This window comes from Arthrobacter sp. NPDC056886 (assembly GCF_042788715.1).
Classification (GTDB): domain Bacteria; phylum Actinomycetota; class Actinomycetes; order Actinomycetales; family Micrococcaceae; genus Arthrobacter.
In genome coordinates, this window is record NZ_JBHUBT010000006.1 from 55470 (window position 1) to 168230 (window position 112761).

At 66.7% G+C, this 112761-nt stretch carries 102 protein-coding genes and 1 tRNA gene (1 of these 103 cut by a window edge); 55 read left to right on the forward strand and 48 right to left on the reverse strand.

Annotated features, from left to right (window positions below):
* A protein-coding gene (locus ACFRJ8_RS11545) for an SDR family NAD(P)-dependent oxidoreductase (RefSeq protein ID WP_377986298.1) crosses the window boundary here: on the reverse strand, positions 1-711 show its 5' end (the start). The gene continues 813 nt to the left of window position 1, outside the view; the window shows 711 of its 1524 coding nt (coding positions 1-711); its start codon is at positions 709-711; its stop codon lies beyond the left edge, outside the window.
* Between the two features lie 60 nt (positions 712-771).
* A complete protein-coding gene (gene glgC, locus ACFRJ8_RS11550) occupies positions 772-2187 on the reverse strand; it encodes a glucose-1-phosphate adenylyltransferase (RefSeq protein WP_377986299.1) in 1416 nt (471 codons plus the stop codon).
* A gap of 102 nt (positions 2188-2289) precedes the next feature.
* On the opposite strand from glgC, the gene glgA reads away from it, so the two are divergent.
* Entirely contained in the window at positions 2290-3495 is a 1206-nt protein-coding gene (gene glgA / locus ACFRJ8_RS11555) for a glycogen synthase (protein WP_043423194.1), read from the forward strand.
* A 75-nt stretch (positions 3496-3570) separates the two neighbouring features.
* Here glgA and ACFRJ8_RS11560 read toward each other — a convergent pair whose 3' ends face one another.
* The gene (locus ACFRJ8_RS11560) at positions 3571-5766 is read right to left on the reverse strand and encodes an acyl-CoA dehydrogenase (RefSeq protein ID WP_377986300.1); all 2196 of its coding nucleotides are present in this window, start codon (positions 5764-5766) and stop codon (positions 3571-3573) included.
* Between the two features lie 88 nt (positions 5767-5854).
* Positions 5855-6643: a TetR family transcriptional regulator gene (locus tag ACFRJ8_RS11565; protein WP_377986301.1), complete on the reverse strand. Its 789-nt coding sequence runs from the start codon at positions 6641-6643 to the stop codon at positions 5855-5857.
* Between ACFRJ8_RS11565 and ACFRJ8_RS11570 the strand changes: the two genes are divergently transcribed.
* From ACFRJ8_RS11570 to ACFRJ8_RS11580, 3 genes are read left to right on the forward strand one after another with little or no spacing between them, the layout of a single operon-like run.
* The gene (locus ACFRJ8_RS11570; RefSeq protein ID WP_377986302.1) at positions 6642-8054 is read left to right on the forward strand and encodes an acetyl-CoA C-acetyltransferase; all 1413 of its coding nucleotides are present in this window, start codon (positions 6642-6644) and stop codon (positions 8052-8054) included. The genes ACFRJ8_RS11565 and ACFRJ8_RS11570 overlap by 2 nt on opposite strands.
* 10 nt (positions 8055-8064) lie before the next feature.
* Entirely contained in the window at positions 8065-9405 is a 1341-nt protein-coding gene (locus ACFRJ8_RS11575; RefSeq protein WP_377986303.1) for a 3-oxoacyl-ACP reductase, read from the forward strand.
* On the forward strand, positions 9402-10346 hold the full coding sequence (locus ACFRJ8_RS11580; protein ID WP_377986304.1) for a MaoC family dehydratase: 945 nt from the start codon (positions 9402-9404) through the stop codon (positions 10344-10346). The genes ACFRJ8_RS11575 and ACFRJ8_RS11580 overlap by 4 nt, the downstream gene beginning before the upstream one ends.
* An 81-nt stretch (positions 10347-10427) precedes the next feature.
* Here the strand turns inward: ACFRJ8_RS11580 and ACFRJ8_RS11585 are convergent, their stop codons facing one another.
* The 5 genes from ACFRJ8_RS11585 to ACFRJ8_RS11605 all read right to left on the reverse strand — a co-directional run bounded on the left by ACFRJ8_RS11585 (position 10428) and on the right by ACFRJ8_RS11605 (position 15067).
* The gene (locus ACFRJ8_RS11585) at positions 10428-11579 is read right to left on the reverse strand and encodes an aromatic acid exporter family protein (RefSeq protein WP_377986305.1); all 1152 of its coding nucleotides are present in this window, start codon (positions 11577-11579) and stop codon (positions 10428-10430) included.
* Positions 11580-11661: 82 nt separating this feature from the next.
* Complete coding sequence (locus ACFRJ8_RS11590; protein WP_377986306.1) at positions 11662-12852, reverse strand: serine hydrolase domain-containing protein; 1191 nt, start codon at positions 12850-12852, stop codon at positions 11662-11664.
* Positions 12852-13919, reverse strand: a complete 1068-nt coding sequence (locus ACFRJ8_RS11595) for a glutathione S-transferase family protein (protein WP_377986307.1) — start codon at positions 13917-13919, stop codon at positions 12852-12854. Before ACFRJ8_RS11595 ends, ACFRJ8_RS11590 begins: the two co-directional genes overlap by 1 nt.
* A 9-nt stretch (positions 13920-13928) precedes the next feature.
* The gene (locus tag ACFRJ8_RS11600; protein ID WP_377986308.1) at positions 13929-14717 is read right to left on the reverse strand and encodes a M50 family metallopeptidase; all 789 of its coding nucleotides are present in this window, start codon (positions 14715-14717) and stop codon (positions 13929-13931) included.
* Positions 14714-15067, reverse strand: a complete 354-nt coding sequence (locus tag ACFRJ8_RS11605; RefSeq protein ID WP_377986309.1) for a TraR/DksA family transcriptional regulator — start codon at positions 15065-15067, stop codon at positions 14714-14716. The genes ACFRJ8_RS11600 and ACFRJ8_RS11605 overlap by 4 nt, the downstream gene beginning before the upstream one ends.
* A 199-nt stretch (positions 15068-15266) precedes the next feature.
* Between ACFRJ8_RS11605 and malQ the strand changes: the two genes are divergently transcribed.
* From malQ to ACFRJ8_RS11625, 4 genes are all read left to right on the forward strand, one after another.
* Positions 15267-17537 (forward strand): 4-alpha-glucanotransferase, encoded by a 2271-nt coding sequence (gene malQ / locus ACFRJ8_RS11610; protein ID WP_377986310.1) that lies wholly within the window; start codon positions 15267-15269, stop codon positions 17535-17537.
* Between the two features lie 56 nt (positions 17538-17593).
* Entirely contained in the window at positions 17594-18631 is a 1038-nt protein-coding gene (locus ACFRJ8_RS11615; RefSeq protein WP_377986311.1) for an alkaline phosphatase family protein, read from the forward strand.
* A gap of 188 nt (positions 18632-18819) precedes the next feature.
* On the forward strand, positions 18820-20340 hold the full coding sequence (locus ACFRJ8_RS11620) for a CHAD domain-containing protein (RefSeq protein WP_377986312.1): 1521 nt from the start codon (positions 18820-18822) through the stop codon (positions 20338-20340).
* 37 nt (positions 20341-20377) lie between these two features.
* The gene (locus ACFRJ8_RS11625) at positions 20378-21475 is read left to right on the forward strand and encodes an AI-2E family transporter (RefSeq protein ID WP_377986313.1); all 1098 of its coding nucleotides are present in this window, start codon (positions 20378-20380) and stop codon (positions 21473-21475) included.
* A 70-nt stretch (positions 21476-21545) separates the two neighbouring features.
* Here the strand turns inward: ACFRJ8_RS11625 and ACFRJ8_RS11630 are convergent, their stop codons facing one another.
* Both ACFRJ8_RS11630 and ACFRJ8_RS11635 read right to left on the reverse strand, forming a co-directional pair.
* Entirely contained in the window at positions 21546-22277 is a 732-nt protein-coding gene (locus tag ACFRJ8_RS11630) for a hypothetical protein (protein ID WP_377986314.1), read from the reverse strand.
* Between the two features lie 332 nt (positions 22278-22609).
* Positions 22610-22692, reverse strand: a tRNA-Leu gene (locus ACFRJ8_RS11635).
* Between the two features lie 163 nt (positions 22693-22855).
* Here ACFRJ8_RS11635 and ACFRJ8_RS11640 point away from each other — a divergent pair.
* Both ACFRJ8_RS11640 and ACFRJ8_RS11645 read left to right on the forward strand, forming a co-directional pair.
* Positions 22856-24172 carry a M20/M25/M40 family metallo-hydrolase gene (locus tag ACFRJ8_RS11640; protein WP_377986315.1) on the forward strand — a complete coding sequence of 439 codons (1317 nt, stop codon included), beginning with the start codon at positions 22856-22858 and terminating at the stop codon, positions 24170-24172.
* A 14-nt stretch (positions 24173-24186) separates the two neighbouring features.
* Positions 24187-25350, forward strand: coding sequence for an acyl-CoA dehydrogenase family protein (locus tag ACFRJ8_RS11645; protein ID WP_377986316.1), 1164 nt, complete (start codon positions 24187-24189; stop codon positions 25348-25350).
* A gap of 71 nt (positions 25351-25421) precedes the next feature.
* Here ACFRJ8_RS11645 and ACFRJ8_RS11650 read toward each other — a convergent pair whose 3' ends face one another.
* Positions 25422-25655 (reverse strand): DUF5703 family protein, encoded by a 234-nt coding sequence (locus ACFRJ8_RS11650; protein ID WP_377986317.1) that lies wholly within the window; start codon positions 25653-25655, stop codon positions 25422-25424.
* Positions 25656-25694: 39 nt separating this feature from the next.
* Between ACFRJ8_RS11650 and ACFRJ8_RS11655 the strand changes: the two genes are divergently transcribed.
* Both ACFRJ8_RS11655 and ACFRJ8_RS11660 read left to right on the forward strand, forming a co-directional pair.
* A complete protein-coding gene (locus ACFRJ8_RS11655) occupies positions 25695-25967 on the forward strand; it encodes a hypothetical protein (RefSeq protein ID WP_377986318.1) in 273 nt (90 codons plus the stop codon).
* A gap of 337 nt (positions 25968-26304) precedes the next feature.
* Positions 26305-28890, forward strand: a complete 2586-nt coding sequence (locus ACFRJ8_RS11660) for a phosphatidylglycerol lysyltransferase domain-containing protein (RefSeq protein WP_377986319.1) — start codon at positions 26305-26307, stop codon at positions 28888-28890.
* Between the two features lie 90 nt (positions 28891-28980).
* Here ACFRJ8_RS11660 and ACFRJ8_RS11665 read toward each other — a convergent pair whose 3' ends face one another.
* Positions 28981-30306 carry an alpha/beta hydrolase gene (locus ACFRJ8_RS11665; RefSeq protein WP_377986320.1) on the reverse strand — a complete coding sequence of 442 codons (1326 nt, stop codon included), beginning with the start codon at positions 30304-30306 and terminating at the stop codon, positions 28981-28983.
* Positions 30307-30368: 62 nt separating this feature from the next.
* The gene (locus ACFRJ8_RS11670) at positions 30369-31304 is read right to left on the reverse strand and encodes an aldo/keto reductase (RefSeq protein ID WP_377986321.1); all 936 of its coding nucleotides are present in this window, start codon (positions 31302-31304) and stop codon (positions 30369-30371) included.
* A 51-nt stretch (positions 31305-31355) separates the two neighbouring features.
* Between ACFRJ8_RS11670 and ACFRJ8_RS11675 the strand changes: the two genes are divergently transcribed.
* Both ACFRJ8_RS11675 and mshC read left to right on the forward strand, forming a co-directional pair.
* On the forward strand, positions 31356-32189 hold the full coding sequence (locus ACFRJ8_RS11675) for an undecaprenyl-diphosphate phosphatase (protein ID WP_377986322.1): 834 nt from the start codon (positions 31356-31358) through the stop codon (positions 32187-32189).
* A gap of 15 nt (positions 32190-32204) precedes the next feature.
* Positions 32205-33494, forward strand: coding sequence for a cysteine--1-D-myo-inosityl 2-amino-2-deoxy-alpha-D-glucopyranoside ligase (gene mshC / locus ACFRJ8_RS11680; protein WP_377986323.1), 1290 nt, complete (start codon positions 32205-32207; stop codon positions 33492-33494).
* A 23-nt stretch (positions 33495-33517) separates the two neighbouring features.
* Here mshC and ACFRJ8_RS11685 read toward each other — a convergent pair whose 3' ends face one another.
* On the reverse strand, positions 33518-34423 hold the full coding sequence (locus ACFRJ8_RS11685; protein WP_377986324.1) for a PAC2 family protein: 906 nt from the start codon (positions 34421-34423) through the stop codon (positions 33518-33520).
* 153 nt (positions 34424-34576) lie between these two features.
* Between ACFRJ8_RS11685 and ACFRJ8_RS11690 the strand changes: the two genes are divergently transcribed.
* The 18 genes from ACFRJ8_RS11690 to ACFRJ8_RS11775 all read left to right on the forward strand — a co-directional run bounded on the left by ACFRJ8_RS11690 (position 34577) and on the right by ACFRJ8_RS11775 (position 55829).
* Positions 34577-35338, forward strand: coding sequence for an HAD family hydrolase (locus ACFRJ8_RS11690; protein WP_377986325.1), 762 nt, complete (start codon positions 34577-34579; stop codon positions 35336-35338).
* On the forward strand, positions 35331-36518 hold the full coding sequence (locus ACFRJ8_RS11695) for a site-2 protease family protein (RefSeq protein ID WP_377986326.1): 1188 nt from the start codon (positions 35331-35333) through the stop codon (positions 36516-36518). Before ACFRJ8_RS11690 ends, ACFRJ8_RS11695 begins: the two co-directional genes overlap by 8 nt.
* Positions 36519-36619: 101 nt before the next feature.
* A complete protein-coding gene (locus tag ACFRJ8_RS11700; RefSeq protein WP_377986327.1) occupies positions 36620-37699 on the forward strand; it encodes a tRNA (adenine-N1)-methyltransferase in 1080 nt (359 codons plus the stop codon).
* 84 nt (positions 37700-37783) lie between these two features.
* Positions 37784-39595, forward strand: coding sequence for a proteasome ATPase (gene arc / locus ACFRJ8_RS11705; protein WP_377986328.1), 1812 nt, complete (start codon positions 37784-37786; stop codon positions 39593-39595).
* Positions 39592-41265, forward strand: a complete 1674-nt coding sequence (gene dop / locus ACFRJ8_RS11710; RefSeq protein WP_377986329.1) for a depupylase/deamidase Dop — start codon at positions 39592-39594, stop codon at positions 41263-41265. Before arc ends, dop begins: the two co-directional genes overlap by 4 nt.
* A gap of 90 nt (positions 41266-41355) precedes the next feature.
* Entirely contained in the window at positions 41356-41559 is a 204-nt protein-coding gene (locus ACFRJ8_RS11715) for a ubiquitin-like protein Pup (RefSeq protein WP_377986550.1), read from the forward strand.
* 86 nt (positions 41560-41645) lie between these two features.
* On the forward strand, positions 41646-42488 hold the full coding sequence (prcB, locus tag ACFRJ8_RS11720) for a proteasome subunit beta (RefSeq protein WP_377986330.1): 843 nt from the start codon (positions 41646-41648) through the stop codon (positions 42486-42488).
* 1 nt (position 42489) lies between these two features.
* Entirely contained in the window at positions 42490-43197 is a 708-nt protein-coding gene (prcA, locus tag ACFRJ8_RS11725; RefSeq protein ID WP_377986331.1) for a proteasome subunit alpha, read from the forward strand.
* A gap of 1 nt (position 43198) precedes the next feature.
* Entirely contained in the window at positions 43199-44563 is a 1365-nt protein-coding gene (pafA, locus tag ACFRJ8_RS11730; protein WP_277526983.1) for a Pup--protein ligase, read from the forward strand.
* Between the two features lie 111 nt (positions 44564-44674).
* A complete protein-coding gene (locus ACFRJ8_RS11735) occupies positions 44675-45610 on the forward strand; it encodes an FKBP-type peptidyl-prolyl cis-trans isomerase (protein ID WP_377986332.1) in 936 nt (311 codons plus the stop codon).
* A 48-nt stretch (positions 45611-45658) separates the two neighbouring features.
* Positions 45659-46054, forward strand: a complete 396-nt coding sequence (locus ACFRJ8_RS11740; RefSeq protein ID WP_277526985.1) for an FKBP-type peptidyl-prolyl cis-trans isomerase — start codon at positions 45659-45661, stop codon at positions 46052-46054.
* Positions 46055-46236: 182 nt separating this feature from the next.
* Complete coding sequence (locus ACFRJ8_RS11745; protein ID WP_377986333.1) at positions 46237-48270, forward strand: helix-turn-helix transcriptional regulator; 2034 nt, start codon at positions 46237-46239, stop codon at positions 48268-48270.
* 5 nt (positions 48271-48275) lie between these two features.
* On the forward strand, positions 48276-48677 hold the full coding sequence (locus ACFRJ8_RS11750; RefSeq protein WP_377986334.1) for a hypothetical protein: 402 nt from the start codon (positions 48276-48278) through the stop codon (positions 48675-48677).
* 35 nt (positions 48678-48712) lie between these two features.
* The gene (gene tatA / locus ACFRJ8_RS11755; RefSeq protein WP_377986335.1) at positions 48713-48982 is read left to right on the forward strand and encodes a Sec-independent protein translocase subunit TatA; all 270 of its coding nucleotides are present in this window, start codon (positions 48713-48715) and stop codon (positions 48980-48982) included.
* A 48-nt stretch (positions 48983-49030) separates the two neighbouring features.
* Entirely contained in the window at positions 49031-49825 is a 795-nt protein-coding gene (gene tatC, locus ACFRJ8_RS11760) for a twin-arginine translocase subunit TatC (RefSeq protein WP_377986551.1), read from the forward strand.
* A 24-nt stretch (positions 49826-49849) separates the two neighbouring features.
* Entirely contained in the window at positions 49850-52813 is a 2964-nt protein-coding gene (locus ACFRJ8_RS11765) for a DEAD/DEAH box helicase (protein ID WP_377986336.1), read from the forward strand.
* Positions 52814-52922: 109 nt separating this feature from the next.
* On the forward strand, positions 52923-54581 hold the full coding sequence (locus ACFRJ8_RS11770; protein ID WP_377986337.1) for an amidohydrolase: 1659 nt from the start codon (positions 52923-52925) through the stop codon (positions 54579-54581).
* A 501-nt stretch (positions 54582-55082) separates the two neighbouring features.
* Positions 55083-55829: a polyprenol monophosphomannose synthase gene (locus ACFRJ8_RS11775; protein ID WP_377986338.1), complete on the forward strand. Its 747-nt coding sequence runs from the start codon at positions 55083-55085 to the stop codon at positions 55827-55829.
* Between the two features lie 110 nt (positions 55830-55939).
* On the opposite strand, the gene ACFRJ8_RS11780 is transcribed toward ACFRJ8_RS11775, so the two are convergent.
* From ACFRJ8_RS11780 to ACFRJ8_RS11795, 4 genes are all read right to left on the reverse strand, one after another.
* A complete protein-coding gene (locus ACFRJ8_RS11780) occupies positions 55940-56287 on the reverse strand; it encodes an RNA polymerase-binding protein RbpA (RefSeq protein WP_026266329.1) in 348 nt (115 codons plus the stop codon).
* A gap of 417 nt (positions 56288-56704) precedes the next feature.
* Positions 56705-57661 carry an SPFH domain-containing protein gene (locus ACFRJ8_RS11785; protein WP_377986339.1) on the reverse strand — a complete coding sequence of 319 codons (957 nt, stop codon included), beginning with the start codon at positions 57659-57661 and terminating at the stop codon, positions 56705-56707.
* Between the two features lie 89 nt (positions 57662-57750).
* A complete protein-coding gene (locus ACFRJ8_RS11790; RefSeq protein ID WP_377986340.1) occupies positions 57751-58212 on the reverse strand; it encodes an NfeD family protein in 462 nt (153 codons plus the stop codon).
* A gap of 241 nt (positions 58213-58453) precedes the next feature.
* On the reverse strand, positions 58454-59356 hold the full coding sequence (locus ACFRJ8_RS11795) for a putative RNA methyltransferase (RefSeq protein WP_377986341.1): 903 nt from the start codon (positions 59354-59356) through the stop codon (positions 58454-58456).
* Positions 59357-59538: 182 nt separating this feature from the next.
* Between ACFRJ8_RS11795 and ACFRJ8_RS11800 the strand changes: the two genes are divergently transcribed.
* Positions 59539-61608, forward strand: coding sequence for a S9 family peptidase (locus ACFRJ8_RS11800; RefSeq protein WP_377986342.1), 2070 nt, complete (start codon positions 59539-59541; stop codon positions 61606-61608).
* Here the strand turns inward: ACFRJ8_RS11800 and ACFRJ8_RS11805 are convergent.
* The 6 genes from ACFRJ8_RS11805 to ACFRJ8_RS11830 all read right to left on the reverse strand — a co-directional run bounded on the left by ACFRJ8_RS11805 (position 61605) and on the right by ACFRJ8_RS11830 (position 67630).
* Positions 61605-62276, reverse strand: coding sequence for a peptide deformylase (locus tag ACFRJ8_RS11805; RefSeq protein WP_377986343.1), 672 nt, complete (start codon positions 62274-62276; stop codon positions 61605-61607). The two genes, ACFRJ8_RS11800 and ACFRJ8_RS11805, sit on opposite strands and share 4 nt — an antisense overlap.
* A gap of 9 nt (positions 62277-62285) precedes the next feature.
* Positions 62286-63308, reverse strand: a complete 1023-nt coding sequence (locus tag ACFRJ8_RS11810) for a hypothetical protein (protein WP_377986344.1) — start codon at positions 63306-63308, stop codon at positions 62286-62288.
* A 35-nt stretch (positions 63309-63343) separates the two neighbouring features.
* The gene (locus ACFRJ8_RS11815) at positions 63344-64192 is read right to left on the reverse strand and encodes a PhzF family phenazine biosynthesis protein (RefSeq protein WP_377986345.1); all 849 of its coding nucleotides are present in this window, start codon (positions 64190-64192) and stop codon (positions 63344-63346) included.
* Between the two features lie 213 nt (positions 64193-64405).
* Positions 64406-65599, reverse strand: coding sequence for an FAD-dependent oxidoreductase (locus ACFRJ8_RS11820; RefSeq protein ID WP_377986346.1), 1194 nt, complete (start codon positions 65597-65599; stop codon positions 64406-64408).
* On the reverse strand, positions 65592-66344 hold the full coding sequence (locus tag ACFRJ8_RS11825) for a class I SAM-dependent methyltransferase (protein WP_377986347.1): 753 nt from the start codon (positions 66342-66344) through the stop codon (positions 65592-65594). The genes ACFRJ8_RS11820 and ACFRJ8_RS11825 overlap by 8 nt, the downstream gene beginning before the upstream one ends.
* Before the next feature lie 20 nt (positions 66345-66364).
* The gene (locus ACFRJ8_RS11830) at positions 66365-67630 is read right to left on the reverse strand and encodes a type III polyketide synthase (RefSeq protein ID WP_377986348.1); all 1266 of its coding nucleotides are present in this window, start codon (positions 67628-67630) and stop codon (positions 66365-66367) included.
* A 104-nt stretch (positions 67631-67734) separates the two neighbouring features.
* Here ACFRJ8_RS11830 and ACFRJ8_RS11835 point away from each other — a divergent pair, with 104 nt between their 5' ends.
* The 3 genes from ACFRJ8_RS11835 to ACFRJ8_RS11845 all read left to right on the forward strand — a co-directional run bounded on the left by ACFRJ8_RS11835 (position 67735) and on the right by ACFRJ8_RS11845 (position 71115).
* A complete protein-coding gene (locus ACFRJ8_RS11835) occupies positions 67735-68184 on the forward strand; it encodes a helix-turn-helix transcriptional regulator (RefSeq protein WP_377986349.1) in 450 nt (149 codons plus the stop codon).
* Entirely contained in the window at positions 68181-68600 is a 420-nt protein-coding gene (locus tag ACFRJ8_RS11840; protein WP_377986350.1) for a VOC family protein, read from the forward strand. Before ACFRJ8_RS11835 ends, ACFRJ8_RS11840 begins: the two co-directional genes overlap by 4 nt.
* Positions 68601-68724: 124 nt before the next feature.
* Positions 68725-71115, forward strand: a complete 2391-nt coding sequence (locus ACFRJ8_RS11845) for an ATP-binding cassette domain-containing protein (RefSeq protein ID WP_377986351.1) — start codon at positions 68725-68727, stop codon at positions 71113-71115.
* Between the two features lie 96 nt (positions 71116-71211).
* Here ACFRJ8_RS11845 and ACFRJ8_RS11850 read toward each other — a convergent pair whose 3' ends face one another.
* The 6 genes from ACFRJ8_RS11850 to ACFRJ8_RS11875 form a co-directional block, all read right to left on the reverse strand.
* Positions 71212-72942 carry a CocE/NonD family hydrolase gene (locus tag ACFRJ8_RS11850; protein ID WP_377986352.1) on the reverse strand — a complete coding sequence of 577 codons (1731 nt, stop codon included), beginning with the start codon at positions 72940-72942 and terminating at the stop codon, positions 71212-71214.
* Positions 72935-73903 carry an MBL fold metallo-hydrolase gene (locus ACFRJ8_RS11855; RefSeq protein WP_377986353.1) on the reverse strand — a complete coding sequence of 323 codons (969 nt, stop codon included), beginning with the start codon at positions 73901-73903 and terminating at the stop codon, positions 72935-72937. The genes ACFRJ8_RS11850 and ACFRJ8_RS11855 overlap by 8 nt, the downstream gene beginning before the upstream one ends.
* Positions 73900-74868, reverse strand: a complete 969-nt coding sequence (locus ACFRJ8_RS11860) for an alpha/beta hydrolase (protein WP_377986354.1) — start codon at positions 74866-74868, stop codon at positions 73900-73902. Before ACFRJ8_RS11860 ends, ACFRJ8_RS11855 begins: the two co-directional genes overlap by 4 nt.
* 5 nt (positions 74869-74873) lie before the next feature.
* Complete coding sequence (locus ACFRJ8_RS11865; protein WP_377986355.1) at positions 74874-76031, reverse strand: FAD-dependent monooxygenase; 1158 nt, start codon at positions 76029-76031, stop codon at positions 74874-74876.
* A 74-nt stretch (positions 76032-76105) separates the two neighbouring features.
* Positions 76106-77059, reverse strand: a complete 954-nt coding sequence (locus ACFRJ8_RS11870; protein ID WP_377986356.1) for a phosphotriesterase — start codon at positions 77057-77059, stop codon at positions 76106-76108.
* Between the two features lie 51 nt (positions 77060-77110).
* Complete coding sequence (locus tag ACFRJ8_RS11875) at positions 77111-78121, reverse strand: phosphotriesterase (protein WP_377986357.1); 1011 nt, start codon at positions 78119-78121, stop codon at positions 77111-77113.
* A 305-nt stretch (positions 78122-78426) separates the two neighbouring features.
* Between ACFRJ8_RS11875 and ACFRJ8_RS11880 the strand changes: the two genes are divergently transcribed.
* From ACFRJ8_RS11880 to ACFRJ8_RS11910, 7 genes are all read left to right on the forward strand, one after another.
* The gene (locus tag ACFRJ8_RS11880; RefSeq protein WP_377986358.1) at positions 78427-80172 is read left to right on the forward strand and encodes an MFS transporter; all 1746 of its coding nucleotides are present in this window, start codon (positions 78427-78429) and stop codon (positions 80170-80172) included.
* Positions 80173-80250: 78 nt separating this feature from the next.
* Entirely contained in the window at positions 80251-81423 is a 1173-nt protein-coding gene (locus tag ACFRJ8_RS11885) for a cytochrome P450 (RefSeq protein WP_377986359.1), read from the forward strand.
* The gene (locus ACFRJ8_RS11890; RefSeq protein ID WP_377986360.1) at positions 81420-81614 is read left to right on the forward strand and encodes a ferredoxin; all 195 of its coding nucleotides are present in this window, start codon (positions 81420-81422) and stop codon (positions 81612-81614) included. Before ACFRJ8_RS11885 ends, ACFRJ8_RS11890 begins: the two co-directional genes overlap by 4 nt.
* A complete protein-coding gene (locus tag ACFRJ8_RS11895; RefSeq protein WP_377986361.1) occupies positions 81611-82870 on the forward strand; it encodes an NAD(P)/FAD-dependent oxidoreductase in 1260 nt (419 codons plus the stop codon). The genes ACFRJ8_RS11890 and ACFRJ8_RS11895 overlap by 4 nt, the downstream gene beginning before the upstream one ends.
* 26 nt (positions 82871-82896) lie before the next feature.
* Positions 82897-83511, forward strand: coding sequence for a TetR/AcrR family transcriptional regulator (locus ACFRJ8_RS11900; RefSeq protein WP_377986362.1), 615 nt, complete (start codon positions 82897-82899; stop codon positions 83509-83511).
* Positions 83512-83549: 38 nt separating this feature from the next.
* Entirely contained in the window at positions 83550-84023 is a 474-nt protein-coding gene (locus tag ACFRJ8_RS11905; RefSeq protein WP_377986363.1) for a MarR family winged helix-turn-helix transcriptional regulator, read from the forward strand.
* A gap of 89 nt (positions 84024-84112) precedes the next feature.
* Positions 84113-85549 carry an MFS transporter gene (locus ACFRJ8_RS11910; RefSeq protein ID WP_377986364.1) on the forward strand — a complete coding sequence of 479 codons (1437 nt, stop codon included), beginning with the start codon at positions 84113-84115 and terminating at the stop codon, positions 85547-85549.
* A 50-nt stretch (positions 85550-85599) separates the two neighbouring features.
* Here ACFRJ8_RS11910 and ACFRJ8_RS11915 read toward each other — a convergent pair whose 3' ends face one another.
* Positions 85600-86418: a CPBP family intramembrane glutamic endopeptidase gene (locus tag ACFRJ8_RS11915; protein ID WP_377986365.1), complete on the reverse strand. Its 819-nt coding sequence runs from the start codon at positions 86416-86418 to the stop codon at positions 85600-85602.
* A 127-nt stretch (positions 86419-86545) separates the two neighbouring features.
* On the opposite strand from ACFRJ8_RS11915, the gene ACFRJ8_RS11920 reads away from it, so the two are divergent.
* Positions 86546-87646, forward strand: coding sequence for an AAA family ATPase (locus ACFRJ8_RS11920; protein ID WP_377986366.1), 1101 nt, complete (start codon positions 86546-86548; stop codon positions 87644-87646).
* A gap of 103 nt (positions 87647-87749) precedes the next feature.
* Here the strand turns inward: ACFRJ8_RS11920 and ACFRJ8_RS11925 are convergent, their stop codons facing one another.
* Entirely contained in the window at positions 87750-87983 is a 234-nt protein-coding gene (locus tag ACFRJ8_RS11925; RefSeq protein ID WP_377986367.1) for a hypothetical protein, read from the reverse strand.
* Positions 87984-88182: 199 nt separating this feature from the next.
* Between ACFRJ8_RS11925 and ACFRJ8_RS11930 the strand changes: the two genes are divergently transcribed.
* Positions 88183-88530 carry a DUF3846 domain-containing protein gene (locus tag ACFRJ8_RS11930; RefSeq protein ID WP_377986368.1) on the forward strand — a complete coding sequence of 116 codons (348 nt, stop codon included), beginning with the start codon at positions 88183-88185 and terminating at the stop codon, positions 88528-88530.
* Positions 88531-88680: 150 nt separating this feature from the next.
* Here the strand turns inward: ACFRJ8_RS11930 and ACFRJ8_RS11935 are convergent, their stop codons facing one another.
* From ACFRJ8_RS11935 to ACFRJ8_RS11955, 5 genes are all read right to left on the reverse strand, one after another.
* A complete protein-coding gene (locus tag ACFRJ8_RS11935; protein WP_377986369.1) occupies positions 88681-89493 on the reverse strand; it encodes an alpha/beta fold hydrolase in 813 nt (270 codons plus the stop codon).
* A gap of 94 nt (positions 89494-89587) precedes the next feature.
* On the reverse strand, positions 89588-90346 hold the full coding sequence (locus tag ACFRJ8_RS11940) for a maleylpyruvate isomerase family mycothiol-dependent enzyme (protein ID WP_377986370.1): 759 nt from the start codon (positions 90344-90346) through the stop codon (positions 89588-89590).
* Positions 90346-91188, reverse strand: coding sequence for a fumarylacetoacetate hydrolase family protein (locus ACFRJ8_RS11945; RefSeq protein ID WP_377986371.1), 843 nt, complete (start codon positions 91186-91188; stop codon positions 90346-90348). Before ACFRJ8_RS11945 ends, ACFRJ8_RS11940 begins: the two co-directional genes overlap by 1 nt.
* On the reverse strand, positions 91185-92342 hold the full coding sequence (locus ACFRJ8_RS11950; protein ID WP_377986372.1) for a cupin domain-containing protein: 1158 nt from the start codon (positions 92340-92342) through the stop codon (positions 91185-91187). The genes ACFRJ8_RS11945 and ACFRJ8_RS11950 overlap by 4 nt, the downstream gene beginning before the upstream one ends.
* Positions 92343-92461: 119 nt before the next feature.
* Complete coding sequence (locus ACFRJ8_RS11955) at positions 92462-93283, reverse strand: IclR family transcriptional regulator (protein ID WP_377986373.1); 822 nt, start codon at positions 93281-93283, stop codon at positions 92462-92464.
* 48 nt (positions 93284-93331) lie between these two features.
* On the opposite strand from ACFRJ8_RS11955, the gene ACFRJ8_RS11960 reads away from it, so the two are divergent.
* Positions 93332-94681 carry an MFS transporter gene (locus tag ACFRJ8_RS11960; RefSeq protein ID WP_377986374.1) on the forward strand — a complete coding sequence of 450 codons (1350 nt, stop codon included), beginning with the start codon at positions 93332-93334 and terminating at the stop codon, positions 94679-94681.
* On the forward strand, positions 94674-95960 hold the full coding sequence (locus ACFRJ8_RS11965) for an FAD-dependent oxidoreductase (protein ID WP_377986375.1): 1287 nt from the start codon (positions 94674-94676) through the stop codon (positions 95958-95960). The genes ACFRJ8_RS11960 and ACFRJ8_RS11965 overlap by 8 nt, the downstream gene beginning before the upstream one ends.
* Positions 95961-96089: 129 nt before the next feature.
* On the opposite strand, the gene ACFRJ8_RS11970 is transcribed toward ACFRJ8_RS11965, so the two are convergent.
* Positions 96090-96791 (reverse strand): SCO1664 family protein, encoded by a 702-nt coding sequence (locus tag ACFRJ8_RS11970; protein WP_377986376.1) that lies wholly within the window; start codon positions 96789-96791, stop codon positions 96090-96092.
* A 13-nt stretch (positions 96792-96804) separates the two neighbouring features.
* Positions 96805-97482, reverse strand: a complete 678-nt coding sequence (locus ACFRJ8_RS11975) for an MSMEG_4193 family putative phosphomutase (protein ID WP_377986377.1) — start codon at positions 97480-97482, stop codon at positions 96805-96807.
* A gap of 85 nt (positions 97483-97567) precedes the next feature.
* On the opposite strand from ACFRJ8_RS11975, the gene ACFRJ8_RS11980 reads away from it, so the two are divergent.
* The 3 genes from ACFRJ8_RS11980 to ACFRJ8_RS11990 all read left to right on the forward strand — a co-directional run bounded on the left by ACFRJ8_RS11980 (position 97568) and on the right by ACFRJ8_RS11990 (position 101752).
* A complete protein-coding gene (locus ACFRJ8_RS11980) occupies positions 97568-98956 on the forward strand; it encodes a sigma 54-interacting transcriptional regulator (RefSeq protein WP_377986378.1) in 1389 nt (462 codons plus the stop codon).
* A 42-nt stretch (positions 98957-98998) separates the two neighbouring features.
* Positions 98999-101005, forward strand: a complete 2007-nt coding sequence (locus ACFRJ8_RS11985; RefSeq protein ID WP_377986552.1) for a VWA domain-containing protein — start codon at positions 98999-99001, stop codon at positions 101003-101005.
* A gap of 369 nt (positions 101006-101374) precedes the next feature.
* Positions 101375-101752 carry a hypothetical protein gene (locus ACFRJ8_RS11990; RefSeq protein ID WP_377986379.1) on the forward strand — a complete coding sequence of 126 codons (378 nt, stop codon included), beginning with the start codon at positions 101375-101377 and terminating at the stop codon, positions 101750-101752.
* Positions 101753-101801: 49 nt separating this feature from the next.
* On the opposite strand, the gene ACFRJ8_RS11995 is transcribed toward ACFRJ8_RS11990, so the two are convergent.
* The 3 genes from ACFRJ8_RS11995 to ACFRJ8_RS12005 all read right to left on the reverse strand — a co-directional run bounded on the left by ACFRJ8_RS11995 (position 101802) and on the right by ACFRJ8_RS12005 (position 104000).
* Positions 101802-102473 carry a DNA alkylation repair protein gene (locus ACFRJ8_RS11995; protein ID WP_377986380.1) on the reverse strand — a complete coding sequence of 224 codons (672 nt, stop codon included), beginning with the start codon at positions 102471-102473 and terminating at the stop codon, positions 101802-101804.
* Positions 102474-102619: 146 nt separating this feature from the next.
* Complete coding sequence (locus tag ACFRJ8_RS12000; protein WP_377986381.1) at positions 102620-103315, reverse strand: hypothetical protein; 696 nt, start codon at positions 103313-103315, stop codon at positions 102620-102622.
* 424 nt (positions 103316-103739) lie between these two features.
* Positions 103740-104000 (reverse strand): hypothetical protein, encoded by a 261-nt coding sequence (locus tag ACFRJ8_RS12005; protein WP_377986382.1) that lies wholly within the window; start codon positions 103998-104000, stop codon positions 103740-103742.
* A gap of 551 nt (positions 104001-104551) precedes the next feature.
* Here ACFRJ8_RS12005 and ACFRJ8_RS12010 point away from each other — a divergent pair.
* Genes ACFRJ8_RS12010 through ACFRJ8_RS12025 form a run of 4 tightly spaced genes read left to right on the forward strand, consistent with a single transcriptional unit; the run spans position 104552 to position 108422 of the window.
* Positions 104552-105766 (forward strand): epoxide hydrolase family protein, encoded by a 1215-nt coding sequence (locus ACFRJ8_RS12010; RefSeq protein WP_377986383.1) that lies wholly within the window; start codon positions 104552-104554, stop codon positions 105764-105766.
* A gap of 9 nt (positions 105767-105775) precedes the next feature.
* Positions 105776-106762, forward strand: coding sequence for a redoxin domain-containing protein (locus tag ACFRJ8_RS12015; protein WP_377986384.1), 987 nt, complete (start codon positions 105776-105778; stop codon positions 106760-106762).
* A 16-nt stretch (positions 106763-106778) separates the two neighbouring features.
* Positions 106779-107507, forward strand: a complete 729-nt coding sequence (locus ACFRJ8_RS12020; RefSeq protein WP_377986385.1) for an alpha/beta fold hydrolase — start codon at positions 106779-106781, stop codon at positions 107505-107507.
* Positions 107508-108422 (forward strand): alpha/beta fold hydrolase, encoded by a 915-nt coding sequence (locus tag ACFRJ8_RS12025; protein ID WP_377986386.1) that lies wholly within the window; start codon positions 107508-107510, stop codon positions 108420-108422.
* Between the two features lie 161 nt (positions 108423-108583).
* Here ACFRJ8_RS12025 and ACFRJ8_RS12030 read toward each other — a convergent pair whose 3' ends face one another.
* The 5 genes from ACFRJ8_RS12030 to ACFRJ8_RS12050 form a co-directional block, all read right to left on the reverse strand.
* Positions 108584-108931 (reverse strand): UBP-type zinc finger domain-containing protein, encoded by a 348-nt coding sequence (locus tag ACFRJ8_RS12030; RefSeq protein WP_377986387.1) that lies wholly within the window; start codon positions 108929-108931, stop codon positions 108584-108586.
* A gap of 225 nt (positions 108932-109156) precedes the next feature.
* Entirely contained in the window at positions 109157-110827 is a 1671-nt protein-coding gene (locus ACFRJ8_RS12035) for an FAD-dependent oxidoreductase (protein ID WP_377986388.1), read from the reverse strand.
* 382 nt (positions 110828-111209) lie between these two features.
* Entirely contained in the window at positions 111210-111335 is a 126-nt protein-coding gene (locus ACFRJ8_RS12040) for a hypothetical protein (RefSeq protein ID WP_377986389.1), read from the reverse strand.
* 150 nt (positions 111336-111485) lie between these two features.
* Complete coding sequence (locus ACFRJ8_RS12045) at positions 111486-112307, reverse strand: MBL fold metallo-hydrolase (RefSeq protein ID WP_377986390.1); 822 nt, start codon at positions 112305-112307, stop codon at positions 111486-111488.
* The gene (locus tag ACFRJ8_RS12050) at positions 112301-112468 is read right to left on the reverse strand and encodes a hypothetical protein (protein ID WP_377986391.1); all 168 of its coding nucleotides are present in this window, start codon (positions 112466-112468) and stop codon (positions 112301-112303) included. Before ACFRJ8_RS12050 ends, ACFRJ8_RS12045 begins: the two co-directional genes overlap by 7 nt.
* 92 nt (positions 112469-112560) lie before the next feature.
* On the opposite strand from ACFRJ8_RS12050, the gene ACFRJ8_RS12055 reads away from it, so the two are divergent.
* On the forward strand, positions 112561-112719 hold the full coding sequence (locus tag ACFRJ8_RS12055) for a hypothetical protein (protein WP_377986392.1): 159 nt from the start codon (positions 112561-112563) through the stop codon (positions 112717-112719).
* Positions 112720-112761: the final 42 nt, after the last annotated feature.

Genomic DNA, 112761 nt, shown 5'->3' on the forward strand with positions numbered 1-112761 from the left:
GGAATCCGTCAGGGCCATCACCTGGGACGGGTCGCGGAGGTCGATGCCGACGATCCGGAGCCGGTGCAGCCAGTCGGCGCTGTCCTCCATGGCGGCGAAGCGGCGGGCGGCGTCCTTGGGGAACCGGGTGGTGATGGTGGTGTGCGCACCGTCCCGGAGGAGCCGGAGCGCGATGTACATGCCGATCTTCGCCCGGCCGCCGGTCAGCAGGGCCCTGCGGCCGGTCAGGTCGGTGCGGGCGTCGCGCTTGCTGTGGCTGAACATGGCGCACTCGGGGCACAGCTGGTGATAGAAGGCGTCCACCTGGGTGTAATGCTGCTTGCAGATGTAGCACGGCCGGGACCTGAGGAGGTGGCCGGCGATCTCCCCGGTCGCGGACGTGGCGAGCTTATTGCCGCGCGTCTCGTCGTCGATCCTGTCGGGGGCCGCCGTCGCCGTCTGGGCGATTACGGCGCGGTCCGCTTCGGCGATCTCATCACGTTTGCTGACCCGCCGGTGGCGCTTGACGGCTTTGAACATCTTCCCGGTGGCGCGGCGCACGGAAACGTAGTCCGGGTGCTCCTCATCATAGGCGTGGATCGTGTTCAGGACCTTCAGGCAAGCCTGGATTTCCTCCGGGGTCAGCTCGGCAAAGCCGGACTCGGCAAGGCCACGCTCGGCAAGACCAGACTCGGCAGAGGGAAGATCGGAGGACAGATCGGGGGAGCTCATTGCCCTAATTTTACAGGGTGCGGGGAGCCCGGCCTGACGCGGTGCCGGGCCCCCGCCTGCCTATGCCGTGGGCGATTGCTTGACCGGTGTGTCCGCACCGACCGCGGCGGCCTGCACGTCGGCGACCTTGTCCACGGACTCCCGCAGTTCGGGCCAGTTTTCCGTGGCAGTGCGGACGGCGTCGGGCACCAGGCGCAGGTTGGCCGCGGAGAGCGCCCGTTCCGCGTCGCTGGGTTCCGGGACAAGCTGCCCCTTGGACAGGACCGTGATCCCGGAGTCGGTGACCTTGAACCCGCGGGAGCGGTCCAGTTCGGGGTCGAGTCCGATCGCCGCCCCGGCCGGAATCTTGACGTTCTTGTCGATGATGGCCCGTTTGATGACTGCGCCTTCGCCGACATTGACCTTGTCCATCAGGACCGAGTCCAGGACCCGGCTTGAGGTGCCGATGTAGACGTCATTGGAGACCACGGACCCCTCCACGATGCCGCCGGAGACGACGACGCCGCTGGCCACGATGGAATCCAGTGCCGTGCCCACCGTGTTGGACTTGCCGCGGACAAACTTGGCCGGTGGGGAGATGGTCTGGCGGGTGTAGATCGGCCACTCGGAGTTGTAGAGGTTGAAGACCGGAACGGGGGAGATCAGGTCCATGTGGGCGTCGTAGAACGAATCGATGGTGCCGACGTCGCGCCAGTAGGTGCGGTCCCGTTCGGTGGAGCCGGGGATGTCGTTGAGGGTGAAGTCGTAGACGCCGGCCTCGCCCTGGTTCACGAAGTAGGGAATGATGTCCCCGCCCATGTCGTGCTTGGTGTCGAGGCGCTCGGCGTCAACGTGCAGGGCTTCGATCAGGGCATCGGCGTCGAACACGTAATTGCCCATCGAGGCCAGGAACTGGCTGGGGTCGGCCGCGAGGCCGGGCGTCGAGGAGGGCTTCTCGACGAACGCGGCAATCTTCTCCGGGTTGTCCGCGTCTGTTTCGATCACGCCGAACTGGTCCGCCATGTGCAGCGGCTGGCGGACGGCGGCGACCGTGGCTTTCGCCCCGCTGGCGACATGCTGCGCCACCATCTGGGAGAAGTCCATCCGGTAAACGTGGTCTGCGCCGACCACGACGACGATGTCGGGATTGGCGTCATGAATGAGGTTCAGGGACTGATAGATGGCGTTGGCGCTGCCCAGGAACCAGCTCTTGCCCACGCGCTGCTGGGCCGGCACCGAGGCCACATAGTTCCCCAGCTGGGTGGACATACGCCACGTTTCGGAAATGTGCCGGTCAAGGCTGTGGGACTTGTATTGCGTCAACACCACAATTTGCAGATAGCGGGAATTCACAAGATTTGAAAGGGCAAAGTCAATTAGCCGGTAGCTTCCGGCAAACGGGACACCAGGCTTGGCCCGGTCCGCCGTCAACGGCATGAGCCGGTTTCCCTCGCCACCTGCGAGGACAATTGCCAAAACTCTCTTTTGATGCGGCATGGTGATCGCTCCTGAACGCCTTCGTTACTCCCCAATACAGTCCGGCATGCCCGAACGTCTTCACACTAGATCAGTTCCACCGTAACGACTACCTTGGTGCATGTGCGAATAGATATTGTGACCAAAGAATTCCCGCCGGAAATCTACGGCGGCGCCGGGGTCCACGTGGCCGAGCTCAGCAGGGTGCTGGCCCAACGCGTGGACCTTCAGGTGCGTGCCTTCGGCGCGCCCCGCGAGCCCGGGTATCACGGAGCGACCGTCACGTCGTATTCCGTGCCCGAAGACCTGGGCTCAGCAAACGCGGCTATCCAGACCCTCGGGGTGGACCTGAGGATCGTTCCGGATATCGCCGGCGCGGATCTGGTCCACTCCCACACCTGGTATGCCAACATGGCCGGACACATCGCGTCGCTGCTCCACGGCATCCCGCATGTCCTCAGCGCCCACAGCCTGGAGCCGCTGCGCCCGTGGAAGGCCGAGCAGCTCGGTGGCGGCTACGCGGTGTCCTCGTGGGTGGAAAAGACTGCCTACGAGGCCGCTGCCGCCATCATCGCCGTCTCGGAAGGGATGCGCCAGGACATCCTGCGCAGCTATCCGGACGTTGATCCGGCCAAGGTCAAGGTGGTCCACAACGGCATTGATGTCAGCCAGTGGAACCGGGACGAGGCTGATGACATCATCCGTCCGCTCGGAATCGACCCGGAGCGCCCCAGCGTTGTTTTTGTGGGCCGGAACACCCGGCAGAAGGGCGTACCGTACCTGCTGCGGGCGGCCGCCAAGCTTCCCGCCGACGTCCAGCTGGTGCTGTGCCTCGGTGCCGCGGACACGCCGGAACTGGCGGCCGAGACCGCACGCCTGATCGAGGAGCTCCAGAGCCAGCGCAGCGGCGTGATCCTGATCGAGCGGATGCTGCCCCGCAACGAAGTCATCCAGGTGCTCAGCCACGCGACCGCATTCGCGTGCCCGTCCATCTACGAACCGCTGGGCATCGTCAACCTGGAGGCAATGGCGTGCGGCGCCGCCGTGGTGGCCAGTGCCACCGGCGGTATTCCGGAGGTCGTTGAGCACGGCAAGACCGGACTGCTTGTTCCGATCGAGCAGGTCACGGACGGCACCGGCATCCCGCTGGATCCGGAGAAGTTCGTCACCGACTTCGCCGAGGCCCTCATCGAAGTGGTGTCCGATCCTGCCCGGGCGCGTGCCATGGGTGAAGCCGGCCGGCGCCGGGCCGAGGAACACTTCTCCTGGGAATCCATCACGGAGACCACGCTTGAGGTTTACCGCTCGGTGCTCAACAAGGACTCCTGACCCGGGTCCAAACGGCAGTACGACGACGGCGCCGCCCCGACTGAGGGGGCGGCGCCGTCGTCGTATTCGGCCGGGTCAGGCGCCGGGGGCCTTTGTGGCGCGGGCTTGTTTTCCGTGGGTTTTTGTCTCGTGGGCCGCGCGGGCGAGCAGGATCTTCTCATCCAGGGGAGCCTGGCCGCTGGCCCGCTGCTTGCGGAAGTAGTCCCGGGCCTCGTCCTGGCGGACCTTCTCCGCGCCGGTGGAGATCTCGGCGCGGAGGTGCTCCGGCCCGTACCCGAAGGCATCCACCAGGTCGAGGGCGTGCGGACGGATCTTCACGAGCAGGCGGTTGATGTATTCGCCCACGGTGCGTCCGCGCTGCATCGAGAGCCTGCCGTTCATGAGGTACCAGGACAGGTTCTTCTCGATGAGGGACAAGCCGAACAGATCACGCAGCCACGTCAGAACCTTGTGCGTGCCCGGGTCTGTGACCTTCCCGAGCGCCTCCGTAAAGGCCTCCCACTGCAGGAGCTCCGCGTGGGCCTGGGCGGCTTCGATGAGTTCGTGCTGGTGCGCGTTGAACAAGGCGGCGCCCTGCTGCTGCGGGAGCCGGTTGGCGCCCTTGAGGGCTGTGGCCACCTCCGCGACCATGGTCTGGACGCGGTCCGTCAGCAGGGTCCGCTGGCTTGCCTCGTCCTTGATCGCCAGGGCCGCCTTCTGCACGGATCCGGTGTCCGCCACGAACTGGGCGACGCCGCGTAGTCCGGTGCGGTGGATCGCGACACCGGTGGCCTGGCCCACGACGTAGCGGGCCAGCACACCGAAGTTTACGGTGCGGAATTCCTTTGCGTAGTCGGCCAGCAGGCGCTTCGCGACCAGTTGCAGCAGGACGGTGTTGTCACCTTCGAAGGTGGCGTACACGTCGAGGTCGGCGCGGAGGGAGGCGAACCGGTTCTCAATCAGGAATCCGGCGCCGCCGCAGGCCTCGCGGCATTCCTGCAGGGTGTCCAGTGCGTGCCAGGTGCTGAGCGGCTTAAGTGCCGCGGCCAGGGTCTCGAGGTCCTGGCGGTCCTGGTCGGTGTCGTGGCGGCCGGAGAAGACGTCGTCGAATTTCTGCAGCAGCTGCTCGCTGGCGAAGCTCGCGGCGTACGTGGTGGCCAGTCGGGTGAAGAGCCGGCGCTGGTGCCGCTGGTAGTCCAGCAGGACTTCCTCATCGGTCTGGGATGAGGCATTGAACTGCCGGCGTTCGGTGGCGTACTGGATGGCGGTTTTCAGCGCCAGTTTCGACGCCGTCACGGCGGCGCCGTCGAGGGAGACCCGGCCCTGGACCAGCGTGCCGAGCATAGTGAAGAAGCGCCGGCCCGGGCTGGCGATGGGGGACGTGTAGTTGCCCTCGGGGTCCACGTTGCCGTACCGGTTCAAGAGGTTGGTGCGGGGGATCCGGACGTTCGTGAAGTGGAGCCGGCCGTTGTCGATGCCGTTCAGGCCGCCCTTGACGCCGTCGTCCTCGCCGCCGATGCCCGGCAGGAATTCCTGGGTCACGGGGTCCCGGAGGTCCATGTAGAACGCGTGCACGCCGTGGTTGATCCCCTTTGTTACCAGCTGGGCGAACACGACGGCGGCCAGGCCGTCGGCGGCGGCGTTGCCGATGTAGTCTTTCCACGCGGCCCGGAACGGTGTGTGGACCACGAATTCCTCGGCCGCGGGGTCGTAGGTGGCGGTGGTGGCAATGCTAGCCACGTCGGACCCGTGGCCGGTCTCGGTCATGGCGAAGCAGCCCGGGATGTCCAGGCTCATGATGCCGGGCAGCCACTTCTCGTGGTGTCCGGCGGTGCCGAGGTGGTTCACGGCGGAGCCGAACAGCCCCCACTGGACGCCGGCCTTGATCTGCAGCGACGGGTCGGCGATGACCAGCTCCTGGAAACCGGCCACGTTCCCGCCGTGATCGTCCGCGCCGCCCACGGACTGTGGGAACGCACGGTGTACAGCGCCGTTGTCCACCAGGATCCCGAGCTGTTCGAACGCGCGCCGGCGGTGCTCGGTGTGGGTCAGGCCCTCGATCTTGTGCAGTTCCGGGCGGCCGGCGAGTGCCCGGGACTTCAGCCGGATGTCCGCCCATTTGCCAAGCAGTTGTCCGCCAAGGGCTGCGACGTCGACGGCGGGCGCCCCAGGGGTGCCGGGTTGGGCGCCCGAAAGGCCGGCTGGTGTGGCCGCTGCCGGCGTCGTGGTGCGGCGGGCCACGTTGCCCGTCGTGCGGTCGGCCCGTTCAGTGCGGTCGGCTAGTTCAGTCATGTCGTTTCCTTCTGTGGTTCTGACAATCTCTCGTGCTGAAAATTCAAAGTGCTGACAGTTCAGTTCGTAGTTGGGGCCGGGGGCGCCGCTACGGCGTGCCCGGGCCTGCCGGGTCTGCCGATGCCGGGTCCGCCGGTGACTGCAGCTCGGGGGCGATTCCGAAACAGAGCCAGTCCGTGATCTGCCGGGCCATGGCTTCCTGGTCCGGCCTGGCGGGTCCCTGCGGGCTGGCGAGCCATTGCTCTCCGGCGTTCCGCACCAAGCCGATCGCGGCATTGGGCCAGTAGCCGATCACGGCTTCCTTGTCCTGGCCGCCGCCCAGATGGCTGCGCATGGGCCGGGCAATCATGTCGCTGATGGCCGCGAAGAAATGGCTCAAGGCGCCGGCTGTGGAAATGGGAGGGCTGGCGGTATCCGCTTCACCGGGGGCGTGGCGCGTGACAAAGGTGTAAACATTCGGGCTGGTCTCAGCCATCTGCAGGTAGGCGGACACCATGGCAAACAGGCCTTCCCGGGGCGTCTGGGCGCTCTGGGCAGCCTCCTGGATGCGCCGCTGCATCTGGCTCAGGACCACTTCGCCCACGGCCTGCTGGAGTCCTGCCTTGTCGCCGAAATAGCGGTAAAAGACGGACTTTGAGGTTCCCGCGGCCGCGGCAATGTCCTCCATCGACGCGTCACTGCCGAGGGCGTGGACCGCCCTCCGAGCAGACTTAATGAGCTCACGCCGCCGCTCCTCGCGGTGGGACTGCCAGCGGGAAGCACGGCCGTCGACGCCGGCCTGCCCGGCGGGCGGAGTGTGGTTGCGGATGTTCACGATACCAAGCGTATCAGGTACGCTGGGTATCGGTAATCGCTTTGATCGAAGGAGACAGCCCATGTCCGTCAACGGACCGTCAGTGCCCCGCCCCCAACCAGCCGCCGGCACTTCCGCCGTGGAGGCCGCCGCAGGGGCCTCCGCAGGGAAGAAGGAGCACGCCGGTGCAGCCGCGGCGCGGCTCCGCAGGGCCGTGGTGGTGGGCGGCAACCGCATCCCGTTTGCCCGGACCGGCGGCGCGTACACCAAGTCCTCCAACCAGGACATGCTCACTGCCGCTTTGGATGGACTGATCGCCCGCTTCGGACTTCAGGACGAACGGATCGGGGAAGTCGCTGCCGGAGCCGTGCTCAAGCACTCCCGCGACTTCAACCTCACCCGGGAGGCCGTGCTCGGCTCGGCCCTCTCCGCCGAGACCCCGGCGTACGACCTCCAGCAGGCCTGCGCGACCGGCCTGGAAACGGTGCTCGGCCTGGCGAACAAGATCAAGCTGGGCCAGATCGATTCCGCGATCGCCGGCGGCGTCGACTCCGCCTCTGATGCCCCCATTGCCGTCAGTGAGGGACTGCGCGAGGTGCTGCTGGACCTCAACCGTGCCAAGACCGTGTCCCGGAAGCTGCAGGTCCTCAGCCGGCTCCGGCCCAAGGACCTGGCCCCCGATGCGCCGAACACGGGGGAGCCGCGTACCGGCCTGTCGATGGGAGAGCACCAGGCGCTGACCACCGCGCAGTGGAAGATCACCCGCGAGGCCCAGGATGAGCTCGCTTTCAACAGCCACCGCAATCTTGCCGCGGCCTACGACGCCGGCTTCTTCGATGACCTTCTGACCCCCTACCGGGGACTGAGCCGGGACTCCAACCTGCGCGCCGATACCAGCCTGGAGAAGCTGGCCACGCTCAAGCCCGTGTTCGGCAAGAATCTGGGCGCCGCAGCGACCATGACGGCCGGGAACTCCACGCCGCTGACCGATGGCGCCTCCAGCGTGCTGCTCGGGTCCGAGGAATGGGCCGACGCCCACGACCTCCCCAAGCTGGCCACGATCGTCGACGGCGAGGCGGCCGCGGTCGACTTTGTCCACGGCAAGGACGGCCTGCTCATGGCGCCGGCGTTCGCGGTGCCCCGGCTGCTCGCACGCCACAATCTCACGCTCGACGACTTCGACTTCTTCGAGATCCATGAGGCTTTCGCCGGCACGGTGCTGAGCACTCTGGCCGCCTGGGAGGACGAGGAATTCGGCCGCATCCGCCTTGGCCTGGACGGCGCCTTCGGCAGCATCGACCGGACCAAACTGAACGTCAACGGCTCGTCCCTTGCCGCCGGACACCCGTTTGCCGCCACCGGCGGCCGGATCGTGGCGTCGCTGGCCAAAATGCTGCACGCCCGCGGCCAGGTCAATGGGCGCCCGGCCCGCGGGCTGGTGTCCATTTGCGCCGCCGGCGGCCAGGGCGTCGTCGCAATCCTCGAAGCACTCTAAGGAGAATCGGATGAGCGACAAGTACACCAGGTTCGTCAGCCACGGTCTCGGCAAGGACATCGCCAAGAGGCTCGGCCTCCCGCAGCCGGTAGCCCTCCGGCGGCACGCGCCCGGCAGCCCCCTCATCGAAGGGCCCGTCCTGGTCCAAGGGTCAACCGGCGGTGCTGACGAGCTCGCCGCCACGCTCCTGGCCTGGAACCTCGACGTCCGCCGCCACGCGATACCCAAGGAGAAGCTTGGCGCCATCATCTTGGTGCTGGACGAACTGGCCCATCCCGGCGATCTTGAGAAGCCGGTACTCACGGCCGCCACTTCACTGCGTGATCTCGCCCCGAACGCCCGCGTCATCACCATGTCCCGCACCGCAGACTCCGCGACGGAGCCGGCAACGGCAGCCGCCCGGCAGGGCGTGGACGGCCTCCTGCGGTCTTTGGCCAAGGAACTGCGGGCCGGCGCCACCGGCAACGGCGTCTTGCTCGCGGACGGTGCGCGGACCACAAGCCCCGCAACGCTGGGGGCGTTGAGGTTCTTCCTCTCGGGCCGCTCGGCGTTTGTGGACGGGCAGTTCCTGACGGTCAGCTCCGGCGCCGGGCAGCTGCCCGGCGACGTCGAGAAGCCGCTGGCCGGCAAGGTGGCCGTGGTGACTGGCGCCGCCCGGGGAATCGGGGCCGCGATCGCCCGCACGCTGTACCGCGACGGCGCCACCCTCATCCTCGTCGACGTCCCGGCAGCCGGGGACCACCTGGCGGAGGTGGCCAACGAGGTCCACGGGACGGCCCTGCAGCTGGACATCAGCCGCAGCGACGCCGGCCAACGGATCATCGACCACGCCGCGGCGCGGCACGGCCGGCTGGACATCATGATCCACAATGCCGGCATCACCAGGGACAAGCTCCTGGCCAACATGGACGCGGGCCGCTGGAACTCCGTGATCGGCGTCAACATCGCCGCGCAACTGCGGATCAACGAGGCCCTCCTGGCCTCGGAGCACCTCGGCGACGCGCCCCGGATCGTGTCCGTGGCCTCCACCAGCGGGATCGCCGGAAACCGTGGCCAGACCAACTACGCCGCGTCCAAGGCCGGCGTGATCGGCATGGTGCGCGCCACAGCGGCGCTGATCGGTGAGCGCGGGGGCTCCATCAACGCCGTCGCTCCGGGCTTCATCGAAACGGAGATGACCGCCAGGATCCCCTTCGCCACCCGCGAAGTGGCGCGTCGGCTCAATTCCCTGCAGCAGGGCGGCCAGCCGGGCGACGTCGCCGAGGCCATCGCGTTCCTGGCCAGCGACGCCGCGGGCGGGATTTCCGGCGAGGTGCTGCGCGTCTGCGGGCAGAATCTGGTGGGCGCATGAGCGGATCCCAGACCGTCATCCTGGGCGAGATGCCGTCCCTGTCCAAGCTCTACGTCAATGCGGCGGCCGCAGCGGCACGGCGCAGGGTCCTGGGAACGCACGGCGGCACCGAACTGCCGGCCTACACCCACGAGGTCCGTGGTGTGAAGGCCGACGTCGCGAACCTGACGGCCTACCAGCACCTGATTGGTGAGAGCGCGAGCGACGTCCTCCCGGCCGGCTTTATCCATGCCCTGGCGTTTCCGCTGGCCATGAGCGTGATGAACCGGGACGATTTTCCGCTGCCCCTGCTGGGCATGATCCACCTGAGCAACAAGGTGGTGCAGTCCGCACCGGTCCTGTTCACCCAGGCCCTGGATATCCGGGCCCGGGTGGAGAACCTGCGCGGCCACCGGGCCGGCACCCAGCTCGATGTCGTGGCGGAGGTCCGTACTGCCGGGCCGGACGTTGGCGGGCCGGACGTTGGCAAGCCGAGCGAAGTCCGCTGGCGCGGGGTCTCGACCTACCTGGCCAAGGGCGTGTTCCTGCCCGGAATCGACAAACCCTCGGTGCCCGTGACGCCGTCGCCGTTTTCGGTGCCGGACCCCACGGCCCTGTGGCAGCTTGGCGTCGACACCGGGCGGGCTTACGCCGCGGTGTCCGGCGACTTCAACCCGATCCACCTGAGCGTCCTGACCGCTAAGGCTCTGGGCATGCGCCGATCCCTGGCCCACGGCATGTACCTGGCATCGCGGGCGCTGGCCGACGTCGGCGCCGTTCGGGGGGACTCGTTCCGCTGGGACGTGGCCTTCGAGGCACCCGTGTTCCTCCCGGCCCGCGTGGCGCTGGACATCAGCACGGTGCAGGCCGACGGCGGCGCCTGGCGGCGCTCCGACTATGTGGCGTGGAACCCGCTGTCCGGGCGCCGGCACTTTATCGGTTCCGTCGCGGCGCTGCCGTAGCCAGGCTCCCGGTCCGGACACATCAGCCGGAGCCGCCGCCGTCGTCCGTCCGCGCCGCCCTCCCAGCTGGGGCGCTTTGGCCTAGCTTGCGGGCGCGCTGGCCGGTTGCGACTCCGGCCGGCCGGGTGTGGCCACCCGCAGCATGCGGTGGAGGCTTAGGAGGATGGATTCCACTGCGCTGGGGGCTTCCTTGCTGTGCTGTTCGGTGGCAAGCCGGGCAGTCAATTCGCTGATTGTCGCCTCGGCGGACCGGGCCAGCTCGGCCTGGCGCTCGGGCGTTTCGTCCTCCAGGGCACGCAGCACGTCGCCGACGGAAGCCATGGCATCACCCAGGGGCGCCGCGTCGGCGTCGGGGACCACAAAGGGGGTGTCGTCGGCCCAGATGACATCCGAGAGCACCTGGGTCACGTCCTGGACGTGGAAGGTCAGCCGTTCCAAGTCCCGCAGGTTCCGGTAGTCGAGATCCATGTCGCGCGGATGCAGGCGGCGGCGGGGATTGGCCTGTCGGCTCGCATCGGCCTTTTCGACGGCGAGGCGCACGGAACGGGCATGCGCTGCGAGCGCCTCCGAACGGCGGGACCAGTCCTGATGTTCCGGCGGCCAGCTTTCCTTGAGGGCCTCGCCCATATCCCAGAGCTGCTGGGCGAGTGCCTGGCGGAGCTCCGCGATGCTCAGGGCCGCGGCCCGGAAATGCAGTGGCGGGAAGACCAGTAGGTTCACCACGATGCCCACCGTGACGCCGACGGCCATCTGGAAGAGGTACCCGAACGAGAACGTGTCCGGGTTGTGGCCGCCGACCAAAAGCACAAGGAGCGCCGCCGTCGGGATCCAGTCCCGGCCCGAGCCGATCCTCGGCAGTCCGGCCAGGATAACGCCCAGGCCCATGACCACCGCGACCGTCAGCGGGGTCGGCTGCCCGAGGCTGAACAGCATGAACGCCAGGCCGACGCCGATCGCCAGGCCGACGAGCGTCTGCAGGCCCTGGCGCATGGAGCCGGCCACGTTCTCGTACATGGCGACCAGGGCGCCCAGGGGCGCGTAGTACGGATACTCGGCGGCGGAGCCCGGCATGAACGGGGCAATCGCGAAGGCGATGCCCGCGGCCAGCGCAGCTTTCAGGGCCAGCTGGAGCCGGGGCCACAGCAGCGTCGCGGAGACGGCACGCGAGACATTCCGGGCCCATCTGCGCGGCAGGGAGGGCGGGCTGTCGGCTGTCTTTTCTGGAGTGAGCATCCCGGCTCACCCTAAGGCCGGGAGGTTGCTGCGACAAGTGGACAAAACCGGCCCCGGTGCCCTCCGGCCCGTTCGACGCCGGTCAGGACGCGGCGTGGGCGGCCCGCCGCACCGCCGCGGACAGCCGCTGGGCCCGGCCCCCGGTCCTGCCCTCTTCGCTGCGGCGGGGCACATACCCGAACCCGAGGCCGTAGCCGGGATCCGCAAAGCCAAGGGCCGCGTTGGCGCCCTCGTGCCCGAACGCCAGATGACTGCCGAAATTTCGTCCCGGCTGGGGTTTCATGAACACCACGGCGAACGCGTTCTCCGAGCCGGAGCACCGGTCCATTCCCCAGACCTGCTCCGCGGCCATGAGATCTATGGTGCCCGGGCTCAGAAACGGTGGACGGCCGTCCACCCCTGTTGTGGCGGCGGCATAGAGCCTGGCCAGCCCTTCGGCTGACCCCACGCCGCCGGCGCTGCTCATTCCCGAGGCCCGCACAACGCGGTGGTTGGGCAACTCCATGATGGTGCTGACCGGCGCGTTGCTGCCCAGGCCGTCGAGGCTGAGTGGATCCAGCCACGGCTGGGCCGGGTCCGGATCGTAGAGCACCTCGCGGTATCGCGGTTCCTGGTCCTCGGGCAGGCCCAGGAAGAAGTCAATGACCCACGGGCGGCGGATCCGCTGGTCGTAGAGCCCCTGGAGCGGCATCCCCGCGGTACGGCGGCAGAGCTCCTCCATCAGGATGCCCATGGTCAGGGCGTGGTAGCCGAAGGCCGTGCCCGGGCGCCACAGCGGCGCCGAGGCCGCCAGACGCCGAGCCGCGCCAGCCGTGGTGAACTCCGCCAGGGAAATACCGCCGACGACGCCGGGCAGCCCCGCCTGATGCGAGAGGGCCTGCCGCACGGTGAGCCGGTCCTTGCCCTGGACGCCGAACTCCGGCCAATAAGACGCGACGGTCTGGTCCAGGTCGAGCCGGCCGTCCTGGACCAGGAGCGCGATCACAAACGCGGCGACTCCCTTGGAACAGGAATAGGTGCCCGTGATGTCGCCTGGCACCAAACCCGGGCCGCCGCACAGGTCCACCACCTTGGTGCCGCGGCGGTAGACGGACAGTTGCGCGCTGTAGCCCGGGTCATCGGAGAGGAAGGAGTCGAAGAGTTCACGCACTTCCGCGAATTCGGGGGTGGCCAGGCCGGCCGAGAGGGACGGTGCTGAGGTGCCCTCGGCTCCGGTGTCCGCGGAGCCGGTTGCCGTGCCCCATCCCGGCGCCGCGCCGGCCGCCGCCTGCATCAGGCTGCGCCGTGGCCCGGGGCGACCTCTTCGCCGGCGCGGACCGGCCCGGGAGGTGTGCCGTCGCCGAAGGGCCGGCCGCCCAGCGCTTCGCGGCCGTGGTCCGAGAGCCAATTGCCCAGTTCGGGTCCGCGCGGGACCACGCCGGTGGGATTGATGTCCTCATGAACGATGTAGTAGTGCTCCTTGATCTGCACAAAATCGGTGGTGTCACCGAACCCGGGCGTCTGGAACAAGTCGCGCGCGTAGGCCCACAGGACGGGCAACTCGCTCAGTTTTTGCCGGTTGCACTTGAAGTGGCCGTGGTAGACGGCGTCGAAGCGGGCCAGCGTGGTGAACAGCCGGACGTCGGCTTCCGTGATGGTGTCGCCCACCAGGTAGCGTTGGCCGGCCAAGCGGTCCTCGAGCCAGTCCAGGGCCGTCCAGAGCCGGTCATAGGCGGCGTTGTAGGCCTGCTGTGAACCGGCGAAGCCGCACCGGTAGACGCCGTTGTTCACCTCAGTGAAGACGCGCTTGTTGACGGCATCGATCTCTTCCCGCAGGTGCTCCGGGTACAGCTCCGGCGCGCCGGCCCGGTGGTACTGCGCCCACTCGGTGGAAAAGTCGAGCGTGATTTGGGCGAAGTCGTTGGTGACCACCTGCCCGCTGGGGACGTCAACGATGGCCGGGACGGTAATTCCGCGGGGGTAGCCGGGGAAGCGGCGGAAGTAGGCGTCCTGGATGCGCTCAATCCCGAGGACGGGGTCCCTGCCGTCAGGGTCGAGGTCGAAGGTCCAGGACCGGGCGTCGTGGGTGGGTCCGGGCTGGCCGAGGGAGATGACGTCTTCCAGGCCGAGCAGCCGGCGCACGATCACCGTGCGGTTGGCCCACGGGCAGGCCCGCGCCGCGATGAGGCGGTAGCGGCCAGGTTCCACCGGCCAGCCAGGCTCGCCGTTGTTGCCCGGGCCGCCGCCCCGGGTGATCCGGTCCTCAATGTAGTTGGTGTCGCGGGTGAATTCCTCGCCGCCGGTCACGTAGGCGCCCTTGGTGCTGAATCCCGGATGGTCGGTGTGGGTACTCTGGCTCATGGTCCCAGCCTAAGGCCGGGCAGTGAACGATCCCAGCAAGGCCGTGAACACCGGCGCCATGGGCTGCCAGGCAAACCACCAGGCACCGGCCACCACCGCGGCGAACAGCGCAATCCACACTGCGGCGGGGACGGAGGTGGCCCGGGCCAGCAGGTAGGCGTCCGACGTAGGAAGCCTGTCACGGTGCCGCAGATGGACGTTGGCCAGTTTGCCGAGGTCCCTTACGGCCGCCACCAGGAGAGCCAGACCCAGCACGATCATTACGTGACCGTTGAACACCGACGGGACGTAAAGCACCAGGAGCGCCGAGGCCAGTACGGCGGCACCGGTGATGAGGAGGCCGACGCCGTTGCGGAGGAACAGGAATGACGCCAGGAGGATCAGCGTGCCCACCGACATTGCGGCCGGGCCCCAGCCGTTGAAACCGCACCAGACCATCACTGCCCCAACGACGGCGGGCACGGGGTAACCCCAGAAGGTCGACCAGGCGGAGGAGAGCCGGCTCCTGCTGTAGGTCGTGGTGGTGCCGGAGTGGTCCAGTCCCAGCCGGATCCCGCCGAGCCGTTGGCCGGTGGTGAGGGCGGCAAAAGCGTGGCCGAGTTCGTGGGTCACGGTGGCAAGCAGGCCAAAGTAGCGCCAGGTCAGGCGCGGCAGGGACACCGCGACTGCCAGCAGGATCACTGCAACGAGCTCGGTGCTGGTCACGTGCGGGCTGGGGGCGTGGGTAAATCCGGCAAGGATCCGCTCCCACCACGTCAGGGCGAGGTTAGGATCCACCGAGAGACCGGGCCTGGTCATGCCCGGCCTGAGGCGTGCTCGATGCAGTACGCGGTCCAGGGCCTGGCCTCAAGCCGGCCCTCGGGGATTGCGGCACCGCACACGGCGCAGATCCCGTAGGTGCCCTCTTCCATCCGGGCAAGGGCGGCATCGATTTGCGCCAGGGACGCCCTGCTCTGTTCCAGGAGCGCGGATGCCTGGGACAGTTCGAAGGCGATCGTGCTGCCCTCGGGGTCGTGTTCGTCGTCGACATTGGAGTCCCGGCGGGCGGCATTGACCGAGGTGATGTCCTCGCGGAGAGCGGGGAGGAGGGCAAGCTTCCGGCGACGTTCCTCGTGCAGCAGGATCCGGAACCGTTCGACGTCAACCATAGACTGCAAGGCTAGCGCGGACGCTGTGGCGGCGCCTAAACGGGCCGACAGCCCCGCCCGCCTTGGGTCCGGCTGCCGTTCCTTGTGGGGAACAGGACCTGTCGGTTGCGGCCGCCGTGGAGGGACTCGGAGAACCAGTAGGTGAATCCCATGTCCACGGAGGGGGCGCGGGCGTGGAGGCAGCGTCTAGAGTGGGCGCATGGCGGACCAGACGCACCTCGAGAACACTGCATACCCCGCACACCCTGAAAACCCCGAAAACCCTGCGGCACCTGGAGGTCCCGGGCACGCCGGGGACACCGACGCCTCCGACGCACTGTTGCGCGAACTCGCAGCGGCCCATGGCGTCGACGCGAGCTACTGGGGCTGGGACGGGGTGGAGCGCTCCGTGGCCGCCGGTACACTCCGGGACGTGCTGGCGGCCCTCGATATCCCCGCCAACGGGCCCGAGGAGCAGCAACGCTCCCTGGCGGAGACACGCCTGGCACCGTGGCGGCGCATCCTCCCCCCTGTTCTTGTGGTGAGGGAGGGACGGGAAACCCATGTGGATGTCCACGTCCCGCACGGCAGCGGCGTCCGCGTCTGGATCGACGCCGAGGACGGCAGCAGGCACGAGGCCACACAGCGGGAGAACTGGGACGCGCCGGTTGGCGTGGACGGCGTCCTCACCGGACGTGCCACGTTCACCATTCCCGGCGACCTCGGCCTCGGCTGGCATACCCTGAACGCCGACGCCGAAGGCACCCTGGCGCAGTGTCCGCTGGTCGTAACGCCCGGCCAGCTCCGGGCCTCTGCCGCGCTCGCGGAACGCCGCACCTGGGGGCTGACCGCCCAGCTGTACTCCGTGCGGTCCTCCCGGTCGTGGGGGATCGGGGACTTTGTAGATCTCGGTGACCTCGCCGCGGTTGCCGGTGAGCAGGGTGCCGGCTTTGTGCTGGTCAATCCGTTGCATGCCGCCGAACCAGTGCCGCCGGTCGAAGACTCCCCGTACCTGCCTGCCACACGGCGCTTTTTCAACCCGCTCTACCTGAGGGTGGAGGAAATCCCGGAATACGGCTATCTGGACGCTGCCGGCCGGGCCGAGGTGGCACGCCTGGCCGAAGGCCTGAGGGCGGCCAACCGGTCACGGGACCTTTTGGACCGCAACGCCAGCTACGCGGCGAAGCTCACGGCACTGGAACTCGTGTTCGCCGTCCGCCGCGGGCCGGCCCGCACACGGCAGTTCGCAGGGTTCTGCGCCGAGCAGGGGCAGGGACTCGAGGACTTTGCACTGTGGTGTGCGCTTGCCGAACAGCTGCCGCCGTCCGCGCCGGAATGGACCGAGGCGGCGGCATCCCCGGCGTCGCCATACTGTGTCGAGCAGCGTTCCCGGCTGGCAGCCCGAATCGAATTCCACTGCTGGCTCCAGTGGCTCTGCGACCAGCAGCTCGAGGCGGCCCAGCGTTCAGCGCGCGAGGCGGGTATGGGCATCGGCGTGGTCCATGACCTTGCCGTTGGCGTGAAACCTGGCGGTGCCGATGCCTGGACGCTGTCCGGCGTTCTTGCCGGGGGCGTTTCGGTGGGCGCACCTCCGGACATGTTCAACCAGCTGGGCCAGAACTGGTCCCAGCCGCCCTGGCATCCCGGCCGGCTCGCCGAATCCGGCTATGCCGCCTACCGGGACATGCTCCGGACCGTCCTGCGGCACGCCGGCGGGATCCGCGTGGACCATATCCTCGGCCTGTTCCGGTTGTGGTGGATCCCCGAGGGCGCCGGGCCGGAGAGCGGCACATACGTGCATTACGACTACGAGGCGCTCATCGGCATCCTGGCCCTCGAGGCGCAACGGGCGGGGGCGATCGTGATTGGCGAAGACCTGGGCGTGTTCGAGCCGTGGGTTCGCGGCTACCTGATGGAGCGGGGAATTTTCGGCACTTCCATCCTCTGGTTCGAGCACGACGCCGACGGCCCGATCCCGCCGGAGCACTACCGCCAGCAATGCCTGACCAGCGTCAACACCCACGATCTGCCCCCGACCGCGGGCTACCTTGCCGGTGAACACGTCACCTTGCGGGAATCGCTCGGGCTATTGCGGCGCCCCGTTGATGAAGAACGTGCCGAGGCCGCGGCCGAGCAGGATGCTGTCCTGGCCCAAGTCCGGGCGCGCGGCCTGCTGACGGACACCGCCACCGACGTCCGGACTACGGTGGAGGCGCTTTACGCCTACACGGCGCTTGCTCCCTCCGCGCTGTTGGGCGTGGCGCTCGTCGACGCCGTGGGGGAGACCCGGACCCAGAACCAGCCGGGCACCAGCACCCAATACCCAAACTGGCGCATCCCGCTGGCCGCTCCCGAGGGCGTGGTATTGATCGATGACCTGCCGGAACATGAACGGTTCCTGTCCCTGCTGGGCACCGTCCGGACTGCGCTCCATCCCGGAGCTTCAAAGGGACCTGAAACGGGGACTGAAACTGACCTGAGCCGGACCTGAGGAGGGGCCCGCAGACAGCCTTGGGTCTCGCCGCTACCGGCCGCTAGCATGGTCCGATGACGCGGATCGGCCGGGGCTCGCTGGCCGGCGTTTGGGCGCTGGCGATGTTGTTGGTGGGGTGCACTCCGGTGCAGCCCTTCCAGACAGGCCCGCCCGCGCCCACCCAATCCGCGCCTGCGGAGAAGACTCCTGCCGAGTCCGCGCCCCCACCTTCCAGCCAGGAGACACCTCCTGGCGCCACCCCGCCGCCGTCGCCGTATTTCGCACAGCCGGCGCCGCACCCGGCGCCGGGGCAGCAGGGCAACGGCGGAATCCAGCACATTGTGGTCATGGTCCTGGAAAACAAGGCGGCCTCGCAGGTCATGGGCACCAGCGAAGCGGGCTATTTCAACAAACTGGCGGCGGAATTCTCGACGGCCGCCAACTACCGGGCGATCATGCACCCGAGCCTGCCGAACTATATCGCCCTGACGAGCGGAACAACCGCCGGGATTACCAGCGACTGCAAACCGAAGTCGTGCACAGCGGATGTGAGGTCCATCGCCGATGAAATCACACAGTCCGGGCGGACCTGGAAAATGTATGCCGAGGGCATGCCCGCGCCCTGTGCTTCGCGGGACTCCGGGGACTACGCCGTGAAGCACAATCCGTTCATGTACTACCCAACGGTTACGAACGACTTGGGCTTGTGCACGGACCATGTTGTGCCGTACGACCGGCTGGAAAAGGATCTGCAGTCGGCGTCGGCCCTGCCGGACTTCTCCTTCATCAGCCCAGACATGTGCAACGACACCCACGACTGTCCCATCAGCACGGGAGACCGCTGGCTCTCCCGCGAGGTGCCCAGGATCCTTGGGTCGCCGGCTTTCACGACGCAGAACTCCCTGCTGGTGCTCACATGGGATGAGGGCAGCAAAGAAGACAACAGAGTGGCGACGGTATTTGCCGGTCCGGCTGCGCGGAAAGGCTTCACCTCCCATGCCGCCTACTCGCACTACTCCCTGCTGCACACCATCGAAGACGTGTGGGGGCTGACGCCCCTGACCGACCACGTCCGCAATGCGCCCCTCATGAGCGAATTGCTCAACCAATAGCGGCGGGCGGCCTTTCCCGGCCAATACACAGGAAGCACTGCCCATAATGGTCCCGAAGCTCCGGTCAACCGCTATTTGACCGGAGCTTCGCCACGTGCACCCTGGCCGGCGCAGGCGCCGTGAAGGGTTCCATTTGATAGGGGGCTTTGGGCACGGGCGAGGGGGCATGCCGATTCCTAGAATGGAGTATGGCCGGCTCCGAAGTCATTGAGGTGGAACACAAGTACTGCCCTTCGGAAGCCGACGCCCTCCCGCAGCTGGGTTCAATCCACGGGGTGGATCGCGTCGGGCTACCCGTCAACGAACAGCTGGACGCGGTCTACTTTGATACCGAGGCACTGGCGCTGGCCGCGCAGAGGATCACACTGCGCCGCCGGTCCGGCGGTCCGGACGCAGGCTGGCACCTCAAACTCCCAGTCACCGCGGGGGAGCGGCGGGAAATAGGGCAGGCGCTGGGCGGCGATCGGGATGCCGTGCCGGAGCTCTTGCGCCAGCTCGTGCTCGTTCACACCCGCAGCCATGTGCTGGTGCCCGTAGTACGCATCAAGACCAACCGGACGTCGACCCCCTTGTACGCTGCCGACGGCGCGGTCCTGGCCCACTTCAGCGACGACTATGTCGAGGCACAATCCCTGCTAGCCCCGGCGGAACCGTCGCGGTGGCGGGAGTGGGAAATTGAACTGGCCGACGGTCCCCGACAGCTGCTCCAGGACGCCGACACACTGCTCGCAGCCGAGGGAGTACCCCTATCCGGTTTGCCGTCCAAGCTGGCCAAGGCGCTCGGCCCCAACTATCCGGGTGATCCCGCTGCGGCCCCAAAGCCGGTCCGGGACGGGCCCGCCTCGGACGTCGCGCTGTCCTACATCTTCCAACAAATACGCGCCCTGAAGATGCACGACCCTGGCGTCAGGGTCGACGCCCCGGACGCCGTGCATCAACTACGGGTGGCCGCCCGCCGCCTACGGTCAGCGTTGGTGACCTTCCGGAAGCTGACGGATACGACGTCGGCCAAGGTCCTGCGGGCTGAACTGCAGTGGCTCGCCGGCGCTGTGGGACAGGCCCGGGATACCGAGGTCATCCGCGCCCGGCTGAAGGACATGATCAACGCCGAACCGACGGAACTGTTGATTGGTCCAGTTGCGCAGGAAATCGATGAGCACCTCGGCACCGTCCAGCAACAGGGCCGTGCCGCAGGCTTGGCCGCGCTGGACAGCGACCGATACTTCCGCCTCCTCGATTCCCTCGACGCGTTCCTTGCGGCACCTCCGCTCAGCGCCTCAGCACAAGAGGAAGCGCCGCAGACAGTTGGCCGGCTCGTCTCGGCCGAGCAAAAGCGCCTCAAGAAGGCGGTCCGCGCCGTCGACAGGGCCACCGGACGGGGACCGCAGGATGTCGCACTGCATGAAGTTCGAAAGAGCGCCAAGCGGCTGCGCTATGCCGCCGAGGCGGCGGCGCCGATGTTCGGCAAACACGCAAATGCCGTTGCCCGGGCCGCCGAGGGCATCCAGGAAATACTCGGAGACTTCCAGGACAGCGTCGTCACCCGGGAAACACTGCTCGCACTCGCGGCACAGTCCCCGGCCGATGGGGGCACCAGCTTCAGCTACGGGCGCCTGCATGCGTTGGAGCAGCTGCGCGGCGATCAGGCCCGCGAGCGGTTCTACGATGTGTGGCGAAAGTCCAAGCCGAAACCCCTGAACTGGGAGTAGCGGCGACATCCCAGCGCGGCGAAGGAGAGAACCGCCCATGACGGAGCCCCGCAGCGGTATTGCGGCCATATGGTCGGACGGACTCGGCCGCGCCAGCATCCGTTCCGTCCAGGCGCTCACGGTGACCGCGCTCGCCTGGGCGATTATCTGGGCAGCGACCCGCATTCCGTTCGTCATCATTCCGGTTCTGATCGCCGTGATCCTGGCCGCCGCAATCTCCCCGCTGGTCCGCTGGCTCACAGGGCGCTCGTGGCCGCGTGCCCTCGCCGTCGTTGCCTCGTTCGTGGCCATCCTCGCCGTGGTCGGCGGCGTCATCACCGGCATCGTGTTCCTCGTCTCCCGGCAGTGGGCCGAGCTCTCAGCCCGCGCCGTCGCCGGGGTTGACCAGCTGCACTCCTTCCTTACCACCGGACCTTTCCCCGTCAGCGACCAACAGATCACCGCCGCCATCGGCTCGGTGCGGGAGTTCTTCACCTCCAGCACTTTCGGTGCAGAAGCCCTCACGGGGGCACGCACTCTGGGGGAAATCTTCGCCGGCGCGGTGTTGATGGCTGTGACGCTGTTCTTCTTCCTCAAGGACGGGCCTGAGATCCGGACCTTTCTCATCGGCTTCCTGCCCGCTGACCAACGCGCCAAGGCACGCCTGGCCGCGGACCGCAGCACCATCGTCTTGGGCGGCTACGTCCGCGGCACCGCCATCGTCGCCGCGATCGACGGTCTCGTCGTCGGGATCACCCTGGCCATCATGGGGGTACCGCTGGCCCTACCGCTGGGCGTGTTCATCTTCATGGGTGGGTTCATCCCGATCGTTGGCGCCACCGTCGCCGGCACCCTCGCCATTGCCGTCGCCCTGATCTCCAATGGCCCCATCCAGGCGCTTATCGTTCTCGCCGTCGTCATCGGCGTGAACCAGCTAGAACATCACTTCCTGCAGCCGGTCCTGATGGGCAAAGTGCTCAGCATCCACGGGCTCGCCATCCTGCTGGTCCTGGCGGCGGGCACGGTGCTGGCAGGCATCGTCGGAGCGCTGCTGGCCGTGCCAATCACCGCCGTGGCCTGGACCATTCTCAAGACGTGGTCCGGCCGCGATCCGCTGGCAAAACCTGAACAGCCGGCGGGGGAGGGGCGGCAATAGTGGGTGCCGGCAGCTGGTCCAGACTCCCAAGACGGGCGCCGGTGCCCGGGGAGCCTGGACCAATGGATCGTCAGCCGTGGGCGAGGACCGTGTTGATCAGCTGGGTCAGTTCGGCTGACGCTTGCTGGGTGACCGCCGGCCCTGTCTTTACGGCAGTTGCGGCAAGGTTGCCTTTGATGCCGGTAACGGTCAGAGCAGTTTGGGCCTGGCCTGTGGCCAGGTGCTGCTTGGTGAGTGCCGCGAAGGAAATATCCCCGTTAGTCTCGGCAGCAACAGGGGTGGTCTCCGTGGTGATTTTCTGGCCGGCCGCTTCGATGGTGAAAGTCTTGCACTTCGCAGCTGAGGCTTGGGATGCGTTCAGTTGTTCGGTCATGGTTTGGGCGTCCTTGAGGGCAATGACAGTAACCACAGTTGCCGTTTTGTCAGTTGCCGAGATCGACGTGGCGCCCGCGTAGGTGCTGCCGTCCGGAATCTGGGCGTTGCTGTCAGCGAAGGACTTGCAGGCCGCTGGAGTGAATACGGCTGTCTTGAGCACTTCCTTGGCCTTGAGGATGCCCTGGTCGATTTGTGCTGACGGGACCACGGTCAGCGGCTTACCTTGGGCATCCTTCAGCGTTGTCAGCAGACCGCTCAGGTCCGCATTGCTGAAGCTCTTCGTCGGAGTCGGGGTGGGAGTGGCTGTCTGGGCTGCCGCTGGCGTTACGGGGGACGTTGCCGTCGCGGTGCCAGTGCCCGCCCCGCAACCGGTGAGGGCAAGGAATGCGACCAGGATGACGGCCGGCGGTGTGCTTCTTCGCTGCATGGGTGTCCACCTTCTCGGTTTACCGGTCCGCCTCCCGGTCTTGGGCGGCGCACTCCGGTACCGACCAGCCGAAGTGTCCCGGTAAGGACCCGGCCGGTGCGGCCTGTAGCTACTCGCCGGAAAGCCGCGTGAGGGGTGGTTTCTGTCCGTAGCCCGTGGTGACGGAAGGCCGGTGCAAGCTCCCCCTCGCGCACCGCTCCCAGACGCGATGGGGTCAGGCTACAGGCCCGGGTCGGCCGCGCAACAGAGAGTAAACTACCTGTTTTTGATTCCGTCGGGGCGAGGACAGAAAAAAACCCCTGGAATCCTTGGATTCCAGGGGTTTTCCCTTGTGCGCGGAGGGGGACTTGAACCCCCACCCCCTTTCGAGGACTAGCACCTCAAGCTAGCGCGTCTGCCATTCCGCCACCCGCGCAGGTGGTAATTCCGGGAAGTTTTCGCCTCTCAGCGTTTTGCTTTTCTCGGAAGCAGCGAGAAAGACTCTAGCACGACTTTTCCGGAAACAAATAATCGGGGCTTTGCCGGGGGTGTGAGTAGGCTGAAGCCAGCAATTGAGCCACCCGCCAAGAGGAGCCGCAATGACTGACAACCGGACCGAACCCAGGCCCGAGGACGAGGTCGTCAGGATCTGCCAAGAGCTGATCCGCATCGACACATCCAACTACGGTGACGGCTCAGGCCCCGGTGAACGCGCTGCCGCCGAATACACCGCCGGGCTCATGGCGGAAGTGGGGTTGGAGGCCGAAATCTTCGAGGCCGCCCCCGGCCGCGCCAGCGTTGTGACCCGGCTGGCGGGGGAGGACCCCTCGGCCAGCGCCTTGGTGGTCCACGGCCACTTGGACGTCGTCCCGGCCCTCCGCGAGCAGTGGTCCGTTGACCCCTTCGGCGCCGAGTTGAAGGACGGCCTGATCTGGGGACGGGGCGCCGTGGACATGAAGGACATGGACGCCATGATCCTGTCCGTGCTGCGCAACTTCGCCCGCACGGGACGCAAACCCAAGCGGGACCTCATCTTCGCGTTCTTCGCCGACGAGGAAGCCGGCGGCACCTACGGCGCCCGCTACGCCGTCGATAAGCGGCCCGAACTCTTTGAGGGCGCCACGGAAGCGATCTCCGAGGTGGGCGGCTTTTCCGCAACTATCGGCGGGCAGCGCACCTATCTGCTCCAGACCGCGGAAAAGGGCCTCTCCTGGCTCCGCCTTGTTGCCCACGGCCGTGCAGGCCACGGCTCCCAGATCAACACCGACAATGCGGTGACCAGGCTTGCCGGTGCCGTCTCCCGGATTGGCGCCTACAACTGGCCGATCGAGCTCACGCCGACCACCCGGCAGTTCCTCGACGGTGTCACCGAACTGACCGGGGTGGAATTCGATCCCGACGATCCGGACAAGATCCTGAAGGAACTCGGCACTGTGGCCCGCTTTGTCGGCGCCACACTGCAGAACACCACCAATCCCACCCTGCTCAAGGGCGGCTACAAGCACAACGTCATTCCGGAATCGGCCGAGGCCCTCATCGACTGCCGGACCCTGCCGGGGCAGGAGGAGCACATCCTGGAGATCGTCCGGGAGCTCGCCGGCACCGGAGTGGACATCAGCTATGTGCACAACGATGTCTCCCTGGAGGTGCCCTTCGCCGGCAACCTCGTCGATTCGATGATCGATGCCCTGCATTCCGAGGATCCGGGCGCCAAGGTGTTGCCCTACACGCTGTCCGGCGGGACCGACAACAAGTCCCTGAGCCGGCTGGGCATCACCGGCTATGGCTTCGCCCCATTGATGCTTCCGGACGAACTCGACTTCACCGGCATGTTCCACGGTGTGGACGAACGCGTCCCGGCGGATTCCCTGAAATTCGGCGCGCGGGTGCTGGACACCCTGCTCACCAACTACTGAGCGGACACCCGGCCATGACGCCCGAAGACATTCTCACCGGGCCGCTGCTGGAGCGGATCCGGGGGCGCGCCGCCGGGTACGACCGCGACAACGCCTTCTTCCATGAGGACCTTGCGGACCTTCAGGCGGCCGGCTACCTGAAGATCTTTGTCCCCGCGGTCGACGGCGGCCTCGGACTCGGGCTGACGGGGGCGGCGCAGCTGCAGCGCCTGCTGGCGACGGCTGCGCCGGCCACCGCACTGGCGATCAACATGCACCTGGTGTGGACCGGCGTCGCGCAGGTGCTGGCCGCCCGGGGTGACTCCTCGCTCGATTTCATCCTCCGGGAGGCCGCGCAGGGAGAGGTCTTTGCCTTCGGCAATTCGGAAGCCGGCAACGACTCCGTGCTGTTCGATTCCCGCACCGAGGCCGTGCCGCTGCCCGACGGCGGCTACAGCTTCACTGGGCGCAAGATTTTCACAAGCCTGTCACCGGCATGGACCCGGCTGGGGATCTTCGGGAAGGACTCCTCCGCCCAGGACGGCGCCGGGGAACTGGTCCATGGATTCATCACCCGGGCTACGCCCGGCTACGAGATCCTCCCGGACTGGGACACGCTCGGCATGCGGGCCAGTCAGTCCAACACGACCCTCCTGGACGGCGCCGTTGTGCCGGCGGAACGGATCTTCCGGAAACTGCCGGTGGGCCCGAACGCCGACCCCTTGATATTCGCGATCTTTGCCTGCTTCGAAACCCTCCTCGCCGCCGTGTATACGGGCATCGGCGAACGGGCCCTCACGCTCGGGGTCGAAGCGGTGAAGCGCCGGACGTCGTTCAAGAACGGCGGCCGCAGCTACGCCCAGGACCCGGACATCCGCTGGAAGGTGGCAGAGGCGGCGATGGCGATGGATGCGCTCTACCCGCAGTTGTCCCGCGTGGCGGCCGACGTCGACGAACTCGTGGACCACGGCCACCAGTGGTTCCCCCGGCTCGTGGGCCTCAAGGTCCGGGCCACGGAAACGGCGCGCGCCGTGGTGGATCTCGCGATCCGGGTGTCTGGAGGATCCAGCTACTTCCGGGGCTCTGAGCTGGAGCGGCTGTACCGGGACGTGCTGGCCGGCATGTTCCATCCGTCAGATGACGAATCGGCGCACAATACCGTGGCGAACGCCTGGCTGGGCCCGCTGGACACGTCTTAGGCGGCCTCGGACCCCGCGGCGTTCGATGCCCCTGCTCCGGCCGATGCCCGTGGCAACATTGGCGGGGAGCCCTAGACGGTGCGCTGGACCTGGATGACTTTCCGGCGCAACCAGAAACGCCGCCCGCCGCCCACGTAGAGGCGGCTGCGTTCCAATTCCCACTTGCCGTATTCGGAGTGCTCCACGAGCCGGCGGCGGGCCTCGTGCAGGGAATCCTCAGGGCCGACCGTCAGAACGAGGTACTCGTACTGCTTGACATAGTCCCGTTCCCGTCGGACCGAGCTGCTCAGAAAATGTTCTTTCATTGCTCTCCATTTTCGTCTTTTTCCGACTAACGTGAAGTCATGAGCATCGATCCGCGTGTCGCGCTTCAGTCACTGACCTCTGCATTGGAAGAACACCTGGCGGCGGCCTCCGCCCGCAGAAGTGACGGGGATCCCGCGGTCGAAGCGGCGTTCTTCGCCGTTGCTGACGCCTTTGAAGTCTACGACGACGCCCTGTACGAGGCGTATGGGGAAGTGACGCCGCTCCAAGTCATCGACGAGGACGACGACGAAGACGATGACGATATCGACGACGAAGAGGACCTCGAAATCCTGCAGAACTCGGAGAGCTGACAAAGACTCTCTGAGGGCTGGCTGATCTCGGAAATTCAAGGACCTGCGGAACCCTCTTTGCCCGGACCCGGGCCGCCTCGGACGCGTGCAGAACGGCGTGATCTTAGGTGGTGCCGTCCCTTTCCGCGCGGATATTTGAAGGCCTCCGGCTAACCGTCTTCACCGGAACTCCCCAGCTTTCGGGAGTATTCTGTCGGCGTTCGACCCCCGGGACGCCGTCCGAATCCCCGGTCGGCTTCGGAACGGTTGACAGACGATCCGTGTCCCGGGTTTGTCCGACGTCGGAGGTTTGTCGTTGCCTGCACTGTGGCGAACTGTGAACCTGCCCGGGAGCCGCGTGAGTGACGTTCCCTCGGTCAACCTCGCCGTTGCTTTGGTCCCCACGGACGGATCCTCTGCGGCCGGGAACCGTGTCCGGCGGAGCCGGCCTGTCCGGTTCTTGGGGCGGCTGGCACGGAGCATCATCAGGATCCCGTTGGCTCTGTCCCTTGCTTTAGTGATGTGGGCGGTTGGAGTCGTCACCGGCTCCGTGATTTCAGGGCCGCCGCCCGCGCTCGGGTCAGCCCTGTCCATAGGCCCTGATCTGCTGATGCGCGGCCAGTGGGGGTCGCTGTTTACCTCCTGGTTGTTCCCGGGACCGCTCGCCTCCTATGTGCTGGCAACCGCCGTGATCCTGGCGTGCGTCGGCCTGGCTGAAGTCACCATGGGATGGGGCCGGACCGCCGTCGCGTTCGTCGGCGGGCACCTCGGCGCACTGCTCCTGTATTTTGCAGTGGCCTGGACCGGTGCGGTCATGGGCAGCGAATGGCTGGCCACACTCCGTCACCCGGCGCCGCTGGGACCCTACGCTGCGTCTTTGGCCGCTGTCATGTCCGCAAGCCCGCGGATCAGCGCTCTCTGGCGCCGGAGGATCCGGTCCGTGAGCATCTCCGTGACGGTGATGCTGCTGTTGTATATCGGGCATCCGCAGAACCTCAACAGCCTGCTCGGAGTCGCGTGCGGACTCGGCATCGGCGCCGTGATGGGCGGCCGGCACGGAGGCGGCCACTTCGTCCATTCCACCAGCCGGGAAGTCAGGGCGCTCCTGTCAATGGTGGTGGCGGTCTTTGCCGCGGGCCCGGTCTTGGCCAGCCTGGCGAAGGCACCCTCCGGGCCGCTCGCGGTCCTCAGGAACTTGGTTGTCAACCCCATCCCCACGATCAACGATCTGCAGGCGAACTGCTCAGCGGCCGTCGACCTTTCCTGCCTTCAGGTCATTCAGAGCCCCGGGTTACGCGGGCCTGGCGGCGAAGCCCTCGCGCTGGTTCCCCTGGTCCTGCTGCTGGTCTGCGCGGAGGGGCTCCGCCGGGGAAACCGGGTTGCCCTGTGGGTGGCGATGTCGGTCCAGCTGGTGATCGGTGTTCTCTCCGCCATTTACCTGCAGCTCTTCGCCCAGTTCGGAACCTCTCTGCGGAGTGGGTCACGGGTCCTCTCCGTGGACTCGGGCATCGCGGAAGTTCTTCCGGTGGTCTTGGTGCCCCTGCTCATCGCGGCCGCACTGTTTGCCGCCCGCAGGCACTTCAACGTCGACGCCGATCCGGTTCTGGGCCGCCGCTCACTGCTCCTGCTGGCAAGTGTCTTCGCGGTGTTTGTCACTGCGTACGTGGTGGCATGGTTCGCTGAGGACAACTACTACCACCGGGCCGGCCTGCTTGCCCTCTTGGCCACCCTGCCAAAGATGTTCCTGCCGTATCCGTTCTCCTTCCGGTACTCCGTGTCGGTATACCCGCATGGCGTGTGGTCGCCCCTCATCTTCAGCTACGGTGGCGCCGCGTTCTGGCTTATCTGCCTCATCAGCATCCTCGCCATGTTCGTCAGCCGCCACCTCCGGGACCTTAGGGCGGACAGTGGCATCTCCCTGGCCCGGCGGCTGGTGCGGCAGGGCGGCGGATCGCTGTCCTGGATGGCCCTCTGGCCCAACAACCGGTACTGGTTCAACAGCGCGGAGACCGTAGGCATCGGCTACCAGATCCACTACAACGTGGCGCTGACCGTTGGCGGACCCTTCGGCGAACCCGAAGACTTCGAGAAGGCCATTGAGGAGTTCACCGCATTCTGCGCCGAACAGTCGCTCTCCCCATGCTGGTACTCCGTCACAGATGACCACTGGACCCTGTTGCGGGACCTTGGATTCAGCCGCGTGAGGGTGGCCGAGGAGACCCTGCTGCCGCTGGGCAACATCGAGTTCAAGGGCAAGGAATGGCAGGGAGTCCGCACGGCCCTCAACAAGGCCCGGAAACTGTCCGTTGAGGCCCAGTGGTTCACCTACGCCGAGCTCACGGGAACGTTGCGAACCCAGGTCCACGAAATCTCCGAAGAATGGGTCTCCGAAAAGACCTTGCCGGAGTTGGGATTCACCCTGGGCGGTATTGAAGAACTCAAGGATGAGAATGTGCTGCTGTGCCTGGCCGTGGATTCGGCGGGAAAGGTCCACGGCGTGACCAGCTGGCTCCCGGTGTTCAAGAATGGTGACGTCACCGGGCGCACGCTCGATTTCATGCGGCGAAGCCCGGACGGCTTCAAAGGCGTGATGGAATTCCTGATTGCCTCCGCGGTACTCCACTTTGACGGAACCATGGCGGAAATTTCGCTCTCCGGGTCTCCGCTGGCGCCGGTTCATGACGGCGATGCGGCGGGCGGGCCGTCAGACGGCGCAGCGGTTGGCCGGTTCTTGGACTGGCTCGGTACCGCCCTCGAACCGGTCTACGGATTCCGGTCCCTGGCCGCCTTCAAACAGCGCTTCCACCCGCGCCGCCGGACGCTGTACATGATGTACCACGACCCCCTGGCGCTACCGGTCATCGGACGGGCGCTCACCGAGGCCTACATGCCCACCATGTCCATCCGGCACACGGCCCGGCTGCTGCGTGGAGTCATCGGCTGAGCCATGAAGCCGCCGCTGGTGCCGCTGCGGGGGTATCCACGTACCACCACGCGTGGGGCCAGCGGTCGGCGATGCCAGGGGGTCTGCGGCCTAGCCGGCGACGCCGAGGCGGGCCATGAGCCAGTCCATGTTGTTTTCCACGCCGTATCTCCACGCCGGCCACGCGTGCCCGCCGGGAGCATCCTGGAGTTGGACGTTGATACCGGCCTTTTTCATGCCCCGGTAGACCTGGATTCCCTGGGGGCGGTAGAACTGATCGTCGGTGCCGACGGTGACGATGCCCGCCGTGTCCGGATATTTCCGGGTCTTGATGACATCGAGGGCGTTCTGCATCTGGAACTCAGCGGCGCTGCCGCCAAAGTACTGCTGCAGGAGAACCTGGTGCCCCTGCCTGATGGTCGGCTGGTTTTCGCCAGAGCTGTCGATGAAAGTGGGGTAGACCCCGGGGTAATTCATGGCCAGCTGCATGGCGCAGGTTCCGCCGTAGGAGAAGCCTCCAACGGCCCACTGACTGCTGGAGTGGGTGCCTGCCCCGAAGGTCGCCTTGACCCAGTTGGGGACGTCCTGGCTCAGGTATGTTCCGGCCTGACCCTGCCTGGTGTTCATGCACAGGGGCGGGTAACTGGCCCACTTCCCGCCGGCGTCGGGCATGACAACCACCGGCGCCAAGCCCTTATGTGAGGCTGCATAGTCGTCCATGAACTGCCCGATCCGGCCGTTGCGGATCCAGTCGCTGGTCCCGCCCGGGACGCCGTGGATGAGCACCAGGACTGGAAGATTGGCCCTCGGCGTCGCGAGGTACGCCGGGGGAAGGTACACGAACGCCGCCGAGGAGGCTTGATGGGAGATGGACGCCGGGATGAACGCACTGACCACCGTCCCCTGGTTCGGCATGCCCTCCGGCGGGGTCCAGTTCGCGAGAGTGGTGGGGGAGTCGCTCCGCTTTGCCTTTGGTGCAGGGTCGCGGCCTTCCTGGCTCTTGAATTGCTCCAGGCTTTCCATTTTGACGCCGGCGTCCCCAAAGACTGAGCCCAGGGTGGGGTAGTAGTCGAAGTTCTGGTTGATCAGCGACCCCGAGGCCAGGACGACGACGAGCGCGGCGGGCACCACGGCGATGCGCGCCGGCACCCGGCGCAGGTCCAGGATCTTGGGCACGATAAGAAGCAGGGCCAGGATGCCGACGCCGGCATAGGCATAGACGCGTTTCGGCAGCGGGGAACCCCATAAGTTCCACACCCGCTCCGAAAACAGCCACACCAGGATGCACAAAAGGCCTGCAGCCATGGCCGCGCCGGGCACCCAGCGGGACAGATGCCTCCGGCGCCCCCAAACGAGCCACGCGAGGGCGGCCGCCGCCAAGACATAGAGAACCCAAGGCACGACGCCGGCAGTGATCGCGAGGTTCTGCAGGTTCATGGGGCAAGAATAAGAAAGAAAGCCGAGAATCAGCCCGGAAAAGCCCGAACGCTACCCCGGCCTCAGGCCGGGTCGGACACGTCTTCGAGCGCCTGGGCGATCTCCGGCGGGAGCGGCGCAAGCGCCGAATCCAGGATCTCCTTGAGCTGGACCGGTGTCCGGGGGCCGACCACTGCGGTTGCCACTCCCTGCTGGGAGAGGAGCCAGCTCAGCGACACATCCAGGGGCGTCCGGCCGAGCCCCTTCGCCGCCATGGCGACAGCCTCCACCACGCTGGACGCCGGGCCCTCAAGATAGGGTTCCACGTACGTGGCGAGCCGCTGGTTGGCGGCGCGGGAATCCCCGGGGATGTGGCCGCGGTATTTTCCGCTCAGGACTCCGCGGCCGATCGGACCCCACGCCATCAGGCCCAGCCCGGCGTCCTCGATGGCCGGAATCAGCTCGATCTCAGCGCTGCGCTGCAGGAGCGAGTATTCGGACTGGTTGGCCACGAGGGGAAAGCCCGCTATTGCCGCGGCCTTGGCTGTCTGCCAGCCGTTGAAGTTGGAGACGCCGGCATAACGCGCCCGGCCGGACCGCACGGCGTGGTCCAGTGCGGACAGGGTCTCCTCCAGCGGCACATTGGCATCCCAGGCGTGGGCGAACCAGAGATCCACGTAGTCGGTTCCCAGCCGGGCAAGGCTCGCGTCAAGCCCGGAGAGCATGCCGTTGCGCGACGTGTCGACGCCGCGGCGCCCGTCCGCCGTCGTCAGTCCGGCCTTGGTGGAAATCACCACTTCGGAACGGGCCACGACGTCGCCCAGCATTCCGCCGAGCATCGCCTCGGCCTGCCCGTCGGCGTAGGACGCCGCGGTGTCGATCAGGGTTCCGCCGGCATCGACGAAGGACCGCACGAGGGCGGCGGCATCCTGTTCCTCGGTTTCCCGGGCCCAGGACATGGTGCCAAGGGATAGGGCGGACACGCGCAACCCACTGTTGCCGACATAACGCTGCTGCATGCCAGCAAGCTTACGGGAGTCACCGTGCTTCATAACGTAGGGTCTATAAACGTGAACTGGATACAAGCGGCTCTGCTGGGCCTAGTACAAGGGCTGACCGAGTTCCTCCCGATTTCCTCGAGCGCCCATCTGCGGATTGTCGGCTCCTTCCTGCCGGAGGCGTCAGACCCCGGCGCGGCTTTTACGGCCATTACCCAGCTGGGCACCGAGACGGCCGTGATTGTCTATTTCTGGCGCGACATCCTGCGGATCATCCGCGCGTGGTCCGGTTCGCTGACCGGCAAAGTGTCCCGGCAGGACCCGGATGCACGCATGGGTTGGCTGGTGATCCTGGGCAGCGTCCCGATCATCGTCCTCGGCCTGCTGTTCCAGGACCAGATTGAGTCCGTGCTCCGCAGCCTGTGGGGTGTCGCGACCATGCTGATTATTTTCGGCATGGTCCTTGCGGTGGCAGACACCATCGGCCGGCAGGACCGCGAACTGACGCAGCTGACCTACAAACACGGCCTTTACTACGGACTGGCGCAGGCCCTGGCCCTCTTCCCCGGGGTGTCCCGCTCCGGCGGCACCATCAGCGCCGGGCTCCTGATGGGCTACACCCGTGAGGCAGCGGCCCGCTACTCATTCCTGCTGGCCATCCCCGCCGTATTCGGCAGCGGCCTGTACCAGCTGTACAAAGTAGTCTCCAAGGAAGGCATCACCGGCCCGTACGGACTCCCGGAAACGGCCCTGGCCACGGTGATCGCCTTCATCGTGGGCTATGTCATCATCGGCTGGTTCCTGAAGTACGTCTCCACCCGCGGCTACCGGCTCTTTGTCTGGTACAGGATCCTCCTGGGAATGTCCCTGTTCCTGCTGCTCGGTTTCAATGTCATCAGCGCCTAGCACTAGGCTTGGGCTGTGAAATCCTGGATCTCCCGCCCCGTTGCCCAGCTCCCCGGCAGCATGCCCGCCCTGCGCCTATTCGACACCGCCAAGGGCGGCATCGTCACCCTGGAGGCCACGGGCGAGCAGTCCATGTATGTCTGCGGCATCACCCCCTATGACGCCACGCACATGGGCCACGCGGCCAGCTATGTCGCCTTCGACCTCCTGAACCGTGCGTGGCGGGACGGCCGCCAGCACGTCGCCTACGTCCAGAACGTGACCGACGTCGACGATCCCCTCCTGGAGCGTGCAACGGCCACCGGCATCGACTGGCGCGAACTCGCCGCGAGCCAGATCGAGCTCTTCCAGACCGACATGGAGGCCCTGAACGTCCTCGCCCCGGATCATTACATCGGCGCCGTCGAGGCCGTTCCCCTGATCGTTCCAGCCATCGAGCGCCTCCTGCACAACGGACTCGCGTACCGCGTCCCCGGCACCGGCGGCGAGCCCGACGGCGACGTCTACTACGACGTCGAGGCGGCCGGCAAGCACTCGTCGGACGCCGTCGACGCCTGGACCTTGGGGTCCATTTCCGGACTCTCCGACGCCGAAATGCTGGAGCTCTTCGCCGAACGCGGCGGCGACCCCGGCCGTGCCGGGAAGCGCCAGGCGCTTGATCCGCTGCTCTGGCGGGTTGCCCGCGAGGGCGAGCCCCGCTGGCCCGGCGGCGAGCTGGGGGAGGGACGGCCCGGCTGGCACGTCGAATGCACCGTGATCGCCCAGGAGTACCTGCCCAAACCGTTCACCGTCCAAGGCGGCGGCTCTGACCTCATCTTCCCGCACCACGAAATGGGCGCCGGCCACGCGTACTCACTGGCCGGCGTGCCGCTGGCCCGCCACTTCGCGCACGCCGGCATGGTGGGCCTCGACGGGGAAAAGATGAGCAAATCCAAGGGCAACCTGGTCCTGGTCTCCAAGCTCCGCGCCGACGGCGAAGAGCCGGCCGCGATCCGCCTGGCGATCCTGGCCCACCATTACCGCTCGGACTGGTCCTGGACCGCCGGAGGGTTCGCCGAAGCCAAGGACCGGCTGCGCACCTGGCGTGAGGCCCTCGCCGTGGCACCCAGCGGCACGGCCGCGGCCCTGGTCGGCCGGATGCGGACTGAACTCGCCAATGACCTCAACGCGCCCGGCGCCCTCGCGGCCGTCGATGCCTGGGCTCAGTCCGCCCTCGGAATCGCACTGGAAACCCCGGCCGCCTCGGCCACGGACGCCGCGCTGGTGAGCGACGCCGTCAACGCCCTGCTGGGCGTCGAACTCTAGACGTCCACCCGCAGCAAAACCTGCTAGGGCTTGTCCTTGCCCCGGCGCTTGAGGTAGCGCTCGAATTCACGGGCGATCGATTCTCCGCTGGCCTCAGGAAGGTCCGCGGTGTCCTTGGCCTCCTCCAGCTGGCGGACATACGCCGCAATTTCGGGGTCCTCGGTGGCGAGCTCGTCCACGCCGCGCTCCCACGCGTCGGCTTCCTCCACCAGTTCCGTGGTGTCCAGGGGGACCTGCAGCAGCTCCTCGATCCGGTGCAGCAGGGCCAGCTGCGCTTTCGGTGACGGGGCCTGGGCCACGTAGTGCGGCACGGCCGCCCACAGCGAGACCGTCGGGAGCCCTGCCAGCAACGCCACTTCGCCGAGCACCCCCACAATCCCCACCGGCCCCTCGTACTGCGAGGCCTCCAGGTCCATCCGTTCACGCAGTGCGGCGTCGTCCGTGGATGTGCTGACCGGAATCGGCCGGCTGTGCGGAACGTCGGCCAGCAGCGCACCGACCAGGATGACGTAGTCCACATGCATGGCCTCGGCGTGCACCAGCAGCTCCGCTGTGTAAGCACGCCACTTGTAAGACGGCTCGGTGCCCTGGACGAAGATGACGTCCACGTTCGACTCGGGGACGCTGGCCTTGAAGATCCGCGTGGACGGCCACTTGATCTTTCGCTCACCGGCCGCCGTCCGCCGGATCGTGGGCCGGGTGAACTGGAAGTCGTAGTACTCATCGGCGTCGATCGCCGCGATCTTCTTGCCGCCCCAGAGCTTGTTCAGATAGCGCAGGGCATCGCTGGCGGCCTCCCCGGCGTCGTTCCAGCCTTCAAAGGCCGCCAGCATGACGGTGATGCGCCGGCCCTCGGGGACGGGCTGCAGCAGCCGCTCCGGCTCGGAGACGGCGCCTGGTTCGGTGGGGTCTGCCTCGAAGCTGTTCATGCCATCACCCTACGTCCAAGACCCCGCCCCGCGCAGGCAATCGGGCGCTGCGCGTGCCCGATTTCCGCCCGGAATCCCACGGCCGGGCGGGCGGAATTCGCCGTAGGCGTAGCGCGGGCACCCCGCCGCGGGCTTCCCCGTAGACTGGAAGGCATGCGATCCTCAGCTTCCCGGCCCCTCCTTAAAGCAGCACTCTGGGACATGGATGGCACCATTGTCGACACCGAGCCCTACTGGATTGAAGCCGAACGCGCCCTCGTTGAAGCCCACGGCGGCCAATGGTCCCAGGACCAGGCCCTGCAGCTCGTGGGACAGGCCCTGACGTTTTCCGCGGGCATCCTGCAGGAAGCCGGCGTGGCGATGGAACGCCGCGACATTATCGACACCCTCACGGCCCATGTGGTCAGCCAGGTCCGGAACTCCGTTCCTTGGCGCCCCGGTGCCCGGAAACTGCTCGACGAACTCTACAAGGCCGGTGTCCGCTGCGCCCTCGTCACCATGTCCGAGGCCCCGCTGGCCCGGGAGATCGTTGCGAGCCTGCCGGAGCCCTACTTCGAGTTCCTCGTCACGGGGGACACAGTCACCCAGGGCAAGCCGCACCCGGAGGCCTACCTGACGGCCGTTGAACTCCTGCAACGGCAGGACCCGGAACTTGGCCTGCACCACTGCGTGGCCCTGGAAGATTCCGTGCCGGGGGTCGCCGCCGCCATCGCCTCCGGCGTCGTCACGGTCGGCATCCCGCACATCCTGCCCCTCCCGCACGATCCCCGCCGCGCCACCTGGGACACCCTCGAGGGCCGCACAGTTGCGGACCTGGAAGAGCTCGTGGCCCTGCGGCAGGAATTCCCGGACGCCACGTTCGGGCGCGCGGCGGAGCCAGCGGCCCTCTCGGCCGGGAGTCTTCCCCGTGGCTGACACCGGCAGCCAGGGACAGCCGGGCAAAAATACGCCCAGCCGCCGGGAGGGGATCCCGCTGGGCCGCATTGCCGGCATCCCGGTCTTTCTGGCGTACTCCTGGTTCATCATCGCGGCCTTCACGGTGATCGCGTACGGCCCGGTCCTGCAGAGCAACAACCCGCGCCTCGGCGTCACCGCCTTCTTCGTCGCCTTCGCCTACGCGCTGCTGCTCCTGATTTCCGTACTGGCCCATGAACTCGCACACGCGCTGACTGCCAAGCTGTTCCACTGGCCCACGGAGAAAATTGTTCTTAACCTCTGGGGCGGCCACACCCAGTTCGAGAGTTTCACCGCCTCACCTGGCCGCTCCGTCCTGGTAGCGATGGCAGGCCCGGCGGCGAACTTCGTCCTGGCCGGCGCAGGCTGGCTCCCGCTCGCGTACGGGGACCTGAGCGGCGTGGCGGATATCCTGGCCAACATCTTTGTCTGGGCCAACCTGCTGATCGGCATTTTCAACGTGCTTCCCGGCCTTCCGCTGGACGGGGGCCGCTTGGTCGAATCCGCCGTCTGGAAAATAACCGGCAACCAGGAAAAGGGCACTATTGCCGCCGGCTGGGCGGGCCGGATCATCGTGATCGGCCTGGCCCTGTGGTTCATTGTCCTGCCCCTGGTCAGCGGTGCACGGCCGGATATTTCCTTCACTCTCATCACCGCCCTCGTGGGCAGCTTCCTGTGGATGGGGGCGTCGGCGTCGATCCAGCAGGCCCGCCTGCGCGGCCGACTGTATCTCGTCGATGCCGCGGCCCTCGCCGAACCCGCCCTCGGGCTTCCGGAAACCGCCACGGTGGCCGACTTCCTGGACCGGGCGCCGGCAGGAAAGCCCACCGTGGTGCTGTGCGACCCGGACGGCCGGCCCGTGGGCATCGTCGACGCCGCGGCCGCCGCCACCGTGCCCGCCGCCCTGGCCGCGGCGACCGCCCTGACCGCGGTCTCCTACCCCCTTGGCGCCGGCGCCTATGTCCCCGAATGGTCCAAGGGCCAGGAGCTGGTCCAGTACTTGGCTCAGCTTGAAGGGAAGGAGTACGCGGTGGTGGATCGCGAGGGCGCGGTCACCGGGCTGTTGCGCCAGTCCGCCGTCCTGCTTGCCATTACAGGCAAGTACCGGAACGAACGCCAGAACCAGGGGCAGAACCGGTAGAGTTACTGGGCGGTCGTGATTCTCCGGCCCCCACGCGCAAGGACCGGTGCCCGCCGGCATGTCCGCGGCCACACAGCTTTACAGGAGCGAGGAACATCTTCATGAGCAGCGACACCGCCGCAGGCACTAACACCGCCACCACCCCCGCAGGCACGACCACCGCCGCAGGCACTAACACCCCGAACGGTGCAACCGGCGCGGCGCGCCGCCGCGGACCGTTCCGCGAAGGCGAGCGGGTCCAGCTCACGGATGAGCGCGGCCGCATGAACACGATCACGCTCGAGGTCGGCGGGGCCTTCCACACCCACCGCGGGTTCCTGAACCACGACGAGATCATCGGCAAGCCGGACGGCTCAGTGGTGGTCAACAACGTCGGGCAGCAGTACCAGACCCTGCGGCCGCTGCTCTCGGACTTCGTTCTCTCGATGCCGCGTGGCGCGGCCGTGGTCTACCCCAAGGACGCTGGCCAGATCGTGACCATGGCGGACATCTTCCCCGGCGCGCGCGTTGTTGAAGCCGGCGTCGGCTCGGGCGCCCTTTCCATCTCCCTGCTGCGCGCGGTGGGGGACAACGGGTACCTGCATTCCTTTGAGCGCCGCGAGGAGTTCGCGGACATCGCCCGCGGCAACGTCGAGACCATCTTCGGCGGCCCGCACCCGGCCTGGAAGATCTCGCTCGGCGACTTCCAGGAGGAAGTGGTGCGGACCGAGGAACCCGGCTCCGTGGACCGCGTGGTCCTGGACATGCTCGCCCCGTGGGAATGCCTCGACGCCGTCGCCACGGTCCTGGCTCCCGGCGGAGTGTGGATCAATTATGTCGCGACTGTGACGCAGCTTTCGCGGACAGCCGAAGCCATCCGCGCGGACGGACGTTTCACCGAACCTGACGCGTGGGAATCCATGGTCCGCGGCTGGCACCTCGAGGGCCTGGCCGTGCGCCCGGACCACCGCATGGTCGCCCACACCGGTTTCCTGCTGGTAACCCGCCGCCTCGCCGACGGCGTCACTGGAATTTCGGTGAAACGCCGCCCCTCCAAGACCGACTTTAACGAAGAAGACGTCAATGCGTGGACCCCGGGTGCTGTCGGCGAACGTGCGGTCTCGGACAAGAAGCTGCGCCGCGCCGCCCGCGATGCCATCGCCGGAACAAACGTCGTCGACGCCCCGGAGATAACGAACTAGGCAGCATATTTCGGATGTCTCCAGCGGCACCCGCCTTCTTAGGGCTATGGTCTTAACAGAAGAGCAGGAAGGGGCTGATGCACGATGGAGACTCCGAATACTGACCCGGGCCGCACACCGGCCGAGGACGCAGCGGATGCTGCCGCACGCACGGGTACGGGCCGCGCCGCAGCCGGTGAGGGTGACCGGTACGCCGCCAGTGAGCTGTCCGTCGCAGAGCGGCAGGTCAACATTCTCCGGGATAAACTCCGCCACATTGACCGCCAGCTTGCCGCCGCGACCCAAAACAACTCCAAGCTGGTCAGCATGCTGGAAACGGCCAAGGCAGAGATCCTGCGGCTGAAAAACGCCCTCGACCAGGAGGGGCAGCCGCCATACAGCTTCGGCACAATCCTCCAGCTCAACCCGAAGCGGCAGCCGACGGCCGGAAACAGCGGACAGGCAGCCACGGAAGAATCCGTGGATATCTTCAACGCCGGCCGCAAGATGCGCGTGGGGATCAGCCCGCTGGTCAACATCAGTCAGCTGGCCGTCGGGCAGGAGGTCCTGCTTAACGAGGCCCTGATGGTGGTCGCCGGACTCGGGTACGAACGGGCCGGGGACCTCGTCACGCTGAAGGAGATGCTGGGGCCGGACCGCGCCCTGGTAGTGGGCCGCGCCGACGAGGAGCGGGTCATCCGGCTTTCCGGTGCCCTCCTCGCCCAGCGGCTCCGGGTGGGCGACGCACTGTCGATCGATTCCCGCACCGGCTACGCGCTGGAAAAAATCCCGCGCTCGGAAGTGGAGAACCTCGTGCTGGAGGAGGTTCCGGACATCACCTACCAGGACATCGGCGGCCTGGGCCCGCAGATCGAGCAGATCCGCGATGCCGTCGAACTGCCGTTCCTCCACCCGGACCTGTACCGGGAGCACGGGCTGAAGGCACCCAAGGGCATCCTCCTGTACGGCCCGCCCGGCTGCGGCAAGACCCTGATCGCCAAAGCCGTCGCCAACTCGCTGGCCGCGCGTGCCGCCGAGCGCGCGGGCAAGACGGACATGAAGAGCTACTTCCTGAACATCAAGGGACCGGAGCTGCTGGACAAGTACGTCGGCGAGACCGAACGGCACATCCGGCTGATCTTCGCGCGCGCCCGGGAGAAGGCGTCCGAGGGCAGCCCGGTGGTGGTGTTCTTTGACGAGATGGATTCCCTGTTCCGCACCCGCGGCACGGGCATTTCCTCCGACGTCGAAACGACCATTGTCCCGCAGCTCCTCAGCGAGATCGACGGCGTCGAACGGCTGGACAACGTGATCGTGATCGGCGCCTCCAACCGGGAAGACATGATCGATCCGGCAATCCTGCGGCCGGGGCGCCTGGACGTCAAGGTCAAGATCCAGCGGCCCGACGCTGAGGCCGCGGCCGACATCTTCAACAAATACATCACCACGGACCTGCCCTTCCACGAGACCGACCTCGCCGAGCACAACGGCGATGTGCAGGCGACCGTGGACGCCATGGTCCAGCGGACCGTCGAGGCGATGTACTCCACCGAGAAGTCCAACGAATATCTCGAGGTGACCTACGCCAACGGCGACACCGAAATGCTCTACTTCAAGGACTTCAATTCCGGTGCCGTGGTGCAGAATGTCGTGGACCGGGCCAAGAAGTACGCCATCAAGGACCTGTTGACCATCGGGCAGAAGGGCCTGCGGATCGACCACCTGCTGCGGGCGGTCGTGGACGAGTTCCGCGAACATGAGGACATGCCCAATACCACCAACCCGGACGACTGGGCACGGATCTCCGGCAAGAAGGGCGAACGCATCACGTACATCCGCACCATCGTCCAGGGCAAGGCCGGCCAGGAGCCAGGGAAGTCCATCGAGACGATGCCGAGCACAGGGCAGTACCTGTGACGGCTGTCGTCCCCGGCAAGCCCGCCGACACTTCCGGCGGCCTGCCGGTCGGCGGGGCCATGCGGGTGATGGGCTCGGAGACCGAATACGGCATCCACGCGCCCTCGGCCCCCGGAGCCAACGCCACAATGATGTCCGCCCGGGTCATTCAGGCGTACGCCCAGGTGACCCGGCAACGCGCCGCCGGCGGCGCCGAGACGCGGTGGGACTACACCGACGAGGAGCCGCTGCACGATGCCCGCGGCTGGACCCTGGAGCGCAGCAGCGCCGACCCGGAACAACTCACCGACCAGCCTCCCGTCCTCGACGCCGAGGCGATCGCCCTCGCCTACGGGCGGCAGGAACTCGAGGCCGACGGCGAGGACGAGTCCGGCACGCTGCTCATGAACATGGTGCTGGGCAACGGCGCACGGCTGTACGTGGACCACGCCCATCCGGAGTATTCCAGCCCCGAGGTGACCAACCCCCGGGCCGCCGTCACCTGGGACGCCGCCGGTGACCTGGTGGCGTTGGCCGCCGTCCGGCGCCTCGCAGCGGATCCCGCCCTGCCGCCGGTCAACCTGTACAAGAACAACACGGACAACAAGTCGGTCTCCTACGGCTCGCACGAGAATTACTTGATGCCCCGCGCGGTGCCGTTCGGCGAGATCGTCCGTGGCCTCACGCCGTTTTTCGTGACCCGGCAGATCATTTGCGGTGCCGGGCGGGTGGGCCTCGGGCAGGACAGCGCCCGGGCCGGCTACCAGATCAGCCAGCGCGCTGACTTCTTCGAAACCGAAGTGGGCCTGGAAACCACCATCCGCCGCCCCATCATCAACACCCGGGACGAACCCCACGCCACCGCGGACAAATACCGCAGGCTGCATGTCATCATCGGCGACGCCAACCTCAGCCAGGCGTCCAACTTCCTCAAGTTCGGCACCACCGCCATGGTGTTGAGTCTGATCGAGGCAGGGCTGGCGCCGCGGATTGAAGTCCACGAGCCGGTCGCCGCGCTGCAGGCCGTCAGCCACGACACGTCGCTCACGGCGCTGCTGCGCCTGGGCGATGGCCGGCGGATCACCGCCCTTGACCTGCAGTGGATTTATTTGGAGGCCGCCTCAAAGCATGCGCAGGACACCGGCGTCGCGGACGCGGTGGACGGTGATGGCCACACCCACGAGGTCCTGGAACGGTGGGCCGCCACGTTGGGCGAACTTGGCAGTGACCGGGCGGCGGCCGCTACCTCGGTGGAGTGGCTCGCCAAGCTGTCCCTGCTGGAGGGCTACCGGCAGCGCGACGGCCTGGGCTGGGACAACGCGCGGCTGGGCCTCGTGGACCTGCAGTGGGCTGACATCCGGCCCGAAAAGGGGCTCTACTACCGGCTGCTGGCCCGCGACCGGATGCAGCGCATCCTGGAGGACGCCGCGATCGCCCGTGCGGTGACCGAACCGCCGTCGGACACGCGGGCGTACTTCCGCGGACGCTGCGTCAGCCGGTTCGGCGCGGACCTCGCTGGGGCCAGCTGGGACTCGGTGATCTTCGATGTCCCCGGCCGCGGCAGGCTCCAGCGGGTCCCTACCCGCGAGCCGCTGCGCGGAACCGAAGCCCTGACCGGCGGCCTGTTTGCGCGGCACCGGGAGGCCGGGACGTTCCTGGCCGAACTGCTGGGACTCGCCCCCGGTTCCTAGGAATAAAGCCCCCCGCGGGCGCCCCGGGCGTGGCACTATTGCTACAGGATGTCCCTTAGGAGAAAAGGGACGGACATGAAGGAGAAAACAATGGCAGGCCAGGAGCAGCACCAGCCGCAGTCGCGGGACACCGAGGTAGACGAGGACGTCCCCGCCGCGCCGCCGGCCCCAGGGGACGCCCAGGCGTCGGCAGCCACCCAGGGCGTCGACGATCTCCTCGACGAGATCGACGGCGTGCTGGAGTCCAATGCCGAGGAATTCGTCCGGGCATTCGTCCAAAAGGGCGGCCAGTAGGATCGCCGCCAGCCGCCGGATGAGGGCGGCGGGAGGGGCTACGGGCCGGAAGTGTCGTTGATCCACCACGTTGAGGGAGAGCGTTAGTGCAGGAAACAACAGCCAACCGAGTAGCAGCCAACGCGACGTCCTCATTCACCGAGCATCTGCAGCGCGAACGGCCCGACTTAATGCCCTTCGGCCAAGTGCCTTTCAACCAGTTGCCCGGCACCGGGCACGCCGCCCAGCCGGGAGCGCCCCTCCAGGTCCCGCACGGGACCACGATCGTGGCGATGACCTACGCCGGGGGAGTGTTGATGGCGGGGGACCGCCGCGCCACCATGGGCAACGTGATCGCGAGCCGGCACATCGAGAAAGTCTTCCCCGCCGACCAGTACTCCGTGCTGGGCATTGCCGGAACCGCCGGAATCGCCCTGGACATCACCCGGCTGTTCCAGGTTGAACTGGAACACTACGAGAAAATCGAGGGCACGCTGCTCAGCCTGGACGGCAAGGCAAACCGGCTCGGCGCCATGGTCCGCGGCAACCTGCCGATGGCAATGCAGGGCCTCGCCGTCGTTCCCCTGTTCGCGGGATTCGACCGGCCGGCAGGCTTCGGCCGGCTCTTCTCCTACGACGTCACGGGCGGACGCTACGAGGAACAGGAGCACCATGCCGTGGGATCCGGCTCGATGTTCGCCCGCGGCGCGCTGAAAAAACTCTGGCGGCCCGGCCTCTCGGAGCAGGACGCCGTGGCGGTCGCCGTCGAGGCACTGTACGACGCCGCCGACGACGACTCCGCCACGGGCGGGCCGGACCCCGTCCGGCAACTATGGCCGGTGGTGTACATCGTGAACCGAACAGGCGCAGTCCGGGTCCCGGACCGCGATCTCGCCGCCGTGGCCGGCCGCGTCATCGAATCCCGGGCCGTCGCCCAGCGGGAGGCCTGAGATGACGCAGCAGTTTTATGTATCCCCCGAACAGCTGATGAAGGACCGTGCGGATTTCGCACGGAAGGGTATCGCCCGCGGACGCTCGGTAGTGGTCATCAGTTGCCGGGACGGGATTGCACTCGTAGCGGAGAACCCGTCCCCGTCGCTGCACAAGATCGGCGAGATCTACGACAAAATCGCGTTTGCGGCGGTCGGAAAGTACAACGAATTTGAGAGCTTGCGGCAAGCCGGGGTGCGGTACGCCGATGTCCGCGGCTACTCATACGACCGCGAGGACGTCACGGCCCGCGGCCTCGCGAGCGTGTACGCGCAGAGCCTCGGTGCGGTGTTTACGGCCGAACAGAAACCCTTCGAGGTGGAACTGGCCGTGGCCGAAGTCGGCCAGACCCAGGAAGCGGACCATCTGTACCGGCTGACCTTTGACGGGTCGATTGCCGATGAGCACGGCTTTATCGTGATGGGCGGCCAGGCGGACAAGGTTTCCGAAGCTGTCGCGGCCGGCTGGCAGGGCGAACTCGACTTCGCGGGTGCCGTCCGGCTGGCCCTCGCCGGGCTCGTGGCAGACAAGGAAACCACCACCTTGCCGGTATCCGCACTGGAAGTAGCGGTCCTGGACCGGGGATCTGAAAGCGGCCGCGGCACCCGACGGGCGTTCCGCCGGCTCGAGGATCCGGACATCGTGGCATTGCTGGCTGAGGAGAAGTGAGATGGACAAGCGCATATTCGGCATCGAAACCGAATTCGGAATTTCCTATTCAAGCCCGGAGTCCCGGCCGCTAGCGCCTGAGGAAGTGGCCCGCTACCTCTTCCGCAAGGTGGTCAGTTGGGGGCGGTCTTCCAACGTTTTCCTGACCAACGGCTCACGCCTCTACCTGGACGTCGGATCCCACCCGGAATACGCCACGGCCGAGTGCGACGACTTGGCGCAGCTGATCGCACATGACCGCGCAGGGGAACTGATCCTGTGCGACCTCGTGGACGAAGCCCAGGAACGGCTGGCAGCGGAGGGTTTCAACGGCACCGTGTACTTGTTCAAGAACAACACGGACTCGGCCGGGAACTCCTACGGCAGCCACGAAAACTACCTCATCCCGCGCCGCGGGGAATTTTCCCGGCTCGCGGAGATCCTCATCCCGTTCCTCGTCACCCGCCAGCTGATCGCCGGCGCCGGCAAGATCCTCAAGACCCCACACGGGGCCACCTTCGCCTTCTCCCAGCGGGCCGACCACATCTGGGAGGGCGTCTCCTCCGCCACCACCCGCTCCCGGCCCATCATCAACACCCGAGACGAGCCGCACGCCGACGCCGAGTTCTACAGGCGCCTGCACGTGATCGTCGGCGACTCCAACATGTCCGAGACGACGGCCCTGCTCAAGATCGGCACGGTGGACCTGATCTTGCGGATGATCGAGGCCGGGGTGATCATGCGCGACATGCGGATGGAGAACCCGATCCGCAGCATCCGGGAAATCTCCCACGACCTCAGCGGCCGGGCACTGGTGCGGCTCGCCAACGGCCGGCAGCTTACGGCCCTGGAAATCCAGCGCGAGTACCTGGGCAAAGTCACGGCGTTTGTTGCCGAACACGGCGCGCACAACCCACACGTGCCGATGATCCTGGACCTCTGGGAGCGCACCCTGGACGCCATCGAAAGCGGCGACACGAGCACGATCGACACCGAAGTGGACTGGGCCATCAAGAAGAAGCTCATGGACAACTACCGGGAACGCCACGGGCTGGGGCTTGACGCGCCCCGGATTGCGCAGCTGGACCTGACGTACCATGACATTTCCCGCGGCCGCGGCCTCTTCTACCTGCTCCAAGCCCGCGGGGCGGTGCGCCGGGTAGTGGACGACACCGCGGTCAAGGATGCTGTGGACGCACCGCCGCAGACCACGCGTGCCAAACTCCGCGGCGACTTCGTCCGGCGTGCCCAGGAGCTCGGCCGCGACTACACCGTGGATTGGGTCCATCTGAAGCTAAACGACCGCGCCCACCAGACCATCCTGTGCAAAGATCCGTTCCGGAGCGTGGACGACCGGGTGGATGCGCTGCTGGACTCGATGGGCTGATACCCAGCTTCGCACGTTATTCTGGGGTAGGGCCGCCTTGCGGTCGCTGCTTTCTTTGCCACGGGAAACCGAACGGCACTGAGTCCACCCTGCCTCGACGAAAGTTTCCAAGTGCGCCGACTACTAGCAATTCTTCTTCCCGGCCTGCTGCTGCTGACCGCCTGCGGTGGCAGTGATGCGCCCCCGGCTCCGGAACCCACCAGCCAGTCGGCGGGTGAGACCGCCAAGCTGGACTCGGTCAAACTGACCGAGAAGGGTGACAAGAAGGCCCCCGGTGTCGAGTTCACCAAACCCCTCGACGTCAAGGAACCCACTGTCAAGGTGGTCACCGAGGGCAGTGGCGAACGGGTCAAGGCCAACCAGATCGCCAACATTTCGATCGTTGCCTTCAACGGCAAGGACGGGTCCACCCTCGAAGACACTTTCCCGAACGATCCCGAGCCGCTGGAGCTGAACGACGAGCTCAAGACCAGCAGCCCGGTGATCTACAACGCGTTCGTGGGCGCCAAGATTGGCTCCCACATCGCCCTGGCCGTTCCCGGCCAGGCCGCCGCCGAGGGCACCGCGGCCAAGCCCACGCAGCTCCTGGTGGTCAAGGTGCTCTCCGCCAAGGACGCTCCGCCGGTCCTGGACAAGCCTGAGGGCGACGCCGTTACCCCGCCGGCCGGTCTGCCGACCGTCAAGGACAACGACAAGGGCGTCCCGGAAATCTCGGTCGCCGGCGTCAAGGCGCCGACCAAGCTGATCTCCCAGGACCTCATCACCGGCAAGGGCCAGGCCCTCAAGGAGACCGACACCATCACCGTGAACTACGTCGGCGTGGCTCTTGCCACCGGCAAGGTTTTCGATTCCAGCTTTGAGAGTGGCAAGAAGGCCACCTTCCCGCTGACCGGTGTCATCAAGGGCTGGACCCAGGGCCTGACCGGCAAGACGGTCGGCTCCCGCGTTCTTTTGGTGGTCCCGAAGGCCCTCGCCTACGGTGATCAGGGCCAAGGCGACGCGAAGGGCGACCTCGTCTTCGTGGTCGACATCCTCGGCGTCAAGTAACCCACCGCAACAACCGCAACCATCACACGTCACCTCAAAGGAGTAACCATGTCATTTGGACAGCGCAACCTCGACCGCGAGAAGCCGGAAATTGAGTTCCCCGAAGGAGACGTCCCCACCGAACTGGTCATCACCGACCTGATCGAAGGGGACGGCGCCGAGGCCAAGCCCGGCGATACCGTTTCCACGCACTACGTGGGCGTCGCCTGGTCCACCGGTGAAGAATTCGACGCCTCCTGGGGCCGCGGCGCGCCGCTGGACTTCCGGGTCGGCGTCGGCCAGGTCATCCAGGGCTGGGACCAGGGCCTGCTGGGCATGAAGGTCGGCGGCCGCCGCCGCCTCGAGATTCCCTCTGAGCTGGCTTACGGCGCCCGTGGCGCCGGCGGGGCGATCGGCCCGAACGAGGCCCTGATCTTCGTCGTGGACCTCGTCGCCGTCCGCTAAGGCACACCACGCTGCAGGATCGGCTGAATATGCCGGCTGAATATGCCGGCTGATTTTGCCCGCTGAATATGCCGGCTGATTTTGTCCCCAAGGACGGAGGGCGCGGTAACAATCGGAAAAGTTCTTCCGGCTGTTGCCGCGCTTTCGTCATTTTCCGGGATCTGCTTTAGTACCCTTGCGGGGTGTCCGCCTCACGTACAGAACGTCTCCTGAACCTGCTCATCGCCCTGCTCAACACCAAGTACGGCCTGCGCCGCGGTGAGCTGCGCGAAAAGGTTTACCACGACACCACGAGCAGTGACGTCGCCTTCGGGCGCATGTTCGAACGCGACAAAGGCGAGTTGCGCCAGTTTGGCTTCGACGTCGAAACCGTGACGGACACGGGCTGGGGGTCCGATGACCCGGCCACCACCCGCTACCGGATCGGCAAGGAATCGAACCGGCTGCCCGACGTCAGCCTCACCCCCGAAGAGTGCACCGTCCTCATCCTCGCGGCGCAGCTCTGGGAGCACGCCGCCCTCGGCTCCGCCGCCGTCGACGCGGTCCGCAAGCTGCAGGCCGCCGGCGGCCTGGTCGACGCCGAACTCCCCACCGGCGTCCAGCCGCGCATCCGCCCCGCCGGCCAGGCCTTCGAAGACCTGGTGGCCGCCATTCACGCCCAGCACCCGGTCAGGTTTAGCTACCTCGCCAGCAGCACTGGCAAGGAACAGGAACGGCTGGTGGAGCCCTGGGGCCTAGGCAGCCGCTTCGGCCAGTGGTACCTCGTGGGCCACGACCGTGGCCGGGGAGACAAGCGGTTCTTCCGGCTCTCCCGCCTGACGTCCGCCGTGACCGTGCTGGAGAAGGAGAGCTTCGCGCCTCCCGCCGGGTTCAATGTCCGCGCGGAGCTGGCGGCCCTGGCCGAGCTGCCGGTGCAGAACGCCGTCGTCGACGTCGAGCAGGGCCGGCTCCTGGGGCTCCGCAAACGCGCCCAAGCGGTTCCGGAACCAGCACTGGAACCCGGGGCACTGGAATCCGGGCTACAACGGCCCGCGGCCGGGACGGACCGGCTCACGGTGCCCTTCCGCGACGCCGAGACGCTGGGCGAGGAGCTGGCCTCCTACGGTCCCCGGGTCACCGTGATTTCACCTCCCGAGCTGGAGGGCGCCGTCCGCCGCCGCCTCACCGCCGCCGCAGCCTTCGCCGCCAGGCCCGTTCCGGACGTGGCCTTCCCGGCAGCAGGACCCGCCGGCCGCACCCGCAAACGCACCTCGGAGGACCAGCTCAAGCGGATGCTGCAGCTCGTCCCCTTCCTTGTCCACAACCAGGGACTGCACATCAGCGAGGTAGCCGCCAGGTTTGGGATCACCCGCAAGGCGCTCGAGGACGACCTGCGTATCCTGATCTGCTCGGGACTGCCGGAAGGCTACCCCGACGATCTGCTGGACATCCAGTGGGACGATGACCACGTTTTCATCACCCAGGCCCTGGACCTGACCCGTCCCGTACGGTTCACCGTGGACGAGGCCTGCGCCCTCCTGACCGGTCTGGAGACCCTCAACGGCCTCCCGGAACTGGCCGAAGGCGGCGCACTCGAATCGGTGACGCTCAAACTCATGGCCGCGGCGGGGGAGGAGGGACTGAAGGCGGCCGCGCTCTCAGGCCCCGAGGTGGCCCCCGGCAACTCCGCCATCCTCGAAACCGCCCGTGCGGCCATCGGGTCCGGGGCGCAGCTGCACTTGAAGTACTTCTCCCCGCAGCGGGACGCCGTGTCCGAACGCGATGTGGACCCCTTGCGGCTCTATTCGCTGGACAACACGTGGTATCTCGAGGCGTACTGCCATTCCGCCAAGGGCCTGCGCAACTTCCGGCTGGACAGGATCGAAGCGCTCGAACCGAACGGCCGGCCGGCGGCCGCGGCGGCGAAACCGGCGGACAGCTTTCCGGTGAAACTGTTCACCCCAAACGACGACGACACAGTGGTGGTGGTGGAACTTGCGCCGCGCGGCACGGGCCTCGCTGACGACTACTACGCCGAGCGCACTGCGGCCCTGCCCGGCGGCGGCATGCTCGCCGAAATCCGGTTCGGCAGCACGGACTGGCTGCCGATGTTCGTAGCCCAGCACGGTGGGATGGTGCGGATACTGCAGCCAGGCGCCCTCGCGGACGCGTCGCGGGACTGGATCGCCGCGGCCCTGACGCAATACAAAGCCTCCTCCGATCGCCCGATAGACTGATCTGCATGCCTTGGTGGTCCTGGATCGTTATTTGGATAGCGCTCATCGCGCTGTCGCTCCTGTTCTTCGGCGTGCTCGGCTTACGGCTCTACCGGCAAGCCATGACCACGCTTGAGGAATTGGGTGAAGCCGCCGAACGGTTCTCCCACCTGCCCTCGCCGCCGGGCACCGAAGCCGGGCCTGCAACGGCCGACGCCGACGGCGGGACCGAGGGCAGCGCTCCGGACGGCACGGACACAGGCCCTCGGGCGCTTCCCGGCGACGCCGTTTTTGCCTCGCCTGCCCGGATGCGACATGATTACCACGCCTCCAAGTTCGCCCGGCAGAACGCCCGCCGGCTGCGCCGCATCCAGCGCAAGAAGGACCGCGGGCAACCCCAGGCACTGCGCGACATCGAAACGCGTTAGACATACGATGTATTCAAACGAAAGGACCTCCCCTCATGAGGCTTGAAGGCTGGCATCTCATCATCATCATCATCCTGGCATTGGTGCTGTTCGCTGCGCCGAAGCTGCCGGGCATGGCCCGCAGCCTGGGCCAGTCGATGCGCATTTTCAAGTCGGAAGTCCGGGAAATGAAGAAGGACGGCACCACCGACGCCAAGGATGGCTCCGAGCCTGTCGAAGGCCGGGTCATCAACCACCCGCAGCCCGGCGCACCGGAAAGCCGCACGGGCGACGGAACCGACGTTCCGCCGTCGACCCGCGCCTAAGACCGCATGGCACTGACCATGAGCCGTCGATCGAACCCCGAGGGGAGGATGGCGCTCCTCGACCACCTGAAAGAGCTCCGCAACCGGCTCTTTAAGGCGGCAATCGCCGTCGTCCTTGGCACGGTGGTGGGTTTCCTTGTCTACCAGCCAATGCTGGCGGCGCTGATCAAGCCCATCCGCGACCTCAACGAACACGAGGGCCGGCAGGCCACCTTGAACTTTGACGGCGTCGCGAGCTCGTTCGACCTCATGATCCAAGTGTCCGTGTTCCTCGGCCTGATCATCGCCAGCCCCGTCTGGCTCTACCAGCTGTGGGCCTTCATTGTGCCCGGGCTGCATAAGAAGGAACGCCGCCTGGCCCTGTCCTTCGTGGCAGCGGCCGTGCCGCTGTTCCTGGGCGGCGTCCTGCTGGCCTGGCTCGTGCTCCCCAACGCGGTGCGCGTCCTGACCGATTTCACGCCGTCGGGCGGCTCCAACTTCATCAGCGCCCAGGTGTACCTGTCCTTTGTGCTGCGGCTGCTGCTCGCCTTCGGCATCGCCTTCCTCCTGCCGGTGGTCCTGTTCGGGCTGAACCTGGCCGGGCTCATTAAGGGCCAGCAGCTCCTGAAGAGCTGGCGGATCACGGTATTCCTGGTCTGCCTGTTCGCCGCGATGGCCGCCCCTGGCGCCGACGCGATGAGCATGTTTTACCTGGCCGGACCCATGCTGGCGCTGTTCTTCGCCGCGATCGGGCTCTGCCTGCTCAACGACCGCCGACGCGAGCGGCGCGCCGTCAAACGCGAAGCCGAGACCGAAGCCACAGCCGACCAGGCCACCCCCAGCTCCGAGCTGGAGAACCTCTAGCCTTTCGCGCATTAGGCTGGAAGCATGTCGTCACACCCCGGACCGGAATCGCCGTCCGAACGTTACCGCGCCAGCGTCGAGCGGGCCGCCGAAGCCAAAACCTATCTTGGCGGGTTCATCCGCTCGCTCGAATTCGAACTCGATGACTTCCAGCGCGAAGCATGCCTGTCGCTGCAGGCCGGGCGGGGCGTCCTGGTGGCAGCCCCCACCGGCGCCGGGAAAACAATCGTGGGGGAATTCGCCATCTATCTGGCCCTCCAGCGCGGACTCAAAGCGTTCTACACCACGCCCATCAAAGCCCTGAGCAACCAGAAGTACGCCGAGCTCGCCGCCAAGTACGGCGCCGCCCAGGTGGGCCTGCTGACCGGGGACACGAGCATCAACGGCGACGCCCCCGTGGTGGTGATGACCACCGAAGTGCTCCGCAACATGCTCTACGCGGACTCGGACACCCTGGATGACCTGGGCTTCGTGGTCATGGACGAGGTCCACTACCTCGCTGACCGCTTCCGCGGCGCGGTCTGGGAGGAAGTCATCATCCACCTGCCCAGCGAGGTCCAGGTGGCATCGCTAAGCGCCACGGTGTCCAACGCCGAGGAGTTCGGTGCATGGCTCGACACCGTCCGCGGGCAGACAGACGTGATCGTCTCCGAACACCGCCCCGTGCCCCTGTGGCAGCACGTCATGGTGGGCCGGAAGATCGTGGACCTGTTTGCCGGCGACACCAGCTTTGATGAGATCGCGCTGCCGGGTGAGGCAATTACAGGGGACGCAATTGCAGGGGAGGCAATTGCGGGCGAGACAGCCGGCGGCCGGGCAGCAGGCAAAGCGGTTGCCGCCGGCGCCCCCGCAGCCGTCACCGCAGACCTGTCCGGGCGGCCCGGCTTCGAGGTCAACCCGGAACTGCTGTCCATGGCGCGGGCCGAGAGCCAGATGAATTTCCGTGGCCGCTTCGGCCATGGCGGCCGGAGCCAGCGCCGCAACCAACGCAGTCAGCGGGACGAGCCGCAAAGCGCCCAGCGCAGCCCGGTGCGGAAGGCCAGCCGGCCGCAGGTTATCGCCAGCCTGGACCGGCAGGACCTCCTGCCGGCCATCACGTTCATCTTCTCGCGGGCCGGCTGCGATGCCGCCGTGGCCCAGTGCGTAGCGGCCGGCCTCTGGCTGACCACCGAGCGCGAACAACAGATCATCGCCCAGCGCGTCGACGAGGCCGCCCAGGACATCCCCTCGGACGACCTCGACGTGCTCGGCTTCTGGAGCTGGCGGGACGGCCTGCTGCGCGGACTCGCCGCGCATCACGCCGGCATGCTCCCGACGTTCAAGGAGGTTGTGGAGAAGCTGTTCGTCGACGGGCTGGTCAAGGCCGTCTTCGCCACCGAAACGCTCGCCCTCGGCGTCAATATGCCGGCCCGCTGCGTCGTGCTGGAAAAGCTGGACAAGTTCAACGGCGAAGCGCATGTCAACATCACGGCGGGGGAGTACACCCAGCTGACGGGCCGCGCCGGACGCCGCGGCATCGACGTCGAGGGCCACGCCGTGGTCCTGTGGCAACCTGGCACGGATCCCGCGGCCGTCGCGGGCCTCGCCTCACGGCGGACGTACCCGCTGAACTCCAGTTTCCGGCCCACGTACAACATGTCGATCAACCTCCTGGCGCAGTTCGGCCGGGCCCGCGCCCGGGAGATCCTCGAATCGTCCTTTGCCCAGTTCCAGGCGGACCGTTCCGTGGTTGGGCTGGCCCGGCAGGTCAGGAGCCGCGAGGAATCCATCGCTGGGTTCAGCAAGGCGATGACCTGCCATCTGGGGGATTTCACCGAATACGCGCGGTTGCGGCGGGCCCTGGGCGATGCCGAGACCACCGCCTCCCGGGGCAACTCCCGGGCCAAAAAGTCCCTCACCGAGGACTCCCTGAGCCGGCTGCTGCCAGGCGACGTGGTGGATGTCCCCGCCGGCAAGTCACCCGGACTGGCGGTTGTACTGAGCTCCGACCACGAATCCCGGGAGCCCCGGCCCGCCGTCATGACGCTGGACAACCAGCTCCGCCGGATCGGACTGCACGACGTAGAAGGTCCGTTGTCCCCGATCACGCGGATCAGGATTCCCAAGTCCTTCAACGCGAAGGTCCCCAAGTCCCGCCGCGATCTGGCGTCCTCGGTGCGCAACGCCATCCGCGAGCACCGCCCGCCCGCACCCCCGCGCCGCGACGACGACTTCGGCCGGGCCTCCGCAGCGCCCAACCAGGAGAAGCGGATCAACGAGCTGCGCCGCGAGCTCCGCGCCCACCCGTGCCACGGCTGTAGCGAACGCGAAGACCATGCCCGCTGGTCCGAACGCTGGTGGAAGCTCCGCCAGGAAACGGACGGGCTGATCCGGCAGATCCAGGGCCGGACCAACACTATTGCCAAGACCTTCGACCGCGTATGCGGCGTCCTGACCGGCTACGGCTACCTGGAGACCTCGGACACCGGCGTGCTGTCCATCAGCCCGGACGGGCAACGCCTGCGCCGGATCTACGGCGAAAAGGACCTGTTGATTTCGCAGTCCCTGCGGATGGGGGCGTTCAGCGACCTCGACGCCGCCGAGATCGCCGCCCTGGCCAGCGTGCTGGTCTACCAGGCCAAGCGCGAGGACCGCGGCCTGCGGCCCAAGATGCCGAGTGTGTCTCTGGAGTCCGCGGTCGACATCGTGGTACGGGAATGGTCCGCGCTGGAGGACGTGGAGGAGGCCAACAAGCTGCCGCTCACCGGCGAGCCTGAACTCGGCCTCGTCTGGCCGATCTTCAAATGGGCCAAGGGCCGGCACCTCCAGGAGGTGCTGAGCGGCACCGACCTGGCTGCGGGCGACTTTGTCCGCTGGGTCAAACAGGTGATTGACCTCTTGGACCAGCTGGCCGACATCCCGAACCTCGACCCCCGGATTGCGCGGCTGTGCGAGCAGGCCATCAAACTCATCAAACGCGGCGTCGTCGCCTATTCCTCCGTGGCGTAGGGGCGGCGCGGGCCGTGCGCCCGCCTCCCTGGCCCGCTAACGCGGGCTGCCACGACTTTTGAACCCGCCGGCGCTGGGCCGGCCACCAGTTACAAGGAGTTCCCGCCCCATGACCGATTCACCGGCCGCCCCCGCCCCCCGCAAAGTCACGCTGTACCGCAACGGCTCCGTCTATACCGCGGCCGATCCCTTTGCGACCGCGATGCTGGTCGACGGCGACACCGTTGCCTGGGTCGGTTCCGAGCAGGCCGCTACGTCGATCGCGGACTCCTCCATGGAGGTGATCGATCTGCAGGGTGCGCTCCTGGCCCCCGGCTTCGTCGATTCCCACGTCCACGTGACGGAAACCGGAATCGCGCTGGATGGGCTCCAGCTGGCCGGCGTGCGCTCGGCCGCTGAACTGCTCGACGCCGTAGCGGCCTTCTGCGTCTCCGCTTCCGGCGCGAATGGCCCCGTCCTGGGCCACGGCTGGGACGAGAGCACCTGGACCGATCCCACCCTGCCCAGCCGGGCCGAAATCGAACGCGCGGCCGGCGGCCGCCAGGTCTATCTGTCCCGCGTGGACGTCCACTCGGCCCTGGTTTCAAGCTCCCTGGCAGCCTCGGCCGGACTGGACGGGCTCGACGGCGACGCCGGCGGCAGCCAGGTCAAACGCGGGGCGCACACCGCGGCCCGCCGCTCGGCCCGCCAGCTGCCGGCCGACGCCCTGCGCAGCTACCAGCGGCGTGCCCTCGCCGAGGCGGCCGCCAACGGCTACGTGGCCCTCGCCGAGATGGCCGCCCCCCACATCGGGAGTGTCGAGGACCTGCAGCTCGCGGCGGGCTGGAATGATGGCCGGGACGCTGTCCCGGAGATCCTGCCCTACTGGGGCGAGCTGGCCACATCGCAGGAGCATGCCCAGTCCATCCTTGACGGACTGGGCGTGTCTGTCCTCGGCCTGGCCGGGGACCTGAATATTGACGGCTCGATCGGTTCACGGACCGCCTCCCTCCGTGGGGACTACACCGACGCGCCAGGGGAGCGCGGGAACCAGTACCTCTCCGTGGCCGAGGCAGCCGCCCACCTTGCCGCGTGCTCGCAACTGGGGATCCAGGCAGGCTTTCACGTGATTGGCGACGCCGGACTGGACGCGGCCCTCGACGCCCTCGACCTAGCCGCGGCCGAGGTGGGGGAGCAGCGCGTCCGCGCCGCGGGGCACCGTTTCGAGCACGTTGAGCTCGCGGATGCGGCGGCCATCAGCCGGCTGGCGCGCTATTCGGTCACCGTCAGCGCGCAGCCGGTCTTCGACGCCCTGTGGGGTGGTGGGGACAGCCTCTACCAGCAGCGGCTCGGTTCCCGCAGGCTGGGAATGAACCCCTTTGCAAGCTTCTACGCCGCCGGTGTGCCGATCTGCTTCGGCAGCGACACTCCGGTGACGCCGCTGCGGCCGTGGTCCAGCGTGCGTGCGTGCCTGCAGCACACCAATCCTGCGGAACAGATCTCCGCCCGGGCCGCGTTCCTTGGCCACACGCGGGCCGGCTGGCGGGCTGCCCGCTACCCCAACCCGATGGCCGGGCAGTTGGTGCCGGGGGCCCCGGCCAGCTTCGCGGTCTGGGAGGTCGAGGAACTCATGGTCCAGGTTGCCGATGGCCGGGTGCAGTCCTGGAGCACCGATCCGCGCGCCCGCACACCACTCCTGCCGGCGCTGGACACCGGCAACGACCCGGCCTGCCTGCTGACTGTACGGGACGGCCAGGAACTCTATGCCAGCGGCGCCCTCGGCGCGTAACATGCGGCGCTCGGAACCCTCGGCGCTCGGAACCCTCGGCGCTCGGAACCCTCGGCGCCTGATCCTGGTCCGTCATCCGGTCGGCGGAGCCGAAACATTCACGGCGGCAACCATGCCCTGAACTGGAACGATGCATATAACGGCAGGTCACCGCTCGGTTGACAGATCGGTCCGCGCCCGTAGCATTGAGGGGCAACGGAGGCTTGCGCATGGCGTAGGTTCCGGCAGTCCCCGGTCCATCCCAGGTTGCCGCACCCGCGGGAGCTTTTCTGGTTACGACCATGGGCACCCCCAGGGGGCGGGTCCACTTCGCAGCAGAAAACGGTTCCGGCGTCGCAATTCGAGGCCTGCCGGAACTGGCCTGAGGCGGGTGGACCTGCCCGGGGAGTCATCCGGACCCGTCAGGCGCGTGCAACTCCCTATAATGGGAAGTTGCGCCTGAATATCCAGAACCACTGACGTTCGGTGCACCGACCGCTCCCTTCAAGGAAAGGCCTCGCTGTGCGTGTCCTCACCATCATCCCGACCTATAACGAGCTGGAATCGTTGCCCAAGACCCTAGGTCGCCTGCGCACAGCCGTGCCCGCTTCCGACGTGCTGGTTGTCGACGACAACAGCCCCGACGGTACGGGGCAGCTGGCGGACCGCCTGGCCGCCGAAGACGGCCAGGTCCACGTCTTGCACCGCGCCGGAAAGGCGGGGCTCGGAGCAGCGTACATCGCCGGTTTCAAGTGGGGCCTCGAGGCCGGTTACGACATCCTTGTGGAGATGGACGCCGACGGCTCACACCAGCCCGAGCAGCTGCCCCAGCTGATCGAGGCCGTGGAGCAGGGCGCGGACCTTGCCATGGGCTCACGCTGGGTTCCCGGCGGCCGTGTGGTCAACTGGCCGATCTATCGTCAGGCCATCAGCCGGATCGGCAGCACCTACGCCCGGATCATGCTGGGCGTGAAGATCAAGGACGTCACCGGCGGCTTCCGCGCCTTCCGCCGGACCACGCTCGAGAAGCTGAACCTGGATGCCGTGGACTCGGTCGGCTACGGCTTCCAAGTGGATCTGGCCTGGCGCGTGGCCAAGCTCGGCCTGACCATCGTGGAACGGCCCATCACCTTCGTTGAGCGGGAGCTCGGCGCTTCGAAGATGAGCGGCAACATCGTCGTCGAAGCCATGATCAACGTCACCAAATGGGGCCTCACTGCCCGATGGAACAAGCTCCGGGGCAAGCAGGACGCCAGGCAGGTCGCCTAGCAGCACGGACGGCTCCCGTCCCCGGACGGCAATCCGCACTAAAAAAGGGCCGGGCCCGCATCAAAAGAATGATGCAGGCCCGGCCCTTGCCGTAGCCGGTGCTCTTTGGGCTAGGCCGAGCGGCGTTCGCCGCGGCGTTCGCGCAGGATCGTGAGGCGGTCTTCGAGGATCTGCTCAAGCTCGGGAAGCGAGCGGCGCTCCAGCAACATGTCCCAGTGCGTGCGCACTGCCTTTTCGTTGCTGTTGACGGGGCGTTCGCCGTCCACCAGCAAGGCCTCCTTGCCCGTCTTCGAAACCCAGACCGGGGGAATTTCGGCTTCCGAGGAGAAGGTCACGAACACCTGTTCGCCGTCCTCGCAACGGTATTCAACCCGCTGGCGCGGAGCCGGTTCGACGCCGGATTCGGTCTCCATGCTCTGTGCGCCAAGGCGCATACCCCGCAGGCTGCGATCGCTCATCTTTTCTCCCTCTATTCGGTTCGCAGGGTCCAGCCCTGCGTTGTCCGGGGCCGTCAGGCGCCGGACTTCTGGTTCCACCGCGCTGTAGCGTACCTGGCCCGTAGAGCCCGGCCAGAAGACAGTCACCAGTGGACAAAAACTGTTTGGAACATCATTGAAATCAACGCTGTGGGGAGCGTTTTTGTTCCGGACGGCTGAACCGACCGGACAAATATTCAAGTATACGGGAGTGGTGCATGCGAGGTAAAGCGAGTGGTCCCGGGGGATGGACTGCGTAGGCTGTACCCGCCGGCCCGGCTTAAGCTGGCTGGCCCCCGCGGCCGGGCCGAAACGGCCAGGCTGCGGGGGCCAGCAGGGGTCCACGTGGGCCGTGCAGTTACGCAGGCGGCGTCCTCATGAACCAAGGCGGGCGCAGGTTCAGGGCAGGTGCCCTTGGCCGTCCGCACCGATGGGCGCTGACGGCGGAGCGACGTCCGGCGTCGGGGACACCTGCTCTTGGACGGCGTTAGCACCCAGTACGTTGCCGATCCCCTTGAGGGCCTCGCCAACCTCGCTGGGAATGATCCACAGCTTGTTCGAGCTTCCCTCGGCAATCTTCGGCAGGGTCTGCAGGTACTGGTAGGCGAGCAGTTTCTGATCCGGGTTGCCCTTGTGGATCGCGTCGAAGACCTTCTGGATGGCCTGGGCCTCGCCGTCAGCCCGCAGGATCGCGGCCTTGGCGTCGCCTTCGGCCTTCAGGATGGAGGACTGACGCTGGCCCTCGGCGGTGAGGATTGCGGACTGCTTGGTGCCTTCCGCGGTCAGGATGGCGGCGCGGCGGTCACGTTCGGCCCGCATCTGCTTTTCCATTGAATCCTGGATCGAGTGGGGCGGATCGATCGCCTTGAGCTCCACCCGGGAGACCCGGATGCCCCAGCGACCGGTGGCCTCGTCCAGGACTCCGCGGAGCTGGCCGTTGATCTGGTCGCGCGAGGTCAGCGCTTCCTCAAGGTTGAGGCCGCCAACCACGTTGCGCAGGGTGGTGGTGGTGAGCTGCTCCACGGCCTGGATGTAGTTGGCGATCTCGTAGGTGGCGGCCCGTGCGTCAGTGACTTGGAAGTAGACCACAGTGTCGATCGAAACCACCAGGTTGTCCTCAGTGATGACGGGCTGCGGCGGGAAAGAAACCACTTGCTCGCGCAGGTCAAGCAGCGGCAGCAGCCGGTCCACAAACGGGATCAGCAGGGTAAGTCCGGGATTCAGTGTGCGTTGGTATTTGCCCAGCCGTTCAACGACGCCGGCCCGGGCCTGTGGAATGATCCGAACCGACCGGACCAGCACAATAATTACGAACACAATTAGTACCAGCAGCACAATTGCGACTGCGATATCCATACATCACCTATTCCCCAGTTGTTTGTTTTGGTCTCGCTCCGGCAGTTCAGCGGGCTGCCGGACAGCTGTGGCCGCAGAACTGCTGGCGGTTATTGGATTGCCGATTCCGGCTGCGGGGCCACGATCGCTGTGGCTCCGTCGATGGCGCTGACCACAGCCTGCTGTCCGGGGACCAGCACTCCCGATTGGGACCGTGCACTCCAGACGTCCCCGCCAATCTTGACGAGGCCCCCGCTTTCGTTCACTGCCTCCATGACGACGGCGGACTCGCCGATAAGTCGTTCGATGTTGGTGCGCTGATCCGCCGGGCCCCGGTGCAGATGCTTGAGGGCCACCGGTCGGACGAAGCCGATCATGAGCAGAGATACCACGCAGAAGGCGATAATCTGCAGCCATGGATCTGCGCCGGCGAAGTCAGCCACGAGCCCGGCGAGGGCGCCGCCGCCGAGCATGATGAAGAACAGGTCCAGAGTGATCATCTCGACCACGGCAAACAGGAGAAAGAGCGTGAGCCACAGGGCCCACCAATTCTCGATCAGCCATTCAGACATCAATTCCCCCTTTAGTTCCGGGAGCTGCAGGCACAGTTCCCCAGTAACTGTCTTTCCATCCTAAGCGGCAGGGCAATAGCTGGGACAGGGAGTTGGGAATTGTGGGACAAAGTGGCCAAGTCGTTATTTTGCGGGTGGTTTCCCTGCCCCGATTTCGCCGTCCCAATCCGCCTCGGGCAGCGGTTCGGGGCGTCCTGACTGCGTGCGCCGGCGTGGCGTCGCGGCGTCGCGGCCAGAATGGTCAGGGGATGGGTTCAAAGACGCTGATCCGGAAACGGGCCGAGACAGCGGTGCACTCCGGAAGCGCGGCCTCGAGGGCTGCGAGTGCGGCACGGTCCAGGTGGTGACCGGCGGGTCCCATGTAGGCGAGGTTGGCGACGTCGCGCGGACTCAGGGTCAATGCCAGGTCCAGGTCCCGTGTTTCGACGGGCGCGAAATGCTGGCCCAGGGATGCCGCGAGCCGTTCATCCTTGGCCGGTTCGATTCCCAGCATCCCGGTGAGGCCGGCAACCTCCTCCAGGTGCCCGGGCCGCGGCGTGACTACAACCAGGCGGCCGCCTGGGCGGAGCACCCTGGCGAATTCAGGCGCGTTGCGCGGGGCAAACACCACGGTGACGACGTCGACGGCGTTCTCCGCAACCGGCAACGGCTGCCAAACGTCCCCGACCACGTTTAAGGCTTCCGGGTTCATCCTGGCGCCGCGGCGCAGTGCGAACTTGGAAATATCCAGGCCGATGGCCACGGCCGGAACAGGGTCCGCCGAAAGATCGCGCGTCACTGCCAGATCCCGGGAGACACGATCCAGCACGGCCCTGAGGTAGTGGCCGGTTCCCGTTCCGGCGTCCAGCACCACGCCCCGGAGGCCCGGGGTGGCCAATAGCGCCGGCGCTGCAAGCTCGGCAATGGCATCGGCCAGCGGCTGGTAGTGCCCCGCCGACAGGAAATCGAAGCGGGCTGCCACCATGTCCGCGCTGTCGGCTTCAAAAACAGTCCCCTTGCCGACCAGGAAGTTGAAGTATCCCTGCTTGGAAGCATCAAAGCTGTGCCCGGCGCCGCACACCAAGGTGCGGGCACCGCCGCCACCGAGCTGGAGAGCGTCCCGACACACCGGGCATAGGAGGGGAAAAACGGGGGCGGGAGGCATAGTTTCATCCTATGCGTGGATCCCCGGCCCTCCTCGCGGTCAGGGCATGCGGGACGCGGCACGGTTGGGGGCGATTGACGACAAAAGCACCGCGCGGGGAATGAAAGTCGACAGAGAAGGCGGCACACCGGCGGAACGTGAGGTATTTCACAGCTCGCGCACCACGGGCTAGGCTCGCAATCGTGAAATCTGAACATCTACCGCTGCTCAATTCCGTCTCCGCCCCTGCCGTGCACCCTGACGGCTCCATCGCCGTGGTGTCCGTGATCCGCCCGGACTTCGATGCCGATGCCTACGTGGGCCAACTGTGGACCGTGCCCTTGGATTCGGACCAGAAGAACCCAAACCTCGCCAACCCGGACCACCGGCCGCGTCGGCTGACCCGCGGCTTCCGCGACACCGCACCTGACTTTTCACCAGACGGGCGGGCCCTGGCGTTCCTGCGTGCGGCCGCCGGCGGAAAGCCGCAGCTCCACGTGGTGGAAGCCGCCGGCGGCGAACCCCAGCTGCTGACGGCCGCCCCACTGGGGGTCAGCTCCTTTGCCTGGTCACCGGATTCCCGCAGCATTGTCTTCGGTGCCAGGACTCCTGACGAGGGCCGGTACGGCAGCATAGACGGCGTGGGTGCAGGCAGCGAGGACGCCCGGCTGATCACCGATTTCCAATACAGGATGAACGGTCTTGGCTACACAGCCGACAAACCCCTGCAGCTGTTCCTCATCGAGGTGCCGCAGCTTGACGCCGAACCCAAGGTGGCGCCGGCCGGGCGCGCCCTAAAAGCCCTCGGCGCCGCGGCCGAGACCGCGGAGACCGGTGCCAGCCTGCTGCCGGACGCCAAGCAGCTCACCACCGGGCCGGCAGACCACAACGACGCCTGCTTCAGCACCGACGGCGGCACCATTTACTTCACCGCGGCCTTGCACGAGGACCGGGACGCCGACCTCGTCAGCGGAATTTACGCGGTTCCCGCCTCCGGAGGGCAGCCGGAGGCCCTCACTCCGGCCAATACCGGACGGCAGACCGTCAGTGCCGTGCGCCAGTCCGCGGACGGGAAGTGGCTGTTCTTCCTCGCCCAGGACCTAAGCGCGTCCGGCCGGGACTTCGTGGCCAGGAACACGGCTCTGTATGCCATGCCGGCCGCCGGCGGAGACGCGACAGCGCTCAGCGACGCCGAGACCCAGGACCTGTCCGGCGGCAGCCGGATCGAGCTGCGCGGCGGCGCGGGTGCCCTGGTCCTGAACACGGCGCGGGGAACCGTGGAGCTGCACGAATTCGTCGCGACGGGAGGCCACACCGTCCTTCTGGAAGGGAACCGGGTGGTCACCGGGGCCGCGGATGGCGGGGGGACGCTGGTGGTGAGTTTCAGTGATTCGACCACGGCAGGGGACTTGGCCGTGGTCGACGGCGGGCAGGTCCGCCGCCTGACGGACTTCTCCGCGCCGCTTCGCAGCGTTGCGGGCATCAGCGAGCCGCAGGAATTGACATTGCAATCGGCCGACGGGTACCCGGTCCATGGCTGGCTCGTGAAGCCGGCAGGGCCCGGCCCGCACCCGGTGCTGTTGAACATCCACGGCGGCCCTTTTGCCCAGTTCGGCGTGGCATTGTTTGACGAAGCCCAGATCTATGCCGGGGCCGGTTACGCCGTACTCATGTGCAATCCGCGGGGCTCGGCCGGCTACGGCCAGGAGCACGGACGGTCCATCAAGGAACGGATGGGAACCGTGGACATGCAGGACGTCCTCGCCTTCCTGGACGGGGCCGTGGAGAAGTTTGCGGATCTGGACGCCGCCAATGTCGGCATCATGGGCGGATCATACGGCGGCTACCTGACAGCGTGGACCATCAGCCACGACCACCGCTTCCGGGCGGCCATAGTCGAGCGCGGATTCCTGGATCCTGTGAGCTTTACGGGTTCTTCTGACATCGGCTGGTTCTTCGGCGGGGAATACACCGGCCCTTCGGCGGGGCAGATGGCCGCGCAGAGTCCCATGGCCCGCGTGGAGAACGTACGGACGCCGTCGCTAGTGATCCACAGCGAGGAGGACCTCCGGTGCCCCGTGGAGCAGGGGCAGCGGTACTTCACCGCACTCAAACAGCGGGGCGTCGAGACCGGATTCCTGGTCTTCCCGGGCGAGAACCATGAGCTGTCCCGGTCCGGCACTCCGCACCACCGGAAGCAACGGTTCGATGAAATCCTGAAGTGGTGGGCCCGCTACCTGCCATCCGCCGGGAATCCGGCACCGCAGCCTTAGTCCTCCGCCGGCTCCGGCAGGAACCCGAGTTCCTGCCGGGCGCGGCTGATGTCCGGCTGGGCCCAGCGGGCGGAGTATTCGGCATTGTTGCTGAGGGAGCGCAGCTCGGCCCGGTCCAGGAACAGGACCCCGTGCAGGTGGTCGGTCTCATGCTGGACAATCCGGGCCTGCCAGCCGGTGAAAGTTCGCTCCAGGTGGGTGCCGTCCGGTGCCGTGAAGTCGAGCTGGACGGATTCCGGCCGCATCACGGCCGCCTGCAGGCCGCCAATGGAGAGGCAGCCTTCGTAGAACGCCACGGACTTCTCGCCAAGGGGCCGATAGCTTGGGTTCAGCATGGCGAAGAACGGCAGCGGCTCCCTCCCGCGGACGGCAGCGACGTCGGGATCGACCGCGAACTGGTCCTCCAGCACGGCGAGCTGCAACGGAATCCCCAGCTGCGGTGCCGCCAGGCCGACGCCCGGGGCCTTGTGCATCACGCTACGCATCAGGTCGATGAGGTGGCCAAGTTCGGCGTTGCTCAACTGGCCGTCGAACGGTGCCGCCACGTGCCGGAGCACGGGATGCCCTGCCTGGACAATCGGCGGCAGGATACCCACGCCCAGGATCTCCTGGACGGCCTCGCTAATCCGGGCGGCGCTGTAGTCGGTGGGCCTGGCGTCAAAGGACATGCCCCCAGACTACTGGCGGCCGCACGCCTTCGTAACAAAGTCATAGATTCGGCCGCGAAGTCGGTTGCCGGCGTCGATTTTCAGGACACCCTCCCGGCCCGCCACCCTGACCCGCAGCGGCAGGAGCGTGCCCACCTTGTCTTCGGCCACGGCGTGGGGATCGCAACGGGCGGGCCGGATGCCGAGGCGCATTTCCGCCTGGGGCCCGCCGGTGCGGAGCGTCAACGTGTGCGGCCAGGGTGCTTGCGGGGCCTCCGCCAGGAGTGTGGTTTCCTCGATCCGGTCAATTACCAGCTCACCGGCGCTTCCAGCTCCTGCACCGCCGGCGGCGCGCGGTTTGATCAGCAGACGCACGACGCCGGTCCGCCCGTCCGTGGCGACCTCAAGGTCCGGAGCCAGCGCGACGGCGGCCACGGCGGAGGCGGCCCGGCTCAGGCACATCTCGGAATTGTTCCGCGCCAGGACGCCGAACGGATCTGCGGCCGGCGCGGTGGCGTCTTCTAGGGGCGGCGCAGTTGCCTGTTGCGAAGTTCCTTGTTGCCCAGTTCCTGTGCTCCCGGCACCCTGCGGCACCGCCAGCCGGAGGGAGACAAATGCTGTGCCCGTGTCGGTGCCGGATGCAGTTCCAGGCCCACTTGGGGCCGGAGACGGGAAGCCGCATTCCGGTGCGGGCAGCGGTGCCGGCAGGCTCTTCGTCTGTCCGGGCGGAAGCTCTATCCCGCCGTTGCGCGGCGGCCACGTGATCGGCGCCTCGAACAGCGGGCTGGTCAGTGCCGCGCCGAGGACGGTCAGGGGAGCGTCAGTGGTGTTGGTGAGCTGGATTTCGATGATTTGTTTGCTGTAGTTGTCGCGGAACTGGCTGATTTCCGCGGTCACGGGGGCGGTGGGGACCAGTGTCGCCGTCGAGGACGCGGGGCCGTCGGATCCGCCGACTGTCCCGGTGCTGCAGGACCCCGCAACGCCCAGCACGGCCGCGGCAGCCGCAACCCGCAACGGGATGCGGCGCCGGCGCGTCACAGGAAGGCCGTCCATGCGCACAGTCTATTCCGGGCGTCTATTCCGGGGGTTCAGAGCGTGACGTGGCCTTTGACGACGGTGCGGCTGCTGCCGCCGACCCAGATGGCGTCCGCTTCGCTGGTGATCGTGAGGCGTCCGCCACGGCCGAGGACTGTTCCCTGCTGGACGGTGAAGTTCCCTACGACTGTTCCTTCGCTGCCAAGCCACTGGGCCAGCCCGGCGTTGACGCTGCCGGTCACCGGGTCTTCGTCCACACCGTGGCCCGGCGCGAACGCGCGGACCTCGAAGTCCGCGGGGCCGCCGTTTTCGTGGGCGCCGATGACGCCCATGTTGAGCTGGCCCATGACGGAGAAGTCCGGCCGGAGGTCGAGGACCTGCCGGGCCGATTCCAGCCGGATGCCGAGCCAGCCAGGGCCGTTGTCGATCCAGTTGCTTCCCAGGACCTGATCGGCCGTGATGCCGAGGCTGGCAAGGACCTGGTTCAGGGTTGCCGGTTCCACCGGGCCCGACCTGGTCAGGGGCGGGGCCTGGAAGGCGAGTTCCGCGTTCGTGCGCCGGATCTTGACCAGCCCGGCCCCGCACTCCTGGATCAGCTGTTCCATGTTGTGCGGCTGACCGCCGAGTTCCAGCCAGGCGTGGGCGGATCCGAGCGTCGGATGTCCGGCGAAGGGAACTTCGGCTCGTGGGGTAAAGATGCGGAGTTTGTAGTCTGCTGCCGGGTCGGTCGGCGTTAGCAGGAATGTTGTCTCTGACAGGTTGGTCCAGTTGGCGAAGTTCTGCATCTGCGCGGTGGACAACCCATCAGCGTCATGGACGACGGCGACCGGGTTGCCGGCCTTGGGTCCGGGGGCGAAGACGTCTACTTGAGAGAACGGGCGTGCGGATGCGGCGACGGTCATGGTGTTCTGCTCCTTGCAAAGTGAAACGCGGCCAAGGGCGCTCCAGTAACACCGTAGTGTCCAACTGGCTTCACAATAAAGGTCCAGTTTGAAAAAGTGGCCGTGACGATCACGGCCCCGATTGAAGCCCTGCGCGGTGATTAAATGACCTGTGCTGTCTAGAGCCCATGCCCCGATAGATGCCCTGTGCTGTCTAGTGCATAGTGAAGCGGCCTAGTGCATAGTGAAGCGGCGGGCGATCAGTGCGTTCACCGCCGGAACTGCGGCGACCCCACCGATGGCCCGGTTCCGCGCCGCCAGGAGTCTGTCAGGGAGGGGCCGGCCCAGGGCCATGTTGATTTCCGCCTGGCGCGTGGCCCTCGCCGCCGCCCGCAGCCTGGTGCGCTCAAAGGTTCTTAGGTCACCTTCTACCTCCTGGCCGCGGGCGGCGGCCGACACGATCGGGGCCAACGCCGCAGCATCCAGCCAGCCCAGGTTCATGCCCTGCCCGCCAATGGGGCTGACTTCATGGGCCGCGTCGCCGATCATCACTACCCGTCCGGTCACCATCCGGCGGGCCAGACGCGTGCGGACGCCGAAGCGGCTGAGCATGCTGTTAGTCCCGGCGTCGATCTCGTGGCCCGTACGCTCGCGCACGCAGCGCATGAGCCACCGCGCGTCACCGCCCTGCCCGCCGGCAGCGGAGCCGCCGGTAGTGCTGTCGCCAGTAGTGAGGCTGCCTGCAATGACGTCGCCGGCGCCCAGCCGGACCACCCAGCGGCGGCGCTGACCGGGCAGGGGGAAAGACTCCACGATGCCGGCCCCGGCCAGGAAAAGCGCGGCGTCCGGACCGAAGCCGGTGTTGTCGGCGAAGTCACCCATGAGGTAGCTGTCCGGGTACTCCTTCACACGCAAGGCGCCGCCCCGCAGCGCCCGCACCGAGGAGCGCACGCCGTCGGCGGCGATAACCAGCGGCGCCGTGTAGCGAAGGGAGCCGCTCCCGGAAACGGCTTCCACGGTGACCCGGTCGCCGTCGTCGGACAGGCGGGTGAGCCGGACGCCGCGGTGCAGGGCGCCGTCGTCGAGCTCATTGAGCCGCCGCTCCAGCAGCGCCTCCGTACGGCTCTGGGGCAGGGACAGGATGAACGGAAAACGGTCGGAAACGCCGGCAAAGGACATTTGGGCGAGGCACTTACCCCCCGCCAGGGCCACTCCGCGGCGGATCGGGACCCCTTCGGCAACCAGGGCCCCGGCAACTCCGGTTCCGGCGAGCGCGGCGAGCGCCGGCGGATGGATGCCGATGGCCCGCGAATGCGGTTCCGGTGCGCTCCGCTGTTCCAGGATCTGCACCTCCATGCCGTCCTGCAGCAGCAGCGCGGCCATGAACAGTCCCACCGGGCCTGCACCGATGATCAGCACGTCAGCCACGGGCAGCGGGCCTCTCCGGATGGTGGCCGTCGGGGGCGTCCAGCAGCAGCAGGTTCCGGAACGGGGCGTGGCGGACAACTGTCCAGCCGGGCGGGGCGGCGCCCGCCAGTTCCGCGGCGGTGTAGCTTCGCCGGATCGAAGTCAGCCCGTCCTGCCGGATGTAGGAGCCGGTGAGCACCCAGGAGCCGGCAAGGAAGAGTGCGTACGCAGCGGGGCTGCGGCGGATGTCGTTGTGGACCACAGTGCCACGGGACAAGATGGCCGACTCGGCAAGGAACGCTCCGAGCCCGTCGAGGTGGTGCAGCACATGGTTGGACACCACGACGTCGTACCGGTGGCCCTCTTCGAGCAGCTCGGCAGAGCTCACCTGGCGAAACGTCACGTCCGCCGCCGCGTGGCGGGAACGGGCGAAGAGGATTGCCCGCGGATCCGGGTCAATGGCCGTGACCTCGAGCCGCAATCCGTCCCGGGCGGCCCATCGGGCAAGCAGCACCGAGAGGTCGCCCCCGCCGCACCCGATGTCCAGCAGGGATGCGGGGGAGTCCGCGGACAGCCGCGGCCGGATCCGGGTCCGATAGATGCCGCGCCAGCCGGCCACCACACGGTTGACGAGCGCGAACTGGGCATAGGTGCGCTCCAGGCGGCCCGGATCGCAGCCGGGCAGGTCCATTTCCTCGACGGCGTCTGACGCGCGCTCCCGAAGAAGGGCCGCCCGGAGGCGTTCCCCGCCCTTCTTCGCGCTCAACGGTTTCAGTGTGGCCGCTTTCAGACCCGCACCGCTACTGTGTCCGCCGGTTCCGCCGCGGACTCCTGCCGCGCGGCAGCAGCGGGCTCCTGCTGCAGGACCGCCGGCGGCGAGGCAGCCAGCCTCGTGAAGAGCGCCGTTTCCACCGTCAGGCCCGGGCCGAAGGCCATCGAGCAGATCCGTTCCGCGCCGGGGCCGCCAAAGCCTCCCGGGCTGGACCCGGCACCTGCCGCGTCGTCCGCGGCCGGCAGGTCCAGGATGTGCTTGAGAACGAACAGGACGGTGGCGCTGCTCATGTTGCCGAAGTTCCGGAGGGTTTCGCGGGCAGGGACCAGCTGTTCGTCGCTGAGGTCGAGCCTGGACTGGACCTTGTCCAGGATGCTCCGGCCGCCCGGGTGGATGCCCCAGTGCTGGATGTCCCGGTAGGGGAGTCCCTGCAGCGAGCTGTCGCGGGACAGGAGAGGTTCGAGGGCGCCGATGATGTGGTCATCGATGATGTGCGGAACATAGTTGCCCAGCACCATCTCGAAGCCCTCGTCGCCGATGTTCCATGCCATCGAGTCCTCCCCGACGGGCGTCAGAACGGTTTCGAAGTGGTCCAGCCGCAGCAGGGCCGGTTCGTCCGGAATGTCCCGCGCCGTGATGATGGCCGCAGCGGCGCCGTCGGCGAACAAGGCCGATCCCATGATGGTGTCCGGGTCATTGGAGGTCCGGACATGGAGGGAGCAGAGTTCGGCGCAGACCACCAGCACCGTGGCATCAGGGTCCGCCTCGCAAAAGGATTTCGCGGCCCGCAGCGCCGGGAAGGCGGCGTAGCACCCCATGAACCCGAGGTGGTACCGCTGGACGGCCGGATCCAGGCCGAGAGCACGGACAATCTTGTAGTCCGGGCCCGGATTGAAGAAACCGGTACAAGAGACGGTGATCAGGTGGGTGATGTCCGGCGCATCGACTCCCGGACAGGCATCCAGCGCTTTTTGGGCGGCCTCTATGAAGAGCTTGGTCGCCTCCGTGGCGAAAATGGCGTTGCGGATCTTGGTGCTGGGGCTGAGCACCAAGCCGGTGGCCGGGTCGAAGAACTGGGGATCTTCCGCCCGGCTGTCGGTGGTGAGTTCCTCAACTGCCGTATGCCGGGTGTCGATGGCCGCGGAGTCAAAGCATGTGTTGACCAGCCGGGATCCGAGCCTCGTGAGGCCCGGCTGGGCGGCGAACACGGCCCTGGCCTCGGGCTGGACCAGAATGGTTGGCGGGACTGCAGTTTCTAAGGACCTCAGGTAGACCGTCATGGTTCATTCTCAGCGAGCCCGCCGCCAAAGACAATGGACGGACCCGGGATTCGGCACGACGGCCGGGCTGGACAACTTCGGCGCGAAGTAGCACGATCTCACATGTGACCACCAAACCCGACCCGGCGCAGCACTTGCGAGACCTCGCCCTGCTGCGCCGCGTCCGTGACCGGATGGACCGGGAGTACGCGCAACCGCTCGACGTCGAGGCGCTCGCCCGCGGTGTGCACTTGTCCGCCGGGCACCTCAGCCGCGAGTTCCGTCTCGCGTACGGCGAGTCGCCGTACAGCTACCTGATGACGCGGCGCATCGAGCGCGCGATGGCTTTGCTGCGCCGCGGCGACCTCAGCGTCACCGAGGTCTGCTTCACGGTCGGCTGCTCGTCCCTGGGCACCTTCAGCACCCGCTTCACCGAGCTGGTCGGCGTACCGCCCAGCGTCTACCGGCGCGAGGCCGCCCGTACGACGGCGGGGATGCCGTCCTGCGTGGCGAAACAGGTCACCAGACCGGTCAGGAATCGAGAAGTGCCGGCCCCGGCACCGCAGCTAGCATGAATTTCATGGACATCAACATTCACGCGAGTTTCCTCCCACACAACGATCCCGACGCCGCCGTCGCCTTTTATCGCGACACGCTCGGCTTCGAGGTCCGCAACGATGTCGGCTACGGCGGGATGCGCTGGATCACGGTCGGCCCGGCCGACCAGCCGGGCACGTCGATCGTCTTGGAGCCGCCGGCCGCCGACCCCGGCGTCACCGACGACGAGCGCCGCACCATCGACGAGATGATGGCCAAGGGCACTTACGCCCGCATTCTCCTGGCCACCAAGGACGTCGACGCCACCTTCGAGCGGCTGCAGGCCAGCGGCGCCGAGGTGGTCCAGGAGCCGACAGAGCAGCCCTATGGGGTCCGCGACTGTGCCTTCCGCGACCCCGCGGGCAACCTGATCCGCATCCAGCAGCCGCTCTGAGCTGTCCGCGGACGCCGGACAGGCGGATGCAGGACCAGGAGGCCGAGCCGGAAGCTGGTTAGATAGAGCAAAAGCGACGCTGAGGGAGACCGCGCAGGCGGCCCCGCAAACAGATGGAGACACCATGAGCATGGCCACGAGGGCGGACACGCAGCCGGCTGAACAGCACGTTGCAGACACGCACGATTTGATCCGTGTGCAGGGCGCACGCGAGAACAACCTCAAGGACGTCAGCATCGAGATCCCGAAGCGCCGGTTGACGGTGTTCACAGGCGTCTCCGGCTCAGGCAAGAGCTCCCTGGTGTTCGCGACCATCGCCGCGGAGTCGCAGCGGATGATCAACGAGACCTACAGCGCCTTCGTGCAGGGCTTCATGCCGTCGCTGGCGCGGCCGGAGGTGGACCACCTCGAGGGGTTGACGACGGCGATCATCGTCGACCAGGAGCGGATGGGCGCCAACCCCCGGTCCACCGTCGGAACCGTCACCGATGCCAACGCCATGCTGCGCATCCTTTTCAGCCGGCTGGGATCGCCGCACGTGGGGCCCCCGACGGCATTCTCCTTCAACGTCCCGACCCGGAAGGCGAGCGGCGTGATGAGCACCGAGAAGGGCGGCCGGGTGGAGAAGAGTGTGGTGCACGATGCTGTCTATCTGGGTGGCATGTGTCCGCGCTGCGAGGGCATGGGCTCGGTCTCCGACTTCGACCTCACTGCGCTCTATGACGACTCCAAGTCGCTCGGCGGCGGCGCCCTGACGATCCCCGGCTACAGCATGGACGGCTGGTACGGCCGCATCTTCAGCGGCGCCGGCTTCGACATGGACAAGCCGATCGCGAAGTTCACCAAAAGGGAAATGCACGACCTCCTCTACAAGGAACCGACGAAGATCAAGGTCGAGGGCATCAACCTGACGTATGAGGGCCTGATCCCGAAGATCCAGAAGTCGATGCTGTCCAAGGACGTCGAGGCGATGCAGCCGCACGTCCGGGCCTTCGTGGAGCGCGCCATCACGTTTCAGGCCTGCCCGGAGTGCGAGGGCACGCGGCTCAGCCGGGAGGCCAGGTCCTCGAAGATCCGGGGCAAGAACATCGCCGACCTCTGCGTCCTGCAGATCAGCGACCTGGCCGCATGGGTCCGGGAGCTCAACGAACCTTCGGTCGCGCCGCTCCTGAAAGGCCTGCAGCACCTGCTCGACTCGTTCGCCGAAATCGGGTTGGGTTACCTCTCCCTGGACCGGCCGGCGGGCACGCTGTCCGGGGGAGAGGCCCAGCGCACCAAGATGATCCGGCACCTGGGCTCGTCCCTGACGGACATCACCTACGTTTTTGACGAGCCGACGATCGGCCTGCACCCGCACGACATCCAGCGGATGAACCAGCTGCTGCTGCAGCTGCGCGACAAGGGCAACACCGTGCTCGTCGTCGAGCACAAGCCGGAGACCATCGCGATTGCCGACCACATCGTTGACCTCGGTCCCGGCGCAGGCACCGCGGGCGGCAGCGTCTGCTTCGAGGGAAGCGTGGAGGGGCTGCGGGGGAGCGACACCATCACCGGCCGCCACCTCGACGACCGGGCCTCGGTCAAGGAATCGGTACGCCCGTCCTCGGGCGCGCTCGAGGTCCGTGGCGCGTCCACGAACAATCTTCAGGGCGTGGACGTCGACATCCCCCTCGGCGTGCTGTGCGTGGTCACCGGCGTCGCCGGCTCAGGGAAGAGTTCGCTGATCCACGGTTCGGTGGACGGCCGCGACGGTGTGGTGGTGATCGACCAGGGCGCCATCAAAGGGTCGCGCCGCAGCAACCCCGCGACGTACACGGGCCTGCTCGAGCCGATCCGCAAGGCGTTCGCGACGGTCAACGGTGTGAAGCCGGCGCTGTTCAGCTCCAATTCGGAAGGCGCCTGCCCCACCTGCAACGGGGCCGGCGTGATCTTCACCGAACTCGGTGTCATGGCCACCGTCGAATCCACCTGCGAGGACTGCGAGGGCAAGCGATTCCAGGCCTCGGTGCTGGAGTACAAGCTGGGCGGCCGCAACATCGCCGAAGTGCTGGCGATGTCAATGACCGAGGCAGAGGGGTTCTTTGCCGAAGGGGAAGCCCGCACGCCGGCGGCCCACAAGATCCTCGACCGGCTCGTGGACGTCGGTCTCGGCTACCTCACGCTCGGCCAGCCGCTCACCACGCTGTCCGGCGGTGAGCGGCAGCGCGTCAAGCTCGCCACCCAGATGGCAGAGAAGGGTGACATCTACGTCCTGGACGAGCCCACCACCGGCCTGCACCTGGCCGATGTCCAGAACCTGCTGGGCCTCCTGGACCGGCTGGTCGCCTCCGGTAAGTCGGTCATCGTCATCGAGCACCATCAGGCGGTCATGGCGCACGCCGACTGGATCATCGACCTCGGCCCCGGCGCTGGCCACGACGGCGGCAGGCTCGTTTTCGAGGGCACACCTGCCGACCTCGTGGCCGCCCGCTCCACGCTCACCGGCCAGCACCTCGCGGCCTACGTCGGCGCCTGACCGGGCGTGTTGATCGTGACCGGCTGATCGCGGCGCCGTCGGCCCCGGCGGGTCCGGTGTCATCGAGCACCACAAGCTCGGCCGGGATCAGTCTGCCTAGTCTGCAGCCACCTGGCGGGTGGTGAACGGCAGCACCAGCCGGGACGGGTGGGCGGAGTCGCGGTAGATCTTGTGCGTGACGGGACGGCCCACCGGCAGGTGGAAGGCATCCGGGGGCAGCAGCGCGTTGTGCTCGTCGGCCAGCGGCTCGCCGTTCGAGAGTTCCACGGTCAGGGTGTGCCCGGGTTTGAAGGTGTTCGCGAACGGGTAGAGGCGCAACACGTACTCCTCGATCGCGCCGGGTTCCACTGGAACCGATCGCGTGTGCGGGTGTACGGGGCTGCCCTCTATGCTCCGCTCGTCGAGCTCGCGGTGCGAGGCCTTGAGGTAGCCGCTGGTGATGAGCTGGCGTTTGCCGTTGGGGGCGTAGTCCCACAGGCGCAGGATGAAGTTGGTGTCCGGCTGGTCGATCTCGGCGAAGATGTGCGCGGCGCCGGTGCCAATCAACTCGGTGTCCTCCTCGAAGGGCGGCGTGGACCAGCTGATGATCTCCACCTTGTCCGTTACCGTCAACGGCGCCTGGTAGAAGCCGTCCGGGGCGGCGTACTCCGCACCCATCAGCTCGGGCTCAGTGGACAGCTTGTGCCGCGGGCGCAGATAGAGCGCCTTGTACTCCAAATCCTTGGGCGGCCATGCCTCGGCAGTCACGAGCTCGCGGGAACCCTCCACGAAGACGCTCACGGCCGGCTCGTCCATGACGCCGTTGTCGATGCCCTTGATCCAGTAGTCGTACCAGCGGAACATCTTGTCGTGCTCTTCGATGAAGGGACGCGACTGCATTGGCGGGTAGGGGCCGATGTCCAGCTTCTTCGGGCCCTTCAGCTTGTTGAACAGCTCGATCGTGCCATCCATGGTCCATCCGCGGCCCTGGTCGATCTGCAGCCACACCGGGATGTCGATGTTCGGGGCCAGCGTGATGGGGTTGCGCGCCTCGTACCAGTCCCCGTCGAGTTCGTTCATCACGATGTCGAACCAGGCTTCGTGGTTCTTCGGATAGTGCAGGACATGGACCAGGTTTGGCCACGCGGCGACGTCGGGATCCTCCAGGCGCTTGGCGACGAGCTGCTTGAGTTCCTCGGGGGAGTGCTTCTCGATCATGCGGGACTTGACGTTGTCGGTGAAGGCCCAGCCGGAGTCGCCGCCGCGGCCCTCGCGGGCGGCCCGCGGCATGAACCACATGACACCGCCGTGGTAGGTGGTCTCGTAGAAGTCGTAGTGCCCGCCGGAGACGAAGATCGCCTTCAGGTGCGGCGGGCGCTCGGCCGCGGCCAGCACCTGCATGGACCCGAAGTAGGAGATGCCGACCATGCCGACGTTGCCGTCGCACCAGGGCTGTTCGGCGACCCACTCGATGAAGTCGTACGCGTCCTGGCCAAGTGAGACCCCGCCGGCGTTGTAATTGCCGATGTGCTCGCCGCCGGAATGCCCGGAGCCGCGCAGGTCGCCGATGACATGGACGTAGTCCTCCTTGACGATGCGGGCAATGTCGCCGGCCTCAATGCAGCCGTCCCACATCGGGCTGGGCCGCCGCTGTGGCGGGGTGGTCAGGGCCAGGGCCTGCAGCTCCTTGCCGTAAGGGCTCAGCGCAACCAGCGCGGGCCGCGGCGTGTCCTCAGTGCCCTGGTAGGCGTCCGCGGCGAGCTCGACGCCGTCCCGCATGGGGACCCGCAGGTCCTTGCGAACGGCAATCTTCTCACCACCGGCATTCAGCAGCTGGAAGTCATCCATGAGTTCTGATCTCCTCGTCTTCGGTCATGTGGTCGAATGTGGTGCGGTAGCCGTTCAGCGTCGTGAAGAACGGGGACGGCTCCAGGGTGGGGTCCCCGGCGTAACCGAGGTCCTCGGCTACGCGGGAGAAGGGCGAGTACGGTGATTCTGTTTCCTGCAGCCCGGCAGACCAGCAGTCGTGGGCCGCGTTATTGACGCGGGCTTCGATCTCCAGGCTCCCCTGAAGCGCTTCCTGGGCCTGCCCGGCGTCGAGTTCCACCCCGTAGGGCGTGCCGTCCGCGCGGCGGTACGGGTGGCCCAGGTAAAGGTGCCGCGGACGGATCTGGTCGCGGAGGTACTCCAGGCTGGCGCGGTAGCCGGCCGGGTCCACGAATCCGGGGAAGCCGTTGGCGGCACCGTGGACCTGCACGGCATCGCCGACGAACACGTCGTTTTGCCCGTTGATGACGTACGCTACGGATCCGCGGGTGTGGCCCGGAATCGAGTGCGCGGTGACGGTGACGTCGCCGCCGAGTGAGATGGTCTCGCCGCCACGCACCAGCAGCGTAGGCTCCATCTCGCCCGAGATGACAGCGTTCGTGGCCTCGGTCAGCTTCGCCTCGCCGTCGGGGTCATCCAGGTACTGCGCCCGTCCGTCGAGATATTCGTCCACGTGCGCCCGGCGGGAGCGCAACATCGGTGCGTCCGCCTCGTGGATGACCACCTGCGCGCGCCGTCCGGTGAGCTCCCACAAGGCGTACGCGCCGCCGATGTGGTCGATGTGTCCGTGGGTCAGCAGGATCCAGCGGACGTCTTCGATCCTGCGGCCGATCGCCGCCAGTGCCGGCACCATGCCTTCGGCGGGGGAGGACGCGATTCCCGTGTCCACGATCGCGGGTTCCGGGGCGTCGATGAAGAAGCTGTAGAGACCGAACCTCCCCCACGGGGAGACAAGCGGGTGAACGGCGACCGGCGCGGTCATTGCGCTGCACTCCCTTTAAGCCCTGCGTTCCCGTTAAGCCCGATGCTCCCGCCAAGGAAGGCAGCGGTCTCTTCGAACGGCCCGTAGAACTCCGGAATCCAGGAGAAGTTCTGGATGAAGCCGTGATTGGCCCCCTCGTAGCGGCTGACGAACGCGTCCACGCCGGCCTCCCTGAGGCGCAGGCCGTAGAGCTCGCCCTCGTCCCGCAGGGGGTCGTGCTCCGCGGTGATGACCAGGGCCGGCGGCAGACCGGCGAGGTCCTGGCGCTTGATGGGGGAGACGAGCGGATCCGCCGGGTCCGCGCCGCTCTCGAGGTAGAAGGAATTGAACGGCAACAAACCCGCCGTCTCCAGTCCGTATCCTTCGGCGTTCTCCCGCAGCGACGCGTAGCGGTCGACGTCGAAGTCCAGGTCCAGCGAGGGGTAGAACAGGATCTGGTGGGTGATGGCAGAGAACCCGTCATCGTGGGCCCTCGCGGTCACGGCGGCCACGAAGTTGCCGCCGGAACTGTCCCCCGCGACAGCGAGGTTCTTTCCGTCCCAGCCCAGGTTGCCGCCCTGCTCGGCGGCCCAGCGGACCACGCCGTAGCAGTCGTCAAGGCCGGCCGGGAAGGAGGCTTCGGGAGCCAGCCGATAGCCGACCGAGATGACCTTATGGCCCGTTTCCTTTGCCAGGGATCGCGCGACGTGGTCGTGCGTGTCCAGGCTGCCCAGGAAGAACGCGCCGCCGTGGAAATACACCAGCAGGCCGTAAGCGTCGGCCTCGGCCGGCGTGTAGATCCGCACGGGCACCTCGCCCGATGGCGTCACTGCCGTGGCATCCTGGACAGAGTGCAGCGGGAAGCGCACCTCCGGCGGGGGAACCTGGGCGGCCTCGCCTGCGCGCATGGCTTCGGGGTTCAGGGGAGAACCATCGGGTGCCGGCAAAGTTGCGAGGATCTTGGCAATTTCAGGGTGGATCGTCATGGCGTTCAGCCCTTCGCCTGTGCGGGTGCGTGTATGCTGGCGGCTTCTTGGGACGGCGCCTTCTGGGACGTGGGCTTCTGACCAGGGAAGACGTCGTCGACTTCTTCCTCGGACCACCCCTGCCGCGAGATACGCTGCAGTTCGTCCGTCACCGGCTTGCGGGTCGACTGGAACAGGGCCAGAGCCTCCTTGACCGAGCCCGCCTGGGCCAGGGCGTCGGCCAGGGCTCCGGCGTCCTCAATGGCAGAGTTCGCGCCCTGTCCCTGGTGGTGCAGCATGGAGTGCGCCGCATCGCCCATGAGGACCACGGAGCCGGTGTGCCACGTGTCGAGGGGGTCGATGTCGTAGACCGCACGGATGTTCACTGTGTCCATGTCGAGGCCGCGGGTGATGTTCACCAGCCGCTGGTCGAAGCCGTCCACGGTGGCCACGAGGTCCTGCTTGGTTACCTCGGGTGCCCACGTACCGTCCGGGTTCAGGGCGGTGATGTCGAAGGACACCTGGTTGCGGTGGCGCAGGGGCAGCAGGTAGACCTTGGTGCCCTTTCCGATGTACATCCGCAGGTTGTCGTCGACCACCAGGCCGTGGGCGTCGTCGGCGGATATCACGGCACGGTAGGCATGTTCGCCGGAGAACACCGGGCCTTTGTCGCTGAAGAGCTGCTCGCGCACCACGGACTTGATGCCGTCGGCGCCGACCACCAGGTCGGCCTCGACGGTCGTGCCGTTGGTGAAGGTCAGGACGGAGCAGCCACCCTTGTCCTCGATGGTTTCCAGCCTGTGGCCGAGCTGCACCATGCCGTCGGGGAGGACGCCAAGGAGAGCCTCGATGAAGTCGCCGCGGTGGATGAGGTAGGTCTGGGTCTGCTCGCCGAACTCCGGCCAGGTGTCCTTCATGATCGGTTCACTTTCGGCAGTGAGGATTTCGAAGTAGTCGCTTGGCGAACTGACCTTTGCGATCGCGTCGAAGATCCCCCACTGGCTGAACCGGTCCATGGTGGCCGGACGCAGGCCGATGCCGGCGCCGACCTCCCGCATCTGGGACGCCTGCTCGTACACGGTGACGTTCGCGCCGAGCAGGCTCAGGGCTTTGGCTGCCGCCGCACCGCCGTACCCCGCACCGACAATGGCGATGTTCAGGTTCTTGATTTCCGAAGCCTTCATGGTTTTGTCTCTCTCTTGACTGTTCTTGGCCCGGGCCATTTCTGGGGACGGGTACGTTGTGGTGTCTGTCCGGGTCAGCCGTGCAGCGACAGGAACTCGGCCGGGTTGTCCTCGAGCAGGAGTTTGAGGGTGGCGTCGTCGATGCCGGCTGCGCGCATGTCGGGGATCATGTCCTCGAAGATGTAGTTGATGGTGTGGCCCTTAACGCCCGGCCAGCCCAGGGGGCTGCAGTTCGCGTCGGCCGAGACAAGGAGCTTGTCCGCGTAGCCTTTGTTCACGAGGTTGACGAAGTGCTCCATGCGTTCAGCGCGCTTGCGGCCCCAAAACGGCGGATCCGGCAGTTCGAGGTCGTAGCCGAAGGTGTCGAACCCGATGCGGCCGCCCTGATCGTAGATCCAATCGTGCGGGGTGACCGGAGAGTTCAGTCCGTCGTCGGCGTGGCCGAACAGCACACGGTCCAGCGGGAGGCCCTCCTCGTTGAAGATGTTCACTGCGGGTTCGGGGTCGATGGCCAGGTGGGTCAGGACCGGCGCACCGGTGACGACGGCGGCACGGGCCGCGGCCCGGTAGATGCGTTTGTCCAGGTCCGTCATTTTTCCGCCGCGGCTCACGCCGACCTTGATGACGCCGGCCTTGGCGCCCGTGTTGCCGATGCCGACCGTGATCTCGTGGATGAATACCTTCGCGAGGTAGTCCACGGTTGCACGGGAGAAGTGCGGCAGGGCGGTGTCGCCGCCAACGAACCCGGTGCAGGCCACGATGTGCACGCCCGTCTTCTGGGACAGGGACTTGTAGTAATCGACGTCGCGGCCGTTGCAGATGCCCGTGGCGTCCACGAAAGTACCGCCGCCGTATTCGCGGAATTTCCGCAGCTTCGGCACGGTCTCCTCGTAGGCCTGCTCCGGCGACTTCCACCACTTGGTGTCGAGCTCGGACCCGGGCATTCCGTAGCCGATGTGTTCGTGGACCGCCACGATTTCCAGTTCTTCGGCCGGGATGGTTCCCAGCACTGTGTTGACCTTGGTCATTTCGTTCACCTCAGGGGTTCGAAAGCTTGTTGTGTGTGGGCGGACGTGTGCTTAGCGCACGGTCAGCAGGTTGCGCGGGTTGTCCACGAGAATGCGCCGGGAGTCTTCCTCGCTCAGGCCGTTGGCCTTGAGGAAGGGCACGAACGTGGTCAGGACGTGGCTGTAGGGCAGGTTGTACTCCGGCAGGCCCTTGGCCACGCCGATCGAGTTGCCCGACAGGATGATCTTGTCGGCATGGCCGGCCCTGACGAGCTCGAGCACCAGTTCGGCGCGGTCGTGGTCGGTGAGGTAGTCCGCGTGGTCGTTCAGGCCCACGTGGTCGATGCCGACGAAGGATCCGCGGCTGGCCACCTCGACGGCGGAGCCGGCGGCATCCCTGCGGTCCAGGTCGCCGACGAGCACCCGGTCGGCCTCGATCTGCTCATCCAGAACGATGTCCAGATCGTGGAGGGCATCGGCGCCGAAGCGGATGGAGACAGGGACGCCGGTGCTTTTGGCGGCGCGGGCGGCGCCACGGAACAGGCTTTCCTCGGTCGGGGTCATGCCGCCGCGGTCGGCGATGGTAGCGACGACGCCAGCGGGGGCGCGGCGCTCCACCCGCGGAACCACCATCCCCTCGGTGACCTCTTTGCCGAAGAGATCGCCGAACTTTTCGGCCGGCCAAGGGGTAGGCGGGTTGGTCTGCGGCGTCAGGAAGTATCCGCCAAGTTCCTCCTCCGGACCCAGGCCGGTGGAGGCGATGATGTGCACGCCGGTGAAGCGGGAGAGCGCCTCGTAGAGCTTGAGGTCGCGTCCGTGGAACATGCCGGTGCTGTCGACGATCGTCTGCCCGCCGTGCTCGCGGAAGTCCGCAAGTTTCGCGGCCAGGGCCTCGAAGATCTCCGCCCGGTCCATCGAGATGTCCGGGGCGTACTGGGCGCCGGGGAGCACCGACAACAAGGCTTCATGGACCGCGACAACCCCCATTTCGGAAGCAGGGACCGGACCCAGGACCGTATTGACGGTTTGCCCGGCCGGGGCGAGGACTGCGTCGCCGATCACGGCGGGTGTGGGGTGACTCACGTGGGTTCTCCCTTGAAGTTCGGGGTCTGAATGCAGGGCGCCACGGAGCTTGGCCATGCCGGCGCTCCGTTGCGGTGTAGCCAGCATCACATATTTCTTTACACGGTGTCAAAGAAATAGTCAGCGTGATTTTATTAGAGCGTTCACGTAGTAAACGTTGCGTAAATACTCTTGACAGCGTGTAAACGTTGATACCAAACTGTGGGGAACACCACATCCATCTCCGGCCGGCCGGCTCTTGCCCGGTAGCGCGCCAGTTCTGCCGCGCCACCGGAGAGTCCACCAGAAACAAGGGAGTTTCATCGATGAGTCAAACCAAGACTGCCCAGACCAGCACAGCGTCGAGCCGTGGCTCTGTACGGGCCACCTTCGTAGCCGCCTACAGCGCGGTCACCCTCGCCCAAATCACCAATGCCCTGCCGGGCGCGCTCAACGGCACCTTTGCCGTGGAGTTCCATACCTCGGGCGCAGGCCTGACCTGGATCGCGGGCATGTTCATGATGGGCATCGTGGTGTTCGAGCTCAGCTGGGGGCTCTTGGGCGACCTGTTCGGCCGCAAGAAGCTGCTGTACGCGGGCGCCCTGGTCAGCGTCGCCGGCTCGGTCTTGGCGGCGCTGGCGTCCACCACCGAAATGATGATCGCGGCACAGGCAGTCGGCGGCATCGGGGCGGGCATACTCTTCCCCATTTCGCTGTCCATGATCGCGGCGATCACCCCGGACCATCGCGCCCGGGCCAAAGTTATCGCCACATGGGCAGGGTTCTTGTCGCTGGGTGCGGTGATCTCACCGATGCTGGCGGGCTTGACGGCCCAGGCCTTCACCGTGGCGGGTCCGGCGGCAGGCGCGCCCAACGTCTTCAGCGGTTGGCGCGTGGCGTACTACATTGCCGCCGCGATCGCCGTCGCCGTCCTCATCGTTGCGGTCAAGGCATTGGACTCCGCTGCTGCCGAGGGACGCAAGCTGGACCTGCCCGGCCAGATTACCCTCGCGCTCGGCCTGATCGCCGTCCTCTTCGCCACCGTTCAGGCGGTCGACGCCGGCTTCAGCAGCCCTGAGGTGATCGCCAGCTATGTTGGCGGCGGCCTCCTCCTGGTCGTCTTCGTCGTCATCGAGATGCGGACCAAGCAGCCGCTCATCCACCTCTCCCTGTTCAGGAACAGCGCTTACTCGATTACAGGGGTCGTCGCGGTGACCGGCATGTTCGCCTTCCTTGCGGTCTGTTTCAGCACGAGTGTCGCCGTCGGCGGGCTCGCCCTGGCCGAAGCCTGGAAGGTCGGTGTGCTGTTCGTCTTCATTCAGGGACCGGCATTCGCCTTCATCCCGGTGGTGGGTTGGCTCATCCACCACGTGGCCCCGCGCTGGGTGCTCACGGCAGGCTTCGCCTTCATGGCCCTCTCCGCCTACTGGCTGTCGACGTTCTCCCTGGGCACGCCGGAGGCCTTCGGCGGAACTCCCTGGACGGCGTTCATCCCGCCGCTCTTGATGCTGGGCATCGGGTTCGCGCTCACGGTCGGCTCCATCACTGCCGTCGCCATCAACACCGTGCAGCCGCAGCACATCGGCATGGCCTCTGCCACCACCAACCTCCTGCGCGACCTCGGTTTCGCCTTGGGCCCGGTCATCGGCTCAGCCATCGCGTTCGGAATCGGAGCCACCGTCTTCGCAGGACCCCTCGCAGCGATCCTCGGCGGGGCAGGGCTGCCTGCCGAGGCCGTCGCCGGGCTGTCGAACGTGCCGCCACTGGGCTACCTCTCAGGCTGGGATGGCGTCATCGCGCAGTTCTCCGGCCAGGCAACCGCCAGCGGTGCACCCGCTCAGGCCGTTGACGGCATGGTCAACGCCCTTACCTCCGCGAAGCAGCAGATCCAGGGCGTGGCGGGGACCTCCCTCGGCCAGGGCTTCCAGACTGTGTACCTCGCCGCGGGCATCGCGGCGACCCTCTCCGCCGTTCTTACCCTCTTCATTTCCGCACGCTCCTCGGCGCCCACGCCCGATGACAGCGCGGAGCCCACCGAGAACGCTGCGACCACTGCCGAGGCCGCCGTCTGAACTGACGGCCTCGCCCCCACCACTAATCCTTCACACCACTGATCCTCCACACCACTGATCCTCCACAAGGAGAACACCATGACTGCACCGATTGAATCCGACATCGACATCTGGGATGACGACATCCTTGTTGACCCCTATCCCACATATGCCTCGCTCCGCGAGCAGGCCGCGGTGGTCCACCTCCCCAAGAACGACCTGTACGTCCTGACGCGCTACGACACCATCCGCGACGCACTCGGCGATCCGGAAACCTTCTCGTCCACCAGCATCGGCTTCAACCCCATGGTGAACGAGGCGCTGCAGGGCACCTCGCTTGCCTCCGACCCGCCCATCCACACGCAGCTCCGCGCCACGCTGTCGCAGAACCTCACCCCCCGCGCACTCCGCGGCCTGAAGGTCACCATCGATGAGAAGGCCGACAAGCTCGTCGCCGAGCTCGCCGCCAGCGGCAGCTTCGAGGCCATCGATGCCCTGGCACGGGCCTTCCCGATCGAAATAGTTGCCGATCTTATTGGCTTCAGCGGACACGTCAAGGACAACATGCTGCGCTGGGGCCAGGCCGCGATGCAGGTCATCGGCCCGCTGAACCAGCGCACGCAGGAGTGCTTCCCGATCGCCGGCGAGCTCTACGGCTGGTGCTCCTCGGTCACCGCCGAAGATCTCACCCCCGGCTCAATCGGCCGCGGAATCTTCGACGCCGAGACCCGCGGCGACATCCCTCAAGGCTCTGCGGGGCACATCATTCACCAGTACCTGGGTGCCGGCGTCGACACGACCATCGCCTCGATTGGGAACATTGTTGCGCTGTTCGGCCACCATCCCGAGCAGTTCGAGCTGGTCAGGAAGAACCCGGAACTTGTCCCCGCGGCTTTCGCCGAGGTGCTGCGCTACTGGGCGCCGGTCCACATCTGGGGCCGCAAAGCCACGCGCGACGTCGAGATCGACGGAGTCACTATTCCTGCCGGCGCCCAGGTGGGCATCCTCTTTGGTGCCGGCAACAGGGACCCGCGGCACTACGAGAATCCCGACACCTTTGACATCGTGCGGAACCCGGTGGACCACCTCTCCTTCGGCTACGGGCCGCACGGCTGCGCCGGCCAAGGCCTGGCGAAACTCGAAGCGCACGCGATCATCGAGGCCCTTGCCCGCCGGGTGAAAACCCTGACGATCTCAGACGAGGTCCGGGAGCCGGGCAACATCACCCGGAGCTTCGAGCTGCTCCAGGTCGGCAAGGTGGTGGCAGCATGAGAATCGAACTCGACCGGCCGCGCTGCGAAGGTCACGGCCTTTGCGAGGAAGCCGCCCCGCGGCTGATGCATTTGGACGACGACGGCGAGCTGGTCATCGACATCGCCGATGTGGACGGCCCCGAGCTCGACGCCGCCAAAGCGGCCGTCCGGGTCTGCCCGGTGGCCGCGCTGCGGCTGGAGGCGGCATGAGCATGCGCAGGATAGTGGTGGTCGGCAACGGCATCGCAGGACTCACGGCCTGCGACTCGCTGCGCTCGGCCGGCTTCGACGGTGAGCTCACTGTGGTGGGCTCCGAGCGGCACCATCCCTACAGCCGGCCAGCCCTGTCCAAGGCGCTGCTGCACAATATCGAGGAGAGCGGTGTCGACGGAAGCAAAGTCGACAGGAACGGTGCTGATGCCCTCCAGGCGCACGCGCTCCCCGCACCCACCCACGAGGCAACGGAACTGCTCGGCGTGAGCGCCACGGGTCTGGACGTCGACGCCCGGCTGGTGCGCCTGGACGGGGGCGGTGAGCTGCCGTACGACGGCCTCGTCATCGCCTCCGGTTCCCGGGCGAAGCGCCTCGGCCCCCGGCACGGAGCAGCCGGGCAAGGAGCAGGAGGACCGCGACAGGACGGCTCCCCCCGGGAGTTCACCCTGCGCACCATCGAGGATGCGATCTTTCTCAAGGAGCGCGTTGCGTCGCGGCCCTCGGTCATCGTGGTCGGCGGGGGACCGCTCGGCATGGAGGTCGCGTCCGGGTGCCTGCACGTGGGCTGCGACGTCACCCTCGTCTCCGACGCCAAGCCACTGTCGCGTCAGCTTGGCGACCATCTCGCCGACCTCTTCACTTCCGCCGCCATCCGGCGCGGACTGCGGGTGGTCCGCGGCGGGAAGGCCCGACTGGCCGATCACGGCGCCGGGGCCAAAGTTGTCCTGGCCGACGGCACCGAACTTGAGGCGGATCTTGTGGTCACCGCCGTCGGCGATGAGCCGAACATTGACTGGCTGTCCGGCTCAGAACTGCTCACCGATGGGTCGCTGCGCGTCGACTCTCGCGGCAGGGTCCGGCCGGACATCGTGGCGGCCGGCGACGTGGCGTTCTTCCCGACCCGACGCGGCGTGCAGCGGGTTCCCCTGTGGACGAGTGCCATCGACCAGGCCAAGGTCGCGGCCGTCGGCCTGCTCGATGGCGATGCCGCACCCGAGTTCAACTTCCAGCCCTATTTTTGGACGGAGGGCTTCGGGTTGTCGCTCAAGGCGGTCGGCTTCACGCCGGTGGCGGGTGCGCCCGACTATTGCGAGCCGGGCGGGGAAAACGGGTCAGTGCTCCTGCGCTGGGACAACGCGGATGGTTCCGGGACCGCCGCCGCGGTCAACTACCGGATCCCGATCCCCAAACTTCGCCGGCTGGCCGACGCCGGTCCGGCCGCGCTGCGTCCGAACGCACCCGCCCCGGTTTGACGCCACGCCACCGCTAGGATTGATCTATGTCGTCGTTGAGAGAAGCCCAGAAGAAACTCACCCGCGACATGATTGTGGAGCGCGCGCTAGAGCTCTTTACCGAGAAGGGCTATGCCCCGACCACCATCGACGAGATCGCCGCGGCGGCCGGCACCACCAGGGCCACCTTCTACGCCTATTACCCCTCACGCGTAGACCTGATGAGGGACTTCATGGCCCGGGTCAACGCGGTGCTGGACCGTGCCGACGCCCCGGGGAGCGGCTCCACCGCGCCGGACCTTGTTGACGTGGTGCGCGCGGGCGAGCTGCCGGGCATCCTGGCCTGGCTGGAGTCACGGGCGGCGCTCTGGCCGGTCTTCCGCCCCTACCTCGACGTGCTCGACGAGGCCGCCGCCGTCGACCGTGAGGTGCGCGCCATGGTTGACGGATGGCATGAGGAGGTCATTTCCGACCTGGTCCGCGGGATGAAGCTGGCCGGGCGCTTCTCGGACGAGACGCACCACATCCGCGGAACCCTCGCCTTCACCTCACTGGACTACGTAGCCACGCTGTGGACACGCCGCAAGTTTGAACCAAACCGCGAACACGCCCTCGAGGTGCTTGCCGACAACTGGTACCACCTGCTGTGCGCTGAGGGCTAGGCCGGCCGTCGCGTAACGGGGAAGCCTATGCTTATGCAATGGAAAGTATTGGCGTAGCTGACGGGCCGGCAAAGGCTGTGGACCACCGTTCCCTTGCCGTCTCAGTGATAGACATTTCCGCCGATATTCGCCGGAAATCGCACAATGACACCGGCGTCCGGCCGCTGTCGAACGGCGTGCTGGAAATCCTCCGGGTCATCGAGAACCATCCCGGCATCACCGTCGCGGACGTTGCCTCGCGCCTCGGCCGGCAGTTCAGCAACGTTAGCGTCCAGCTCCGGGAACTGGTGGCCGCGGGCCTCGTGACCCGCACCCGTGACGCCGCAGACAAGCGCTACGTCGCCCTTCATCCCACCGCAGAATCCCAGCGGATCAAGGCGCTGCTCGAGGGCGCCTGGGCGGAAGCGCTGATCTCGGCGAGTTCCCGGCTGCTGCCCGAGGAACGCGATCAAATCGCCGCAAGCCTGCCGGCACTGCAGCGTCTCGCCTCCATTCTCGCCGAGCCCGAGTAAGGCGCATCACACCCATTCGATACCGTAAGCACTCCTCCACAGTAGTTATACTTTTATAAGTATTACTACTCTGGAGGATGAACGTGGGCATGGCAACACAGTTAGCAGTTGAGGGCGTAGAGCAGGCGGGCAGGCCCAGGAGGGTCTGGTGGGCGCTGGTGTTCCTGGCCCTCGCGCAGTTCATGGTGGTCCTGGACGGCACCATCGTGAACCTGGCACTGCCGCGTCTCCAGATCGAGATGGGGATCAACGACTCGACGCGTTCCTGGGTCATCACGGCCTACGCCCTGGCCTTCGGCGCTTTCCTGCTGCTCGGCGGCCGAATCGCGGACTTCTGCGGCCGCAAACGGACCTTCATCGTGGCCGCCGTAGGCTTCGCCGCCGCGTCCCTGATCGGCGGCATCGCACAACAGCCGTGGGAACTGATCGGCGCACGCGCCCTGCAGGGTATCTTCGCTGCGCTGCTGGCCCCCGCTGCCCTGGCGCTGCTGACTGTCGCCTTCCCGGGCGGAAAGGATCGCGGCACGGCGTTCGCGATCTTCGGCTCCATCACCGGCGTCGGTGCCGCCGTCGGCGTCCTGCTGGGCGGGTTCCTGACAGAACACGTGACGTGGCGCTGGTGCTTCTTCGTGAACGTGCCGATCGCCATCATCGCCCTCGCCGGCGTGTGCTTCCTGGTGACTGAAAGCAAGGCCCAGGGGTCCACCAAATACGACTGGCCCGGAGTCATCCTGGCCGCCCTCGGCCTGGGGTCCCTTGTGTACGGCTTCACTAATGCCGAGCACGGCTGGGATGCCCCCGAAGCGTGGGGATTCATTGCAGCTGGCGTCTTTCTCATGGCTCTCTTTGTGCGGATCGAGGCCACAGTCAGGCATCCGCTTCTGCCGCTGCGCGTGGCCACCGAGCGCAACCGCGGAGCAGCGTTCCTGGCCTCTTTCCTGTCCGGGGCGGTCCTGATTGGCGGCATACTCTTCATCAACTTCTACATCCAGATCGTGCTTGGCTTCGCGCCGTTCCTCGCCGGCCTTGCTTCCCTGCCCATGACGGTGGCGCTGATCATCACGGCGGGCCTCGTCGCGAAGAACCTGCCGAAACTGGGCGCCAAGATCCCGACGGCCACGGGCCCGATCTTCATGGCGGCTGCCATGCTCTGGCTCACTCAGGTCGGCGCCGAGGGCAACTACGTCGTCAACATGTTGCCCGCATTGCTTCTCATGGGCGTGGGGCTGGGCATGGTGTTCGTACCGATGCAGAATCTGGCCCTGTTCGGCGTGGACAAGGATGATTCCGGTGTCGCCAGTGCCTTGGTCAACGCCTCGCAGCAGATCGGCGGCTCCCTGGGAATCGCCCTGTTCAGCACCATCGCAGCAGCGGCCACGGCCGGCGGCGTATCACCCGCGGCCCTCTCGAGCGGCTACGCGGCGGTCTTCCTTTGGGCTGCGGGCGTGGCAATCCTGATCGTCCCGGTCGCACTGCTTCTCATCACCATCGACCGCAAGAAATTCACCGGCACCGAAGGCGCCTGACCGGCCCGGGGGTGAAGCCGCGGTCGCCGGCCTTCCCGGCGACCGCGGACTCAGTACAGGAAGATCGGCAGCCAGTCGCGGTTGTGGGCGTGCACCAGCGCGAGGAACAGCACGAAGTCGAACGTCAGGTGCACGGTCACAACGTAGGTGAGGGACTTCGTCAGCTTGAAGGTGTAGCCCTGCAGCAACGCGAACGGAAACGTCAGAAGTGGACCCCACGCCTGGTAGCCGATCTCCCAAAGAAAGGATGAAAAGATCACGGCTTGAAGGATGTTGGCCAGCCAGTCTGGAAAATGCCGTCGCAGCAGTGCGAAGGCGGTGCAGATGAAGAACAGCTCGTCCCAGATTCCAACGGCGTTCACTCCGAGAAAGAGCCGCCAGAAGGTCGTTGGGTCAGATGGGTCCGGCCAGTTTTGGTACACGCCGGTGCTGATCAGGTAGGCGGGCAGGATGAAGTATCCGAGCAGGACCACGCCGATCAGGTACAACCTCGCGATCAACGGCCATCTACGGCCGGTGTTCACCGGAAATTTGATGATCCTCTCGCGGTAGACGAACCGAGACACCAGCCACGGAACCAGCACGGCCAGGGCGAGGGCACTGCCCATGAGGATCATGTGTTGGATACTCAGGTCAGCGTTCAGAGCCACCATGCTGATGATGACCATGCCCGCCGCGATCAGCGCGAGGTGCCGCGTCAACTCGCGGTCGATGAAAGCCGCTGTGGCCAGGCCGATGGCAAGCCCGCCGTAGCCAAGCGGGTCATTCCCGACGCAGAACAGCGCCACTCCGGACAGCGAGACCAGCACCGCTGGCAGCAGCTTCCAACTGAGCGCGGTACGTTGGCTGTCCGTCGAGACCGATGTCACCCCACAAGCATGCCAGTGCCCTCCCTGGCGCGAAACGGTTTAGAGGCAGTCAGCTTTGGGGCACGGGCGGAGCTAAGATGGAAATTCACAAGATTCACAAGATACACAAAGATTCACAGGAGCTGGTGTGGAGAACCCTTTTCGACCCACAGCGGGAGCAACACCACCAGACCTTATCGGCCGCGGGGGAGTCCTGGACGAATTCGCCTATGGACTGCGCATCGGGTCAGGAGCACCCGGCCTGCTGACCATCTTCACCGGGGCCCGGGGCATTGGCAAGACCGTGATGCTCGGTGCTGCAGAAGATCTGGCGCTCCGCAGCGGCTGGGCGGTCATCTCCGAAACGGCCACCACCGGCTTTGTCGGGCGAATCGGGGAATCCATGCGCCGGCTGACGGACGATCTTGGAGACGGGCCCACTGGGCGGCGAATCACGGCAGTGTCGTTGGCAGGGTTCTCTGTCACCACCCAGCTCGGTCCTGAAGAACAGGTCGACTGGCGTGCCCGTGGAGTGACCCTCCTGCGGCTCCTGGCCGCTGAGGGCACGGGGCTGATCATCACGGTCGACGAGATCCACGCCGCCGACAGGCCCGACCTCTCACGCCTCGCCGCCGACGTTCAGCACTTCATCCGCGAAGGCCTCCCCATCGGACTCGTCTTTGCCGGCCTTCCCGCCGCCGTATCTGATCTGCTCAACGAAGGCGTGGCCACCTTCCTTCGACGGGCAGACCGCATCGATCTCCACGCCGCATCCATCGCCGAAGTCGAACGCTCCTTCTCCGAAACCTTCGCCGGCGCAGGCATAGGGCTGTCCCCGCACCTGGCCAAGGCTGCTGCCGAAGCAACCGGAGGCTACCCCTTCCTCATCCAGCTCGTCGGCTATCACCTCTGGCAGGAGGCCGAAAGAGCGGGCTACAGTCTCGACGCCGCCGCGGCCCACCGCGCAGTGACCGCTGCCCGGCGGCGCAACGAACGCATGGTCGTCGAGGCTGCGCTGTCCACCACCTCCGCCAGAGACCGCGACTTCCTCCAGGCCATGGCGGAAGACTCTGGCCCTTCGGCAACGCTGGATATCGGCAACCGCACCGGCCTGCGGCCGAACGCCGTCGGCAACTACCGGACCCGCCTCATCGACGCCGGACTCATCGAAGCATCGGGGCACGGACGCGTGAGCTATGCCATCCCGGGCCTCCGCGAATACCTCACCGCGCACCCGAACCGCAATTAGTCGGCGCCGTGCCGTCCCTGCCAGTCCGCGAACAATGCGCGCGAAGTGGTGGCGAGGTCGCCTTCGTCGCGCAGGCCTGGGAGCAGTGGAGCGCGGGCCGGCTTCACCTGTCCAGCCCGCGGTTCCGGTTGTGCAGCATCTTGATTCGTTCCTTTTGCGCGGCCGCGTCTAATGGACCGACAAACGCCAGGTACAGGCCGAGGGCAATGTAGAACGCCGTCCAGAAGTCGAGAAATGTCATCAGGGCAAAGTCCAGGACCACGGCCCCGAGGAATCCGATCGACGCCCACTTCACCAGCCGCCGCGCTTTTGGCGGGAGTCTATCGTTCGCCTTCACCTAGAGCCCCCCGGAGTTCCTCGACGAGAGCCTGACGGGTCCACTTTTGACACTGGTTGAACGGACGGGACGCCATGGCTGACGCATCTCCCTTAAGTGAAACGCATTTCTTACCGCATTTCTCTTCAGCCGGGGCTCATGCGGAACCGATGCGGAACACCAGGAACTACACCGTTGTTATACATGGTGATCAAAAATGATGAGCACATGTACAGCACTGATAGTTCCGGCACGTTTCAGCGAACCCGTCCGGGTCGAAAACCTCACACCTGACCTGCGAACCCTGCAGGGCCTGGTCGGCGGTGACATTGAGTCCGTCACCCGTGGTGACTGGCATGTCTACCTGAACGCCGAGGGCGTGATTGCTGACCTTCCGCCCAACCTACGTGCCGTCCAACTGATGCATGACTGCGGTCTGGACCTTGCCGACGTGGCGCGAGGTACGGCGGTCTTCCTCGGCCGGGGCGATCACGGCCGGGACTCGGACGTTCCCCGGCACATGGTCGGGCGTGCAGAACAGCTGTGCGACGCAAACCTGGCGGCCTAGCGGGGCAGACCCCAGCCCGGTCCCAATGTCCGCCGCCGACGGATGCGCCAGCCCCGGGCGACCTAGGCGTCGACTCCGCGAGCTCGGCAACTCACGTCACCATCGTTTGCTGTCCTGAACCGAGGGGCGGTGTTGCAGCCAGCCGACCGTTCATGGCCCCGAGTGCTCGCGGACGCGCGCGAGCCACTCAACCACCAGGGCCTGCGTGAGGATGGGTTGCTCGTGCAACAGCGCGTGGCCGGCGCGATCGAGTACAGCAAAGGTAGCGCGCGGGTAGTGCTCCACCAGCTCCCACGGGTCCGTGTACCCGGCCGTGGCATCCTGGCGCCCTGCAAGAATTAACACAGGATGGGAATAGGTAGCCGCAGCCTCCGGGCGATCCCGTAGCTCCCACTTCGAAAAGATCCGCATCAGGCCCGGCTCGTCAACGAGTGACTCTGCGGGCGCCACAAACTCCTGGAACCGGCGCAGCGTTTCAGCTGTCTGCACGACGAAGTAGCTGCGGTAGGAGGCCTCGATCTCCGGGCTAAGTTTGCCGGTCAGCTCGGCCGACGAAACGAGAATCTCGTGTGCGGGCACGTTGCGGGTGTGCGCGCCAACCGGGCAGATTAGCGCCAGCCCGACCACCTGCCGGGGTCTCTGGTTCGCAACCGCGCGGGCTAAGTACCCGCCGTACGACTGCCCCATGACAAGAAACGGTTCATCGCCAATGGTGTTGTCGATCAGGCCGAGCAGAAGTTCCAGGACGTCATCGTTGCTGTTAATCGTCTCGGGCGCCGGCGTTCGGCCCATCCCCGGCAGGTCCGGGTACAGCCGCCGAAAGCCGGGAACGTCACGAAATATCGGCTCAAGGGCGCCGGCGACCTCGCGATGATCCACACCGGCGCCGTGCAGGGCTAGCACCGGCGTGCCGCTGCCGTGTTCGGCATAATGCACAGGCACTCCGCTGACCGTCGCCTCCATCCAGACAGTGTAGATCGCGCCGCGACTTCGTGGCGGCGGTTGTTGGTGTGCGGTTTCGTCCGACTGCACCGGCGGCATCAGCGCATTGACGGGCTCAGATCCACTTAGGCGCGGCCGGAACCTCACCGCTAGTGGCTGCAACGCCGGGCCCTGCGGCTGTCACGCCGCTGCTGCCGCGGCCGGCGGCCCATTCCACGACTGCGGCCAATTGTCCGGAGACCACCGTGGCGGCGTCCGACGTCGTGTCACCGAAAGTGAGGCCGCGGTCCGTTACCTCGACCACCAGGCCGGCGTCGGTGCCGCGGGCCTTCCAGGCGCCGGTGATGTCCGTGAGGAGCCGCTCGAGCACGGATGCCGGGATGTCGGCGAAGCTGGCGCCGTTGGCCAGGTCCACGGTGTGCATCCAGACTTCCCGGGTGCGCATCCAGACCGTTTCGGTGGCAGGCACTTCCCGGCCCTGGATGGTCCGGACTTTGTGGTGCCAGGCGTCCTCTGGCAGGTCCCGCCATTCGACGTTCAGGTGCACGGCGGAGTGGTCAAAGAGGTGCCGCAGCGCGATCGGGCTAAGCGTGGCGCCGAAGTCGATCTCGTGGTCCCGGACCGCGGTGGAGGCATACATCGGGGTTTCCACGCCGGTGGCCGCCCACTCGACCAGCCGCGCGATGGCCCGGGCGTTGTAGCCGATGTGCGCGGTGATGTGGCGGCGGGTCCAGCCCGGCAGCAGCGACGCGCCGTCGAGCTCCGCGTCGGACAGCTCGTTGAGCTTGCGGGCGAAGAACGCCGTGCCGCGCCGAACCTGCAGCAGTGCCGCAAGCAGTTCCGGGTCCGTGGTCTGGTCCTGGCGTGCAACCATCAGGCTTCCTTGACCACGCGGTTCTTCAGCTGGCCCAGTCCCTCGATGGTGGTGACCAGGATCTGGCCCTCCTGCAGGTAGCGCTTGGGGTCCTGGGCGTGGCCCACGCCTCCGGGGGTGCCGGTGGCGATCACATCGCCCGGGTTCAGCGTGATGATGGTGGAGATGTAGGAGACCAAGTACTCGGGGGTGAAGACGAGGTCGCCGGTGGGGGTCTGCTGCTGGATTTCGCCGTCGACCGCCGAGGTCATCAGGGGCCCGGCCGTGAATTCGTCCTTGGTGACCAGGGCCGGCCCGAACGGGGTGGACTTTTCCCAGGTCTTGCCCTGCAGCCACTGGATGGTGCGGAACTGGTAGTCGCGCATGCTGACATCGTTCAGCACGGCGTAGCCGGCAATGTGGTCTGCGGCGTCGGCTTCGCTGATCCGGCGGCCCTTTTTGCCGATCACGACGGCGAGTTCGGCTTCCCAGTCCACGGCGTCGGATTCCTGCGGCAGGGCCAGGTCATCGTTCGGGCCGATCAGGGACTCCTGATACTTCGCGAACAGGGTGGGGAATTCGGGGACTTCCCGGCCCATTTCCTTGATGTGGTTACGGTAGTTGTGGCCCACGCAAATGATCTTGCCGGGGGAGGGGACGACGGCGTCGAGGTCCGCGCCTTCGGCCGGGTGCGTGGCGCCGTTCGCTGCCTTCGCGGTGGCCTCCCAGTCACTTGAGCGGAGCAGCTCGCCGACGTCGGCAAAGCCGTCGATCTCGGTCAGGGTGTCGCCGTCCTGGCGGACGGCCACAGTGCCATTTGCAGTGCCGGTGCCGTTTCCGGTGCGGAGGGTGAGGAGTCTCATGCGTTCTTGCGTCCTTCGATGTAGGTGCGGTTGAAGTTCAGTCGTTCGAAAATGGGGGCGTCGCTGAAACGGAAGAGGTCAAACGAAGTTTGAGAGCCAGCTTCGGCCTGCAGGTCCGCCTGCAGCGACCATTCCTGCCAGGACGGGACGACGAAGAGGTCGCCCTTCGCCAGGATCCTGGTTTCGCCGTTCAGGACCACGGAGCCGGACCCTTCGAAGACCTGCCAGACGCTGGAGCCGACCTCGCGGAGGCCCTCGGTGGCGGCGCCGGCGCGGAGGCGATGGAATTCGGCCCGGATGGTCGGCATCACATCCCCGCCCGTGGTGGGGTTGGTGTAGCGGACGGCGGCGTGGCCCTGGGACACGGTGGCCGGGTGGCCCTCGTCCTCCAGCAACAACTGCTCGGCCAGGGCGCGGTCCGTGTGTTCCCAGCGGTAGGCCGCGATGGGGGAGCTGGTGGTGTCGTCCAGGCCGGAGAGCGGGCGCAGGCCCGGGTGAGCCCAGAGCCGCTCGGACCGGGAGATGTCCGGGGTGGCCTCGTCGGTGACACGCTCGGTACCGAACTCAAAGAAGCCGGCGTCGGCGTAGTGCGCGAACGGGATGTCCAGGCCGTCGATCCAGGCCATGGGCTGATCGGTGTCGTTGTGGTGGCCGTGGAAGTTCCAGCCCGGGGTCAGCAGGAAGTCGCCGCGGGACATCCGCACGGGGTCCCCGTTCACCACTGTCCAGACGCCTTCTCCCTCGACGACGAAGCGGAACGCGTTCTGCGAGTGCCGGTGTTCGGGCGCGGTCTCCCGGGCTCCGAGGTACTGGATGGCTGCCCACAGCGTGGGGGTGGCGTACGGCGTACCGGGCAGGCCCGGGTTGGCCAGGGCAATGGCCCGGCGTTCGCCGCCGCGACCTACCGGGACCAGATCCCCGGCGCGGGCGGCCAGCGGGTACAGGTCGCTCCACCGCCAGACGTGGGGGACCGCCTTGGGCGTCGGGACCATCGGCATGAGGTCCGCGATCTCGGTCCACAGCGGGATCAGGTTCTCCCGGTCAAAATCCCGGTACAGCTCTTTGAGCTGGGCAGCCTCAGCAGGCGTCGGCTCCGGAGCAGCGTGCCCCGCGGCCACTGATTCGTGCGTCGTGTTCTCGGCGCTGATGGACACGTGGGCCTCCTCGGTAGGTCAGAACAGTTCTTTGGTGTGGTTCGACTCTACGGATGCCGGCATGTGACCCCCAACATATTCTGCTGGTCAGAATTCCAGGGGTCTGGCCGCCAGGGCCCTCAGTCAGGATCGGCCGGGTTTGCCGCGATGTCGATCTCCAGCTGCCGGCAGGTTTCCCGCAGGGCGGGGACGAGTCCGGCGTCGAACACCCGGCGGAAGCGGGTCGCGGGAGTGGCGACGCTGAGCGCCCCGACCACCTGCCCGCGCCGGTTATGCAGAGCCATCCCGAGCGCGCTCACGCCCTCCTCGGTGCCTTCGAAATTGGCCGCGAAGCCGTTGCCGCGGATCGACTCAAGCTCGCGCAGGAAGGCCGGGTAATCGTTGTCCGGGATGGTGTCCCCGCCGATCTCGGCGTTGTTGCTGCGGAAGAGCTGGTCGATCATCGGCGGTTCCAGTTCCGCGAGCATGGCCTTGCCTCCGGAGGTCTTGTTGGCGGGCATCACCGTCCCTTGCCGGTCACCAACCCGCAGCACATTGCTGCCCTCCACCGTCGCCAGGAAGCGCACTTTCGTGCCCACCCGGACCATCAGGTTGACCGTCTCGTTGAGTTGGGCCGAGAGCAGCTCCATGTGCGGCTGGGCGAGTGAGCGGAGCAGCCGGGTCCAGCTCAGTCCGGCCGGCCCGACCCCCATGGCCGGCCCGGGGACATAGCGGCGGGTTTCATCCTGCACGGCGAATCCCCGGTAAACCAGCATCGCCAAAAGGCGGTGGGCGGTGGACGGTGCCACGCCCAGCTCCTCGGCGGCGTCCTTGAGACGGAGCGCCCCGCCGTCGCGGAGCAGCTGGAGGAGCTGCAGCGCGTTGTCGACCGCCTCGATTGAATACGTGGGCCGTTTCTGCACGGGCTTGCGGGCTGATCGGGCTGTTGGATTGTTCTGCACATCAGAATTGTATTGGCGTTCACCTGCGGCGGCCACGACAGTAGTGGCATGAATCACACACCTTCCGCTGTTGCAGTGCCGCAACGGTTATCGCCGGGGGCCCCCGCCCCCACCACCGCTGACGGGCCTGCCTCGCGGTTCTCCAAGGGCTCGGCGGCGGCCGTCCTCGTCTGCTGGTTGTTGGTAGTCTTCGACGGCTACGACCTGATCGTCTACGGCACCGTCCAGTCCTCGCTAATCTCCGGGACCGGCTGGGGCCTGAGCAAGGCCACCGCCGGGACCATCGGTTCCATGGCTTTCGTCGGCATGATGATCGGGGCGATCTTCGCCGGCCGGATGGCCGACTCTTGGGGGCGCCGCCGCACCATCCTCGGCTGTGCCATCGTCTTCTCGATTTTCACCATCCTCTGCGCCTTCGCCCCGAACGCGGCCGCTTTCGGGGGACTGCGGCTCCTCGCGGGCATTGGACTCGGCGGTTTGGTGCCCTCGGCCAACGCCCTCGTTGCCGAACTGGTCCCCACCAAATGGCGGTCCACCGTCGCCACGCTGATGATGTCCGGCGTCCCGATCGGCGGGTCCATCGCCGCCCTGGTCGGCATCCAACTGATCCCCGCCTTCGGCTGGGAGTCCATGTTCCTCGTGGCCGTGCTGGCACTGATGGTCGTGGTGCCGCTCGGACTGAAATACCTTCCGGAGACGCTGGCTCCCGTGAGCGCAACAGGCAGCGCAACAGGCAAAGCAGCCCGCAGCGGGCGAAACCCCGGGGAGCCGATCGGCTTCAAGTCGCTACTCCGGGCCCCGTATCTGGGAATCAGCCTGCTGTTCGCCCTGGCGACGATCGCCACCCTGTTCGCCTGGTATGGGCTGGGCACCTGGCTGCCCAACCTCATGCAGTTGGCCGGCTACAACCTGGGGTCCGCACTGACCTTCGCCCTGGCCCTCAACCTGGGTGCGGTAGCTGGCTCGGTGATCACGGCCTGGGCCGGAACCCGCTTCGGTCCGATCCCGACGGCGATCGCCGCGGCAGCCGTCGCCGCAGCCGGGCTCCTAGTCCTGGTGACGGGACCGCCGGTCGCCGTCGTCTATCTCATGCTGGTCCTCGCCGGCGTCGGCACCCACGGCACGCAGTGCCTGATCATCGCGGCCGTCGCGAGCCACTATCCCGGGCACCTGCGCGGAACCGCGCTGGGCTGGGCGCTCGGGACGGGCCGCATCGGCGCCGTCGCCGCACCCCAGATCGGCGGCCTCCTGCTGGCCGCCGGGCTGGGCGTCAATTCCAATTTCCTCGCCTTCGCCGGTGCTGCCGCCGTCGCCGCGGTCCTGCTGGCCGCCGTCGGCCTCAAACTCAAGTCCAAATCCTCACCCCCATCCTCACCAACAGGAGCAAGCAATGTCTGACCACGCCCCATCCACCAGTTTCCTGTCCACCGACGGCTCGTCCACCGATGTCCTCGTCATCGGAGGGGGAATGGCCGGACTGGCCGGAGCCCTCGCGCTGCGGGAAAACGGCGCCAACGTCACCCTCGTGGAGCGCGCCCCCGAATTCGGCGAGGTCGGCGCCGGGCTGCAGATGGCACCCAATGCCTCCCGCGTCCTGAAGCGCTGGGGTCTGCTGGAAAAGGCCCTGGAGATCGGTGTCCAGCCCAAGCACCTGGTGTTCCGGGACGCCGTCACCGGCGAGGAGCTCACGCGCCAGAGCCTCGGCGGGGAATTCGAGGATCGCTACGGAGCCCCCTACGTCGTGATCCACCGCAGCGACCTGCACCGGGTGTTGCTCGAGGGCTGTGAGGCGGCGGGCGTGAAGCTCGTCAACGACGTCATGGTCGAGAGTGTGGAGACCGTGAACGGCCGGGGTGTAGCCCACACGGCCGCCGGCGTGGACTACGAGGCCGACGTCGTGATCGGTGCCGACGGGCTCAAGTCCACGCTGCGTCCGCTGGTCGCCAACGATCAACCCGTGCCCTCGGCCTACGTCGCCTACCGGGGCACCGTGCCGATCACCGAAAACACGCCCAAGGCTGACCTCGAGGACGTCATCGTCTACCTCGGACCGGATTGCCACCTGGTGCAGTACCCGCTGCGCAAGGGCAAGCTGCTGAACACCGTGGCCGTTTTCAAGTCCGCCTCGTTCGAACGCGGCGAGGAGCAGTACGGGGGAGTGGACGAGCTTGAGGCGGCGTACCAGGAGTGCGTCCCGGCCGTTCGGGACGCACTGAAGAACCTGGGCACCAGCATGCGCTGGCCCATGTACGATCGCGATCCGATCGACAACTGGGTGGCCGGCCGGATGGTGCTGATGGGCGACGCGGCGCACCCGATGCTGCAGTACCTGGCCCAGGGTGCCTGCCAGGCGCTCGAGGACGCCGCCGTGCTGCAGGACGCCAGCAGCGGCACCGTGTTCACCGCGGACGGCGTCAACCCGGAAGGCTGGGACGCCGCGATCAAGGAATTCAACAACGTCCGCGCCGGCCGCACGGCACGGGTCCAGCGCACTGCCCGCATCTGGGGCGAATCCTGGCACGTCTCCGGACTGGCCCGGACTCTGCGCAACCTGCTCTTCAAGAGCCGAAAGGACAACGACTTCCGGTACAACGACTGGCTTTACGGCCAGACCGGCGACGGCGTCCCGGCAGCTCGCGCGGCCCACTCCAGCCTGGCGCAACGGGTTTCCGCCTGACCCAGGACGGGTGCCTCACCGGCTAGCCCAACATGCGCCTGCTGACCGGCTCCCCGCGGCGCCGGTCAGCGGCGCATCAGGGGTCTCAGGCGCCTCAGAAAGAACGTCATTCCGCTGATGGCCGCACACCTATACCAGCGGCCACGGGTAACGCATGCCGGTTCGGTCAACCGGCAGCACGCCGTTGCGCAGCAGGCGCCGCACGCGGCGCTGCAGGGCGGTGACCTCCGCATCGTCGAGAAGCTCCACCACGTCTTGCGGCACGTCCCCGGCGAGCGGGGCAAGGTCCTCGAGAAGGTGCCCGGGGATGGGAACGCCGGCGAAGTCCCAGATCACCGTGCGCAGTTTGAAGCCTGCAGAGAAGCACAGTCCATGATCGATGCCCCACACCCTTCCGTCATGGCCGCGGAGCACGTGACCGCTCTTGCGGTCAGTGTTGTTGGCGACGCAGTCGAACAGGGCGATCTGCAACAGCTGGCGGTGGGTCTCGGGTGAGTCCGTATACAGGGTGAAGTAGTGCTCGCCGACGTCGCACTCGATAAACCACTGGAGTGAGCCGACCCCCAAGGGCGGGTCCTCTCGAATCACCGTCGGCGGCACGATTCCCCATCCGAGGTGCTCGCTGAGCAGGTACGCCGCGCGCTCCCGGCGCTGAAGCCCGGGTTCGAAGTCCAGCAGCGGCCGTTCGCCCGCCTCCGGTTTGTAGACCGCGTACGCCGAATCGTCCCCGCACGAGACGCGGACGAGGAACGCCGCGTTGCTGCCGCGCGGGATGCGCCCGCGCAGTTCGATCCGGCCCTCGACGAGCAGGGTCAGTTCCCGTCCGGACACTGTCCGTCCCCCGTCACGACTCCCTCAGTCCACTCAACGGTTCCAGAGTCGCGTTCACCATGAGCACGGCGGGCGCCTGACCCTCGACATAAGAGATGACCGAGACCGAGCCCGGGCTGATGAGGATCCGCTGGAAATGGTCCAGATGGGTGCCCAGGGCGTGGGCGACGGCGGCCTTGATCGGGTCGGCGTGGGAGAAGCAAACGACGACGCCCCCAGCGTGAGCGGCGCACAGTGCCTCGAGGGTTCCGACCATCCGAACCTGCATCTGTGGGAAGCTCTCCCCGTTCGGGAAGCGGAAGGCCGACGGGGTGTGCTGCACGGTCTGCCACTGCGGCAGGCTTGCCACTTCGGCGAGCGCGGCTCCCGTCCACTCGCCGAAGTCACACTCGATGAGGCCGGCGTTCTCATGCACCTTGAGCCCGGTGCGTGCTGCCGTGGGCTCTGCCGTCTCGCGGGTGCGCTCCAACGGAGAGGAATAGATGGCATCAACGGGAAGAACCGCGAGCCGTTCAGCGACCCGTTCAGCCTGGGCCCGGCCCCGGTCGGAAAGGTGCAGCCCCGGGGCCCGCCCCGGCAGCACCATCCCCGTAGTGGGAGTCTGCCCGTGGCGCACCAGAAGGAGGAGCGTGGCTTGGGGGGCCGGGGGTGGCGCCGGGGGTGCCGACGGCGTTGCTGCAGTCATCAGCATCCAGCGTATGTCGATACGAGTCCCTGTGCAGGAATATTGGGATATTCCCTCGATTCGCCGCACCCTCGAGGACTACCGTGGAGGGGTGAGTGATCGTCCCGATATCTTCACTGTTGGAGAATTGCGTTCAGCCGGCCATGTCTACAAGGACTTGCGCCACGAGGTCCGCGGCAACCTGCTCGCCGCCCTGACTGCCAGCCGTGATCCGTGGCCTGGGATGTTTGGTTTCGGCCGGACCGTCCTGCCCCAGCTCGAGCGCGCTTTGATCGCCGGCCACGACGTCGTCCTGCTCGGCGAGCGGGGACAGGGCAAGACGCGGCTTCTGCGCACCCTGGCAGGGCTGCTCGACGAGTGGTCGCCGGTCATCGAGGGATCGGAACTGAACGAGCACCCGTACGAACCGATCACCGAGCAGTCCCGAGCCCATGTGCTCACCGAAGGTGACCGGCTGCGTGTGTCGTGGCGCCATCGATCGGAACGGTATGTCGAGAAGCTCGCTACCCCGGACACGTCCGTTGCCGACCTCATTGGCGACGTCGACCCCATGCGGGTTGCCGAGGGCCGCCGGCTCGGCGACCCTGAGACCATCCACTACGGTCTCGTGCCGCGATCCAACCGCGGGATCATCGCCATCAACGAACTGCCCGACCTCGCCGAGCGGATCCAGGTCGCAATGCTCAACGTGATGGAGGAGCGCGATATCCAGATCCGCGGCTACGTGCTGCGGCTGCCGCTGGACGTGCTCGTCGTCGCGTCCGCCAACCCGGAGGACTACACCAACCGCGGCAGGATCATCACGCCCTTGAAGGACCGCTTCGGCGCCGAGATCCGGACGCACTATCCCATAGAGCTGGATGACGAGTTCGCCGTCATCCATCAGGAGGGGCGGCTGGTGGCCGACGTCCCGCCCGTCATCCTCGAGATCCTCGCCCGCTACACCCGCGGGCTGCGGCAATCCCCGGCCATCAACCAGACCTCCGGGGTTTCGGCGCGTTTCGCCATCGCGGGTGCCGAAACCGTCGCCGCGGCGGCCCTGCGCCGGGCCAGCATGCGCAGCGAGGACGAGGCAGTCGCGCGCATCGTCGACCTGGCGGCCGCCGTCGAGGTCCTCACGGGCAAGATTGAGTTCGAATCGGGGGAGGAAGGGCGCGAACAATCCGTCCTCGATCACCTCTTGCGTCTGGCTACTGCCGAAGCGGCGCGGGCGCACTTCCATGGCCTGGACCTCGGCCCACTCGTGGCGGCGCTTGACGGCCACAGGACCGTAACCACAGGAGAACACGTCACCGCGCGGGAGTTCCTCGAAAACCTCCCGTCTCTTGACGGATCCCGCCTTTACGACGAGATCAGCGGGCGCCTGGCCGCCAAGAACGACGGGCAGCGGGCCGCCGCCATCGAACTCGCATTGGAGGGCCTCTACCTCGCCCGGCGGATCTCCAAGGAATCCGACGACGAGGAAACGATCTACGGCTAAGAACGACGTCGGCTGCAAATAGCGATAGGGATAGGCGGCATGATGGTTGTCCACAACCACTCCTCCAGGTACGGCCAGTATCGGGGAGGACCCGATCCGCTCGCCCCGCCGGTGGACCTGGCGGAGGCGCTCGACGCGATCGCCGACGACGTCATGGCCGGCTACTCACCGCGGCACGCCCTGCAGGAGTACCTGCGGCGCGACGGCCGCAATCATGAAGGGCTCGACGCCCTCGCCGGCCGCGTTCAACAACGCCGGGGTGAACTGCTGAACCGCCACAAGCTGGACGGAACCCTCAGCGAGGTCCAGAAGCTGCTCGACACCGCCGTGCTGGAGGAGCGCAAACAGCTCGCCCGCGACGTCACGATGGACAACACTGACCGGGCATTCCGGGAGATGCGACTACAGAACCTGCCCTCGTCCACTGCGGCGGCGGTCAACGAACTCGCCTCCTACGACTGGCAGTCGACCAGCGCACGGGAGGCCTACGAGCGGATCAAGGACCTGCTGGGCCGTGAGGTCCTCGACCAAAGGTTCGCCGGCATGAAACAGGCGCTCGAGGACGCCACCGACGAGGACCGCGCGGCAGTGAGCGAGATGCTGCGTGATCTCAACGAGCTGCTCGGAAAACACCGGCGCGGCGAGGACACCGACGCGGACTTCCAGGAGTTCATGTCGCGGCACGGCCACTTCTTTCCAGAGAATCCACAATCCGTCGAGGAGCTGGTCGACGCCCTCGCCAAGCGCGCGGCCGCGGCCCAGCGGCTCCTGCAATCCATGTCGCAGGAGCAGCGCGATGAGCTGATGCGCCTGTCCGCCCAGGCGTTCGGTTCGCCCGAGCTCGTGGCTCAGCTCGATCAACTCGACTCCAGCCTGCGGGCCTTGCGCCCCGGCGAGGACTGGACGGGCTCCGAACGCTTCGAAGGCCAGGAAGGACTCGGGCTAGGCGACGGCACCGGCGTGCTCCAGGACCTCGCCGAACTTGACGAACTGGCTGAACAGCTCTCCCAGTCCTATAGCGGGTCCCGCCTCGACGACCTGGATCTGGATGCCCTCGCCCGCCAACTCGGGCAGAGTGCCGCAGTGACGGCACGCACCCTCGGGGAGATCGAGCGGGCCATGCAGGACGGCGGCTACCTGCGGCGCGATGCGGACAACAACCTCAAGTTGTCCCCGCAGGCCATGCGGCGGCTCGGCAGGTCGCTGTTGCGGGACACCGCCAAGCAGCTATCCGGCCGGCAAGGGGGCCGCGACACCCGCGTCGCTGGGGCTGCCGGCGAGCAGACCGGCTCGAGCCGTCAGTGGGAGTTCGGCGACGCCGAGCCGTGGGACGTCACCCGCACCATGACAAACGCGATCCGCCGGACGATGGCCGACGGCGGTGATCCGAGCCGCGGAGTCCGCCTCGGTGTGGGCGACATCGAGGTGACGGAGACCGAGGCGCGCACCCAGGCCGCCGTCGCGCTCCTCGTCGATGTGTCGTTCTCGATGGCCGCCGAAGGCCGGTGGGTGCCAATGAAACGCACCGCCCTCGCTCTGCACCACCTCGTCTCAACCCGGTTCCGCGGGGATCGGCTGCAGCTGATCACGTTCGGCCGCTACGCCCAGGCCATGGACATCGGTGAGCTCACGGCCCTGCCGGCCCTGCGGGAACAGGGAACGAACCTGCACCATGGCTTGCTGCTGGCGGGTCGATTCTTCCGCCAGCACCCGTCGATGCAGCCCGTCCTCCTCGTGGTGACCGACGGCGAGCCCACCGCGCACTTGCTGGCCGACGGCGAGACGTGGTTCGCCTGGCCGCCCGACACGGAAACCATCCGTGTCACGGTCGCCGAGCTCGACCGCCTCGGACGTGTCGGCGCACAAGCCACGTTTTTCCGGCTCGGCGATGACCCAGGGCTCGAACGGTTCGTCCAGCGCATGGTCCGCCGAATCGACGGCCGAGTGGTCGCGCCCGAGGCTGGGGACCTGGGCGCTGCCGTTGTGGGGGAGTACCTCCGTGCCCACTTCCGCGGCCGCCCCTACGACGACGCCGACTGGGCTTTTTAGGCGGCAACGCAGGGAACGGACGCAGAGAGCTCAAATCTCGACGATCAAGCGCCCCGCTTCGAGACCGCCAACCGTGACTGAAATGTCAAGGCCAATAGCAAGACTGTCACGCCATGTCCCTAGTCACGGGACAAAAGCCGGCCGTAAAGTGAGCGCCATCACTCACTTCAAAGTCTGGGCCTCCGTGCTGATTGGCCGAAAGCCCGCCGCCCCCAGACAGTCGCGACTTTCGCGGTGAGTGGCTCGAAGGGAGCGGTTTGACTCCTCTGCAGGCGGCGAGCAGCGGCCGCCGGGACTTTGGGCTGCGCCGATTCAGAATCGGCGGAGGTTCAGGCCCGCAATAGGGCGAGACGATGGGAAAGGACACCGGTGAAGTACAGCAGAAATGATGAGTTTCCGACGCCGCTAAGCGCAGCCCGGGCCAGGGAGGTCCTGGCCGACCACTTCAGAGAGCTGCGGTTCAGAGTCAAGGATCTCCCGAATGGACTGGAGGTCAGGGCGGGATCGGACTTCGTATTCCGGTTTCTGGGCTTCCTGGCACCCAGGAGCATCCCCGTTGGCCTAACGGTTCAGCTCGAAAGGCGCCGCGGCGGCACGACCGTGAAGGCTAAGGCTTCCGACAGGCTCGGGCGGTACCTGAGTGACCGGAAGTTTTCCGGCACGGAAGTGGCTTTGGAGGGCAAGCTTGCTGCTCTGCTCGATGAATCGCGGACAGCCCTCGGAGTGGACGAACGCCGGTCCGCATAGGGTGCCGGGTTCCGGGGGAGTAGCGGCACGAGTCTGAGCCCACAGCCTCCTATTTGCCCTCCTGCCGGCGAACCATCTCGGTGATCCAGGTGGGCGCGAACGGAGACGTGCAGTTCGGGGGAGTCGGGTAGTCCTTGAGTACCTCCAGGCGCTCACCCATGTCCATTGCGCGGGTGCGGTGCTCGGCGTGTTCGATCCCGATCTGGGCCAGGCAGTGGTTCATCGCCCACTGCAGGCGATCCGGGGCGTCTTTCATCTCCGCCTCGATGACATCGAGGAGTCCGGTGAGCTCGAGGCCCTCGGGATTCTTCGCCACGCGTTCGGTGGTCAGGGCCCAGCCGGCACTCGCGACCACGGGATCCGGGTCCGCGAACCAGGCCATGCGCAGTTCTTCGCAGTGTGGGTTCTTCTTCACCACATAGTTCACGAGCCAGTCGTGCACCTTGGGGGTGCGCGCCTTGCGCAACATGACGTCCAACTCGTCGCGCTCGAACGCCTTCGGGCGACAGATCAGGATCGACAGCAGTCTCGCCGCGGTGTCATCCGTCGCCCAAAGCTGGCGAGAGAGTTCCTGCTGCGTCTTCAGCCGCTTCGCAACCGCGCGCAGTTTGCCGAGGTTCACACCGTGATCGTCACCGTGCTTCTCATTCACTTCGCGTGCCCTCGGGTCCTCGAGCCCGGCCAGCTCGGCCATCACCTCGGCCACCATCGTCTCGGCCATCTCTGCCTCCTGTCCATCACTTGTGTGGTTCAGCCTACTGGGGAAGCGCGCCAACCCGGCGATCAGCAGGCGCACATTCATGAAGCGGCAGAGAACCAAAGAGGCCCGGCCACCATGATGGTCGGCGGGCCTCTTAATCGTGGGCGTTAGCGCTGTCCGGGATCTCCTGGCGGCGGGTACGTAGGGTACGGCTGCTGCGTCGGCTGCGTTTGTGGCGGGTACTGACCCGGCTGAGGATACTGTCCCTGCTGTGGGTACTGCCACTGCTGCGGCTGCGGCTGCTGGTGGGGCTGGCCCTGGGTGTACGGGGACGGAGCCGGACCCTGAGGTTGCTGTACCGGGGGATACGGCGACTGCATGGGCATCCGGGCGTAGGCAGCAGTCGCGTTCTCAGCCCGTGCCCTTGCCCGGGCTTCGACGGCCCGGGCGGAGAAGAACCGCTGGTGTCCGAGATATACGACGACAAAGAGGCCGACGGCGACGGAGAAGAAGGCAACTGCAGTCACCCCGGACGTCAGGCCTCGAATAAGGCCGTAAGTGAGCGTCAGCAGGCCGCCGATGAGGAACCCGCCGGCGAACAGTGGCTTCCTCGATTCGGTCCAGATACTGGCGCCCAGAATCACGAGGGCCGAGACCAGCGCCGCAATGGTGACGTTGCGGTTGTAGTCGTGCATCGCGGACTGGTGAGCCTCGATGGCTGCCTGCCTGGCCGCGGCGTCGAGATTTACCAGCGATGACAGTTCAGGGGCTGGATAGAAGGTGGCGATGCCGAGGCCAACAAAGAGCACGATGATGATGCCCAGGCCAATCGAGTAAAGGACACGCAGGGATTTTTCGGTCATACCCATATCATGCGTAGGCAGTCCGGCGGAGACGAGCAGGCGCGCCTCTGGTGACGCACACAATCGTCCGGATGCACTGACGTGAATTTGGCGAAATCTGCAGTGTCGGACCAGTCCAGCCAGAAACTTGCGGCCATGCGCGCCCGGACCGCGGCTCCTAAAAAGCTCACGCGAGCACCCAGCCAGCATCGTTGTTGTCTGCGGATTGCCGGGGTTGGAGCTTACAGAAAATCAGCCCCTCTCGGCTGATTATACAAACGCCGATAATCAACATTATGTAAAGTTGAACATCTTAGGCAACAACCTCCCCCGGACCCTCGGACGAAGTTCTATTCACCGCGGAAGGGCGAGGTATCCAAACACGGCGCCTGCTATGCCGGCACTCCCGACCGCCGCCGCCCAAATTTTTTGCCCCAGCGTCCATCTAGATCCATCTAAGGGGCTGGCAGCTCTGCTCGAATCTAAGGTGTTGATCGAGTTCCCCCCGGACGTAAGGAAAGATACGTTCCTCGGCGACGGTGGTGAGCGAGTCCACCAAGACCGCGTTGTTTTCGCCGTAGATCAGCGTCGACGTCATCGAGTCCCAGGCCATCGGCGGCCCGAACGGCCGGGGCCTCTCCCCCACCAGAGGCTTCTCCGGTGCGTCGAAAACGTTGAAGCTCAGCGCGAAAGCCTTGGCGATCAATTCCCCTCTGTGACCAGCGCCGAACGACCGGAACTAGGTACAAATACCCCAATGAATGCGTGGTGGCGCATCTTCAGGAGGAGATCGGCATGGCCGTTCAGAACATGACAGGGCGGCGTTCTGTGCGGCCTTCCCCGTGTGACCCTCCGCGAGTAGCATTCAGTAATCCTCGTATGGGCTGATGCCGCCACGAGGCTTGCCGCGTCATCCGATGACGTTCGTCAGCATCCCGGCTGGTTCATGGAAGTCTGGGGTTGCTGTGGTCGACGGCGCATGAGAGCTGGTCAAACGCCTCGACCTCTTTCACATCATCCGATACCGCAGGGGAAGCATCCGATGATCAAACGAGCCGTCGACCCGGCCGGCATCGCTGCTGGTGACGGTCAATCTCACGACCAGTACGGCAAGTGACGGAATGTGCGAGCCGGTTGCGGCAACAGCTCGTCGAATACAGGCATTGGCGTCCGTGAACGGCTCCCCCGCTGCAAGGCGACGGAGCAAGTTCGGCGCGTGTGAATGCAACCGCGCCTGGAAGAAGAGAAGAGGAGACCATGACCGCCACGACAGGTAGTCCGACCGATCAGAGCTCGATCCGACCCTTCCGCAGTGACTTCCCCCAGGAGGCACTGGAGGACATGCGTCGCCGAATTGCCGCGACGCGCTGGCCGGAGCGCGAGACGGTGACCGACGACTCGCAGGGCGTGCCACTCGCGACGATGCAAGCGCTCGCCCGCCACTGGGCCACCGATTACGACTGGCGCGCCTGCGAGACGACCCTCAACGCGCTCCCGAACTTCACCACCGAGATCGACGGGTTGGACATTCACTTCATCCACGTCCGCTCTCAGCATGATGATGCGCTGCCCCTCATCGTCACGCATGGGTGGCCGGGCTCGATCATCGAACAGCTGAAGATCATCGAGCCCCTCACGAACCCGACAGCATATGGTGCGAGTGCGGACGACGCGTTCGATCTAGTGATCCCGTCATTGCCCGGCCACGGGTTTTCCGCCAAACCGACCCACACCGGGTGGGATCCGTCCCGCATCGCCCGCGCCTGGGTCGTGCTGATGAAACGGCTCGGTTACGACCGGTTCGTGGCGCAGGGCGGCGACTGGGGGGCAGCAGTCACGCAGCAGATGGGCCAGCAAGCCGCCCCGGAACTGCTCGGAATCCACTCGAACATGCCGGGCACCGCCCCAGCAGAGCTCGACGGCTACTTGCGCGGCGAGCCGGCGCCCTCCGGCCTTTCGGACGAGGAGCAACGCGCCTACGACCAGTTGAGCGCGTTCTACGCCAAGCATGTCGCGTACGCCCTCATCATGGGCACGCGCCCGCAGACGATGTACGGGTTCGCGGACTCTCCGATCGACCTTGCGGCGTTCGCGATCGACCACGGCGACGGAACCGGCCAGCCTGGATTGATTGCGGAGATCCTGGACGGGCGGTTGGCCGGAGACCTGACGCGGGACGACATCCTCGACAACATCACGCTCTACTGGCTGACGAACACCGGCGTCTCGGCCGCCCGGCTGTACTGGGAGAACACGGCGTCGTTCTTCGACGCGAAGCCCATTGCGATCCCATTCGCCATCAGCGTGTTCCCCGACGAGCTCTACCAAGCCCCAAGGAGCTGGGCCGAGCGCGCCTACCCGGACAACCTCATCTACTACAATCGCGTCGACCGAGGCGGCCACTTCGCCGCATGGGAACAACCGCAATTGTTCTCATCCGAGCTTCGCGCAGCGTTCAGATCCCTGCGTTGAGGGCCCAAAGTGTTTCGGCACCACAACGATCTGCCAGTCGAAGGGGTGCTGCCCCCGTTCGACGGAGCCACCACCTGGCTCAACTCACCGCCCCTGTCGCCGGCGGACGTCCGCGGCCAGGTCGTTCTCATTAGCTTCGGCACCTACACCTGCATCAACTGGATTCGCTCGCTGCCTTGGATACGTGCATGGGCCGACGCCTACGCCGACCGCGGGCTGACGGTCATCGGCGTGCAGACGCCTGAGTTCGACTTCGAGGGCGACCTCGCCAACGTGGCCCGCGCCATTAATGAGATGGACGTCCGCTACCCGGTCGCGGTCGACAACGGCTACGCCCTCTGGCAGGCGTTCGACAACCACTACTGGCCGGCCCTGTACTTCGCCGACGCCAAGGGACAGATCCGGCATCACCACTTTGGAGAAGGAGAATACGAGCAATCCGAGATGGTCCTCCAGATGCTCCTGCGCGAGGCCGGCACCGAAATCGAACCGGGCCTGATGACCATTAACCCCCAGGGCGTCGAGGCGGCGGCCGACTGGTCCAGCCTGGGGTCGCCGGAAACGTATCTCGGCTACGGACGAGCAGTCGGACTCGCGTCGCCAGAACCGGTCGTCCCCGACGATCGTCAGCACTACTCCGCACCGGCGGTCTTGCGGCGCAATCACTGGTCCCTGTCAGGCGACTGGCGGATCGGCTCCGTAGCTGTCCGGCTCAACCAGCCCAATGGTTCGATCTCCTATAGGTTCTTCGCCCGCGACCTCAACCTCGTGATGGGCCCGCCGGCGGCGGGCAAACCGGTGCGCTTCACCGTCCTCCTCGACGGCGAGCCGCCGGGGGCCGCCCACGGGGTCGACATCGACGGCCACGGCAACGGTACCGCCGAGTATCAGCGGATGTACCAACTGATACGTCAGCCCGGGCCGATCCGTGACCGGAAATTCACGATCACCTTCCCCGACCCCGGGGTCGAAGCCTTCGTATTCACATTCGGATAGCCCAGGAGGAAAGATAATGTCCCAACCAGCAGCCACTTCGCCGCTCACAGTTGTGCTCGTCCACGGCGCCTTCGCCGACAGTTCCAGCTGGAACGGGGTGATCGAGCTCCTTCAAGCCGACGGAATCAAGGTGTCCGCCGTCGCAGTCCCGCTGCGCGGCATCTCTTTCGACAGCGCCTACGTCGCAAGCGTGTTCGCCCAGATCCCCGGGCCCGTCCTCGCAGTCGCCCACTCATACGGCGGCGCAGTCATCAGCAACGCCGCGACGCAGAGCCAGAACGTCGTTGGCCTCGTCTTCGTGGCCGCCTTCGCCCCCGACGAAGGCGAGAAGTTGAGCGACATCACCGCCGCCTCCAAGGACAGCGTCCTCGGCGCGGCGTTAGTGCCACGCCAGTACCCGACCGGCAGCGGAACCGGAACGGAGTTCTTCATCGACCCGGCGATGGCCCGTCACGCATTCGCAGGAGACCTGACCGACGTCCAGGCCTCGTTGATCGGCACCGTCCAACGACCGGTCACCGACATCGCGTTCGGGGAACCGTCCGGTGTACCGGCGTGGAAGACCCTGCCCTCATGGGCGGTAGTGGCCACCGCCGATCGTGCCGCCGGGACAGACGTCACCAGAGCCCACGCCGAGCGGGCCGGCGCCGCCATCACCGAACTCGACGGCTCACACGTCATCATGATGTCCCAGCCCCAAGCCGTGACCGACGTGATCCGATCGGCAATCGCAGAGGTCAGCTAAATGGACGCGCTCACATTCGGGCCAGTCGACCAGATCGACGCCGGCGTGCTGAACGTCGGATACGTGGACATCGGACCCGCCGTCGGTCAACCCGTCGTTCTGCTGCACGGATGGCCCTACGACATCCATAGCTACGCCGACGTCGCACCGGCACTCGGCGCTGCCGGCTATCGCGTGATCGTGCCGCACCTCCGCGGCTTCGGCACAACCCGCTTCCTCTCCGACACCGCGACGCGCAACGGCCAGCAGTCCGCCCTGGCCGTCGACGCGATCGACCTCATGGACGCACTCAGCATCGAGTCGGCAATCATCGCAGGATTCGACTGGGGTGCACGGTCCGCGAACGTCGTCGCCGCGCTCTGGCCCCGCCGATGCACGGCCCTGGTGTCCGTCAGTGGCTACCTGATCGGCAACCCCGCAGCGAACGCGCAACCGTTGCCACCATCGGCAGAGCTTTCGTGGTGGTACCAGTTCTACTTCGCGACCGAACGGGGCAGAGCAGGCTACGACAAATACCGCGACGACTTCGCGAAACTGATCTGGCACACCGCCTCACCCAGATGGAACTTCGACGATGCCACGTTCGACCGCAGCGCGGCATCCTTCGCCAACGCCGACCACGTCGACATCGTGATCCACAACTACCGGTGGCGACTCGGGCTGGCACCAGGCGAACCCCGTTACGACGGGTTGGAACAACAACTCGCGACCAGTCCACCCATCAGGGTGCCGACGATCACCCTCGAAGGTGATGCCAATGGCGCACCCCATCCAGACCCGAGCGCCTACACGACCAAGTTCACGGGGCAGTACACGCACCGAACCCTCTCAGGAGGGGTCGGGCATAACCTGCCGCAAGAAGCGCCCGAAGCCTTCATCGAGGCCATTATCGAAGCCGACAACTTCTCGTCGTAACAACGAAGTCAAAGCCGTGGCCTTAGTCGCTAATAGGGGGCCATCGGGTGTGATGAACTCGAGCCGAGCGGCCATGTCCCAGGGAACCGCGGGGACGCCGTCACCACCAAGGGCTCTGACGGGCCTGACCTGAACGCCCGGCGGCCCGGTCCGGTCCGGTGTCAGTGCAACTGGTCCTCCCAGTCGGCAGGCACCCGTGAGGCCGGGCCCGGGACTGTCTGGTCCGCCGGATGATGTGGCGGTGGCGCCAGTTCCGGACCGACGAAATAGGTTGAGTTGCGGTAGTCCCAGAACCAGTCCTCACCCGGTTCGAAGCTGCGGATGATCGGGTGCCCCGTTGAGCGGGCGTGGGCGGTGGCGTGTTGGGCCGGCGAATTATCGCAGCAGCCGATGTGGCCGCACTGCGCACACCGCCGCAGGTGCAGCCACCAGCCGCCGCCGGCGTCGCATTCAACGCAGCCGGTCCCGCTGGGCGGGACCGAAACATCGATGCCGGGGGTATCGCCCATGGCCGCCTCCTCATCCGGGTATGCCTGGATCAGGCCCAACTCTACGCTGGCCGGCACGCCCACGGGAGAGGTAGATCCTATGGGTCACGGGCCGGCGCGGATGCCGCAATCTGTCGGGATTCGTCTCGAGCGCAGCCCGGTTCCAGCGGGCGTTGGCGAGAGCCGAAGCCTGGACGGGTTGACTTGCCACGGGTCCTTCGGTCGGTTCTCGATTTGGTTAGTGGGCTAAACGTGGAATCCGATAGAGGCATGGACTGATTGGACGGCGCTCGCTCCCTCTCCGACCGCTGCGGCGACGCGCTTCATTGAACCCTTGCGGACATCGCCCGCGGCGAACACCCCTGGGATGCTGGTTTCGAAGGGCAGCGGACGCCGCCCGAGGGAGGACCAGCTTCCACCGAGTTTCGACGGATCCAGGGCCGAGTCAGTAAGGATAAAACCTTCGTCGTCGAGCGCGAGTCCGTTCAGCCAGGTGGTTGCGGGAACTGCGCCGATGAAGCAGAAGAGTCCCGCGCACTCGATAAGAGTGTGGATCCCCGATTCCCGTTCCGTTATCTCAACAGCGTCGAGCTGGCTTTGGCCCTGGAGGCCCGACACCTCAGTCGCGGTGTGGATGGAGACCAACGGTTCTGCGGCCAGCCGGTCTACGAGATAGCGGGACATGTCGGCGGCGAGATCAGCACCGCGGACGACGAGGTGGACGGCGTTTCCGCGCGACGCAAGATAGAGCGAGGCCTGTCCGGCCGAGTTCGCACCGCCGACAACTGCGACCGGCCTACCGGCACACCATTTGGCTTCGAGCTCAGTGGCAGCGTAGTAAATTCCGGCGCCTTGGAACTTCTCCCACTGCGCCAGGGGCAGAGACCTGTACCGGGCGCCCGTGGAGATGATCACGGCGCGGCTTTCGAGGCTGGTGCCGTCGGTCAGCGCGAGACGAATTACCCCGGTGTCAACGTCGAGGGCTGTAACCCCGCACGGTGCCGATAGCTGAGCACCGAACTTGAGCGCCTGCACGATCGCCTTCCCTGTCAGGTCCGTCCCGCTAATGCCGGTGGGGAAACCGAGATAGTTCTCGATGCGCGAACTCGCGGCAGCTTGTCCGCCAGGGCCAACCATGTCGAACAGGACAGTTGCGAGCCCCTCGGATGCGCCGTAGACCGCCGCGGCAAGTCCCGCCGGGCCCGCGCCAATCACTGCCAGATCCACCTTTTGGTTGGCCGCTCGACGGTATGAGAGTCCGAGTTCGCGGGCCATGAGCTCCGCGGTCGCGCGGCGCATCACCTTGCCCGGGGTGATGACGACAGGGAGGTCCCCGGTCTCGACCTGCACGGCCAGCATGAGCGCCTGCCCGGCAATGGAATCGGCCTCGATATAGAGATGGGTAAGTCGTAATCGCGCCGCGAATGTCCGCAGTTCCAGTGAAGCTGCGGAGTGACGGCTCCCCACGATCTCGACCACTCGGGCAGCAGCATTGTTGCGGAGGAGTTCTCTCCGAGCGAGAAAGGCGCGCAACAGAATATCGGAAAGCTCAGCGTCTTCAGCCATCAGCCGACGAAACTGGGCCGGTGAAATCCTATGAATTCGTCCCGCTTGTACCACCAGCCCCGTCAGGTACACGGCTTGACCGGTGAGCAAGCTCAACTCACCGATGAAACGGCCCGGCCCATGGCTGACCACGACCTCCTCGGGTGCATCGTGGGTGGCGGCCCGGATCAGATCCACCGCTCCCCGCTCAATCACGATGAGATCGTATGTTTCGTCGCCCGCCCGGAACACAGTGTCGCCGACGGCAACGTCTTGCACGACGGCGTAACTCCAGAGGCGTCTGATCTGCTCGGCTGAAAGGACCGGGAAGGCGGCACTAGCGGTCGCGTCGACCGGGGTTTCGTTGGGCATCGGAAAACCATTCTCAGTGATGGGACTCGGCCGTTTCCCCGCGGACCGGAGACCGACCGCTAACGCTCTTTTGGCGGAGGCTCGACGTCGAGAACGGTCAGCAGGTCACCAAGCTTGGTGTCGAGAGATGCTCCGACCTTCGTAATATCAGAGTTGTCCAAACTTGCCAACGCCGAACAGGCCGGTCGATCGAACAGGCCGCTGTTCCGCTCAGGCTCTCGTACGTCTCCACGCGAAACGGCACATGTTGCAACCGTCAAAGACACGGCGAAGGTTGGTGCCTCTACCAGCCCGCCGACGATGAGAACGATCGCGGGCTAAGCGGCCCACGGGACGTGCCCCTGACAGCCGACCAGCAGCGCCGGACCCGCGACGGCCAGGGTCACCGGCCAGCCCAGATCGCCCAGGCGGCCGCGGCCGCCGAGACAACAGCTCCGGCGAAGATCAGCGGATGGCCCGGACCTTCCCTGGCGAACGACTCCGGGGTGTGGATGAGTGAGAACGTCATCGCCAATCCCGCGGCGGTGAGTACGAGGGAGGCCAGAACGAACGGCCAGGGTCCACATGGCGGCCTGTCGTCGGCGGCGGCGGATGCTCATGAGCCCGACCTCCGCCCTGCCGGCACTGGGGCGCCGCTCCCCCGGTCCATTCGCTCTCGCTAAACGGGCGTCCCGTTACGCTCGCGTCGCTGGCGCAGGCGCTGTAGTTGCCCTGCGTGCACGTCGCTTACCCATTCCCAGCCGGGCTTAGCCGACAGACCAATCCGCGAGTCGCTGGAATCCTTGCCGTCACGCAAGGCGTGCAGGTAGGCTCGATCCTGGTCGATCCGCGCGCGCAGCGGGTCAGCTCCGCAGACGGACCCGTGGCCAGGGACAACGGCATCGACGTCGCCCGCCACGTCCTCGAGCAACCGCAGCGCGGTGAAGTATTCCTCGATCGGGTCGGCAGTGCCGTTCAGGTCGAGCATCGGAATCAGGACATCAGAGAGCATGTCGCCGGCGACGAGGACTCCGCGATCCTCAAGCAACAGCGCCGCATGCCCCGGAGCATGCGCCTGATGCTCGATGATTCGGATCCCCGGGCCATCCCACGGAATCTGAGTCGCATCGGCGGGCAGGCCTGTGATGAGGCCGAGCAGATCCAAGGAGACCTCCTCGGGGATGCCGGCGGCCTTTGCGACCGCCTCCACCCCGCCCGACAGCCGATCCCGGGCGGTCGCCGCGCAGCGCGCGGTGCCGTAGCGGGGCGCCGTGCCGAGTCCACCGTGCCAGAGCAGGTGATCCCAATGCGGATGCGTCGAGAAGCCTGCCACTACGGCGTGCCCCAATTCCGACAGGTCGCTCACGAGACATCTCATTTCATCCTCGTGCACCCCGGCATCGATGAGCAGCACGCCGGCCCCGCCTTGCACAACAACGGCGTTGCTTTGGCAGAACTCGCTCTCGTGAATCAGCACACCCTCCGCGACCTGCGTCAGCACGCGCCGGGCCCCCTTACCTCGCAGATGGCGGAGCGGTGCATCATGACACCGGGTGGGGTTCCCTCATCGATGCTGACCTCACGCGTGTACGACACGACGTCATCACCCATCGCAACACTCTCCCGGTCAATGGAAATCCGGAGCTGCAGAGGCATCGTCATGCGGAAAATACTCTCCCGGTGGCCCACGGTGACGCAAGTAGCAGCGAGAATCGGCGAAGTCGGCAGCACTGTGCGTTGCACCGAGCGGGCCGATGAACACTCGGACGTCCCACGCGTTCGTCGTCGACGCCGTCGACGTCCACGGAGCCGAACTCGTGGGCGAGGTGGCCCAGTACGGGGACAACGACCGGTACTGCTACGTCCGCGGCCCCGACGGCATCATCATCGGGCTGGGAGAGGATCTCCGCTGAACGTCACTCCGAGCACCGGCATCACCGGGGTCGGCCGCGGAC

What these genes read in the sequence shown, in the direction of transcription:
- ACFRJ8_RS11975 (WP_377986377.1), bottom strand. Translation starts at nt 97,482, where the DNA reads ATGCTGATGACTGCAGCAACGCCGTCGGCACCCCCGGCGCCACCCCCG.
- glgC (WP_377986299.1), bottom strand. Translation starts at nt 2,187, where the DNA reads ATGCCGCATCAAAAGAGAGTTTTGGCAATTGTCCTCGCAGGTGGCGAG.
- ACFRJ8_RS11960 (WP_377986374.1), top strand. Translation starts at nt 93,332, where the DNA reads ATGAATCACACACCTTCCGCTGTTGCAGTGCCGCAACGGTTATCGCCG.
- ACFRJ8_RS11605 (WP_377986309.1), bottom strand. Translation starts at nt 15,067, where the DNA reads ATGGTTGACGTCGAACGGTTCCGGATCCTGCTGCACGAGGAACGTCGC.
- tatC (WP_377986551.1), top strand. Translation starts at nt 49,031, where the DNA reads ATGGCGCTCCTCGACCACCTGAAAGAGCTCCGCAACCGGCTCTTTAAG.
- ACFRJ8_RS11885 (WP_377986359.1), top strand. Translation starts at nt 80,251, where the DNA reads ATGACTGCACCGATTGAATCCGACATCGACATCTGGGATGACGACATC.
- ACFRJ8_RS11690 (WP_377986325.1), top strand. Translation starts at nt 34,577, where the DNA reads ATGCGATCCTCAGCTTCCCGGCCCCTCCTTAAAGCAGCACTCTGGGAC.
- ACFRJ8_RS12000 (WP_377986381.1), bottom strand. Translation starts at nt 103,315, where the DNA reads ATGACCGAAAAATCCCTGCGTGTCCTTTACTCGATTGGCCTGGGCATC.
- ACFRJ8_RS11840 (WP_377986350.1), top strand. Translation starts at nt 68,181, where the DNA reads ATGAATTTCATGGACATCAACATTCACGCGAGTTTCCTCCCACACAAC.
- ACFRJ8_RS12035 (WP_377986388.1), bottom strand. Translation starts at nt 110,827, where the DNA reads ATGCCCAACGAAACCCCGGTCGACGCGACCGCTAGTGCCGCCTTCCCG.
- ACFRJ8_RS11830 (WP_377986348.1), bottom strand. Translation starts at nt 67,630, where the DNA reads ATGACGGTCTACCTGAGGTCCTTAGAAACTGCAGTCCCGCCAACCATT.
- ACFRJ8_RS11750 (WP_377986334.1), top strand. Translation starts at nt 48,276, where the DNA reads ATGCCTTGGTGGTCCTGGATCGTTATTTGGATAGCGCTCATCGCGCTG.
- ACFRJ8_RS11900 (WP_377986362.1), top strand. Translation starts at nt 82,897, where the DNA reads ATGTCGTCGTTGAGAGAAGCCCAGAAGAAACTCACCCGCGACATGATT.
- ACFRJ8_RS11640 (WP_377986315.1), top strand. Translation starts at nt 22,856, where the DNA reads ATGACTGACAACCGGACCGAACCCAGGCCCGAGGACGAGGTCGTCAGG.
- ACFRJ8_RS11630 (WP_377986314.1), bottom strand. Translation starts at nt 22,277, where the DNA reads ATGCAGCGAAGAAGCACACCGCCGGCCGTCATCCTGGTCGCATTCCTT.
- ACFRJ8_RS11740 (WP_277526985.1), top strand. Translation starts at nt 45,659, where the DNA reads ATGTCATTTGGACAGCGCAACCTCGACCGCGAGAAGCCGGAAATTGAG.
- ACFRJ8_RS11995 (WP_377986380.1), bottom strand. Translation starts at nt 102,473, where the DNA reads ATGGCCGAGACGATGGTGGCCGAGGTGATGGCCGAGCTGGCCGGGCTC.
- ACFRJ8_RS11585 (WP_377986305.1), bottom strand. Translation starts at nt 11,579, where the DNA reads ATGCTCACTCCAGAAAAGACAGCCGACAGCCCGCCCTCCCTGCCGCGC.
- ACFRJ8_RS11845 (WP_377986351.1), top strand. Translation starts at nt 68,725, where the DNA reads ATGAGCATGGCCACGAGGGCGGACACGCAGCCGGCTGAACAGCACGTT.
- ACFRJ8_RS11865 (WP_377986355.1), bottom strand. Translation starts at nt 76,031, where the DNA reads ATGAAGGCTTCGGAAATCAAGAACCTGAACATCGCCATTGTCGGTGCG.
- ACFRJ8_RS11880 (WP_377986358.1), top strand. Translation starts at nt 78,427, where the DNA reads ATGAGTCAAACCAAGACTGCCCAGACCAGCACAGCGTCGAGCCGTGGC.
- ACFRJ8_RS11780 (WP_026266329.1), bottom strand. Translation starts at nt 56,287, where the DNA reads ATGAGCGATCGCAGCCTGCGGGGTATGCGCCTTGGCGCACAGAGCATG.
- ACFRJ8_RS11940 (WP_377986370.1), bottom strand. Translation starts at nt 90,346, where the DNA reads ATGGTTGCACGCCAGGACCAGACCACGGACCCGGAACTGCTTGCGGCA.
- ACFRJ8_RS11850 (WP_377986352.1), bottom strand. Translation starts at nt 72,942, where the DNA reads ATGGATGACTTCCAGCTGCTGAATGCCGGTGGTGAGAAGATTGCCGTT.
- ACFRJ8_RS11670 (WP_377986321.1), bottom strand. Translation starts at nt 31,304, where the DNA reads ATGCAGCAGCGTTATGTCGGCAACAGTGGGTTGCGCGTGTCCGCCCTA.
- ACFRJ8_RS12040 (WP_377986389.1), bottom strand. Translation starts at nt 111,335, where the DNA reads ATGACGTTCTCACTCATCCACACCCCGGAGTCGTTCGCCAGGGAAGGT.
- ACFRJ8_RS11890 (WP_377986360.1), top strand. Translation starts at nt 81,420, where the DNA reads ATGAGAATCGAACTCGACCGGCCGCGCTGCGAAGGTCACGGCCTTTGC.
- ACFRJ8_RS11580 (WP_377986304.1), top strand. Translation starts at nt 9,402, where the DNA reads ATGAGCGGATCCCAGACCGTCATCCTGGGCGAGATGCCGTCCCTGTCC.
- ACFRJ8_RS11795 (WP_377986341.1), bottom strand. Translation starts at nt 59,356, where the DNA reads ATGCCTCCCGCCCCCGTTTTTCCCCTCCTATGCCCGGTGTGTCGGGAC.
- ACFRJ8_RS11570 (WP_377986302.1), top strand. Translation starts at nt 6,642, where the DNA reads ATGTCCGTCAACGGACCGTCAGTGCCCCGCCCCCAACCAGCCGCCGGC.
- ACFRJ8_RS11810 (WP_377986344.1), bottom strand. Translation starts at nt 63,308, where the DNA reads ATGGACGGCCTTCCTGTGACGCGCCGGCGCCGCATCCCGTTGCGGGTT.
- ACFRJ8_RS11615 (WP_377986311.1), top strand. Translation starts at nt 17,594, where the DNA reads ATGACGCGGATCGGCCGGGGCTCGCTGGCCGGCGTTTGGGCGCTGGCG.
- ACFRJ8_RS11770 (WP_377986337.1), top strand. Translation starts at nt 52,923, where the DNA reads ATGACCGATTCACCGGCCGCCCCCGCCCCCCGCAAAGTCACGCTGTAC.
- ACFRJ8_RS11620 (WP_377986312.1), top strand. Translation starts at nt 18,820, where the DNA reads ATGGCCGGCTCCGAAGTCATTGAGGTGGAACACAAGTACTGCCCTTCG.
- ACFRJ8_RS12030 (WP_377986387.1), bottom strand. Translation starts at nt 108,931, where the DNA reads ATGGGCGATACCCCCGGCATCGATGTTTCGGTCCCGCCCAGCGGGACC.
- ACFRJ8_RS11665 (WP_377986320.1), bottom strand. Translation starts at nt 30,306, where the DNA reads ATGAACCTGCAGAACCTCGCGATCACTGCCGGCGTCGTGCCTTGGGTT.
- ACFRJ8_RS11715 (WP_377986550.1), top strand. Translation starts at nt 41,356, where the DNA reads ATGGCAGGCCAGGAGCAGCACCAGCCGCAGTCGCGGGACACCGAGGTA.
- ACFRJ8_RS11965 (WP_377986375.1), top strand. Translation starts at nt 94,674, where the DNA reads ATGTCTGACCACGCCCCATCCACCAGTTTCCTGTCCACCGACGGCTCG.
- ACFRJ8_RS11575 (WP_377986303.1), top strand. Translation starts at nt 8,065, where the DNA reads ATGAGCGACAAGTACACCAGGTTCGTCAGCCACGGTCTCGGCAAGGAC.
- ACFRJ8_RS11600 (WP_377986308.1), bottom strand. Translation starts at nt 14,717, where the DNA reads ATGACCAGGCCCGGTCTCTCGGTGGATCCTAACCTCGCCCTGACGTGG.
- ACFRJ8_RS11945 (WP_377986371.1), bottom strand. Translation starts at nt 91,188, where the DNA reads ATGAGACTCCTCACCCTCCGCACCGGAAACGGCACCGGCACTGCAAAT.
- ACFRJ8_RS12010 (WP_377986383.1), top strand. Translation starts at nt 104,552, where the DNA reads ATGACCGCCACGACAGGTAGTCCGACCGATCAGAGCTCGATCCGACCC.
- ACFRJ8_RS12025 (WP_377986386.1), top strand. Translation starts at nt 107,508, where the DNA reads ATGGACGCGCTCACATTCGGGCCAGTCGACCAGATCGACGCCGGCGTG.
- ACFRJ8_RS11805 (WP_377986343.1), bottom strand. Translation starts at nt 62,276, where the DNA reads ATGTCCTTTGACGCCAGGCCCACCGACTACAGCGCCGCCCGGATTAGC.
- ACFRJ8_RS11595 (WP_377986307.1), bottom strand. Translation starts at nt 13,919, where the DNA reads ATGAGCCAGAGTACCCACACCGACCATCCGGGATTCAGCACCAAGGGC.
- ACFRJ8_RS11815 (WP_377986345.1), bottom strand. Translation starts at nt 64,192, where the DNA reads ATGACCGTCGCCGCATCCGCACGCCCGTTCTCTCAAGTAGACGTCTTC.
- ACFRJ8_RS11855 (WP_377986353.1), bottom strand. Translation starts at nt 73,903, where the DNA reads ATGACCGCGCCGGTCGCCGTTCACCCGCTTGTCTCCCCGTGGGGGAGG.
- ACFRJ8_RS11860 (WP_377986354.1), bottom strand. Translation starts at nt 74,868, where the DNA reads ATGACGATCCACCCTGAAATTGCCAAGATCCTCGCAACTTTGCCGGCA.
- ACFRJ8_RS11655 (WP_377986318.1), top strand. Translation starts at nt 25,695, where the DNA reads ATGAGCATCGATCCGCGTGTCGCGCTTCAGTCACTGACCTCTGCATTG.
- tatA (WP_377986335.1), top strand. Translation starts at nt 48,713, where the DNA reads ATGAGGCTTGAAGGCTGGCATCTCATCATCATCATCATCCTGGCATTG.
- malQ (WP_377986310.1), top strand. Translation starts at nt 15,267, where the DNA reads ATGGCGGACCAGACGCACCTCGAGAACACTGCATACCCCGCACACCCT.
- ACFRJ8_RS12055 (WP_377986392.1), top strand. Translation starts at nt 112,561, where the DNA reads ATGAACACTCGGACGTCCCACGCGTTCGTCGTCGACGCCGTCGACGTC.
- ACFRJ8_RS11905 (WP_377986363.1), top strand. Translation starts at nt 83,550, where the DNA reads ATGGAAAGTATTGGCGTAGCTGACGGGCCGGCAAAGGCTGTGGACCAC.
- ACFRJ8_RS11790 (WP_377986340.1), bottom strand. Translation starts at nt 58,212, where the DNA reads ATGTCTGAATGGCTGATCGAGAATTGGTGGGCCCTGTGGCTCACGCTC.
- ACFRJ8_RS11625 (WP_377986313.1), top strand. Translation starts at nt 20,378, where the DNA reads ATGACGGAGCCCCGCAGCGGTATTGCGGCCATATGGTCGGACGGACTC.
- ACFRJ8_RS11560 (WP_377986300.1), bottom strand. Translation starts at nt 5,766, where the DNA reads ATGACTGAACTAGCCGACCGCACTGAACGGGCCGACCGCACGACGGGC.
- ACFRJ8_RS11930 (WP_377986368.1), top strand. Translation starts at nt 88,183, where the DNA reads ATGAGCACATGTACAGCACTGATAGTTCCGGCACGTTTCAGCGAACCC.
- ACFRJ8_RS11650 (WP_377986317.1), bottom strand. Translation starts at nt 25,655, where the DNA reads ATGAAAGAACATTTTCTGAGCAGCTCGGTCCGACGGGAACGGGACTAT.
- ACFRJ8_RS11910 (WP_377986364.1), top strand. Translation starts at nt 84,113, where the DNA reads ATGGCAACACAGTTAGCAGTTGAGGGCGTAGAGCAGGCGGGCAGGCCC.
- ACFRJ8_RS11985 (WP_377986552.1), top strand. Translation starts at nt 98,999, where the DNA reads ATGGTTGTCCACAACCACTCCTCCAGGTACGGCCAGTATCGGGGAGGA.
- ACFRJ8_RS11895 (WP_377986361.1), top strand. Translation starts at nt 81,611, where the DNA reads ATGAGCATGCGCAGGATAGTGGTGGTCGGCAACGGCATCGCAGGACTC.
- ACFRJ8_RS11935 (WP_377986369.1), bottom strand. Translation starts at nt 89,493, where the DNA reads ATGGAGGCGACGGTCAGCGGAGTGCCTGTGCATTATGCCGAACACGGC.
- arc (WP_377986328.1), top strand. Translation starts at nt 37,784, where the DNA reads ATGGAGACTCCGAATACTGACCCGGGCCGCACACCGGCCGAGGACGCA.
- ACFRJ8_RS11785 (WP_377986339.1), bottom strand. Translation starts at nt 57,661, where the DNA reads ATGGATATCGCAGTCGCAATTGTGCTGCTGGTACTAATTGTGTTCGTA.
- ACFRJ8_RS12050 (WP_377986391.1), bottom strand. Translation starts at nt 112,468, where the DNA reads ATGACGATGCCTCTGCAGCTCCGGATTTCCATTGACCGGGAGAGTGTT.
- ACFRJ8_RS11565 (WP_377986301.1), bottom strand. Translation starts at nt 6,643, where the DNA reads ATGGGCTGTCTCCTTCGATCAAAGCGATTACCGATACCCAGCGTACCT.
- ACFRJ8_RS11700 (WP_377986327.1), top strand. Translation starts at nt 36,620, where the DNA reads ATGAGCAGCGACACCGCCGCAGGCACTAACACCGCCACCACCCCCGCA.
- ACFRJ8_RS11765 (WP_377986336.1), top strand. Translation starts at nt 49,850, where the DNA reads ATGTCGTCACACCCCGGACCGGAATCGCCGTCCGAACGTTACCGCGCC.
- ACFRJ8_RS11685 (WP_377986324.1), bottom strand. Translation starts at nt 34,423, where the DNA reads ATGAACAGCTTCGAGGCAGACCCCACCGAACCAGGCGCCGTCTCCGAG.
- ACFRJ8_RS12020 (WP_377986385.1), top strand. Translation starts at nt 106,779, where the DNA reads ATGTCCCAACCAGCAGCCACTTCGCCGCTCACAGTTGTGCTCGTCCAC.
- prcA (WP_377986331.1), top strand. Translation starts at nt 42,490, where the DNA reads ATGACGCAGCAGTTTTATGTATCCCCCGAACAGCTGATGAAGGACCGT.
- ACFRJ8_RS11590 (WP_377986306.1), bottom strand. Translation starts at nt 12,852, where the DNA reads ATGCAGGCGGCGGCCGGCGCGGCGCCGGGATGGGGCACGGCAACCGGC.
- ACFRJ8_RS11870 (WP_377986356.1), bottom strand. Translation starts at nt 77,059, where the DNA reads ATGACCAAGGTCAACACAGTGCTGGGAACCATCCCGGCCGAAGAACTG.
- pafA (WP_277526983.1), top strand. Translation starts at nt 43,199, where the DNA reads ATGGACAAGCGCATATTCGGCATCGAAACCGAATTCGGAATTTCCTAT.
- ACFRJ8_RS11645 (WP_377986316.1), top strand. Translation starts at nt 24,187, where the DNA reads ATGACGCCCGAAGACATTCTCACCGGGCCGCTGCTGGAGCGGATCCGG.